This window comes from Streptomyces sp. NPDC048288, from assembly GCF_043201555.1.
GTDB lineage: Bacteria > Actinomycetota > Actinomycetes > Streptomycetales > Streptomycetaceae > Streptomyces.
The window spans coordinates 429,203-528,891 of the sequence record NZ_JBICZD010000007.1 but is presented as its reverse complement, the minus strand read 5'-3'; the positions used below and the strand labels follow the sequence as shown (position 1 = coordinate 528,891).

Genomic DNA, 99,689 nt, shown 5'->3' with positions numbered 1-99,689 from the left:
GCGGGGGGGGGCGCGGGGGTGGGTGGGTGGGGGCGGGCTCGGGGGGGGGTGGGGGCGGGGCCCCCCGCCACGTGGGGGGGGCCCCCCCGGGCCGGGGCGGCGGCGGGCCCCCCCGGCGGGGGGGGGTGCCGGGCGGCCGTCGTGGAGCGGGAGCTCCGTCAGCCCTGGCGGGCCTTGAAGCGGGGGTCCTTCTTGTTGATCACGTAGACCACGCCGCGTCGGCGGACCACCTGGGCGCCGGGCTTGGCCTTCAGTGAACGCAGGGACTTGCGTACCTTCATGGTGCTGTTCTCCTCGTGTCGGCCGCGGGGACGGTCAGCCGCGGGCGGCGGCGGTACGGCCGTAGCGGCGCTCGAAAAGCTCCACCCGGCCGGCGCTGTCCAGGACCCGCGCCTTCCCGGTGTAGAAGGGGTGCGACGCCGACGAGATCTCGACGTCGACCAGGGGGTAGGTGGTGCCGTCCTCCCACACGATCGTCCGGGACGAGTCGAGGGTGGAGCGGGTCAGGAACGTGGTGTCCGCGGCGCGGTCGCGGAAGACCACGAGCCGGGAGTCGGGGTGGATGCGGGGCTTCATGGGATTTCCTTCCTGGGGCGGTGGTGCGCTTCGCTTCGACGCGCCGTGCTGGGACGCTCCGCGCCTCAGCGCTCCTCGCGGAAGTCGACGTGCGTGCCGGCCACCGGGTCGTACTTGCGCAGGACCAGCCGGTCGGGGTCGTTCCGGCGGTTCTTGCGGGTCACATAGGTGACGCCGGTCCCGGCCGTCGACTTCAGCCTGACGACGGGACGCGCGGTGCTGCGTGCCATGAGGTTCTCCCTTCACCCACACCCGGACTTACTGAGCCGAGCATGTCAATCACGACCGGTCCAACAACGCCCCCCGCCGTCGCATTCCCGGGTCCGCGGGCCCCGCGCGGCTAGGGTCCTGGCATGGCTTCCGTGCGTGGGGTGCTCATCGACATCGACGGGGTGCTCACCGTGTCCTGGCGCCCGCTGCCCGGCACGGTCGAGGCTCTGCGAACAATCCGCGAGGCCGGTCTCGGTGTCGCGCTGGTGACCAACACGACCTCCCGGACCCGCGCCTCGATCGCGGACACGCTGGTGGCGGCGGGCTTCCCGGTGACCGCCGAGGACATCCTCACCGCGCCCGCCGCGACCGCCGTCCACCTGGCCGGGGCCCGGTGCGCGCTGCTCAACAGCGGGGACGTACGAGAGGACCTGGCCGGGGTGACTCTGGTGGCGGCGGACGACGACACGGTCGTACCGGATGTCGTCCTGCTCGGGGGTGCCGGGCCGGAATTCGGCTACCCGGCGCTGAACCGGGCGTTCGGGCAGCTGCAGCGGGGTGCCCGGCTCGTCGCCATGCACCGGAACCTGTACTGGCGCACCGAGGCGGGGCTGCAGCTGGACGCGGGCGCGTTCCTGGCGGGGCTGGAGGCCGCCGCCGGAGTCGAGGCCGAGGTCACCGGGAAGCCGGCGCGGGCCTTCTTCGAGGCGGCGCTGGGGCGCCTCGGGGTGGCTGCCGCCGAGGCGCTGATGATCGGGGACGACGTCGAGTCGGACGTGCTCGCGGCCCAGCGCCTCGGTATCACGGGCGTGCTGGTCCGGACGGGGAAGTTCCGGCCGGACACCCTGGAGCGGGCGAGCGGCGCCCCGGACCATGTGCTGGACTCGTTCGCGGGACTCCCCGGGCTGCTGGACCGGCTAGCGCAGGAGTAGCTGGAGCCCGCCCACGATCGTCGCGGCGATGACCAGCTGCTCGAACAGCCGCTGGTTGATCCGGGTCACCGCCCACTTGCCGAGGACGGCGCCGGGGACGACGAACACCACGAGCGCGGCGTCGAGCAGCAGCGAGTTGCCGTCGATCAGGCCGAGCCCGGCGCTGAAGGGGACCTTGGAGACGTTCACGATGAGGAAGAAGAACGCCGAGGTGCCCAGGAAGCCGAGCTTCCGGAAGCCCGCGGACAGCAGGTACATCGACATCACGGGGCCGCCCGCGTTGGCGACCATCGTGGTGAAGCCGCCGAGGACGCCGTAGGAACCGGCCTTCGCCCGGCCCGCCCGGGTGGTGACCGCGTCCGGGTCGTCGGGGCGCTCGGCCCCGCGCCGCCGCCAGAGGGTGACCCCGGCCATCAGCAGCAGGATCGCGCCGATCGAGGTCCGTACGACCGCGTCGTCGGCCCAGACCAGGAACACCGTGCCGATCACCACTCCGGCCGCGACCGCCGGGAACAGCCGCCACAGCGTGGGCCAGTGGGCGTGCCTGCGGTAGGTCGCGACGGCCAGCACGTCGCCCGCGATGAGCAGCGGGAGCAGCACGCCGGTGGAGGCGCGGGCCGGGAGGATCGCGGCGAAGACCGCGAGGCTGACGGTGTTGGCCCCGCTGACGGCGGTCTTCGAGAAGCCGACGAGCAGCGCGGCGAGTGCCAGGGCGGCGAACTCCCAGCCGGATATGTGCCAGAGCGTCATCGTGTTCATGCGGGGACCGATGCTATGTCCGGACAAGCCGAGGCGGTAAGTACCGTCTCGCTGGTTGGCCCGCGCACACGGGACACGACGAGCGAACTTTGTGTGAATTTGCCCGCATTTCAGAAGAGCGGCGGAGCCTCCGGGGCAACTCTCCGCCCCGGAGTGTCACTTGGACTGGTCCGGTACGTCCGTGGCGAGCGCCGCCGTGCGCAGGGCGGCGGCCACCCGGACGACCGCCTCGGCCGGCGGGTGCGGCAGCCGGGCCAGGAGCTGGCGCCGCTGTTCCTGGGGCCCGCCCCGGACGGGCAGGATCCGGACGCCCGGCGGCGCGGCGGCGGCGAGCGCGGGGGGCACGGTGGTCAGGCCGCAGCCGGCGGCGACGAGATGGAGCTTGGCCAGCCAGTCCCGGGCGATGTGCGCGATCTCCGGCCGCTCGTCCAGACCGGGCCACACGCCCATCAGCCGGTCCTCCCCGGAGGCGGAGCCGACGATCCAGCGCTGCCCGCGCAGATCGGCCACGTCCACGAAGTCGCCGCGGGCCAGGGGGTGGGCGGCCGGCAGGGCGAGGCACAGGGCGCGTTCGACGAGGGTCTGCAGCACCAGCGGCGGCGATTCGGCGTCGGGCGGCCGGAACGGCGGAGCCGAGGCGAGCAGGGCCAGGTCGAGGCTGCCGGCGCGCAGGGCGCGGACCAGTGCGGGGGTGGTGCCCTCGCGGCCGATGACCTGGAGTCCGGGGTCCGTCCGGCGCAGCGCGGTCAGGGCCCGGGGCACCAGGACGACACCGGCGGTGGGGAACCAGCCCAGCCGGACCGTCCCGCCCTCGGCGGGCAGCCCGGACAGCTCCCGCGCCGTCGCCTCGATCGCGTCGAGCACCACCGTCGCCCGCCGCAGGACCACGCGTCCGGCGGCCGTGAGCCGTACCCCGTCCCGCCGCCGCTCCAGCAGCTCGGCGCCCGCGGCCCGCTCGATCGCCGCGATCTGCCGGGACACCGCCGACTGGGTGTAGCCCAGCGCGGCGGCGGCCGCCGTGAAGGTGCCCTGTTCGGCCACCGCGCGGAAGACCCGCAGCGCGGTGAGGGACACGTCGTTGAAGTCCATGACGTTTACGCATACCAGATGTGCCGAACTTTCGTTGGACTCATGGATACGGGGTTCCTAGCGTTGTGGGCATGAAGACTTCCCACACCGCCCGCACTGCCCGCATCGCCCTCGTGACCGGCGCCAACCAGGGCCTCGGCCGCGCGCTCGTGGAGGGCCTCGCCGCCCGGCTGGACCCGGCCGACCTGGTCCTGCTGACCGGCCGCGACCAGCGGCGGGTGACGGACGCCGCCGCCGAGGTGTCCCGGCTGTCCGGCACCCGTGCCCGGGTCGAGGGCCACGTCCTGGACGTCACCGACACCGACGCCGTCGCCCGGCTCGCCGACGAGCTCCGCACCCGGCACGGCGGGGTGGACGTCGTCCTGTCCAACGCGGTCGCCCGGGTGCTGCCCGACGAGTCGCAGTCCGAGCGGGCCGACGAGTTCATCGACGTCTCCAACACCGCCACCCACGCGATCCTGCGCTCCTTAGGTCCCGTGCTGCGCCCCGGCGGCCGTCTCCTGGTCGTGGCCAGCTCGCTCGGCACCCTCGGCCATCTCGACCCCCGGCTGCACCACCTGTTCGACGGCGCGAGCCTCGACCAGGTCGAGTACGCCGTGGAGTCCTGGCGCAGCGCGATCCACCAGCGCACCGCCGCCGAGGCCGGCTGGCCGGTCTGGCTGAACGTGCCCTCGAAGGTGGCCCAGGTCGCCGCGGTCCGCGCGGTCGCCGCCGAACGCCGGGAACAGGACCTGGCGGCCGGCACCCTGATCGCCTCCGTCTGCCCGGGCATGGTCGACACCGCCACCTCCCGCCCCTGGTTCAGCGACTTCAGCCAGGCCCAGTCCCCCGCCGACGCCGCCCGCGCCGTCCTCGACCTGGTCTTCGCCGACGGCGTGGACCCCGCCCTCTACGGTGAACTGGTCCGCTTCGGCAAGCCGCTGCCCTGGCACGACGGCACGCCCCTGGTCGAACAGGACCGGCTGGTCAAGCCCTGAGCAGGCGTCTTTGGACGCGGCTCTCGGTCAAGCCCCGCCTAGACTGCGGGCGTGGATTACAGCGAAGTCGAGGCGGAGATTCTCGGGTTGATCGTCGCGGCCTCCGAGAGGGACGTGCGTGCCTTCGGGGAGGAGACGGTCACGCGCCTGGTGCGGCCGGAACTGCTCCAGGGTGCCGCCGAGGACGAACTCACCGACGACGCCCGGGCGGCACTGACGACCGCCTGCGCGAACGTTCTGACGATCAGCGCCGCCGAGCTGCACGACGCGCTCGCGGCGATCTACGACGGCATCCTGGTCGAGGACGATCTGGACGCCGGGGTCCTCACCGTCATCAGCGCGTTGGCGCACTGGCACAGCTACTTGGAGCAGAACCGGCGCGGCGAGCTCTACGAACTCGCCATCCGTTCCATCGAGGACGTCGACCACGAGGTGTCCGCGGATCTCGGGGACTTCCTCGCCACACCGCAGATGGCCGCCGAGTACGAGCGCATCCGCCGACTGCTGGACCCCGGCGCCGTTCAGTCCCCGGCCCGGATCAGCCCGCTCTCGTAGGCGAAGATCACCGCGTGGATACGGTCGCGGAGGCCGAGTTTGGTCAGGACGCGGCCGAGGTGGGTCTTGACGGTCGTCTCCCCGACGAAGAGGCGCTCGGCGATCTCGCCGTTGGCCAGCCCCCGGGCGACCAGGGCGAGGACTTCCCGTTCCCGCTCGGTGAGCGCGGCCAGCCGGCCGCGCTGGGCGGGCACGGGCCCGGGGGGCTGCAGGACGAAGCGTTCGACCAGGCGCCGGGTGAGTGAGGGCGCCACCATGACCTCGCCCCGCAGCACCGCCCGGACGGTCACCAGGATCTCCTCGGCGGGGGCGTCCTTGACCAGGAAGCCGTTCGCGCCGGCGCGCAGGGCGGCGTAGGCGTACTCGTCGAGGTCGAAGGTGGTGACGACGAGGATCTTCGGCGCGTGGGGCCGCGCGCAGAGGTGTTCGGTCGCGGCGAGCCCGTCCAGGCCGGGCATGCGTACGTCCATCAGGACGAGGTCGGGCTTCAGGGCGGCCACGCCCGTGATCGCCGCGTCGCCGTCGGCGGCCTCGCCCACGACGGTGAGATCGGGCTGGCTGTCGACGACCATGCGCAGGCCCATCCGGATCAGTTCCTGGTCGTCGCAGATCAGCACCCGGGACGAGGACGGGGTGGGGGTCGGGCCGGTCATGGGGTCGTCGTGGTGGGCTCGGGCTTGGTGGGCCGCAGGGAGGCGGTGACCCGGTAGCCCCCGTCGGGTGTGGGCCCGGCGTCGACGCTCCCGCCGTACAGGGCGGTGCGTTCGCGCATGCCGGCGACGCCGTGACCGCGGGAGGGCAGTCGGGCGGGGTGCTCCGGGACGGCCCGTCCTCCGGCCGAGTTCTCCACCCGGACGCGGACCAGCCGCCCGGGCCCCTCGGTACCGGTGTCGACCCGTACGCGGATCGCGGCGTCCGGCGGCGCGTGCTTGACGACGTTGGTGAGCGCCTCCTGCACGATGCGGTACGTGTGCACGGTGAGATCCGCCGGAAGGCCGCCTGGCTCTCCCCGCAGGTCCAGCCGGGCGCGCGTGCCGTGCGTATTGAGGCGCCCGACCAGCCGTCGCAGATCGGCCCAGAGGGACTCGCCGGCCCCACCGTTGCCGGGGCCGGGGCCCGGGTCACCGGCTGCGGCGTCCGCGTCGGGGGTGCGCAGCACCTCCAGCAGGCGGCGCAGTTCGTCCAGGGCGTCGCGGCCGGTCGCGCTGATGACGCCGAGAGTGCGGTCGACGACCGTGGGGTCGGTGTGCCGCATCAGCCTGCCGCCCTCGGCGTTCAGCACCATGACGCTCACGCTGTGCGCGAGGACGTCGTGGATCTCGCGGGCGATGCGCGCCCGCTCCTCGGCGACCGCGACCCGGGCCAGGGCCAGGCGCTCCGACTCGGCCAGCGCGGCCCGCCGCTCGAACTCGGCGACATAGGCGCGCCGGGCCCGGACGTACTCGCCGAACACCCAGGCCCCGGCCAGCAGAAGCCCCACCGCGAGCGGGGTGAGCCAGGCACCGCGGGCACCCGGGTCCCCGTAGTCCCGCTGCCAGGCGGGAATCCACAGCAGCACGCAGCCGGCGGTACAGAGCACCGTCGCCGCAGCGGCCCGGCGCAGGCCGCGTACGGTGAGGGTGGCCAGGACCGCGGCCAGGGCGACGGCGCCGCGTCCCGGTTCCTGTCCCCACACCTGTCCGAGGAACTGAGCCCAGAACCCGACCGTCACCAGGGCCGCGACGAGCACCGGCCGGCGGCGACGCCACAGCAGGGGCAGCACCAGGGCGGCGTACACGACCGCCTGTACCCAGACCGGCCGCCAGCCCGGCTGCGGGCGGATCACCGGGGGCACGGCAACCAGCACGACCAGCAGCAGGTCCGTCAGCCACGGATGTCCGCGCCGCAGCCGGGGAAGGGTCTCGATCAGCCGTCGCACCGCCTCACGCTACGGCCGGGGACCGCGCCCCGGCATCGTCCTGACGGGCGTCACCGGGTCCTCCCGCAGTCGTACGGACACCGGCCGGGGATACGACGTGCGGCCACCCGGGGCGTTTCCACCATGGCCGCATGTCGATCACCACCGAGTTCCTCAGACGGCCCCTCACGACCGGTGCCGTGGCGGCCAGTTCACGGCGGCTGGCGCACGCGATGACCGAGGGCATCGGCCTGGAACGGGCCCGGACCGTCGCCGAACTCGGCCCGGGGACCGGGGTGTTCACCGACGCGATCCTGGCCCGGCTCGCGCCCGGCGCACGGCTCGTCGCCATCGAACTCAATCCGGTCCTCGCCGCCCGGCTGTCGGCCGCCCGGCGCGACACACGGCTGACCGTGGTCCAGGGCTCGGCCGCCGAACTGGCCGCAGCGGTGGGCGAACCGGTCGACGCGGTGGTCTCCGGACTGCCCTGGACGGTCATGCCGCAGGACCGGCGCGGGCACATCCTGGACGCCGTGGCCGAAGTCCTCACGCCCGGCGGCCGGTTCACCACCTTCGCCTACCTGCACGCGGCCTGGACTCCGCCCGCCCGTCACCTCACCGCCGAACTGGCCTGCCGTTTCGACCGGTTGGAACGCTCGAGGACGGTGTGGGCGAACCTCCCGCCCGCCTTCGTGCACCGGGCCACCCGGCGGCCATGACCGCGACCACCCACCAGGGCCGACGCGCCCCGCCCGGGGCGGGGTGGAACGGCGTTCAGCAGGGGCACGAGGAATCAGATGCCGAGCACCCGGGCGATGGTGCGGAGCACCCCGTTGTCGTTGTTGGACGGGGCGAGGTGGCGGGCGCGGGCGATGACGTCCGGGTGGGCGTTGGCCATGGCGAAGGACCAGTCGGCGGCGTCGAGCATCTCCAGGTCGTTGAGGTAGTCGCCGAAGACCATGGTCTGGGCGGGGGTGATGCCCAGCTCGCGCTGGAGGCCGCGCAGGGCGGTGCCCTTGTTGGCGGTGCGGTTCATCACGTCGACCCAGTGCTCGCCGGAGACGACGACCTGGTGGGTGTCGGCGTAGGCGGCCAGCGCGGGGGCGGTGGTGCGGGCGGCGGGGCCGAAGTCGAAGAGGGCGATCTTGATGACGTCGTCGTCGACGGCGGTGAGGTCGTCGACGATGTGGTGTGTGACATAGTACTGCCGCACCTCCGCCAGGAACGCCTCGTCCCGCCGCTCCACATAGGCCCCCCGCTTCCCGCAGACCACCGCCCCCACGTCCACCCCGTCCGCGGCCAGGTGCCGTACGGTCCGGGCGAGGCCGGCGGCGACGGCCGGGGCCAGGACGTCCGAGCTGAGTTCGACGCCGTCGCGCACCACGTAGGTGCCGTTCTCCGCGATGAAGACCATGCCCTCGGCGACCTCGGCGAACTGCCGGGCCAGGGTGGCGTACTGACGGCCGCTGGCGGGGCTGAACAGCACCCCGCGGCGGCGCAGTTCGGCCAGCATCGGCCAGAGTCCCCCGGGGATGCGCTTCTCGTCGTCGAGGAGGGTGCCGTCCATGTCGGTGACGACGAGCCGGATGTCGGCGGGGCCGGAGGGGAGGTCGGGCGTGGCGAGGAGGGACGCGGGCGAGGCGGACATGTCCTGCTTCCGGTCGGGGACGGCATTCGTACACCAGTGTCCCTCATACGGCCGAGGGGCCCTGAATCAACCCATGCGAACCCTGCGACAACACGATCGTCCGACAGCACCATGCCGGCCAACGGCGTGGGGACCCGAGGAAGGGCGGCGGGCGTGGGGGACAGCGGGTCGGCGGAACTGACGGCGTCCGTGGCGCACAACGCTCGGGTGTGCTGGAGCCGGGGCCGGTGCCGTGCTCGCGGTGGCGCGCCGGGGCCGACTCCCCGGCGCCGGTGCCGCAGTTCGGCGCGGTCGCCGTGAAACCCTGACCGGGACGCGTGCATCCGAGCCCGTCGAGGAGGACGTCGTATGCCACCCCTGGTCGACCCCGTGCCCGGTGGGCGCACCGGCGATCACGCCCGGGCCCATGCCCTCGCCCACGAACTGTCCGCACAGGGTGTGCGCGGGATCGTGCTGGCCTATGTGGACACCGCCGGGATCTGCCGGGTGAAGACCGTTCCCTGGCAGCGGCTCCAGTCGGCGGTGGCGTGGGGCGTCGGGATGTCCCCGGTGTTCGACACCTTCCTGGCCAACGACACGATCGTGCGCACCGACGTGCTCGGCTCCCCCGACGGCGATCTGCGCCTCTACCCGGACCTGGACCGGCTGGTGGTGCTGGCCGCGCAGCCCGGCTGGGCGTGGGCGCCGGTCGACCGGATCACCCAGGAGGGCGACCGGCACCCCGGGTGCAGCCGCACCTTCCTGCGCCGGACCGTCGCCGACGCCGAGGCACGGCACGGCCTCACCTTCAAGGCGGGCGTCGAGATCGAGTGGTCGCTGGGCCGGGCCGCGGCACCCAACGACGAGTTCGCCCCGGCTACCACGGCTCCGGCGTACGGCGCCACCCGGCAGATCGAGCTGAGCGACTACACCGCCGACCTGCTCGCGGCCTTCGAGAAGCAGGAGGTGCCGGTCGCGCAGCTGCATCCCGAGTACGCCCCCGGCCAGTTCGAGCTCTCCACCGGCGCCCTGGACCCGGTGGCGGCGGCCGACCAGAGCGTGCTGGTGCGGCAGACCATCCGCGCGGTCTCGCACAAGTACGGACTGCGGCCCTCCTTCTCCCCGGCGGTCACCGAGCGCGGCGTCGGCAACGGCGGCCATCTCCACCTCTCCGTCTGGCGCCACGGCGTCAACCTGCACTCCGGGGGCGAGGGCCGGTACGGCATGACGGGCGAGGCCGAGTCGTTCGTGGCCGGGCTGCTGACGCGGCTGCCCGCGCTGACGGCGGTGACCGCGCCGAGCCCGGCCAGCTATCTGCGGCTCAAACCCTCCCAGTGGGCGGGGGTGTTCACCGCCTGGGGCCGGGAGACCCGCGAGACCGCGATCCGGATCGTCACCGGCACCAGTGGCCACCAGAGCCAGGACGCCAACCTGGAGGTCAAGCCGGTCGACCTGGCCGCCAACCCGTATCTGGCCCTGGGCTGCGTCATCGCCGCCGGACTCGACGGGATCGCCTCGGCCGCGCCGCTGCCCGAGGAGGTCGTCGACGACCCGGCCCGGCTGATCCCGGACGAGGCGGTGGCCCGGGGCGTACGACGGCTGCCGACCTCGCTCTCGCACGCCGTCGACGCGTTCCGCGAGGACGAGGTGCTGCGCACCGCGCTCGGCCCGGTCCTCGCCGACGCGGTGGTCGCCGTCCGCGAGGGCGAGACGGCGGCGGTGGCCGATCTCGACGACGCCGGGGTGGCGGCGGCCTACCGCTGGAAGTACTGATGACGGGACCGGTCCTGGACACCCTCGACGCGCTCCCCCTCGTCGACCACCACTGCCACGGCGCGGTCACCGCCGACCTCGACCCGGCGGCCTTCGAGTCGCTGCTGACCGAGGGCGAGGCCTGGCCGGGCGTGTCGCCGTTCGACAGCCCGGTCGGCCTGGCCGTACGACGGCACTGCGCACCCCTCCTCGACCTGCCCCGGCACGCCCCCGCCGCCGACTACCTGGCGCGCCGCGCCGAACTGGGCTGGCAGGAGGTCAACCGCCGGTTCCTGAGAGCCGCGCACACGGAGACGTTCTGCGTGGACACCGGTTACACCCCGCAGCCGGTCACCTCCCCCGCCGAACTCGCGGCGGCGGCCGACGCCACCGCGTACGAGGTGGTACGGCTGGAGAGCGTCGCCGAGGCGGTGGCCGCGCGGGGCATCGAGGCGGACGAGTACGCGGGCGCCTTCCGGGCGGCGGCCGAGGAGGCGGTACGGCGGCCGGGGGTGGTCGCGGTCAAGTCGGTGGCCGCCTACCGCACCGGCTTCGACCTGGACCCGGCCCGGCCGACGTACTCCGAGGTGACCCGGGCGGCCGCGCTGTGGGGCGCCCGCGGCGGCCGGCTCACCGACCCGGTGCTCATGCGCCACCTGCTGTGGACCGCCGTCGGCCTCGGGCTGCCGCTCCAACTCCACGCCGGTTTCGGCGACTCGGACCTGCGGCTGCACCGCGCGGACCCGGCCCTGCTCACCGACTGGCTGCGGCTGACCGTCGGCACCATCCCGGTGCTCCTGCTGCACTGCTGGCCCTTCCACCGCCAAGCCGCCTATCTGGCCGCGGTGTTCGAGCATGTGCACCTCGACGTCGGGCTCACCCTGCACCATGTGGGACCGGCCCGGGCGGCCGCCGTCCTGGCGGAGGCGATGGAGATCACCCCGTTCCGCAAACTGCTGTACAGCTCGGACGCCTATGGTGTGGCCGAGTTCCATCATCTCGGCGCGCTGTCCTTCCGGCAGGGGCTGGCCGGTCTGCTCCAGGACCGGGTGGACGCCGACGAGATGAGCCCGACCGACGCCGTGAGGATCGCCGCCTGGACAGGACGCGACAACGCCCGTCGCCTCTACGGACTTCCCGTATCGGACCCCGGCCGCGACTGAGCGCGCGCCCCACCCGGAAAGTATGATCAAGCAATGTCTGACATGACCGAAACCACGCCCGGTTGGCTCTCCTCCGACGAGCTGGAGATGGCTCGCGCCCGTATGCCGATCCTGTACGTGGAGGCCGTGCCCGTGCGCGTCGACGACAGCGGCGAAGTCACCAGCATCGGGCTGCTGCTCCGCATCGGCCCGGACGGCACGGTCAGCCGGACCCTCGTCTCCGGCCGCGTCCTGCACCACGAGCGGGTCCGCGACGCCCTGCTGCGCCACCTGGAGAAGGACCTCGGGCCGGTCGCGCTGCCCCGGGTGCCCGCCTCCCTGCAGCCGTTCACGGTGGCCGAGTACTTCCCTACGCTGGGTGTCACGCCGTACCACGACCCGCGTCAGCACGCGGTGTCGCTGGCCTACATCGTGCCGGTGACCGGTGACTGCCGGCCCCGGCAGGACGCCCTGGACCTGGTGTGGTTCAGCCCCCAGGAGGCGGTGTCCATGGCCGTGCAGGGCGAGATGCCCGGCGGTCACGGCGTGCTGCTGAAGCAGGCCCTGGCCCATGTGGGCGTCGTGGCCTAGGGGCAGGGCGCGGCACCGGCCCGGTCCCCGGTGCCGTCCGGGATGTCCTGCTCGGTCCAGATGCACTTGGCGTCGCGGAGGTAGCGGGCGCCCCAGCGCCGGGAGAGGGCGGCGACCAGCTGGAGGCCGCGGCCGCCCTCGTCGGTGTAGGTGGCCTGGCGGATGCGCGGGGTGCTGAGGCTGCCGTCGTAGACCTCGCAGGTCAGGATGCGGCTGCGCAGCAGCCGTAGCCGCATGGGGCCCTTGGCGTGCCGGATCACGTTGCCGACCAGCTCGCTCACCAGGAGTTCGGTGGTCATCGCGAGGTCGTCAAGGCCCCAGCGCGCAAGCTGGTCTCGAACGTGTTCGCGGGCCTGGCCGGCCGCGCGGGGGTCGTCGGGCAGGTCGAAAGAGGCGATGTCCGCGGTGGGCAGGGCCCGGGTGCGGGCGATGAGCAGGGCCGCGTCGTCGTTCGTCTCGCCCCGATCGGGAAGCAGGGCCGCCACGACCGAGTCGCACAGCTCCTCCAGACCACGCACTCCCTCGTCGAAGCGGGCCGGGCGCACGGCGGCCCCGGACAGCAGCCGTACCAGCCGGGCCAGCCCCTGGTCGGCGTCCTGGCCCGGGGACTCGATGAGCCCGTCGGTGCAGAGCACGACCAGGCTCCCGTCGGGCAGCGGCAGCTCGTGCGCGGTGAACGGCGGGGTGGCCGCGCCGAGCGGCGGGTCGGGGCTCAGGACGGGGCTGTGCACGGTGCCGTCGGCGCACACGAAGACCGGCGGCGGATGGCCGGCCAGGGAGTAGCAGCAGCTGCGGCCGACCGGGTCGTAGACGGCGTAGAGGCAGGTCGCGTAGAAGTCCTCGCCCAGGTCGCTGACCAGGTCGTTGAGGTGGCCCAGCAGTTCGTCCGGGGCCATGTCCAGGTCGGCGAGGGTGCGTACGGCGGTGCGCAGCCGGCCCATGGTGGCCGCCTCGGCGATGCCGTGGCCCATCACGTCGCCGACCACCAGGGCGACCCGGTCGGCGGAGAGCGGGATCACGTCGAACCAGTCGCCGCCGACCTGTTCGCCCCGGCCCGCCGGCAGGTAGCGCGCGGCGGCGACGGCGGCGGGCAGCCGGGGCAGTGTCCGGGGCAGCAGGGCGCTCTGCAGTTCCTGGGCGCGGGCGTGCTCCAGGTCGTACAGCCGGGCCCGTTCCAGCGCCTGGCCGACCAGGGCGCTGAGCGTGGTCAGCAGGGCACGGTCCTCGTCGCTGAAGGCGCGCGGCTGGTTGTACGAGAGGACCGAGACGCCGACGACGCGTCCGGAGGCGATCAGCGGCAGGAACGCCCACGCCATCTTCGGCGAGGTGCCCATCAGGATCTTGTCCGTGACGCCCGGATAGCGTGCGTAGATCTGCTGCGGCGACTCCAGGAACTGCGGCCGCCGCGTCCGCAGCACGTCGGTGACGGGCATGCCCGTGACCAGTGGGCCCTCGAAGCGCTTGAGGTAGTCCAGCGGGTATCCGACCTCGCCGACCCTGGTCAGCCGGCCGTCCTCGAACACGGCGACGATCAGCCCGTCGGCGCCGAACGGCGACAGGACGTGGTGGGCCACGGCCCGTACGACGTCCTGGACGGTCACCGCCTCGGCGAGGGCCGCGGTCAGCTCCACCGCCTTGGCCGTCCGCACCTGCTCGGGCCCGGGCTCCCGGCGCGGTGGGAGCCCGGCGGGGCGTTCCAGGTGCTCGGCGGCCCAGGCCGCCACCGCGTGCAGGAACGACAGCTGCAGGTCGTCCGGCCCGGCGCCCTCGGCCAGCAGCACCGAGAGCGTGCCGACCGGCCCCTCGGCACCGATGAGCGGCACCGCCACCGTGCCGGCCGCCCCCGTCCCGAGGTCGTCCCCGGCCGTCCGCACCGGCACGCCCCGCCGCAGCGCCCGGGACGGCGGCACGTCCTGCTCCTCCCCCAGCTCCGCCCAGGCCCCCGCTTCCTCTGCTCCGACCCCGTCCACCGCGACCAGGCTCAGCCTGCCCGCGCCGGGATCCCACCGGTGCAGCATCGCGCCCCGGCCCCCGACACTCGCCACCGCCTGCCGAAGCGCCAGCACCGGCGCCCCCGTCCCCGCGGCCGGGGACGGGTCGGATGCGGCCCCTTCCAGGCGGTTCGGGCACATAACCACAGGTTAACGCGGGAGATCGGGGCGACCACCGGGGAGCTAGGCGGGGTTGCGGCCGATGAAGAACTCGCGGAACGGGTCCATGCTCGGTTCCAGGCCGGCGTCGATGAGGCCCTTGCGCAGGGCGGTCATCTGGGCGTCGTGGATGCGCTGGGTGGGCTGGCGCAGCGGGCCGCCGTTGTAGCCCTGGAGCCAGCCCTGGAACTTCCAGGCCTGCCGGTTGAGGAAGGCGCCGCCGTGCAGGGCGGGGGCCAGCCCGGACTTGGTCTTGCGGGCGGGGTGCAGCTGCCAGTAGATCTCGGCTGCCTCGTCGTACTTGCCCTCCCGGAGCAGGTGGAGGACGCGCGGGATCATCGGGCCGTAGTACTCGTGGTCGCTGGTGGCCGAGAACCGGAGCGGCATGATCTGGGAGAGCGGGATCAGCTCGCCCTCGATGGGCAGGGAGATGACCACCTCGTCGCCGAAGTGCCGGTGGCACTCGATGACGGACTGGATGCCGGGGAACCCGCCCTCGGCCTTGATCGCGGCGATGTTGGGGCAGTCGTCGATGAGCCGCCTCAGCAGGCGGACGGGGATGTCGGAGGGGTGGATGCGGGGGCTGAACCCCCACAGGAACATGGGGAAGAGCATGACGGCGAGGTTGGTCGCGTCGCAGACGGCCTTGGTGTAGTCGTAGACGTCCTGCTCGGTCTCCGGGTAGAAGTTCGGCGGGTAGGACAGCAGCACCAGCTCGGCGCCGGCCTCCTCCGCCCCCTTCACCGCCTCGATGTTCTGCTGCAGCGTGCTCCAACTGCCGTGGTGGACGAGGAGGAACGACTCGCCGGCCTCGTCCTTGACGATCCTCAGGAAGTCCAGGTACTCGGGGAGCTGGATGGAGACTTCCGAGACACCCAGGGTGCCCATGAAGCCGTGCTCGATCGCGAGCCGGGTGTCGTGGCGGATCGCCTGCTCGTTGATGTGCCTCAGGTCGCCCGTGAACGACGGGATGGTGCAGTTGACGACGCCGACGAGGTTCTCGCGCGCCCATTCGCGGGCTTCGGCGCGGGTGTAACGGGCCATGTCCGTGCGGTCCTTTCAGATCTTCGGGGTGCCGGCGCCTTCCCAGGCGAGGTACTTGAGTTCCAGGAATTCCTCGATGCCGTAGACGGAGCCCTCGCGGCCGGTCCCGGACTGCTTGACGCCGCCGAAGGGGGCGATCTCGTTCGAGATCAGGCCGGTGTTGATGCCGACCATGCCCGCCTCCAGGGCGGCGCCGACCCGCCAGACGCGCTCGGCGTCGCGGGCGAACAGGTAGGCGGCGAGGCCGAATTCGGTGTCGTTGGCGGCGCGGACCGCGTCCTGTTCGCCGGTGAACCGGATCAGCGGGGTGAGCGGGCCGAAGGTCTCCTCCCGGGTCACGGCCATGGCGGAGGTGACGCCGGTGAGGACGGTCGGCTCGTAGAACAGCCCGCCGCGCGCGTGCCGTCGGCCGCCGTGCAGCACCTCGGCGCCCTTGGCGACCGCGTCGGCGACATGGGCCTCGACCTTGGCGACGGCGTCCTCGTCGATCAGCGGCCCCTGTTGCACGCCGTCCTCGAAGCCGTCCCCGACGACGAGTCCGGCGACCTTCCCGGCCAGCTGCGCGGCGAACGCGTCGTACACGCCGTCCTGGACGTAGACCCGGTTGGCGCTGATGCAGGCCTGCCCGGTGTTGCGGTACTTGGCCGCGAGCACACCCGCCACCGCCAGGTCGAGGTCGGCGTCGTCGAAGACCAGGACGGGCGCGTTGCCGCCCAGTTCCATGGAGGTCCGCTTGACGGTCGCCGCCGACTGGGCGAGCAGCAGCCGGCCGACCTCGGTGGAGCCGGTGAACGTGATCTTCCGGACGAGGGGGTTGGCGGTCAGCTCGGGGCCGATCTCGCGCGGGTCGCCGGTGAGCACGTTGAGGACACCGGCCGGAACGCCCGCGCGCTCGGCGAGTTCGGCGAGGGCGAGGGCGGTCAGCGGGGTCTGCTCGGCGGGCTTGAGGACCATGGTGCAGCCGGCGGCGAGCGCCGGGCCCGCCTTGCGGGTGATCATCGCGGCCGGGAAGTTCCAGGGCGTGATCGCCGCGCAGACGCCGACCGGCTCCTTGAGGACGACGATCCGCCGCGAGGCCTCGGGCGCGGCCATCACGTCCCCGCGCACCCGCTTGGCCTCCTCGGCGAACCACTCCAGGAAGGAGGCGGCGTAGGCGACCTCGCCGAGCGCCTCCGCGAAGGGCTTGCCCTCCTCCAGCACGATCAGCCGGGCGAGGTCGTCGGCGTGCGCGGTGACCAGGTCGTACCAGCGGCGCAGGATCCGCGACCGCTCCTTGGCGGCCAGGGCGCGCCAGGCGGGCAGGGCCCGGTGCGCCGCGTCGATCGCCGCGGCGGTCCGGGCGCGGTCCAGGAGGGGTACCCGGGCCAGCACCTCACCGGTGGCCGGGTCGAGCACGGCGAAGGTGTCCGGGGAGGTCAGCCACGTGCCGTCGACGTAGGCGGCGTTCTTCAGCAGGGTCGGGTCGTCGAGTTCGCCGCGCGGCACGGGGGTCCTCACTTCGCGACCGGGGTGACGGTGACCGGCAGTTCGGTGCCGAGGGAGAGTTCGGCGGCGCGGCGGACGCACATCGCGGCGACCGCGAGGTCCTGGACGGCGGAGCCGACGGACTTGTAGACGACGGTCGCGTCCGGGTCCGAACGCCCCGGGGTCCGGCCGGATATGACGTCGGCGAGCGGGACCAGCTTCCCGGCGAAGTCGACGCCCGCCTCCTTCGCGGCGATCAGGTCACCGGTCTCGTGGGCCACCTCGTGGACCTGGTCGGCGACGATCAGGTCCGCCCGCCCGATCGCCTCCGCGCCCAGCTCCCGCTGTTCGGGCAGCGTGGAGCCGATCGAGACGACGGTGGCGCCCGCCGGCACCTGCCGCAGGGTCGGCCGTTCGTCGCGGGAGCGGGCCGCGCAGAGCACCAGGGCGGCGTCCTCGACGGCGGCTTCGGCGCTGTCCGCCGTGTGCAACGGGACGTCCAGGTCGGCGAGGCGGTGCGTGCTGCGGGTGCGGCTGGCGGGGTCGGGGCTGAAGACGGTGACCGAGGAGAGCGGGCGGATCGCGGCGAGCGCGCGGACGTGGTGCTGGGCCTCGAAGCCGGAGCCGATCACGCCGACCTTCAGGGGGCCGGCGGGCGCGAGCGCGTCGGCGGCGAGCGCCGAGGTGGCCGCCGTACGGAAGCCGGTGATCGCGTTGCCGTCGAGGAGGGCGAGCAGTTCGACGGTGTCCTGGTCGAAGAGCGGGATCAGATAGGAGGCGCGCCGGCCGCGCGGGGAGGCGGCGATCAGCTTGGCGCCCATGGGGGCGCCGTCGCCGGGCACCCCGCTGAGGGTGCGCAGCCACAGGCCCTCGCCGCGGGCCATCGTGCGGGGCGGGAAGCGGGCCTCGTCCGGCGGCGTCGAGTAGGCGGCGCGCAGGGCGGCGACGGCCTCGGGCCAGCCGAAGGCGGCTCGGACGTCGGCGTCGGTGAGAAAGATCGTCACGGGCACTCCGTCGGGGAGGTGCGGTCGGGCAGAACACCCAAGGTGCGAGCGTCCAATGTGCTGGACATTGAACATTGGATATTCTGTACAGACAAGGCCGTGCCGCTAAGTTGTCCGCAGTCGGTAGAGGGAAGAACGAAGGAGCGGGTGGATATGCCCAGCATCCAGCGGCGCGCCGCTGACCTGGTGTTCGAGCACCTGCAGGAGCGCATCGTGTCCGGCGAGCTGGCCCCCGGGGACCGGCTCGACCCGACGGAGATCGCCGCGAGCCTGGGGCTGAGCCGCACCCCGGTCCGCGAGGCCATCCTCCAGCTGGACAGCGCCGGTCTGGTACGACGGCTGCCGTACCGGGGTGTGGTGGTGGCCGAGGTGGATCTGGGGCTCGCCGAGGAGGTGGCCGCGCTGCGGATCCACCTGGAGACGCTGGCCGCCCGCATCGCCGTGCCGAGGCTGCGGGACGAGGACCTCGCGGCGATGCGGGACGCGCACGAGCGGCTGGACGCCGCGCTGTCCGGCGCGCATGCGCAGCGGGACTTCAACGAGCTCAACCGCCGCTTCCACATGGCGCTCTACCAGCGCGCCGGGTCCGCGGTGCTGCTGCGCGAGATCGAGAGCCTGGCCGGTCAGGCCGAGCGCATCCGGATGCACTTCGACCTGCGGCACAGCCCGGCCGGGCACCACCACGCGGCGATCCTCGACGCGTGCGAGCGCCGGGACCCGGAGGCCGCCGCGGCCGCCACCCGCGACCACATCCTGACGGCGCACCGGATGGTGACGGGCGACGACCACCGGATCGAGCCGGGCTCCTCGCTGGCGGCGGTCCTGGCGGCCTCGGGGGCGACGGACCCGATCGGCTAGCTCCGGGACAGGGCGGCGCGCAGGGCTTCCTCGATGCCGGGCTGCCGGAAGGTGAAGCCCGTCTTCAGCAGGCCCGCGGGGACGGCCCGGCAGCTGCCGGTGATGCCCTCGGCGAACTCGCCGAGGGCGATCCTCAGCGCGAAGCCGGGGACGGCGGCGAGGGTGGGCCGGTGCAGGACGCGGCCCGTCGCCCGGGTGATCTCACGGTTCGTCAGCGGTTCGGGGGCGGTGAGGTTGAGGGGTCCGGCGATGTCGTCACGGTCGATCGCGTGGCGCAGGGCGGCGATGTGGTCGGGCAGCGAGATGAAGGGCCAGAACTGGTCGCCGGAGCCGAGCCGGCCGCCGAGGCCGAACCGGAAGAGCGGGAACAGCCTGCCCCAGGCGCCGCCGTCGGCGGAGACCACGAGACCGGTGCGCGGGTGGACGACCCGGACGCCGGCCCGCTCGGCGGGCGCGGCGGCGGCCTCCCAGCCGACGCAGACGGAGGCCAGGAAGTCGGCTCCGGCCGGGTCGGACTCCGTGACGACACGGTCGCCGGTGTCGCCGTAGTAGCCGACGGCCGAGGCCGAGACCAGCACCCGGGGCGGCCGGGCGGCCTCGGCGCACGCCTCGGCGACGGTCCGGGTCCCCTGGAGGCGGCTGAGCCGGATCTCCTGCTTGTACGTCTGGGTCCAGCGCCGGTCGCCGACCCCGGCGCCGGCCAGGTGCACCACGGCGTCGACGCCGTCCAGGACGGCCGGGTCCAGTCGGGCGCCGGGCTCCCAGACCGCGGATTCGGTCCCGTCCGCCCGCTGTGGCGCGGTCCGGGCGCGGGTCAGACGCAGTACGCGGTGGCCGTCGGCGAGGAGGGAGCGGGTGAGGGCGGAACCGATGAGTCCGGTGGAACCGGTGATCGCGACGCGCATGACGTTCTCCGATGAGCGAATGTTTGAGACTTCAAACTCTCACTGATCAGAGTACTCCGGCCGGAAGGGTTGAATCCGGCCACCCCCGAGCGTATAAATAAGCAACTTTCTTTCTTACAGACTCCTGATGGCGAGATGAGGGCACCGTGACCCGCCGTTATCCAGCAGGCCCGCAGCGGTTGCTGCGTTCGCTCAACGGCCGTGCCGTTCTGGAGGCGATCGACGAGGCGGGTCCCGTCACCACCACGGATCTGGCGGGCCGGATCCCGCTCTCCCGGCCCACGGTCGCCGCCGCGGTCGGGCTGCTGCTGGAGCGCGGTGTCATCACCGAGGTGGGCCCGGCGACCGGCCGCAAGGGCCCGGCGCCGGCGCAGTACGGAGTGAACGCCGACTGCGCCTTCGGGATCGGCGTGGACGTCGGGCACCGCAGGATCCGCGCCGCGGTCGCCGACGTCACGGGACGGATCCGCGGGCGGGCCGAGACCGAGCAGCACGGGGAACGGGGCGCCGACGCGTTCGTCGGGCAGATCCTGGACATGTGCGTGGACCTGGCCGGACAGGTCGGAAAGGAGCTCCCGGAGATCGCCCAGGTCGTCGCCGGACTGCCGGCCGCGGTCGGCCCGGACGGCCGGCAGCTGTCGTACACCACCGGACTGCCCGACGCCGGGAGCGGGCTCGGCGAGGCGCTCGGGCGGGCGGTCCCGGTGCCCCTGGTGCTGGAGAACGACGTGAACCTCGCGGCGCTGGCCGAGCGCACCCACGGTCTGGGCACCGAGACCGACGACTTCGTCCTGGTCAGCCTGGGCGTCGGACTCGGGCTCGGGCTGGTGGTGGACGGCAAGGTCCGGCGGGGCGCCACCGGGGTCGCGGGTGAGGCCGGCTACCTGCCCAGCGACCGCATGATCGCGCCGGCCGGGCAGCGCCGGGACCTGGTGCAGGAGCACCTGGGCGCCCGCTACATCAGCACCGAGGCCCGGCGGCTCGGACTGCCGGGCGACGGCAGCCCGCTCACCGTCTTCGCGCTCGCCCGCGCCGGCGACCCCGGCGCGCTGGAGATCGTGGACGACACCGCCCGCAGTGTCGCCTACGTGGTGGCCTGTGTCGTACCCCTGATCGACCCGGCGCTGATCGTGCTGGGCGGCGCCATCGGCGCCAACGGCGATCTGCTGCTCGAACCGGTCGCCCGCCACCTGGCCGATTTCAGTACGTTCCGGCCGACCGTCGTCGCCTCCGGGCTCGGCCAGGACGCCGTGCTCACCGGAGCGACCACCATGTCGGCGAAGCTGGCCCGCGAGGCCGCCTTCGCCGCCGCCACCACCCCTGTCCCCCAGGCCGAGCCCTCGGCTCTGTCCTGAGAAACACCGCGGCGACGCCGTCTTGCCGGACAGCGCCGCCGCTTCAGGTCACCGGGCATTGCCGTGCCCGGGTGACCGACGACCGATCCGTCACCCAGGGAATCCCGTCTCCGAGGAAGGACGATCAGTGTTCAAACCTATCACCGGGCCTGTCACCGGGGTCGTGTCCGTCACGGCCGCCGGAGTGCTGCTGCTGGCCGGCTGCACGTCCACCGGGGCCTCGTCGTCAGAACCCGACACCGCCATCTCCGCGGGCGCCTCGCACCAGGCCACCACCGTCACCGTCTGGACCTTCAACCACCTGCCCAACGAGGTGGCCGCCTTCAAGGCGACCCTCGGCCGGCTGCACACCAAGTACCCGTGGCTGACCGTGAAGTTCGTCCCCAACAAGGACGACGCCGCCTACGCCAAGGCGGTCGCCGCGGGTGACCCGCCCGACGTCTTCATCAGCTCGGCGCCCGACAACGTGGCCAAGTTCTGCTACAACGGCACGGTCGCCGACCTCGGCCCCTACCTCACCTCGGCCAAGATCGACACGGCGAAGACCTTCCCGGCCGCCACCCTGGCCTACACCCGCTACCAGGGCAAGCAGTGCGCGCTGCCGCTGCTGACCGACGCCTTCGCGCTCTACTACAACAAGCAGATGTTCAAGGCGGCCGGTATCACCGAGCCGCCCACCACCCTCGCCGAACTCACCGCCGACGCCAAGAAGCTGACCGTCAAGAACGCGGACGGCTCGATCAAGACCTACGGCTTCGTGCCCCGCTCCGACTACGACGTCAACCGCTACCTGTTCACCGGCGCGCACAGCGGCACCGAGTTCTACGGCAAGGACGGCAAAACCACCTTCGCCTCCGACGCCAAGTGGCAGCAGCTGCTGAAGTGGGACCAGGACCTCATCGGCTACTACGGCGAGGCCAACGTCCAGAAGTTCGTGGGCCGTTACCAGCCGCACGCCGACGACGCCGGCAACCCGCTGCTGACCGGGGCCGCGGCCATGGAGTACGACGGCGAGTGGCACGTCGGCGAGATCGCCTCGGAGAAGAAGGACTTCGACTACGGCGTGGTGCCGATGCCGGTGCTGGACAACTCGTCGGGCACGTACGGCGCGGGCAGCACGCTCGGCACGGTCGCCTACCTGTCGGCGGGCTCCCGGCACAAGCAGGAGGCGTTCTTCGCGCTCCAGCAGCTCACCACCGACACGACGTTCCTGAACACCCTCGCGGACACGGTCTACAACATCCCGACCACGTTCGCCGCGCTCAAGGCCTGGGACAAGCGGAACGACCCGCACTGGAAGCCGTTCGTCGACGTCTTCGAGAACAAGAACTCCACCTACAAGACGCTCACCCCGGCCGGCATCGAGGACATGGACACCTGGCGGGCGTTCCTCCTCGACTACGAGCAGGGCAAGGTGAGCAGCGCCGCGAGCGGCCTCGCCGGGGTCGGGAAGAAGATCGACGACCTCAACTCCGAGAGCGGACAGTAGAGATGACGACCACTCTCGCCCCCGTCGGCGAGGCCCCGGGCGCCGCGCGCACGCGCGCCGCCCGGGGCGGGCGGCGGCGCGCGAGCGGGGCCCGCTGGTGGGTCGTACTGGCCTTCCTGTCCCCGTTCGTCATCGGGTTCTGCGTCTTCGTGCTCTACCCGGTGGCCGCCACGCTCTACTACTCGCTCACCGACTTCCAGGCCGGCTCCTACCGCCCGGTCCAGTTCGTCGGACTGCGCAACTACCGCGCCCTGTTCAGCCAGTCCGACACCTTCTGGGTGGCCGTGCGCAACACCCTGTGGATGGTCGTCGTCATGGTGCCGCTGCGCACCGCCTGGGCCATGTTCACCGCCTGGGTGATCATCCGCGTCAAGCGCGGCCGGGCGGTGTACCGCACGCTGTTCTTCCTGCCGTCGATGGTGCCCGTGGTGGCCGCCGCCCTGTCGTTCATCGTGCTGCTGAACCCGGTCGGCCCGCTCAACCGGATGCTGGGCTGGGTCGGCGTCGACGGTCCGGGCTGGTTCTCGGACCCGGCCTGGTCCAAGCCCAGCCTCGTCCTGATGGCGCTGTGGGCCAGCGGCAACGTGATGGTGATCTTCTCCGCCGCCATGCTCGACGTACCGCGCGAGCTGTACGAGGCCGCCGAACTCGACGGCGCGGGCACCTTGCAGAAGTTCCGCAGCGTCACCCTCCCGGCGATCTCCCCGGTGATCTTCTTCGCCCTGCTCACCGGGATGATCTACACCTTCCAGTACTTCACCGAGGCGTTCGTCGCCTCCAGCTCCGCGAACGCCACCTCCTCCAGCAACGACCTGATCGGCTACCCCGCCAACTCGCTGCTGTTCTACTCCACCGAGCTGTACCGGCAGGGCTTCGCGTACTTCAAGACCGGCTACGCCTCGGCGATGGCCTGGCTGCTGTTCCTCGTCATCTTCGCGGCGACCGTGGTCTTCATCCGCGCCTCGCGCCGTTTCGTGCACTACTCGGGCGGTGGCCGATGAGCACTGTTCCCCTGACCAGGCCCCGTGCCGGGCGCCGCGCGCTGTACCTGCTGGCCGAGCACGCGCCCGCCGTCGCCGTCGCGCTCTGCTTCCTCCTCCCGCTGACCATCGGCGTGCTCACCGCGTTCATGACGCAGCACCAGGCGGGCACCGGCTCGCTGTGGCCCTCGCCCTGGGAGTTCGGCAACTTCGGCGAGGTCTTCAAGGCCATGCCGTTCGGCCGCGACCTGCTCAACACCATGCTGTACGCCGGGCTGTCCACCGTCGGTGTCGTCGTCTCCTCGGTGCCGGTGGCCTACGCGCTGGCCCGGCTGAAGTGGCGCGGCCGGGAGGCGGTCTTCCTCGTCGTGCTCGCCGCGATGATGATCCCGGCCCAGGTCACCAGCCTGCCGCTGTACGTCATGTACGCGCACGCCGGCTGGATCGGCACGCTCAAGCCGCTCATCGTGCCGTCGTTCTTCGGCGACGCGTTCAGCATCTTCCTGCTGCGCCAGTTCTTCCTCACCATTCCGGACGAGTTCACCGAGGCGGCCCGGGTGGACGGCGCCGGCGAACTGCGCATCCTGTGGCGGGTGCTGATCCCGATGGCCCGTCCGGCGATCGCCGCGGTCGGCCTGTTCGCCTTCCTCTACGCCTGGAACGACTTCTACAACCCGCTGCTCTACACGGGCAACAGCGACACCGGCCAGACCCTCGCGGTGGCCCTCAGCCAGCTCGCCAAGAACGGGCACCAGAACGCCTACCAGCTGCAGATGGCGGCCTCGCTGATGTTCCTGCTGCCGGTCCTGGTGCTGTTCTTCCTGGCGCAGAAGGTCTTCGTGGAAGGCATCGCGCTGACCGGCGTCAAGGGCTGAACCCTTCCGGGGCCGAGCCGCCCCCGCATCTCTCATGGGAGCACGAGTGAAGATCACCGTTGTCGGCGGTGGCAGTACCTACACGCCCGAACTGATCGAGGGCTTCGCCCGGCGCGCCGACGTACTGCCGGTCGACGAGCTCGTCCTGCACGACATCGACGCCGAACGCCTCGCCGTCATCGGCGGCCTGGCCCGCCGTATCCTCGCCCGCCGGGGTTTCCCCGGCCGGCTGACCACCACGACCGACCTCACCGAGGCGGTCGACGGAGCCGCCGCGGTCCTGATCCAGCTGCGGGTGGGCGGGCAGGCGGCCCGGCTGGTCGACGAGACCCTCCCGAACCGGTTCGGCCTGCTCGGCCAGGAGACCACAGGACCCGGCGGCTTCGCCAAGGCGCTGCGCACGGTGCCGGTGGTGCTCGACATCGCGGAGGAGGTACGACGCCGGGCCCGCCCCGGCGCCTGGATCGTCGACTTCACCAACCCGGTCGGCATCGTCACCCGCGCCCTGCTGGACGCCGGGCACCGCGCGGTCGGCCTGTGCAACGTGGCGATCAAGTTCCAGCGGCAGCTGGCCGCCCGCCTCGGCACCGACCCCGGCCGGGTGCGGCTCGGCCACGCGGGCCTCAACCACCTGTCCTGGATCCGCTCGGTCACCGTCGACGGCGTGGACCGGCTGCCGGAACTGCTGACCGGGCCCGCCCTCGACCAGCTCGCCGCGGAACTCCGCGTCCCCGCCGGGGCCCTGCGCGACCTCGGCGCCATCCCCTCCTACTACCTCCACTACTTCTACTGCACGGAACAGGAGGTCCGTGCCCAGCGGGCGGGCGGCCACCGGGCCGAAAAGGTCCTCGCCATCGAGAAGGAGCTGCTCGCCCTCTACGCCGACCCGGCCCTGGACCACAAGCCCGACCTGCTGGAGCAGCGCGGCGGCGCCTACTACAGCGAGGCCGCGGCCGCCCTGGTCACCAGCCTGCTCACCGGCGACGGCGCCCACCACTACGTCAACGTCCGCAACGACGGCCTGCTGGCCGGACTGCCCGACGAGGCCGTGGTCGAGGTGGCCGCCGACGTCGACACCGCCGGACCGCACCCGGTGCCGGTGCCGCCGCTGCCGCCCGAGATGCTCGGACTGGTCCAGGCGGTCACCGCGTACGAGACGCTCGCCGTCGAGGCCGCCCTGACCGGGGACCGTACGGTGGCCCGCAGAGCGCTGGTGGCCAATCCGCTCGTCCGCGAATGGGGGCTCGCGGCCGAAGTCCTCGACGCCCTGCTGGAGGCCAACCGCCGCCATCTGCCCCGGTTCTCCGCGAGCGAGGCCGCCGATGCCTGAGCTGGTGGTGGGCGTCGACGGCGGGAACTCCAAGACCGACCTCGTGCTCGCGGACACCGAGGGCCGGCTGCTGTCCTGGGTGCGCGGCGCGGGCACCCGCCCGCACACCGAGGGCATGGAGACCACCACCGAACGGCTCGCCCGCCTCGGCCGGCACGCGCTCGCACAGGCGGGCCTGCCCGAGGCGACCCCCCTTTCCGTCGGCGCGTACTTCCTCGCGAACGTGGACCGCCGGGCCCAGGAGCGGCTGGCGCTGCGCCAGTTGACCGGGCTGGAGGTGGCGGAACGCATCCTCGTGCGCAACGACACCCTGGCCGTCCTGCGGGCCGGCGCGCCGGACGGCTGGGGGGTGGCGGTGGTGTCCGGTGCCGGTATCAACGCGGCCGCCGTCCATCCGGGCGGCCGCTCGGCCCGGTTCCTCTCGCTCGGCGACATCACCGGGGACTGGGGCGGCGGGCTCGCGGTGGCCCGGGCCGGCCTGGGCGCCGCGGTGCGCGCGGGCGACGGACGGGGTCCGGCCACCCGGCTGCGCCAGGAACTGCCGGTCTGCTTCGGCCTGGACAGCGTGGAGGCCGTCGCGCTGGCCGTGAGCGCCGGTGAGATCCCGGTGACCGCTCTGCACGGCCTGTCGCCCGTGGTCTTCGCGGCCGCGGAGGGCGGTGACGCCGTGGCACGGGGCATCGTGGAACGCCTCGGGGACGAGATCGTCGCCATGGTGACCGCCCTGCTGCGCCGGCTCCGGCTGCTGCGCACCGCGACCCCGGTGGTCCTGGGCGGCGGCACCCTGCAGAACGACCGGCTGCTGCTGCGGGACCACATCGGCTCCCGCCTCGCCGCCGAGGCACCGCTGGCGCGTCCCGTGGTCCTCGACGTGGCCCCGGTCGCGGGCGCGGTGGCGCAGGCCCTGGTGACCGCGGACGCCCCCGCCGACGCACAGGACCGCCTCCGCAAGGCCATCGCCGACCGGAGACCCCCGACCGCCCACGTGGACTGACCGCCCGGCAGGCACAGACGCAACCAGCGGGCCCGCCGATGTCGGCAAACCCGCGGGAACCTGTCGTCAGCCGAAGCGGCCCTGCACGTAGTCCGCCGTACGGGGGTCGGAGGGGGTGGAGAACAGGGTGGCGGTGGGGCCGTGTTCGACGATGGTGCCGGGGGTGCCCTGGGCGGCGAGGAAGAAGGCGCACCGGTCGGAGATGCGGGCCGCCTGCTGCATGTTGTGGGTGACGATGACGATGGTGACCTCGTGGGCCAGTTCGCGGATCGTCTGCTCGATGCGCAGGGTCGAGGTGGGGTCCAGGGCGGAGCAGGGCTCGTCCATGAGGAGGACCTTGGGGCGGACCGCGAGGGAGCGGGCTATGCACAGGCGTTGCTGCTGACCGCCGGAGAGGGCACCGCCGGGCTGGCGGAGGCGGGTGCGCACCTCCTGCCACAGGCCCGCCTTGGTGAGGCACTCCTCGACCAGCTCGTCGCGGGCCGCGCCGCTCAGGTGCGTACCGGTGAGTTTGAGACCCGAGGTGACGTTGTCGTAGAGGGACATCGCGGGGAAGGGGTTCGGTTTCTGGAAGACCATGCCGATCTCGCGGCGGGTCTCGGTGAGACGGCGGCTGGGAGCGTAGACGTCCTCGCCGTCCAGGAGGACCTCGCCGGCGAGGGTGGCGGCCGGGATAAGCTCGTGCATGCGGTTGAGGATGCGGAGGAAGGTGGACTTGCCGCAGCCGGAGGGGCCGATGAGGGCCGTCACCAGGCCGGACGGCATCGACAGCGACACGCGGTCCAGGACTTTGTGGTCGCCGAACCAGGCCGAGATCCGGCGGGTGTCGAGGGTGGCGCCGGCCGCCGTGTCCGGATGGGCGGGCAGGGGAACGGTGGTGTCCGTGTCGCCGGTGGTCTGTTCGGTCACTGCACGTCCTCGGTCGGCGGTCACATCAGGTTGGGCAGGAGCGCGGTCGCCTGGTCGGCGACGGCCAGACCGAGGACTCCCAGCAGGGGGACGCCGAACACCCAGGTGTGGCGGCGGCCCCAGCGGGCGTGGCTCCACGCGACGGCCGCGGCCACGAGCACGAGTGCCTGTCCCCAGAGCACCAGGGGCAGCCAGGCCGAGGGCTGGGCGGCCATCGGTGTCTCGTCCTCCGGGAGGGCGCCGGGGGCGACGCCCGGGGTCGGGGTGGCCTGGACCCGGGAGACCAGGTCCGCGTCCACGCGCAGGATGCCCCGGGGCATGAAGGGCGTGCCGTCGGCCGTGACCAGGGTCAGCCGGCCGTGGCCCGCGGCCGGTGCGGCCGGCTGCGGATCACCGGCGCGGCGCAGACCGAGCACCCGGTAGGTGTGCCTGCCCTGGCCGGTCGTCACGGTGAACTCCACCCCCGGCCGCAGCTCCCGCAGGTGCAGGAAGGGGCCGCCGAACGTCGTCTGCCGGCCCATGACGACGCTGACCCCGGCCTGGCCCGGCAGGGGCGTGTCCCTGCGGTGGCCCGGGCCGCGGGACAGGTCGTCGGCCGTGGTGCCCTCCCGGACGACCTCACGCAGGTGCAGGGCAGGGATGCTGAGGAGTGCCACCGGTGTGCCGGGCGGAACCGTACCGCCCACCGGAGCCACCCCGTTGGCCAGGGCGCCCCGGAGGGCGGCGTAGTCGACCTGCCGGTCGCGGACATGGCGGAGGTCGCCCAACGGGCCGGCGTCCAGGACGAATCCGAGCAGCAGCGCGCCGAGGATGCTCAGCGCGACGCCGAGGACCCGGATCCCGGGGCCGGCCGGGCGGGTCTGCCGTGCCGGGGCGGGCTCCGCCCGGGACGGGCCGGGCGCCCCGCCGCCGGACGGAGCCCGCACCACGGCGCCGGGTGCGGTCATCCCACCCTCACTGACTTCGACGTGGCCGTCCCGTTGGCGTAGCCGGACCGCTTCGCGGTGATGGTCACCGTGATCAGGTGGCCCTTGTCCGTGCGGGTGAGGACGTACGTGGAGTGCGTCCCGCCGCGGATCGCGTGCCCGTCGCGCTTCCAGACGTAGCCGTACGACGTCGCCGCGGGCTTCCAGCTGCCGGGCTTGGCGGTGAGCCGCTTGCCGGTCTTCGCCGTCCCGGTGACCGACGGGCGCGTGGTGTTCTTCAGGGCCGGGCCGCGGGCCACGGTCACGGCGGGGCTGGTCGCACTCGTGCTGCCGCCGCTGTTGGTGGCGGTGACCCGGCAGGCGAGCTTGTGCGGGTAGTCGGCGGCGACCAGGGTGCGGGTGCGGGCGGTCGCCCCGCTGATCGCGCTGCCGTCACGCAGCCAGGCGTACGTGGAGGAGGTCGCGCCGTCGAAGGTGGCGCTGCACGTCACGGTGGAGCCGACCCGGACCGTGCCCGTCACCTTCGGCGCGGTGACGACCGTCGGGGGCTTGACCTTGACGGTGTAGGGCAGCGCGGTCGAGGCGGAGGGCGCGTACACGGCGGCGTCGGACGGAGTGAACTCGGCGGTCAGGGAGTGGCTGCCCGCGGCCAGCGCGGACGTGGTCAGCGCCGCCGTACCGGCGGACACGGCGACCGGGCTGCCGAGCGCCTGGGTGCCGTCCTTGAACTGGACCGTGCCGGCGGCCGTGCCGGGCGCCACCGTCGCGGTGAGCTTGACGGACGTGCCCGCCACGACCGGGCTCGCCGGGGTGGCCGCGAGCGTGGTCGTCGTCGCGGTCACGGACGGGACCGGGTCGGTGTTCTGGTAGGCGGTGTTGGAGGTGAACCAGATCGGGGCGCCGAAGTCGCCGTACGTCGCCGAGCCGAAGGCGCCCCGGCAGGTGAGCGTGAAGTCGTAGCGGCCCTGCAGGGTCTGAAAGCCGGCCTCGTTCGCGTAGTCCCGCATCGTCTCCGTCAGCGGTACGACGATCCCGCCGGCCGGTGACGTCTGGTACGTGCCGATCGGCGAGTTGCTGACCACGACCTTGCCGTCCGACGGGAAGCCGGATCCGGTGACCGAGACGATGAGGTTCGTCGCCGGGCCGGGGCACGCGCCGGACGTGGTGACGGTCATTCCACTGGTGTCGGTGCCCGTGGGCGGGGTGACCTCCAGGGTGCCGAGCGAAGCCGCCTCGGCCCCGGTCGCGCCGAGGCCTAGCGCCCCGGCTACGAGCACGGCGGCGAGACCGGCCGGCACGGAACGGCGTACTGAGGTGAGCATCATGGCGGTGTCCTCTCCTGCTCTCAGTCCTGCGAGCGGTCGGTGTCGTGGTGCGCGGTGTGCGGGGTGCCGGGGAAGTCCAGCAGGCGGCGTCGGCGGACCGACTGGACGAAGAGGGTGCCCAGCAGGACGAGGCCTGCGGCGACGGAGGCCAGCAGGGCCGCGCCGGTGCCGGTGGAGGCGAGGGAGCCGTTGCCGCCGCTGGAACCGCCGGTGACGTCGGTGCCTATGCCCTCCGAGCCGCCGGAGGTGCTGCCGCCGTCCGAACCGCCCGTACCGGCCGTGTCCGTGGGACTGGCGGTGTCGGTCGGCGACGCGGTGTCCGTCGGGGTCGCCGTGTCGGTGGGGGTCGCCGTGTCCGTGGAACTCTCGGTCTCGGTCGGCGTGGCCGAGTCCGACGGGGTCGAGGTGGCGGGCGGCGACGAGGAGGCGGGCGGGCTGGTCGTGGCGCCGCCGCTGGGGTCGGTGTCCTGGTAGTCGGTGTTCGAGGTGAACCAGATCGGCGCGGTGAAGTCGGCCAGGCTGGTGCCGTTGAAGGCGGTACGGCAGGTGAGCGTGAAGTCGTAGCGGCCCTGCAGGGTCTGGAAGCCGGCCTCGTTCGCGTAGTCCCGCATGGTCTCCGTGAGCGGCACGACATAGCCGCCGGCGGGCGTCGTCCCGTACGTGGTGAGCGGCGAGTTGCCGACCACGACCTTGCCGCCCGACGGGAAGCCGGAGCCGGTCACGGTCATGATCAGGTTGGTGGCGTTCGACGGGCACGCGCCCGCCGAGGTCAGGGTCATGGTCTCGGTGTCCTTGCCCGTGGCCGGAGCCACCTCCAGCTGGCCGGCGGCGGCCGCGTGCGCGCCGGGCGCGGCCAGCAGACCCGCGGTGCCGCAGGTCAGCAGCAGCGCTCCGAGGCCGGCGGCGGCCGGACGGGACAGACGTTTCGACGACACGGTGATGTCTCCTCTGGCTCGTGTGATCGGGTGTGGGTGTTCAGTCGCTCGATCCGGATGTGACGGCCGCGCGGGCCCGGCGCCCTCGCACCCAGAAGAGGGCGCCCACGAGCAGGGCCAGGAGGGCGACGACGAATCCGGACGTCGACAACGCGATGAGCGTGGCGTTCGAGTGCTGGGCCGTGGGCGCGGCGGCCTTCTGCACGCCGCCGGCGGCCGCGCCGGTGGGTGCGGCGGGGCCGCCGTTCGGCACCGCGGGCGACGATCCTCCGGACCCCGTGCCGCTGCCCCCGGGCGAGGCCGACCCGCCCGCCTGCCCCGACGCGGAGGACGGCGACGACGGCGACGACGACGCGCCAGCCCCTGCGCCCGCGCCCGCCGGCGCCTTGGCCTTCGTCCCGTCCCGGTACGCGGTGTTGGACGAGAACCGCAGCGACCCGCTGAAGTCGCGCACGCTCGACTGCGAGAACGCCCCCTTGAGGCAGCTGAGCGTGAAGGTGTACGTACCGCGCAGGGTGTGGAATCCGGCGGTGGTGGCGTAGTCCCGCATCGTGTAGATGAGCGGGATCGACGCACCGCCCCCGGGCGTCTTCTGGTACGTGGCGAGGGGCGCGTTGCCCACGACGATCTGGCCGGCGCGGGGGAATCCGGCACCGGCGACGCGCGCGATGACGTTCGTCGTGCCCGACGGGCAGGGCTCGGCCATGGTGAGGGTGAGGGGCTGGGTGTCGCTGCCGTGCCGGGGGGAGACGGTGAGCTGCCCGGCGTCGGCGGCCCGCGCGGAGGGCGCACCGGCGAGCACCGTCGCCATCGTGCCGATCGCCAGCACCGCCGCGGCCGGCGTCATCGCCGCCGCCTGCCCGGCCGTGGCCCGGCGCCTCGCACCTTCCACGGGACGGCGGCTCGCGGCGCCCGTGCCCCGGCGGCGCAGCCGGCGTCGTACGAAGAACACCACCACGGCCGCGACCGCCAGCAGGATCAGGCCGAGCGCGGTCCAGGGCACGGCCCAGAAGCCGGCCGACGCGGTGACCCGGGGGTGCACCGGCGGCGGGACGTCGCCGCGTACCGGGACCGGGTCGACGGAGACGGTGGCCGTGTCCCGCAGCGTGGGCAGGACGCCCGTGGCCGAGGCCGTGACGGTCAGGGCGGAGCCGGGCAGGAGTTCGGGGATGTCCCGGGGCCTGCGGACCGTCGCGTCGCCGCCGAACAGATCGCTCACCCGCACCGTCTGGCGCGCGCCCAGCCGGACGTTGCCCGTGTTGCGCACGGTGTAGGTGACCGTGGCGGTGCCGGTCCCGAAGGGGTTGAACGTGCCGTGGTAGGTGGTGTGCGGGCCGTCCACGGAGAGCCGCGCCTCGAGCTTGCCCGCGACGCGGAGGTAGATGCGCGCGCCCACGCGCTGGTCGACCTCGACCTTGTTGCCCTTGGCGTCCGTGCGGGTGGCGGCGAGCGAGGCGACGATGCCGCCCGCGTGGTCGCCGGGAGTCACGTTCCGCGGCACGGCCAGGGTGAAGGGGACGATGACATGGGACCGGCCGGGGACCGTCACCCGCCCCTTGCCGAGCCTCACCCAGGAGCCCACGGCGGTCGACTTCTTGTTCGCCGCGAGCACGTCGAAGCCGCCGTCGGCGGTGATGAAGGCGTCGCCGCCGTACAACCGCAGGGTGATCGGCCTGGTGCCGTAGTTCCACACGGCTACGTGGTCCCGCAGGGCCGCGCCCGGGGTCACGCTGTACGAGAGGTTCGGCCGCCGGTCGGGCTTCTTCGCACCCGACGGCTGGATGCCGAAGGTGGTACGCCCGTGCGGGGCGGCCGGTGTTGACGAGGGGGCGGCCCACCCGGCGGCCGGGAGCCCGGCGAGGACGCAGACGGCGAGCAGGAGGGCGGCAAGACGGCGGGCAGTGGCGGTGATCATGTCGGTCGTCCGATCGGGCGCGAGCGCGGGCTGGGACGGAGGTACGGCGGGGTGGTGCGGAGGTACGGCCGCCCGCCCCGAAAGGCAGTCGGGGCGGACGACCCGCACGGGGAAGCCGGGGTGCGTCCGGGGCGGGCGGAGGGGCCCGCCCGCCCCGGACCCGGGGTGACGCCGGGGGTAGGGATCGGCGTCACCCCTGGCCATCCGGGGATGTCAGATGGCCGTCAGGGTGAGCGTTGCGGTGTAGGTGCCGGCGACGGTCGAGGTCGGCACGTTGAGCGCGAGGTCGGCGCCGAGGTGCGCGGTGCCGAGACCCGTGCCGGTGGCCAGCGAACGGGACGACTTCAGACCGGCGTTGCCCGCGTCGGCCGGCGCGACACCGTTGGCGGCGGCGACGGTGCCGCCGGCCGTGACGGTCTGGGCCGGCGACTTGTCGACGACGTTCGGGGTCCAGCCGAGGTTCTGGCCGTTGATCTTGTGCGTGCCGCCGTCCGAGAAGTCCGACACCTGGCCGCTCACCGACCAGCCGGGGTTGCCGGCCCGGGTGTCGGTCAGCGTGACCGGGTTGATCTTGCCGGCGGTGGTCAGCAGGTCGCCGTTGGTGTTGAGCACGGGCGACGGCAGGGTGACGTTCGGGGCGTCGACGCTGATGACCAGCGCACCCGGGTTGACGGTCGTGGTGATGTTCTCCGAGGCGGTGACGCCGGCGAACGCACCGATCGTGTAGGCGACCTGGGCCGAGTCCGAACCGAGGTACTTGGTGGTGTCGGCCGGGACGAAGGTGGCGGAGAAGGTGTGGTCACCGGTGGCCAGGCCGGAGGTGCTGTACGTGGCCTGACCGCCCGAGACCGGCACGGTGGCCAGGGTGGTCGTGGTGGCGCCCACGGTGTCCTGGAACTTCACGGAACCGGCGGCGCCGTTCGGCGTGACGGTGGCCGTGAAGCCGACCGGGCTGAACTGGGCCGTCGTACCGGCCGGGGAGACGGCGAGCGCGGTGGTGGTCTGCTGCGCGGGGGCCGTGTTGACCGTGTAGGCGACCGCACTGGAGGAGGACACGTCGTAGCTGGTGCCGGTCGGCGTGAAGTCCGCGGTCAGCGAGTGCGAGCCCGCGGCCAGGTTGGCGGTGCTGAAGGTGGCGGTGCCGTTGTTCACGGTGACGGGGCCGCCCAGCGCGGTGCCGTTGTCGCGGAACTGCACGGTGCCCGCGGCGGCGGCCGGGGCCACGGTCGCGGTCAGCGTGACATTGGTGCCCGCGGTCACGGGGCTCGCCGGGGAGACGGCGAGGGACGTGGTGGTGGGCGTCTTCACGGACGGGTCGGTGTTCTGGTACGTCGTGTTGGACGTGAACCAGACCGACGCCGGGAAGTCACCGAGGCTGGTGCCGTTGAACGCCGTACGGCAGGTGACGAGGAAGGTGTACTTGCCCGTCAGGGTGGTGAAGCCGGCCGTGTTGGCGTAGTCCCGCATGGTCTGCGTGAGCGGGATGATCAGTCCGCCGTTGGTGTCCGTGCCGTACGAGCTGATCGGCGAGTTGCCGACGACGTTCTGGCCGGCGGCCGGGAACCCGGAGCCCGTCACCGACACGATCACGTTGGTGGCGTTCGCCGGGCAGGCACCCGACGTGGTGACGTTCATGCTGGACGTGTCAGTGCCGGTCGCCGGGGTGACGGTCGCGGTGCCGATCTCGGCGGCGGACGCCGACGGGGCCACGAGGCCGACCGTCAGCAGAGCCACCAGGCCCGCGAGACCACCCGCCGTGACCCGCGAGAGTCTGAGCTTCCACACGGTTGTGCTCTCCCTCTTGGAGGATTGCTTGGAGGATTGCTGGGAGGATTGCTGGGAGGACGCGGCTGATTCGGGGTCGCCCCACCCGGTCACGGGGTCTGCTTGCTGGTGTCGCCGCAGTTCGCGTTGGTGGCGAAGCCGTACTCGTTGATGAGGTTGGGCTGCTGGCAGACGAGCGAGTTGGACCCGACGAACACGGTGCTCCAGGGCGCCGTGCCGATCTTGGAGGTCGGGATCACGTTGTAGACGTCGCGCTTCACGCCGAAGCTGCTGTTCAGCGTGTTGGGCGCCACGTCGTCGATGGTGCCGAGGATGGCCCGGCCGCGGACGTCCGCGATGGTCTGCGAACTCTGCGCGTTGTACTGGGCGATGGAGAACGGGGCGATCGACTTGTCGTCGAGGACGCGGCCGTCGTGCTCCTCGACCGGCGAGCCGTTCTTGGTGTCCTTGATGCAGGGGTAGACGCCCGCGACCACGTCGGCGTCGGTGATGCCCATCGTCGACTCCCAGAAGGAGCGCGTACCGGAGCCCGCCTGCGGCAGGTAGACCGTGATGTCGTAGTTCGGGCCGGTCCCCACGTAGTTGGGGTCGCAGTGGTAGATCGCCTTGAGGTCGGTCAGGGCGAGCTTGCGCGGGATCTGGCTGGTCGGGGTGATCGCGTAGCTGACCGCGTCCACGGCGAACGGGACGTAGGTCAGGCCCGGGCTCGCCGCCGCCAGGTTCAGGCTGGAGGAACGGGAGAAGTCCAGGCAGCCGTTGCCCGCCGCGAGCGAGTTCGACAGGGCGGTCCGGCCGGCACCCGAGCCGTTCGGCCGGGCCATGGTGCAGCCGGGCGTGGTGGCGGGGTCCTTGGTGGTGATGTTCGCCGAGCCGACGGCGTCGTACGAACCGATGACCTTCTGGCCGTTGATGGTGATCGTGTTGGCGAGGCCGTTCATCACGCCCTGCGTGGTGTCGGAGCCCACACCGGACAGCTGGCGGTAGGTCGGAGTGCCGGACGGGTCGGCGACGGCCATGCCGGCGCTGACGGTACCGGTGAGGAGGCCGGCGAGACCGACGGCGGCGATGGCTATCTTCCTTGTGTTCACGTGGGTATACCCCTCGGCTAGGCTTGCGCCGGGTGATGCCCGGCGCCGGTTTCAGACAGTTCGTTGGCGCGGACCTGTCGATCTTTCGGGTGCGGGCATCACCTCCCCCGGCCGCGGGGTGTCCGGCCCCTCGCCCGCCGGGCCGCGATACCGGCCGCCAGCTGCGGTGCCACCCTCGGCAGGAGGGGGCCGCCGGCGGTCGCCGCGAGGCCGACGACGAGGGCGATCAGGAGGGTGTAGCGCACGGCGCCGAGCACCCAGGGCGGAGTGAGCGGGGTCGAACTGCCGCTCGCGGCGGGGGCCGTGGCGGACGGCGACCCGGACGGCCGGGCGGACGGCGACGGGGAGGACGAGGGGGACGCCGACGTGCCCCCGGCGCCGCCCGTGCCCGCCGCCCCTCCGGCGCCGGCACCGCCGCTCGCCGTACCGCCGCCGCCGGACGAGGACCCGGATCCGCCCCCCGCACCGCCCGAGCCGCCGCTCGTGCCGCCGGAGGAGCCCCCGGTGCCGGAACCCGCCCTGGACGCGATGGCGTCGGCCGCGGCACCGGTCTGTCCGCGCAGGCTCTTCGGCAGCGGCGCGTACCCGCCCGGCAGGGTCCCCGCGGACACGCCGGGTGTCTGCCCGCTGCCCACGGCGAACCTCAGCAGCGCGGCGAAGTCCCGGCCCTCCTGCTTGGTCAGCTTCTCCGGGACGGTCGCGGCATAGGTGAGCAGCGTCAGCGGATAGGCGCCCGCGGCCGTCGACCTCGGGTCGGTCCGCAGCACGCCCGTGACGCCGCTGGGCTTCATCGCCGCCTCGCCCGCCAGCAGGGCGGTCGAGGTCGGGGCCACGAACTTCCCCGCCGCGTTCTGCAGTTTGGCCGTCACCAGCCCGTAGCGGTTCGCCGTCGCCGTGTCGGTCACGGCGAGCACGGCCCGCTGGCCGGCCGGCTGCGCGGGGTTCTTCTTGTAGGCGGGCGGGATGGCGGTGTTGTCCCAGGTGGTGCGGGCCAGCGTGTCACCGCGGGCGACCGCGCGGGCGGCGGCGTGCATGTCGGTGGCGTACGGGTGCTTGTCCTGCACGCACAGCGGGTTGTCCGGGTGGTCCGTGAACTGCTGGCAGAACGGGTCGCTCTTCGGGTAGTCGGTGACGGGCAACTGGATGCCCTTGTACGCCGGGTTGACCGTCATCCCGGAGAAGGAGGCGTCGCCGTAGCGGCCCTGGTTGTCGGCGGTCCCGTCGAGGAACTCGCGGGCGGCCGGGTCCTGGCCGACCCAGTTCCACAGCTGCCAGGCCGCGTCGGACAGCGCCTCGGGCACCAGGGCGTCGCCGAGGTTGCCGCCGAAGTCCAGGTCCGCGTAGCCGGGGTTGTACTTGCGGAACTCCGGGTCGCGGGCCAGGTTGAACGGGTTGTTCTGAGTACTGGGCGCGAAGCGGGAGTTGCCGTCCTGATAGGACTCGGTGAGCAGCTTGGCGACCAGCCTCGGGGTCAGGTTCAGCGAGGTGAGCCGGGTGCCGTCGCGTGCCTTGACGGCGGCGGGGGCGTTGAAGCCGGCCCGGCTCTCGATGAAGAAGCCGAACGTCAGCCCGGAGAGGGTCACCGGCGCGTAGACGGGGTGCTGGTCCGCGGGCAGCTGGTCGCCGGTGACCGGGCGGTTGAGGAAGACCATGCCGGGCTTGCCGGAGACCAGCTTGGCGCGGGCGGTGTCGTCGGTGACCTGGGCATAGCCGTAGATGGCCTTGTCCCCGGTCTGGCACAGCGCGGGCTGCCAGCGCAGGATCGCCTCGGCGACCGGCTCGTCGCCCAGGGTGCTGCGCTCGTCGGCGCCGATCGGGCAGAAGTTGCCGATCGGCTCGAACGACAGCGGTACGACGATGCGCTGCTGCCAGTTGGTGGCGGTCAGCGGCGACGACTGCAGCAGCCCGTTCGGCTGGGACCGGTACCCGCCGCCGTCGACTTCTTTCTCGCCGCGCGGTACGACGACCAGCCAGCACTTGCGGCCGGTGGCCGGGTCGCTCGCCCCGGCCGGCACCGCGCCGCAGCCGAGGCCCGGTGCCTCCAGGGAGGTCTGGGCCTCGAAGTACACCTCGCCGGTGCCGTCGGAACCGGTGCGGGCGTAGGGCACTTCGTTGGTGCTGTTCGAGTCGTAGAACTCGTTCCAGTTGCCCTTGGTGATGACATCACCGGTCACCGAGTGGAAGGGCATGTACGAGATGCCGGTCGGGGTCGGCGGCGGGAGCTGCTGGGCCGGGTCCTTCAGGCCGCCGTAGGTGAGCTGCCGGGTGTTGGTGTACGCGCCGGCGCCCTGGCTGCCCGCGCCGGCGCCGAGCGCGGAGGAGCCGCCGAACTGGCACTGCTCCGGGTCGGGACCGCTCGCACCGTCCCCCCAGCACTGCATGATCTGGAGGTAGTCGGCCGCGTAGTCGGTGTCGGAGACGGTCGGCGTGGCGCCCTTCCAGGAGATCTTGATCACCTGGTTGACCAGGTGGGCGGTCTGGCTCACCGTGACCTTCAGGTTCGCGTAGGCGCCGGTGCCCGACACGGTGACCGCGGATCCCTCGGTGGTGGCGGAGGTGGTGGCGGACGAGGTGGCCGCGCCGGTCGTCGCGAGCGCGAGGGCGAGGGCGACGAGCAGTCCGGCGAGCGACCGGCGGACGGCGCTCATGAGCCGCCCCGCTTCGCCCGGAGCCGGGAGTTGATCAGGGGCGGCCCGACGGTGAGGGCCAGCAGCAGCACGCCCGCCAGCGCCATCAGCACGGCCTGCATGCCGCTTCCGATGCTCCTGGACGTGGAGACCGGCACGGCGTACGCGCCGCCTCCGCCGCTCGACGTGGAACCGCCGTCCGTGCCGATCACCTGGCCGGTGTCCGGGTCGGTGGACGGGCTCGCGCTGCCGCCGGACCCGCCACCCGCGGTCGTACCACCGCCCGATCCCCCGCCGGAGGCGGACCCTCCCGATCCGCCGCCCCCGGTCGACCCGCTCGTCCCACCGGACGTACCGGCGCCCCCTGACCCGCCTGACCCGCCGGTGCCACCCGCGCCGCCGGATCCGCCGCCCACCACGGTCGGGTCCTTGGCGCCGCCCGTGCCGGTGGAGCACTGGGTCGTGCCCTTCTTGTCACAGGCGGGCGGGTAGGCGGCGGTCTTGGCGAGGGTGTTGCCGCCGTCGCTGGAGAAGGTGGGGTTGTGGCAGTTCTTGATGTTGATCGACTCGACGTCGACCCCGGGGATCTTGCGCACCTGGTTGAGGCCGGCCTGCACCAGGTTGATCGGCAGCGGGGAGTATCCGAGGTCGTCCACGTGCTGCTGCCCCTGGCAGAGGAAGTAGTACGAGAAGGCGCCGAGCGTCTTGCCCTTCTGGGTGTTGAAGTTCGACTCCAGCTTGGTCGGCAGGATCATGTAGCTGTAGCTCGACAGCGGATAGGCCCGCGCGTCCGGGTCGGTGTAGACGTCGTCGAGGATCTGCGTGAGATAGCCCGGCGAGGAACTGTCCTCGTTGATCCGCGCCTTGAGCAGGGCGACGGCGACGTTGCTGGCCTTCGGCTCCACGTAGTACCCGGCCTGGTTGAGCACCTTGGCGACCGGGAACCCGGTGGTGTACACGGCGTACGAGTACTCGACGTAGGTGATCGTGCCGACGTTGCCGCCCTGGGCGACATAGCCGGAGACCCCGTTCGAACCCGACTGGGCGACGAAGCCGCTGCCCGCTACGAGCGGGTAGTTGGAGGTGGTCCCGCAGGGCGTGCTGCGTCCGGCCCGGCGGCAGTAGGCGTCCCACACGGACCCGTACCGCTTGCTCATCCAGGTCGTGAACTGCGCGGTCGTGCCCGAGCCGTCCGAGCGCACCACCGGCACCACCCGGCGGGCGGGCAGCGCCGCGGCCAGGGCCGGGTTGTCGGCCTTGATCGCCGGGTCGTTCCACATCGTGATGGCGCCGGTGAACATCTTGGCGATGACGTCCCCGGAGAGCCGGAGGTTGGTCACCCGGCGGCCCGCGATCGTGAGGTTGTACATGAAGGACGTACCACCGGCCACGATCGGCATGTACGCGTACTTGCGGGACGGCGGCGGGTCCACGACGCCCGAGTCCTTGATGCCGTACGGGATTTCCGACACCGCGTAGTCGACGGTGCCGTTGCGGAACTGGTTGCGGCCGTCGGAGGAGCCGGTGCCGTTGTAGTTCACCGTCATGCCGTACTGCTTGACGTTGGCTCGCCACTGGTCCAGGGCGTTCTGGCTCCAGGTGGAGCCGGCGCCGGAGATCGGGACGTAGGTCTCGGCGGCGGCGGGCACGAGGGTGCAGTAGAGGAAGGCGATCACAAGGGCGGTCAGGGTCCTGGCTCGGGCGGTCCTGGCGGTCCTGACGGTCCTGGCTCGGGCGCGTGCGGGGGCTGCCGGGCGTGATCCGGACATGGCGGGTTGGCTCCTGGCTCCTCGGTCGGGTTTCCCGGGTCGGGGTGGTCAGCGGTGCCCGGCGGGTGGCCGGGCGTCGGACGGGGCGGGGTCCGGCCCGGCGCGGCGGGTCGTCATGCGCTCGGCGTCCCGGCGGGAGGCCAGCACCCTGCGGTGCAGCTGGCCCCGGGTCAGGTCGCCGGGCCCGCGGCCGCCGATCACGCGGGCCAGCAGGAAGAGCAGCAGGACGAGGGCCATCAGCAGGGCGGCGGAGCCGAACCCCCGGGCGATGTAGGAGGGTTGCGGCGAGCGCACCAGGTCGAAGGTGGCCAGCGGCAGCGAGATCTGCGGATCGTGCACCGGGTCGGCGTTCAGCCCGGCGTTGACCCCGGAGGTGAGCAGCACCGGCGAGGTCTCGCCGATCCCGCGGGCGGTGCCCAGGATCACCGCGGTGGTGAGGCCGGAGCGGGCCGTGGGCAGCACCACCGTCCACACCGTGCGCCACTGGCTCGCACCCAGGGCGTACGACGCCTCGCGCAGCGAGCTCGGCACCAGCCGGATGACCACGTCGGCGGCCCGGATGACGATGGGCAGCATCATCACGCTGAGCGCCAGCGCGGCGGCGAAGCCGGACTTGCCGAGACCGAGGATGAGGATGACCGTGGCATAGATGAACAGGCCGGCCACGATCGACGGCAGTGCCGTCATCGCCTCGACGATCGTGCGTACGAAACGCGCGTAGCGTCCGGGCACTTCGTTGAGGAACACCGCGCAGGCGAGCCCGAGCGGGATGGTGACGGCCAGCGAGATGGTGATCTGCTCCAGCGTGCCGACGATCGCGTGCACCACGCCGCCGTCGGTGAGCGGCTGCAGCGGGCCGGTCCGCGACATGTCCTGGGTGAAGAAGTTGAGGTGGACCAGAGCCCGGTGACCGCGCCACAGGGTGAAGGCGATCACGAAGACCAGGGCGGCGAGGAGCAGCGCGGCGAGGCTGTGCCAGAGCACCGCGGCGACCCGGTCCCGTACCGCGGCGCCGTTCTCGTCGAAGGAGACCAGCACCGCGTAGAGGGCGACGAAGAGCACGTAGGTGACGACCACGAAGCCCAGCACCGAGTCGAACGGCGCGATTCTGGCGAACAGCAGGATCGTCAGGGCGACGGCCCCTGCCCCGGCGGCGGCCAGCGCGAGCAGGTCGGTGACGCGGACGGCGGAGGTGTTGCGGCGGGTCTCGGGGCCGTCGTCGGACCCGTAGGCCGGTGGCGCCTGTTCCTTGTCGAGAAGGTCGCTGTCGATGAGGTCGCTCATGTCAGGCCTCCGCCCCGACGCCCGAGCGGCTGCGCGCCACGATCGAGGAGGCGATGAAGTTGACGACGAGGGTCATGAGGAAGAGGGCGAGTCCGGCGGCCATGAGGGCCGACATGCCGAAGTCGCTGGCGGAGCCGTAGCGCAGGGCGATCAGCGCGGAGACGGAGTTGGCGCCGTTCTGCAGGAGGTGCGGCTGGACGGCGAAGACCGGCGAGATGATCATGTACACGGCGATGGTCTCGCCCAGGGCGCGGCCGAGGCCCAGCATGGTCCCGCCGATCACCCCGCCCAGACCGAAGGGCAGGACGACCGCGCGGATCATGCCCCACTTGGTCCCGCCGAGCGCCAGCGCCCCCTCCCGCTCGCCCACCGGTGCCTGGGAGAACGCCTCGCGCATGACCGAGCAGGCGATCGGCGTCACCATCAGGGCGACGACCATCCCGGCGATGAAGGTGGACGAGGTGTAGACCGTCGTGGTGGCCAGCGGGTCGCCCGGGTCGGCCCCGTCGACCGCGAAGAGGGGGATCCAGCCGAAGTACGTGGCGATCCACCGGGACAGTCCGACCACCTGTCCCTGCAGGAAGAAGGCCCCCCACAGCCCGTACACCACGCTCGGCACCGCCGCCATCAGGTCCACGAGGCTGATCAGCGTCCGTCGCAGCCGCCGGGGCGCGTACTCCGAGATGTACAGGGCGGTGCCCAGCGCCAGCGGCACGGCGAAGGTGATCGCCACCAGGCCGATCAGCACGGTGCCGGTGAGCACGGCGGCGATGCCGAAGTGATGGGAGTCCGGCTCCCAGGCCGAGGTGGTCAGGAAGGACCACCCGGCCGCCCGGAGCGCCTTCGCCGCGCGATAGCCGAGGAAGACGCCGACCAGCAGCATGATCGCCAGCACCACGGCGCCGCTGCCGCGTGCCGCGCCGCGGAAGAGGCGGTCCGCCGGTTCGACCCTGGTCCGCAGGTCACGGGGCATGTCCAGGTGCTCCGGACCCGGCTGCGTGAGCCCGGAGACGGCGGCGCTCACGGCTCACCCGCCCCGGCTCGCACCCCGGCGGGGGCCAGGGGAGGTTCCTCTGCCTCGGCCTCCGGCCGGGCGGACCGCGCCAGTCCCGGCAGGTGCAGCCCGCGCAGCCGCGGCCGGCTGACCAGCCCCTCAGCCATCTGGGCCACCGGCACCGCGGCGAGGAACAGGTTCACGTTGTACTGGCACTCCCGCTGCCGCTGATACGACCGTCCGGCCGTGGCGACATCCCGCCCGTCGAGCTCGATCCGCCAGGTCCAGGCGCCCGGCGCGTCGGCCATGACGAGCAGCGCCCGCGCCTCCGTCACCCGTTCCCGGAGCCGGACCACCGTGGCCCGACACGCGGCAAGGTCCTCGAACGACCGTGCGCAGCGCCCGAGTTCACGGTTGTTGGCGCTGACCAGACGCCACCCGACCGGTCTGCGCCCTCCGTCCGGTCTTCGTTGCCCTTGTGGATCTACAGGCAGGTCCATGCCAAGGTCTTCGATCGGTACGTACAAAAAGCGTGGGCGGACCATGGAGACCACCCCCTCCCCTATGTGGTTATTTCGCCACTGACCGAAAAAATCCCCTTGGTGCAGCCGCACCCGAGAGTCTTCGGCTGTGGAGGTTCTGTGAACACAGCTGAGCGAAGGCCGAACGGAACGAAAATGAACGGGAGGTGTTGGAGAACCCGCTGTGACAACGATCAAGGCCGTCATCACGCTGCGCTCCGAATAAGCACCATCACCGGGGGTGGCGGGCGGCAGGCAGTCCGCACGGCACACAAGTGGCCCACGAAGCTTCCGTGCGTCGTTCAGCGAAGTGGCTCGCCCATGGCGTCCGTCGTGGACGATCAGCGCCCGGTCCCGCTCCGTACGGACCGGCGCGTCGACGAACGCGTGCCTCGCCGGAGACATGGCTTTGCCACAACGGCCGGGTGGCTACCGCTCTTCGCCATCGTCTCGGCAAAACCCCCGTCGATGAAGGCCGGCGGCAGCCCGGACAGGTCGTCGGCGCGGGCGGGCGCCGCGTACGCGGGGACGTCCGGGCCACCGCGCCGCTCACCCAGCAGGGGTCCGGCCGACTTCGTCCGAGGCGCGGTCCCCTACCCCGTGGCCTTCCATCCGGAGTGCGGACGGAGTGTCGGCTGCGGTCCCTTGCGGTCACGCGCGAGCAGGGTCATGGCCGCTGTCAGCCCGCCGCCGGCGCTGGTGCCCGCGCCGATGACCCGGTCGGGGTCGCCGCCGAGTTCCTCCGCGTGCTCCACCGTCCGCAGGAGGCTCGCGCAGACGTCCTCCACCGGCGCCGGGTACGGATGCTCCGGAGCTCGCCGGTATTCGACCGGCACCACGACAGCGTCCGGTGTCCGCGCCCAGTCCAGGACGAGATCGACACCGATCCTGTTGTTGCCGATGAGCATGCCGCCGCCGTGGGTGCAGCAGACGACGGCCCGGGGCCGGCCGCTCGCTCGGCGGCCGGACGGCGGACGAGCAGCGAGATGTCGGGAGCTCCCGCCGGACCCGGCACCGCCCGGTCCGTGACCTGGAAGAAGCCGCGGCAGCTCAGCTGCTCGTCGCTCGGCCGCGCCGCGGCCTCCCCCTGCCGCATGGCGATGACGGCATCGAGAGTGAACACCGGCGGGAGCTGCTCGGCCACCACCGCCGGAGTCGCGTCGAGCTCGGCGTCGAACGGGGGCGGGATCCAGGAGATGAGTTGCCCCTCACACTGGTCGACCCGACATGCCGGTGGGTCGCATGACGGTCTTCGGCCCGGCGAGCGGAAGAGCGAGCCGCCGGACAGCGGAACATCCCCGACGGATGACGGGCGGCTGCGAAGAGGAGATGCGTGGTGTCGTGTCTCATCTGCCGGCGTCGCGGAGGATGGTGTCGACCGTGCGATGGGCGAAGGCGGTGAGTTCCTCCGGGTCCTGGCGTCCGAAGGTGGAGCTCCACAGGGCGAACCGGCCGAAGAGGGCCGACCAGAGCGTGATGGCGGCGTTCTCGGTGCCGTCGGGCCAGCGCATGCCTTCGTCCTCGCAGACGCGCAGGGCATCGAGCCACTGCTGCCACAGATCGAGCGAGGGGTGGGACTCGCGCGGGAACCCGAAGGCAGTGGCGTCGTAGCCGAACATCAGGCGGTAGACGCCCCGCTGGGTGCGGGCGAAGGTGCAGAAGGCGTCGGACTGGGCCCGCAGCCGCTCGCGGGCGTCGGCTCCGCCGGCGGACGCCGCGGAGTCGGCGTCGCGCATCGCGGTGACGAGGCGCTCGTAGCCGTCCTCGGTCACCGCGCGGGCGAGCTCGTCCTTGTCGGCGAAGTGCAGGTACATGCTCTGGGCGGCGATGCCGACCTCCCGGGCCACCTCACGGAGGGAGACGGGGAGGGCGTCGGTGGCCACCTTCTCGTCGAGCAGTCGGGCGACGGCTTCCAGGATGTCCTGGCGGAGCCGGTCGCCCTGCCCTCGCGGGTTGCGTCTGCGGACGGCGGTGGTTGGCTGGTCATTCACCTTTCTCATTGTGGTGCACGACCGGCCGGGGCGAACGGCCCGGTCGGACCGCCCGCCCCGTTCCGCACCGGCTACGCCTGCCCGAGGACACGTGTGGCCGTGGCCATCGCCTGGCCCGCGGCGGGATAGCCGATGTACGGGACCGTGTGCAGGACGGCCTCCAGGATCTCGTCCGGGGTGAGCCCGTTGGCCCGGCCGGCCCGGACGTGGTTGCCGATCTCCGTCTGGTGCCCCTGGGCCATCAGCACGCCGAGGGTGATCAGGCTGCGGTCGCGCCGGGCGAGCCCCGGACGGGTCCATATGTCGCCGAAGACATGCTCCAGCGCCAGTCGGCCCATGCCGGCCGCGGCGCCTTCTCCCGCCTGCATGGCCTTCATGTTCGCGGCCAGGAACTCCTCGCCCAGCATCTCCGCCACGACGCCTTCGCCCGCCGCCTGCCGCTCAGCAGCCGTACGGTCCGCGTCGACGGCCCCGGTCTTGCTCATGCCTGTTCTCCGTTCTCGGGTGCGGGTGCGGGTGCGCTCAGACGGGCCAGCATGCCCAGGCCGGTCGAGGCGGTGGTGCCGGCGTCCACCGGGATCACCGTGCCGGTGATCCACCGTGACTCGGGGCTCGTCATGAACAGCGCGGCCCAGGCCAGGTCCCAGGCGTTGCCCTCCCGGCCGAGGTAGTTGGCCTTGCGTCGCAGTTCCCTGCCCCCTGCCCCGCCCTGGTCGCCCATGGGGGTGTAGAGGTGCCCGGGGACCAGGCAGTTGACCCGGATGTTGTCCGGTCCCCAGCTGTAGGCCAGGTCGACGGTCATGGACTGCAGGGCGCCCTTGCTGGCGCCGTAGGCACCCGTGCCGAAGCCGCGCAGGCCCGCGATGGAGGAGACGTTGACGATCGCTCCCCCACCGCTGCGCACCAGGTGCGGGTGGGCAGCGCGGGACACCAGCATGGGGGCGGTCGCGTTGACGGCGAAGACACGGTCCCAGTCGGCACGGGTGGCCGTCATGATGTCGCCGTTGGGGGTGACGCCCGCGTTGTTGACCACCGCGTCCAGCCGGCCGGCGGTGAGGGCGAAGGCGTCCACGGCGTCGCGGACGGCGTCCTCGTCGGTGAGGTCGGCGACCAGGGTGACCGCCTTGCCGCCGGCGTCCTCGACGAGGGTTCGGGTGTGGTCGGCACGCTCCTCGCTGACGTCGAGGAGTCCGACCGTGGCCCCCTGAGCCGCGAGGAGAAGCGCGGTCGCGGCTCCCGTGCCGAGGAAGTCGCCACTGCTGCCGGCGCCGGTGACCAGCCCGGCCAGCCCCTGCATGCGCGTACCGTGACCGTCGACGTAGCCGCCGACGGCGTGTGTCCCGGCGCTCACCAGGTCACCGGCAGGGACTTGAGGCCGTAGACGGCGGTCTCGCTCTTGAAGTCCAGTTCGTCCTGGGCGACGGCCAGGCGCAGCCCGGGGATCCGCTCGAACAGGCGCGGCCAGGCCACCTCCATCTCCACCCGGGCCAGGTTCTGGCCCAGGCACTGGTGGGTGCCGAAGCCGAAGGCGACGTGGTTGCGCGGGTTGCGGGCGATGTCCACCTGGTCGACCGGGCACTCGTCCGTCTTGAAGGCGTCCGGGTCGTGGTTGCCGGCGACGAGCGAGACGATGACGCCCTCGCCCTCGCGGACCAGCTGCCCGCCGATCTCGACGTCTTCGAGGGCGACCCGGCGCGGGTTGATGGCGACGATGCTCCAGTAGCGCAGCATCTCCTCCACCGTGCTGGCGGCCAACTCCGGGTGCTCGCGCAGCCGTTCGCGCTGGTCGGGATTGACCAGCAGGGCGGTCAGCCCCAGGCCCAGCATGTTGGCGGTGGTCTCGTGGCCGGCCCCGGTCAGCAGCGCGACCAGGCCGGGCATGGTCTCGGGCGGGAAGCCGTCCGGCCCGGAGTGGTCCGCGAGCAGCCGGCTGATCATGTCGTCCCCAGGGGCACGGCGCTTACGCTCGATGAGGTCCGTGTAATAGGCGATCGCCTCCTTCTGCCCCTCGACGCGCTCCTCGTGCGTGGCGGTCAGGTCGGTGCCGAGGTCCGCGTGCTTCTGGAAGACCTCGCGGTCCTCGTAGGGGACGCCCAGGATGACGCAGATGGCCCGGGACGGCAGCCCCAGCGCGAACTCCTTGACGAAGTCGACGGGCCCGCCCTTGGCGAGTATCTCGTCGATCAGTTCATCGGTGATCCGCAGGAGTTCGTCGCGCATGGCCCGGGTGCGCTTGACGCTGAACTCCCGGGTCAGCATCTGGCGCAGCCGCACGTGCTCGGGGTCGTCCAGCCGCAGGAAGAGACCGCCCTGCTCCTCGCGCTGGGTGGACCAGTCGAGCGGGTACTTGGGGTGGCGCACGTCGGCGCTGAACGCCTGGCTGCCCAGCACGGCACGCACGTCCTCGTGGCGGGTGGCCAGCCAGTGCTGCGAACCGTCCCAGATGGTGACCTTGTGCAGACCGCCGGTCTCACGGAACTCCGTGTACTTCGGCGGCGCGCTGAAGGGACAGGTGCGCGCGGCCGGGAAGAAGGGTGCGTCCTCGGCGGGTGCCGGGGTGGGGGGTGCTGAAGTGGTCATGTCGTCTTGCCTTTCCTTCGAACGCCTTTGTCCTACAGGGGAGTTGCCGATACGCGGTCCGCCGGCGCGGCGGCGGGGGTCTCGTCGGGCCAGGGCGCCCGGTCGACGACGGCCTGTCGCCAGGTGCGCAGCGCGCGAGCCATGCCGTTGCCCAGGACGCCGTCGACGGTGCGCGGCAGGCCGTCGGGGCCGCGATGGCCGTAGAGGCCGATGAACCTGCCTTCGGGGAGTGAGCCCTCCACGACCGTGAAGGCCATGTCCCGGCCGGTGGTGCCGTAGGACTGGAGCTTCAGGTCGTACTGGTCGGACCAGAAGTACGGCAGTGCGGGGAGCGTGGGCTCGGCGCCCAGCAGGGCTGCCGCGACCGCCCGGCCCTCCTCGGCGGCGGCCAGCCGGTGTTCGCTGCGCCGGTGGCGTCCGGACACCGGGTCGCGCCAGGCGGCCACGTCTCCGGCTGCCCAGATCCCGTCGGCGGCCTGGCCGTGCTCGTCGCACAGCACGCCCTCGACGCCGTCACGTTCCCGCTCGCCGAGCGGTACGCCGGAGTCGGCGAGCCAGGACACGGCCGGCCGGGCGCCGACGGCGACCAGGACGGTGGCCGCGTCGACGACACCGCCCTCGGTGAGCGCCACCCCGGTGGCCCGGCCGCCGTCGGCGAGTACCTCGGTGACGCCGACGCCGCAGCGCAGGTCCACGCCGGCGTCCTCGTGGCGCCGGGCGAGCAACCGCGCCATCTCCTCGCCGAGCACGCCGACCATGGGCAGCGGCAGCGGGTCGACCATCGTCACCGGCACGCCCAACCCGCGGGCCACGGCCGCCGCCTCGGCCCCGACGAAGCCTGCGCCCACGACGACGAGCCGCCCGCCCTGGGCGAGCGCCCCGCGCAGCCGGAGCGCGTCCGGGAGGTCGCGCAGCACCTGGACGCCGGCGAGTCCGGCGCCGAGGGACGCGGGATGCACCGCGCGGGCGCCGGTGGCGATCACCAGCGCGTCGTACTGCTGCCAGGTGCGGTCGGTCAGGTGCACCCGGCGCGAACCGGTATCGAGCCGGACCGCCGCCGTGCCGGGCAGGTGGGTGACGTCGAGGGCCTCCCACTGCTCGCTCGGGCGCAGCAGGAGCCGCTCCGTGTCCCACTCGCCGGCCAGCAACTGCTTCGACAGAGGCGGGCGGTCGTACGGCAGACCCGGTTCGTCGCCGATCAGGACCACCTCGCCCGTGAACCCGCGGCGGCGCACCTCCTCCACCACGGCGAGGCCCGCGGCCGACGCACCGACCACGACGAGCCGCCGTGGCTGCGGGGCGGCCGTCATGTCAGCCCTCCTCGATCAGGATCGCGGCGGCCGGACACACCTGGGCCGCTTCCCGCGCGGCGGCCTCCTGGTCCGTCCCCGGCGCCGGATCGAGCAGGACGACGATGCCGTCCTCGTCCCGCTGGTCGAACACCTCCGGTGCGACCAGCACGCACTGACCTGCGGCGCAGCATTTCTCTTCATCGACGGTGATCTTCATCTGACTGCCTTTCCCGAGAGCGCGTTCCAGGTCGTCCGTGGAGTCACCGAATGACCTGACAGTCGTCACCTTACGACTGACAGGCGAGCACCACAAGCAACGCGCGTCCGCCTCCGGGTTTGCTTACCGGCGGGGGCCTCCGTATCGTTCCGGAGGAATCGGAGGCGCTCTCCGTTTCCCCTGTGGCACACCGTGTCCTGCCCGAACGTGTCTCTCCCGCCGTCTCGGACGGCCCCCCACACGCAAAGGAAAGACAGCATGCGAGCAGTAGTAGTGACGGAGTTCGGCGGCCCTGAGCAGCTGCGCATCGCCGACCTGCCCGAGCCGCACCCCGGACCTGGCGAGGTGCGGATCCGGGTGCACGCGGCGGCCGTGAACCCGGCGGACATCGGTCTGCGCAGCCGTGGCCACCGCTTCGGTACCTGGGGCCCGCCGTACATCCTCGGTATGGACGCGGCAGGCGTGATCAGTGAGGTCGGCGAGGGGGTGCCGTGGCAGGTGGGTGACGAGGTGATGGCCGTCGTCGTGCCCTTCGGTCCGCACGGCGGGGCCTACGCGGACGAGGTCGTGGTGCCGGCCGAGTCCGTCGCCCGCATCCCGCGCGACACCGATTTCGTCCAGGCGTGCACTCTGCCCATGAACGGACTCACCGCCATGCTCGCGCTCGATCGGCTCGGACTGTCCGCGGGGCAGACACTGGCCGTGACCGGCTCGGCGGGGGCGTTCGGCGGATATGTGATCCAGCTGGCGAAGGTCGACGGCCTCAGGGTGGTCGGCGACGCGTCCGCCGACGACGAGACCCTGATCCGGAAACTGGGTGCCGACGAGGTCGTACGCCGCGGCGACGGCTTCGTCGGCGGGACGCGAGCCGTGGCGCCGGACGGCGTGGACGCCCTCGCCGACGGGGCGCTGCTGGGCCAGGCGGTCGAGGGAGCGGTGCGGGACGAGGGACAGATCGTGATCCCCAGCCCGTGGCCCTGGGAGGCGGAGCGCGGCATCGCCATCCGCCAGGTGCGCGTCCATGAGGAGTTCAAGAACCCCGGGCGACTCGACCGCCTGCGCCGGCTGGCCGAGCAGGGCGCGGTCACGCCGCGCGTGGCGGACGTGCTGCCGGTGGAGCGGGTCGCCGATGCGCATCGCAGGTTCGAGGCCCGTGGTGTGCGGGGGCGGCTGGTGCTCGACTTCAGTTCCTGAACACCGCGACACCAGCCGCAGAACCGGTCGCGACGCCCGCGGTCGAGCCCGCTCAGGTACGCGGTATCTCCTCAGCCGGCGGCACGGTCGTACGGCCGGGAGCCATGACCTGGGTCATGGTCATGCCGGGCAGCGCCGCCGCCGACGTCTCGGCGGCGTGCGCGACGTCGGCCGCCTCGATCTCGTACAGGGTCAGATACCGCCGGGTACCGCCGTCCTGGGCGGGCGGGCCGAAGACACTCGTGCCGGCGAGGCGCGGACGTCGCGCCGACACGGGACCCGGCGGGGCGGGCACCTGCGGGACATGGGCGGTGTCGTACCACTCGTCGTAGGCCGGTTCGGCTTCCTCGCTCACTGGTCCGCTCGTCACCACCAGGGTTCCCCGGGGCATGTACTCTCGTCGATCTCGATCAGGTGCGGGGCAGCGGTGTTCTAGGGTTCGGTCCATGCACACCTCCCCTCCGCCGCAGCGCACGGCCGTCCGATGACCGGCTCCACCGACGCCGTCACGCTGACCTGGCCGACGCCCTCGGTCGCCCTGCTCACCCTGAACCGCCCCGATGTCCGCAACGCCATGACCGAGGACCTCACCGCGGGTTGGCACGAGCACATCGAGCGGGTGCGCGAGGACGAGCGGGTGCGGGTGCTCGTGGTCACCGGGGCGGGCCCGTCGTTCTGCGCCGGCGCCGATCTGTCCTGGCTCGACCAGGCGTCCGAGAACGACGCCACCCCCGACCGCATCCGCCGCCGGATGCTGCCCTTCTACCGGACCTGGCTGGCCGCACGCGATCTCCCCGTCCCGGTGATCGCCGCCGTCAACGGCCCGGCGATCGGGGCCGGTCTCGCCCTCGCGCTCTCCTGCGACCTGCGCTACGCGGCGCCGACGGCCGCCTTCGCCGCACCCTTCATCCACCTCGGCACCCACACCGGCATGGCGATGACCGCCCTGCTCCCCGAGGCGATCGGTGCGACCCGGGCCCGGGAGATGCTCTACACCGGCCGGTCGGTGACCGCGCAGGAGGCACACGGCTGGGGGCTGGTCTCGGAGGTCGCCCAGGACGTGGTGGCCGAGGCGGTCGGCGTGGCCACCCGGCTCGCCGAGGCCGCCCCGATCGCGACCAGGCTGCTCAAGCGCGGGCTGGAGCAGGGCCGTTACGGCTTCAACGCGTCCCTGGAGTGGGAGGCGCTCGCCCAGCCGGTGTCGCTGACCACCCAGGACATCCATGAGGGGGTGCAGGCGCAGCGGGAGCACCGGCCGCCCCGTTTCCGGGACCGGTAGGGGTGACGCGGGAGAAGCCGGAGCCCGATGCTTCGATAGTTGTACAATTTTCCTCGACGTCGCTGCGGCGAACAGTCCCCCGTCCTCCCGGAAGGCCTGCCGATGCCCGCTCACACGGCCGCGACCGAGGCGAGCGCCCCGGTGCTGTTCAAAGCACTCGCGGACCCCGTCCGCTGGGACATCCTGCACCAGATCGCGGAGGCCGGGGTGCTGCCGGCGAGCGTCCTGGAGGACACGTTGACGGTATCGAAGCCGACGATCTCCTACCACATGAAGATCCTGGTCCAGGCGGGGATCGTCGAGTCCCGCAAAGAGAGCCGGAACTCGTACTACAGCCTGTGCCAACAGGTGCTCCACGATCTGGCCGAGTGCCTCCGTGGGGTGGCGGCCACTCCGCGGCCGTCCCCGGAGGAGCCCTCCGGGGACGGTCCCGGCCAGGTGCAGCTCACCACCTGGTGAGCCGTTCCGCACGGTCACGCGGGGCCGAACGCGAGCAGTGTCCAGTCGTCGGTCGCGTCCACATACCGCACCCGCACCGGATCGCCGATCGCGACCTTCTCCGGGTCGACGTCGAGCAGACCGCCGACCATCCGGAAGCCCTCGGCCATCGTGACGTGCGCGATCACGTACGGAGCCGTGGCCTGGTAGGCCTTCGTCGGCCCGCGCCGCACCACGGAGTACGTGTAGATGTGCCCGTCCCCGCTCACCGGTGCCCAGGTCGCGGCCGTGGCCTGGCACGACGGGCAGATCTCCTTGGGGACATAGCGGTGGACCCCGCACGCGTCGCACCGCTGCACCCTGACGTCGTGCGCCTTCAGGGACTCCCAGAACGGGGCCTGCCAGGCCGGGATGTCCTCCGGCAGGAACAGTTCGTAGCCGGTCATGTCACGCCTTTCCGAGGATCGCCGAGAAGTTGTTCTGCATGGCGCCGCCGACGCCGTTGAGATAGGCCAGCTCCGCGTCCGGCACCTGCCGGTCGCCCGCGTCGCCGCGTAGTTGCTCCACGAGTTCGACCAGCGTGAACAGTCCGCAGGAAGCGGCGTGGCTGAAGGAGAGGAAGCCGCCCGCCGTGTTGGTGGGCAGGACCCCGCCCGGCCGCAGCGCGCCCGACTCCACGAACGGCCCCGACTCGCCGACCGCGCAGAACCCGGCCGACTCCAGCCCGAACAGGACGTTGACGGTGAAGTGGTCGGCGATTCCGGCCACGTCGATGTCGGAGCGCTCGACCCCGGCCGTGCCGAACGCGGTGTCGGCGGCCAGCCGCGCCGCCGGGAACGTGGCCAGGTCCGGGGCGGCGTTCGGGTCGATGTGGCTGTGGCCCTCGCCGTAGCCGAGGACCTCCACCGGGGTGTGCCTCAGGTCCCGGGCCCGGTCGAGGGTGGTGACCACGACCGCGCCGGCGCCCTGGTTGATCGCACAGCAGTCGAGCAGGTGCAGGGGGTCGGCGATCATCCGTGAGTTCAGGACGTCGTCGACGGTGAGCTCCCCGCGGTGCCCGTGCACCGACAGCGGATGGCGTACGGCGCCCATCCGCTGGGCGACGGCCACTTCGGCGAGTTGCCCGGGTGTGGTGCCGTACTCGTACATGTGCCGCATGGCGAGCACCGCGTAGTCGGACACCCGGGTCGTTCCGAAGACGTACTCGTAGGGGCCGCTGAGCTTGGCCATCGCCTTGACGGCGTCGTCGCGGTTCGCGCTGGTGTAGCCGGCCGCCTGTCCGGCGGCGGCGGTGGCGATGACGACGGTCTCGGCCAGGCCCGCCGAGACGGCGTACGCGGCGAGGTGCACTCCGGCCGCGGCGGCCGAGGCGCCCAGCGAGGTGGCGGCGTGGAACCGGAGTGGCTTGCCGAGGGTGTCGTAGCCGAGCGCCGCCCCGGGCAGGTTGGACCGGATGCCCGCGCCCTCGGGGTGCTCGCCCACCAGCCCGTCGATCTCGGCCACCGCGAGTCCGGCGTCGGCGCACGCGCCCGCCACCGCCTCCCACCACACCTGCGGCTGGCTTCGGCCGGAGAGATCACCCTGCTCGGTGAGGTGCACTCCTGCGATCACCGCGCGGCGACTGAGCTTGATCACGTGTTCGTTCCTTCCACGAGAGGCACAAGGGCCAGAGGGTTCACGGGAGTTCAGATGCCGCGCAGGCGCCCGGCGGTCGCCGCGTCGAGCCTGCGGGCACGGTCGCCCACGGCCGCGGTGGCCAGGGCGTCCGCGATCCGGGCGCGCAGGTGCCCGGCCCGCCCCGGCGGCCGCACGTCGGCCAGGGCGTCGACGAGGCCCAGGCGGCGCAGGTCCTCGGCGCGGATGCCCAGGGAGCGGGCCAGGTCCGGGGCGCGGGCGGCGTCGCCGCCGAGGATGACCGCGGCGGCCTCCGGGCCGATCACCGAGAACACCGCGTCGTCCAGCAGGAAGAGCCGGTCCGCGTGGGCGAGGGCCATGGCTCCGCCGCTGCCGCCCTCGCCCACGCAGACCGCGACGGACACGGACGGCAGCTCGGACATCGCCCGCAGGGTGCGGGCGATCTCGCCGCCGATGTCGTCGGCCTCGGCGTCCGGTCCGGGCTCGGCGCCCGGGGTGTCGATCAGGGTGAGCAGCGGCAGCCCCAGTCTCCCGGCCAGGGCGACCGCGCGCCGGGCCGTGCGGTAGGCGGCCGGACCGGGCCGGGCCGCGCCGTCGGACCTGGCGTGCCGGTCCATCGCGACCACGACGAGGCGCACGCCGTCCAGGCGGGCGAGCCCGGCCCGGATCGCCGGGTCGGTGCCGTGCAGTTCGACCCATGAGCCGGTCAGGGCAGCCGCCCACTCCAGCCCCGACGGCCGGTCGGACCGCCGCACCCGCCGCAGAGCCTCCCAGGCGTCCCGCGGTACGGCGGCCCCGAACGGCTCGTAGGAGTCGGGCCCGGCACGGCGCAGCCGTAGCGGGGTGTCGGTGTGGCCGAGCGCCGCGGAGATCCAGGGTTCCTCGTCCGGCTCGTCCAGCAGGGCGTCGACCAGGCCGTGCGCGTAGGCCGCCTCGGCCGTATGGGAGTTGGGGGGCGGCAGTTGGCCGGTCACCCGCTCGACGACGAGGGGGCCGCCGAAGCCGATGGTGGCTCCCCGGCGAGCGGCCCGCAGGTCCGGCTGGGAGCCCCAGGAGGCGAGTACGCCTCCGGTGGTCGGTGAGCGGAGCACCCCGACGGAGAGCAGACCGGCGCGGGCGTGCGCGGCGGCGGCGTCGGTCGTGCGCGCCATCTGGACCAGGCTGAGCATGCCCTCCTGCAGCCGGGCGCCGCCGGTCGCGATCAGGGTGATCACCGGGGTGCGCAGGTCGGTCGCCCGATGGTAGGCGCGTACGATCCGTTCACCGGCGACCGTGCCCATGGTGCCGCCGTGCCGGTCGAAGCGGCACTCGACGAGGACGGCCTTGGTGCCGCCGAGGTCCACCAGCCGGGTGTCCACGGACTCGGCGCCCACCCGGTCCAACTGCTCGGCGTAGCCCGGGAAATGGAGCGGGTCGGAGGAGGCGAGGTCGAGGTCGAAGCGTTCCAGAGTGGTCAGGGAGTCGGCGCTCAGCGCACTCATCACGCGGTCCTCAGCAGGCACAGCCCGTCCACGGCGACCGGCCCGTCGGCGGTGATGACCAGCGGGTTGATGTCGAGCGAGTCGATCCAGTCCCGGCCGCCCGCGGCCAGGTCCCCGGCCGCGCGCAGCACGTCGGCGAGGCGGGCGCGGTCCCAGGCCGGGGCGCCGCGGAAGCCGTCCAGCACCCCGGTGGCGTCGAACTCGCCGATCAGCTCCCGTGCTGTGGTCTCGTCGAAGGGGGCCAGCCGTCCGCCGACCTGCTTGAGCAGTTCCACGAACACCCCGCCGAGACCGAACGCGGTGAGCGGGCCCAGCTCCGACGCCCCCTGCACGCCGATGAACGCCTCGCCGTGCCCGGCGACCATCTCCTGGACGGCCACGGTGGCGGGCAGGCCGTCCCGGCGGGCGATCTCCCGGAGTTCGGCCGTCGCGTCGGCGAGGCCGTCGTCCGGCACGTTCAGCCGCACCGCCGAGTGCTCGGTGCGGTGCGCGACGTCGGCGAGCTTCACGACGTACGGGCCCGGGAAGCCCGGGTGGGCGACCGCGCCGTCGAACACCGCCCAGCGGGCGACCGGGACACCGGAGTCGGCGAGCAACCGCATGGTGGCGGCGAACGACAGCATCCGGCCCTCGGGGATGTCGTGCACGGCGCCCTCGGGCACGGGCAGGGCGGGGACCGTGGCCGCCGGCCGGACTTGTTGCCCGCGCCGGTGTGCCCGGACGAAGCGGCCCATCGTGTGCAGCCCGCGCAGACAGCCCAACAGGCCGTTGCCGACCGCGACTTCGCAGGCGCGGTGGTCCTCCAGCCAGGTGCCGGCGGTGCCGGCCAGGGGGGCGACGACGAACGGCTTGCCGGGCAGGCGGGACCCGGCGGCGGCGAAGACGTCGGCCATGCGGCGGTTCATGATGTCCCAGTCGGCGTGCTGGCTGGTGAACAGCAGGGCGTCCACCGCGGGTTCGGCCGCATAGCCGTCGACGATCGACTCCCACAGGCCGGGGATCGAGTCGGCGAACCCGGTGGCGTCCAGGGGGTTGGGCAGCGGCCGGCCGGGCACGGTGTCGGCGAGCGGCTGGAGTTGCTCCAAGGCGGGTATGTCGACGCCGATGTCCTCGGCGAGATCGCTGGCGAGCTGGGCGAAGCCGCCGGTGGCGGTGAGGACGGCGAGCCCGCGCACCTCGGTCCAGCGCTGCCGCGGGAGTTGTTCGAGGAACTGCACCCGGTCCACCAACTCCTCTATGTCGTTGGCGAGTTGGATCCCGGCCTGGCGCAGGGCGGTCTCGTAGACCCAGGCGTCGCCCACCAGGCTTCCGGTGTGCGAGGCCGCCATCTTCCGGGCCCGCGCCGACCGTCCCATCTTGACGGCGACGATCGGCTTGCCGGCCGCGAGCGCCCGTGCGGCGGCGGCGAAGAACGCCTCGGGCCGGCGGATCTTCTCCAGGGCCAGCGCGATGACCGTGGTGCGGTCGTCGTCGACGAGGAAGTCCAGATAGTCGGCGAGATCCGTGACGGCCTCGTTCCCGGCCGAGATCAGCAGGTTGAGCCCGACTCCGCCGGGGCGGTGGCCGGCGGCGCCGATGGCCTCGATCATCGCGCCGCTGTGGGTGACGGCCGACAGCCCGCCCGGCCGGCGCTCGAACGGCGCGAGCATCGTCATGTTGACCTCGTCGGGCACGTTGATCACACCGACGCCGTTCGGCCCGACCACCGGCAGGCCCGCGGCGCGGGCGATGTCCGCCATCCGTGCCTGGAGCAGCGTCCCCTCCTCGCCGCTCTCCGCGAAGCCGCCGGCGATCGTGACCACTCCCCCGGCACCGATCGCCGCGGCCTGCTCCACGACGGTCACCGTGCGGGCGGCGGACACCGCGCTGAACACGACGTCCACGGGCTGGGCCAGCTCGGTGAGGTCCGGCACCGACGGCCGGCCGAACAGCGTGTCGAACTTGGGGTGGACGAAGAGCGTCTCGGTGCTGCCGCTCAGCGTCCGCCGCACGCTGTGGGCGTACGGCGAGGCCTCGGAGACGCCGACGTAGGCGACGGAGCGGGGCTTCAGCGTGCGATGCAGGGCTGTGGGGGCGGTCGGGGGCGTGGGGGCTGGTGAGGACGAGGTCGGTGACGACATGACGGGGCCTGGGCCTTTCGGTCTGGGGGACGGCAGGGGGACCGAGACGCTCCGGTGGCGTCACGGCATCGCCGTCGCGCTCGTGAGGTACTGGCTGAGCTGCCGGGCGGTACGGCACTCCGCGACCAGGTCGCAGCAGGCCCGGTAGGCGGACATGGCCGAGTCGCCGGTGTCCCAGTCGGAGCGGGGTTCCGGGTTGAGCCACCACACCTGGCCGGCGCGGCGGGCGAGCGCGGCCAGGTCCTCGGTGCCGGGTGCGTGGTAGTTGGTGCGCGCGTCGCCGAGGACGACGAGGGTGGTGCGGTGGTCGAGCGTGCCGCCGTGGCGCGAGCGGAACGACGCGAGGACATGGCCGTAGTCGGAATGGCCGTCGATCCTGGTCAGTTCGGGCAGTTCCCGGACGTGCTCGCGCACGGCCCGGATGGTCGGGGTGTGCCGCAGCAGGCCGGTGATCTCCGCGACGCCCTCGACGAACACGAAGCACCGGGCCGCCCCGTCGGCTCCGGTGACCGCCTGCAGAAAGCTCAGCGCGAATCCGGCGAACGCCGACGCGGATCCGGACACGTCCGCCAGCACGACGAGCCGGTGACGGGGCGGGCGTCGGGGCCTGCGGACGAGGTCGACGGGGACCCCGCCGTGGCGCTGTGCCCGGCGGAGTGTCCGGCGCTGGTCGATCCGCCCGGGACGGCGCCGGTGGCGGCGACGGGCCACCGCCACGCGGGCCAGCCGCTCGACGACCCCTTGCAGGGCGGCGAGTTCACCGTCCGAGGCCGCCATGAGGTCGGTGTCGGCGGGGAGCGTCGTACGGATCCGGCGGGCCAGGGCCGCCGGGCCCTGGTCGGCGGCGAGCAGCCGTCTGACCTCGGACTCTACGGCCTGGCGCAGATCGCGTACGGCGATCTCCCGTGCCGCCCTCCCCTGTGCGCCGTCCGCCTCGGTGGGCCTGGTGAGGCCGATCCGGCGGAGGGTTCGCGTCACGTAGTACTCGCCGCCCACCGGGCGTCCGGGTTCGACGCCGGCCCAGCGGCGGACCGCTTCCCCGGCGAGGAGCCGGCGGCGCAGTCGGTCCGGTGTGCGCAGTTCCGCGGCGATGGACTCGGTCAGCGCGTTGTCGGTCATGGCCGCGAGGGGTCCGCCGGGGGCCGGGGCCGACGGTTCGGGGGCCGCCATGAAGAGGGGGAACAGCGTGTCGAACAGGGCGAGATGGCCCGCGTCCTTGATCAGCGTGGCCCGCAGGGCCGTGCGGACCGTCGGGAGCGCCCGCAGGTCGCACCGGGACAGCGCGGCCAGGGCGTCGGCGTGTTCGCCCGCGCTGATCCGGACCCCGGCCGTGCCGAGGGCGGTGACCAGTGCGTGGGTGCGGTCCCGCAGGGTGCCGGGCACCGGGCTCACCGTCCCTGGGCGCCGGGTAGGCTGCCGCCCACCATGACGACTCGTCCCACGGTTCTCCTCCACGGTTTCGCCAGTTCGTTCGCGCACGGCTGGGTCAGGTACGGCTGGGTCGAGCTGCTCGGCGACGAGGGTGCCGAGGCGGTGGCGGTGGAGCTGCCGGGGCACGGTGCGCGAGTGGGTGAACCGGTGGGCGACGCCGCCGGATTCCTCACGGGGACGGCGGCCCGGCTCGCACCGCACGGCGAGGTCGACGCGGTCGGTTTCTCCGCCGGCGCGCTCGTGCTGCTGCGGCTGGCCGCGCACGCCCCGGGGCTGTTCCGCCGGATCGTGCTGATCGGGGTCGGTGACGCGATGCTGGCCGGGGCGGCGGAGCAGACGCGGGCGATCGAGCGGGCGCTGGACGAGGTGTCCGGCACCCGGGGCGAGGGGACCGGCGCCCGGGAGGACGCACCCGGCGCGGGCCGGTCGTCCTGGCACCGCCTGGTGGCCGCCGGGCACAACTCCCCCGACGGGCTGCGGGCGTTCACCCGCTCCGGCCTCACCGACCTGTCCGGCACCGATCTCGGGCAGATCCGGGCCGAGGCGCTGTTCCTCACCGGCTCGCGTGATCCGGCGGGCATCCCGGACTCCCTGGTGGCGGCCGTCGGCGGGGCGAGGTTCGCGAGCGTACCGGGGGTGGATCACTTCGGTGCGCCGGGGGATCCCGCGGTGATGGGGCATGTGCTGGACTTCCTCACCCGGTGACGGCCATGTGCTCGTCGCCCCGGGAGCCGGCGTCGCGGGCGGCGAGTTCGGCGGCGAGGGCGTCGATGTCGGACTTGTTCTTGAGCAGGATGTTGGAGGTGCGCAGCAGCAACGCGTCGTCCAGCTCGTCGACGCCCATCGCCAGGAGGGCGCGGGCCCAGTCGATGCCCTCCGCGATGGAGGGCGCCTTGCGCAGGTCCAGGTCGCGCAGGAAGCGCAGGGCCCGCGCGACCTGCCCGGCGAGCCGCTCGTCGATCCCGGGCAGGCGGGTGGAGATGATCCGGCGTTCGCGTGCCTCGTCGGGATGGCCGAGGTGGAGGTAGAGGCAGCGGCGTTTGAGCGCCTCGGACAGCTCCCGGCTGCCGTTGCTCGTGAGGAGGACCAGCGGGGTCGTGGTGGCGCGGACGGTGCCCAGTTCGGGGATCGACACCTGGAAGTCGGACAGCACCTCCAGCAGCAGCGCCTCCGCCTCGGGCTCCAGGCGGTCCACCTCGTCGATGAGCAGGACCACGCGCTCGGGTGAGGTGATGGCCCGCAGCAGCGGCCGGGGCAGCAGGAAGTCGGCGCCGAAGACGTCGGTCTCCACCTGTTTCCAGGCCCGCCCGGTGTCGTCACCGCGCTCGGCCTGGATGCGCAGGAGCTGCTTGCGGTAGTCCCAGTCGTACAGGGCCTTGCCCTCGTCCAGCCCCTCGTAGCACTGGAGGCGGACCAGCTCCAGCCCCCGTACCGCCGCGACCGCGCGGGCCAGTTCGGTCTTGCCGGTGCCCGGCGGGCCCTCCACCAGCAGCGGTCGGCCCAGCAGGTCGGCCAGGGCGACGGTCAGCGCCGTGTCCTCGTCCGTCACATAACCCTGTTCGCCGAGCCCGGCCGACAGTTCCCCGGCGGCCGTCACCACGTCGTCCACGCCACCTCGTCCTTCCCTCGCCTCACCTCGTGCCCCGCCGCGCCCTCACACGCTGAGGCCCACCAGCCGGGTCTCCAGGTACTCGTGGATGCCTTCCTGCGCGCCTTCGCGGCCGATCCCGCTGTCCTTGACCCCGCCGAAGGGCGCGGCTGCCGAGGTCGGGTTGATGTCGTTGACGCCGACCATCCCGAACCTCAGCCGCTCGCAGGTCCGCAGGGCGCGGCCGATGTCGGTGGTGTAGATGTACGACGCGAGGCCGTAGGAGGTGTCGTTGGCCATGGCGATGACGTCGTCGTCATCGCCGAAGACGATGACCGGGGCGACCGGGCCGAAGGTCTCCTCGCGGTAGATCGTCATGTCCGGTGTCACCTCGGACAGCACGGTCGGCGCGTAGAAGTGCCCGTCGGCGAACTCGCCGTCGGTCAGGCGCTCTCCGCCGACCAGGACCTTGGCGCCACGCTGGACGGCGTCGCCGACCTGGCGTTCCATCCGGTCGACGGAGGCCGCGTCGATGAGGGGCCCGACGGTCACGCCTTCCTGATGGCCGTTGCCCGCGCGCATCCGGCCGATCCGGGCGGTGAACACGTCGAGGAACTCGGTGGCCAGTGAGGCGTGCACGAAGTACCGGTTCGGCACGATGCAGGCCTGGCCGGTGTTGAGCAGCTTGATCGCGGCGGCGCCCTTCGCGGCGTGCACGGGGTCTGCGTCGTCGAACACGATGAAGGGTGCGTGGCCGCCGAGTTCGAGGGAGATCCGCTTGAGCGAGCGGCCGGCGCCCTCGGCGAGCATGCGGCCCACGGCGGTGGATCCGGTGAAGGTCACTTTGGCGACCTTGGGATTGGTGGTGAACTCGGTGCCGACCGGCGCCGGATCGGCCACCGTCACCAGGTTGACCACGCCCGGCGGGACGCCGGCCTCCTCAAGGATCCGGAAGACCTCCACCGCGCACAGCGGTGTGGTCTCGGCCGGCTTGAGCACGACGGTGCATCCGGCGGCCAGGGCGGGCCCGACCTTCCGGGTGATCATCGAGATCGGGTAGTTCCAGGGGGTCACCGCGCCCACGACGCCCACGGGTTGGTGCTGGACGATGAACCGCTGGTCGGCCCGCGCGGAGGGGATCGTACGGCCGTAGACGCGCTTGGCCTCCTCGGCGAACCAGACGAGGAAGTCCGCCGCGTACCGCACCTCGGTGCGGGCGGCGCGCAGCGGCTTGCCCTGCTCGGTGGTCATCAACGTGGCGAGTTCCTCGGCCCGTTCGAGCATGAGCCGGTGTGCGCGGTAGAGGATCTCGGAGCGTTCGTAGGCGGTACGGGCGCTCCACGCCTCCAGGGCGTCGTGGGCCGCGTCGATCGCCTCGCGGACCTCGTCCACGGCGCCGGCCGCGACGGTGGCTATCTCGCGTCCGTTGGAGGGGTCGGTCACGGCGAACGCGGCCCCGTCGCGGGCGGGGCGCCAGGTTCCGCCGATGAAGAGCGACTCGACGAAGGGTACTTCGGACAAGAGGGGCTCCCTTGACGTACTGAAGTGAGGAGAAGGGTGAGGTGAGCGCGGACCGGGTGCGCGTCAGCGGAACTCGTGCCGCCGCGGGGCGAGCACGTCGCTCAGGTGTCCGCGCCGCTCGCCGTAGAGGCGTTCCAGCAGCAGGGCGCGCTTGAGGTACAGGTGCGCGTCGTGCTCCCAGGTGAAGCCGATGCCGCCGTGGACCTGGATGGCGTCGGCGGCGGTCTGCCGGGCGCCGCGCGTGGCGAGGAGGAACGCGCCGGCCGCGTGGAAGTCCGCGTCGGGAGCGGCACCTTCGGCGGACACCGCCGCGAAGAACGTCTGCGACCGGATGGCGTAGGCGGCCACCGCCATGTCCGCGCACCGGTGCTTGACGGCCTGGAAGGTGCCGATGGGCTTGCCGAACTGGGTGCGGCTCTGCGCGTGGGCGGCGCTCATGTCCCGCAACGCCTCGACCACGCCGAGGAGTTCGGCCGCCGCGAGCACACGCGCCCGGGTCAGTGTGCCGGGGCCGGGCAGCCGGGCGACCGTGGCACCGTACGACGGCACTCCGTACCGGCATCCCGGGTCGACGCCCTCGACCGGTTCGCGGCCGAGCACCTCGACGAGTTCGGCGCCGTCCGGTCCGACGGTCAGGGCCAGGTCCCCGGCGTGCGCGTCGACGGCGAGGCGTCCCGACACGAGCCCCACCCGGCGCTCTCCGCCGATGATGCCCTGCACGAGTTCCTCGTCCCCGGCCCCGGCGGCGACGTACGCGCCGAGCGCGCCGGACCGGAAGGGCCCGGCCGCGAGCGCCCTGCCCATCTCGACCAGGACAGTGGCCTCTTCGGGCAGTCCCAGGCCGACGCCCCCGAGGTGCTCGGGCACGCCCAGGCCCAGCCAGCCGAGTTCGGCCAGACGCGACCACAACGCGTCGTCCACGGCCGGACTCTCCTGGTCGGCCGCGAGCCTGCGTACGACCTCGATGGGCATCGCCTTGGACAGGACGTCCCGTACGGAGGTCCCGATCTCCTGCTGCTCCTCGGAGACGGTCAGATCGATCATCGCGGGATTCCCAACACGCGTTCGCCGATGATGTTGCGCTGGATGTCGATGGTTCCGCCGGCGATGGTGACGCCGAACTCGGCGAGCCAGTGCCTGGTCCAGGGGGCCCACTCCAGGGCGCGCGGGCCGAGGATGTCGAGGGCCAGCCAGGCCTGTTCCTGGGTCGCCTGCACGGCGAAGGTGCGGATGGCGGTCGTCTCGGGGCCCGGCTGCTCGCCCTTCTTCGCCGATCCGATCTGGAGGTACGCCATGGACCGTACGGCCGCCGCGTTGGCGCGGGCCACCGCCAGCCGGTCGGCGAGGCCCTCGTCGCGCAGCTGTCCCGTCTCCCGGGCGTGGGCGATGAGCTCGTCCACGAAACGGACCTGTTCCAGACGGTGGTTGAGGAACCCGGGGCCGCGCTCCGCGGACAGCGTCGACATCGCCACGCTCCAGCCGTTGTTGACCCGGTCGACGACGTTGGCGACCGGGACCCGCACCTCGTCGTAGAACACCTCGCAGTTGTGCGGGCGACCGTCGATGCTGGTGATGGGCCGGATGTCGATGCCCGGCAGCCGCATGTCCACGATCAGCCAGGTGAGCCCGCGGTGCCTGGACGCCTCGGGGTCGGTGCGCACCAGGAGTTCGCCGTAGTCGCAGAACTCCGCGTAGGACGTCCAGGTCTTCTGCCCCGTGATGACGATCTCGTCGCCGTCGACCACCCCGCGGGTCCGCAGACTCGCCAGGTCCGAACCCGCGTCCGGCTCGGAGAACCCCTGGCACCACGGCGCCTCGCCGCGCAGGATCCGCGGCAGATGGAACCGCTTCTGCTCCTCGCTGCCGCGCATGATCAGCGTCGGGCCGGCATGTCCGAAGGCGACGTCGAAGATGCTGTCGCGGGGCGCTCCGGCCCGCACCAGCTCCTCGTACCAGATGACCTGCTGACGTAGTGTCAGCCCGCGGCCGCCGTACTCGGGCTCCCAGTCGATCCCGGCCCAGCCGGCCTCGTACTGGCGCCGCTGCCAGGTGACGTCGTAGTCCCGGACCTCCGGGCCGTGGGTGATCGGCCGGGGTTCGTCCGGGACGTTCTCCTCCAGCCAGGTGCGTGCCTCCTCGCGGAATCCGTCGAGGTCGGCATCCCTGAGTACTTGCACCCTCCACACTCCTTAGATGTTTCTAGAACCATCTAAGGAAAATCCCGGCGAGTCAAGAGGTTCCACCCCTGGACACCGCCAGATCCGGAAGATACTTTCACATTATTCGAAGCATCTTGGGATGAAGGAGCACCATGAGCGACCTCCTCGTGGAACGCGACGGACACACGACCGTGTTCACCCTCAACCGCCCCGACGCGATGAACGCGCTCAGCCATGCGCTGCTGGCCGAACTGGCGGAAGGGCTGCGGGAGTTCGACGCCGACGACGACCAGCGGGTCGCGGTCGTCACCGGGGCGGGCACACGGGCGTTCAGCGCCGGTGCCGACCTCAAGGAGATGGCCTCGGACGGGGCCGCCGCGACGGCCCTGCCGATGTCCCGGCAGCCGGACATCGCGGGCGTCGCGGCCAGCGAGAAGCCGGTGATCGCCGCGGTCAACGGCCTGGCGGTGGCGGGAGGATTCGAGCTCGCCCTCTGTGCCGACATCCGGATCGCCGCGCGTTCGGCGTGGTTCGGGGTCTTCGAGGTGTCGCGCGGACTGCTGGCCGGGGTGGCCGTCAGTGTCCTGCCAAGGCTCATCCCCTACGGTGCCGCGATGGACCTCATGCTGTCCGGCGAGCGGCTGCCCGCCGAGGACGCCCACCGGCTGGGCCTGGTGCAGAAGGTCGTCGAACCCGAAGAGCTCCTGGACGCGGCGCTCGCCAAGGCTGCGGTGATCGCCTCGCATTCGCAGTCGGCCGTCCGGGGCACGAAGCAGGTTCTGAAGTACTGGCGCGATCTGCAACTGGCCGAGCAGCAGCGCGTGTACGAGGCGGTGACGCACCGGGTCCTCCTCTCCGGCGACTTCCTCGAAGGGCCGCGTGCGTTCGCGGAGAAGCGCGAGGCGTCGTTCGCGAAGAGCTGGCCCGATCCCTTCGCGGGCCGCTGAGGGAGCGGCCCCGGGGCTCAGGGGCGGGTCCCCTGAGCCCCCTGTCCTAGGAAGCCCGCCAGGACATAAGCGGTCAGTTCGTCCAGGAGCGGGCCTTCGTCACGGTCGGCGTCCAGTCCGAGGAAACGCTCGTCCAGCACCGCGGCCGAGAACACCATGCCGAAGGTGAGGCGCACGTAGCGGCGGAAGCCGGCCGGGTCCTGGCCGTGCTCGGTCAGCCCCGTGACCACCGTCTGCTCCAGAGCGAGGAACAGCTGATCGAGGGGGCTCTGCGGCACCAGCGCCGGACTGTGCGAGTACAACGTCACCAGACTCAGCAGCTCGCGCCTGTTCGCCCGCAGGAAGCGGAACAGCATGGTCACGTAGTCCCGGGTCAACTGCTCGTCGCTCAGACCCCGTTCGGTGCGCTGCTGGAACTCCTCGACGAACTCGGCCACCAGCTGGGAGAAGGGCTGGAACACCGACTGCTCGAAGAGTTCCTCCTTCGTCCGGAAGTGGCGGTACATCGTCTGCTCGGTGGCCTGGGCACGCTCCGCGATCTCCCGGGTGCGCGCGCCCTCGTAGCCACGCTCGCCGAAGACCTCCCGGGCGGCCCGCAGCAGATCCGCGCGCACGGCTTCCGTACTGCGTCGAGTCCGGCTCCGGCCCGGAGAACGGGTACCGGTCGCGCTGTCCTGGGTCATGATCCCTTCATGGTAGCCGCCGCGGCCCGGCTGGGCAGGACAGGGCAGGGCCGCGGCGGCGGTAAGGGGGTCACGAGGGCGTGATCTCCGCGAGGACGTCCCCCACCTTGTAGGTGGTCTCGATCTCGCCGATCAGGCTGATGGTGCCCGTCGCGGGCGACTCGATCTCGTTCTCCACCTTGTCGGTGGCCAGGATGTAGATCGGCTGCCCCTCCTCGACGGTGTCCCCGTCCTCCACCAGCCACTCCAGCAGCTCGCCCTCCTCCATCGTGAGCCCGAGCTTGGGGAGCTTGATGACGACGACCTCGCTCATGCCACCGACTTCCTGATCGCGCTCTCCACGTCGGAGATCTTGTAGAGGTACTCCTGTTCCAGCGGCCGGGAGAACGGCACCGGTGTGTTCGCCGACGTCACCCGGACGACGGGCGCGGCGAGTTGGCCGTGCAGTTCCTCGCTGATCCGGGCGGAGACCTCGGCGCCCACCCCGAACTGGCCGACCGCCTCGTGGACGACGACGGCCCGGCGGGTCTTCGCGACCGACTCCAGGACGGTCCGCTCGTCCAGCGGCGAGACGGTACGCAGGTCCACGACCTCCACCTCGATCCCGTCGCCGGCCAGTCGGTCGGCCAGCTCCAGACACTGGCCGACGGGACGGCCGTAGGTGATCACGGAGACGTCCGTGCCGGGGCGCGCGATGTTCGCCCTGCCCAGGGGAATCCTGAGGCCCGGCTCCGGCGGTGCGCCCTTCGTCCAGTAGAGCTGGGTGTGTTCGACGAAGACGCAGGGGTCGTCGTCCTGGACGCATGACAGCAGCAGGCCCTTGGCCTCGGCCGGCGAGGAGGGGACGACCACCTTGAGGCCGGGTACGTGGGCGAGCCAGGCCTCCAGCATGTCGGAGTGCTGGCCGCCGGTGCCGCCGCCCGCGCCGGTCGCGGTGCGGACGGTGAGGGGGACGCCGGTGACTCCGCCGGACATGAAGCGGAGTTTCGCCGCGTGGTTGACGAGCTGGTCGAGGCCGAGGGTGATGAAGTTCATCAGCATGATCTCCGCGACCGGGCGCAGCCCGGCCACGGCCGCCCCGACGGCGGTGCCGACGATGGCCTGCTCGGAGATCGGGGTGGAACGGACGCGGTCCGTGCCGTACTTGGTGGCGAGGCCCGCCGTCACCTTGAAGGTGCCGCCGCCTTCCCGGTCGGCGACGTCCTCACCGAGCAGGAACACGGAGTCGTCGGCGGCCATCGCCTCGTCCAGGGCCATGGTGCAGCCCTGCTGGAACGTGATCTTCCCGTCCCGCTTGCGGCGCTCGGTCGGGCTCATGCGGGCACCTCCTCGCGGTAGACGTCGAGGCGCAGTTCCGCCGCGCCGGGGTAGGGGCTCTCGATGGCGAAGGCGACCGCGCGCTCGACCTCGTCGGCGATCTCGGCCTCCAGGGCGAGGAGTTGGTCCTCGTCGGCCAGGCCGCGCTCCAGGAGCGTGGCGCGCAGGGCGGGGACGGGGTCGACGGCGAGGGCCGCGTCGTACTCGTCCTTGTCCATGTAGGCGCCAGGGTCACCGAAGTAATGGCCCATGAAGCGGTAGGTGTCGGCCTCCACCAGGGTGGGGCCCTCGCCCGCGCGGGCCCGCAGCACCGCCTGGGTGAGCGCGCCCAGGGCCGCCTCCGGGTCGTTGCCGTCGACGGTCACGCCGGGCATGCCGTAGCCGGCCGCGCGGTCGGCGATGTGCTCGGCGGTGGTGCCGTTGGCGTAGGCCGTGGACTCGGCGTACCGGTTGTTCTGGCAGAGGAAGACCACGGGCAGCTTCCACAGCGAGGCCAGGTTGAGGGCCTCGTGGAAGGCGCCGATGTTGCTGGCGCCGTCGCCGAAGCAGACGACGGTGACCCGGTCCTCCTTGCGGATGTGCGAGGCGGTGGCGAGGCCCACGGCGATCGGCAGGCCGCTGCCGACGATGCCGGTGGTCACCATGACGCCCGTGTCCGGGTGGGTGACGTGCATGGAGCCGCCCTTGCCCTTGCAGGTGCCGGTGGCCTTGCCGAAGATCTCCGCGAACAGCAGGTCCAGCGGCATGCCCTTGGCGATCTGGTCGTGGATGCCGCGGTAGGTGGTGACGAGGTAGTCGTCGGTGCGCAGCGTGCTGTGCGCCATGGCCGCGGCGACGATCTCCTGACCGCGCGGCGAGTAGTAGGCGGCGGCGAGTTCACCGGAGGTGAGCAGGCCGCGCAGCCGTTCGTCCGCGCGGTGGACCAGGGCGGCGGTGCGGTAGACACGGACCAGGGGATGGTCCGCGACAGGGGTCGGCTCAGGCAACGGAATCGCTCCTCCGGGTGTTCTCGATCATGTGGTGGGCGGCCAGCCAGCCGAAGACGAAGGACGCCGCGATGCTGGCGCCGGCGGCCGGGTAGGTGCGTCCCATGACGGACGCGGTGCAGTTGCCCGTGGCGTACAGGCCCGGCATGGTCTCGCCGTTCTCCCGGACCACCTGGCCGTGCTCGTCCGTCAGCAGGCCGCCCGAGGTGCCGACATCGCCGGGGTACATGGCGACGGCGTAGAAGGGGGCCTTGGACACGGGGGCCACGCACGGGTTGGGCCGGACCGTGGGGTCGCCGTAGTAACGGTCGTACGCCCGCTCGCCCTTGTGGAACTCCGGGTCCTTGCCGTGCTCGGCCGAGGTGTTGTAGCGGTCCACCGTGTCCCGCAGCCCGGCCGGGTCGATCCCGCACTGTTCGGCCAGGCCCTCGACGGTGTCGGACTTCTTCAGGTAGCCGGAGGTGATCCACTCGCGCGGGGTGATTCCGCCGGGCACGGTTCCCCACAGGTAGCGTCGCCGGAAGCGGGCATCCATGATGAACCAGCTGGGTACGGCGGTGGTCTCGCGGTGCCGGGCGTACATCGCCTGACCGACCTCCATGTAGGAGGCGGCTTCGTTGACATAGCGTGCGCCGCTCGCGTCGACCAGCATGGAGTACGGCTTGGAACGCTCGTACACCGCGAACAGGGGTTTCCCGTCCGGCAGCACGGTGGACGGGATCCACCACGCCTCCTCCATCAGGTCCACCGCGGCTCCGTGCCGCATGGCGGCCTCGATCACCTCGCCGGTGTCGCCCTCGTTGGCGGAGGTCCAGGCGGTGGAGGCGGGCGCGGGACCGAACTTCTCGCGCATGGCCTGGTTGTGGGCGAAGCCGCCCGAGTTGAGCAGGACGCCGGATCGCGCGCGCACCCGGACCGTCCGGCCCTCCCGCTCGGCCACCACGCCCAGCACCCGGCCGTCCTCGACGACCAGGTCCACGACCCGGGTGCCCGTCCAGATCGGCACCTCGGCGCGGAGCGTGGCCAGCAGCATCCAGCCCTGCAGCGCCGAACCGGTCCCGCGCAGCTCACGGCGGGTCAGTTTGGCTTTGGCCATGCGGGCGCCGACCTTCGCCACCGTGGTCACCGAGCGCCAGGTGTGGGGCGCGAGTGACAGCGGAGAGACGTCACTGGTGGTCAGCGGCACCGGGGGAAGGTCGGCACGGGCGCGGAACTTCTCACGCCAGGGGCCCAGCCGCCGCAGGTCGAGTATCTCCGTCTCCAGCGAACGGCCGCGCGCCTTGCCGCCGGGCAGCTCGTCGTAGTAGTCCGAGTAACCCTCGCAGTGCCGGAACGGCACTCCCTGGTCCAGCAGGAACCGGGTCATCGGCTCGACGGCGTTCAGGAACGCCTCGACCCGCTCGGTCGAGGTGGAGGGGCCGACGTTGCCGACCGAGGCCGCGAAGTATCGGCGCGCGTCCTCGGGGCTGTCCTCGGCCCCGGCCCGCTTGGAGACCTGGTTGTTCGGCAGCCACAGCACCCCGCCGGACATCGCGGTGGAGCCGCCGACGTAGTCGGTCTTCTCCAGGATCAGGGGTTCGAGGCCGCCCTGCCTGGCGGCCAGCGCGGCGGCCATGGAGCCGCCTCCGCTGCCTACGACGACCAGGTCGGCGACGGTGTCCCAGCCCGGCTCGGGCTCCTTCGTCATGATGTTTCCTCTTTCGGTGCTTTCGTACCCACCCGGTAGTACTCCTCGTGCAGCACCCGGTGGAAGTTGCTGATCGCCATCTCCTGGCGCGGGCTGGGCCGGGCACCGCCGAAGCCGCGGGACTTCATGCCCTGCTGGACCGCGTCGAGGTTCTCGAAATCCTGTTCGAGGATCCGGCCCCAGCCGTCGTGCTCGCGCCAGTCGGTGTAGTACTCGCGCTTCAACTCGGGCTCCGCGCCCGGCGCGTAGCGGGCCAGCGACCAGATGTCGAAGACGCAGCTGTCGGGGTCGTCGCCGTTCGGCCGGGCCCGGTACCACAGGGCGCCGTCGGGGTAGGGCAGGAAGACCAGGTTGGGGAAGATGTGCCAGTCCTGCCCCGCCCGGATCAGGTTCTCGGCGGTCAGTTTCGGCCAGCCGGAGCCGTCCTTGTCGGCTTCCTGGGCGGCGAACTCCATCAGCGCGCCCAGCACCCTGGCCGGATCCGCCCCCTCCGTTTCGTCCAGTTCGCCGGTCAGCCGGTACGCGGCCTTGAGGTCCCGGGGCGTCCAGATCGCCTTCAGCTGCTCCTCCATCAGCTCGATGAAGGTGATGACACCGGCACGCAGATCCTTGGGGAAGGGCTGCCCGAGCCGGCGCGAGGGCGCGCCCAGCGGCCAGTTGTCCTCGGCTCCGGTGAAGGTGGAGTGCCGGCCGAAGCGACTGCTGCTCGTCAAGTCGTCGAAAGCGCGCAGCAGTTGGGGGTGGGTGGTCTGGACGTGGTACCCCTCGTTGAACGCCTCCAGCGCCGTCTTCCAGTTGGCGGGCAGGACGACCGTCTTGTACCAGCGGTAGCGGAACTTCTCGAACTCGAAGGGGTCGAACACCTCGGGCAGCGGGGCGAGGTAGTCCCGCAGCGGTTCGGCGTCCGGGTTCATGGTGATGAAGACGAACCCGCCCCAGGTGTCCACCCGGGGCTCCTTGAGCCGCAGGGACCCGTCGTCGATCCGGTCGCCCCAGTCCTCGCGGTCGACGACCTCACGGACCGTGCCGTCGAGGTTCCAGCGCCAGCCGTGGTACTGGCAGAAGAAGTGGTGCGCGGTGCCGCACCCCTGGGTCAGCCGGCGGCCCCGGTGCTGGCAGGCGTTGTAGTACGCCTTGATCGACCCGTCGGCCAGCCGGATCACGATGATCGACTCGTCGACGACGTCGAAGGTGACGAAGTTGCCGGTGTCCGGGATCTCCTCCTCCCGGCAGGCCACCTGCCAGACGTCCGGCCAGAGGCGCTCCTTCTCCAGCCGCGCACGCGCCGGGTCGATGTAGTCGCCCTTCGGGACGAAGTCCTCACGGACCGGGGTGTCCGGGGAGAAGGGGGGTCGTTCGGGTTCGTCGTACGTCTGCGTCTGCGTCTGCGTCTGCGCCTGCTGCGGCTCTGTTTCTGTCGCGGTCATGGTGACGTCCTTTTCACGGCTCACATCACACCAAGAGAGTGTCCGCTCTCTAGTGAAGAGAGTGACCACTCTCTATGATGCTCGTCAAGCCCTCCGCACAAAGGAGCAAGCACACATGCAGGACACGAGCCTGAAACAGTCCATCGGGCGCTACGGCATCTGGAGCATGGCCCTACGGGTGATGAACCCGGGTCAGCGCGCCGAGCTCGGCGAGGCGGCACAGGAGGCGGAAGAGCTGGGCTACGGGGCCCTCTGGATCGGCGGCAGCCCCTCCGTCCAGCAGGCCGCGGCGATCATCGAGCAGACCTCGCGGGTCACGGTCGGCACCAGCATCACGACCATCTGGGACCACAAGGCGGCTGACGTGGCCCAGCAGGTGACAGCGCTCGACCGGACCCATCCCGGCAGGTTCGTACTCGGCCTCGGTGTGAGCCACTCCAAGCTCGTCGACCGCTACCAGCGGCCGTACTCGACCATGGTCGAGTACCTCGACGCCCTCGACGCGGCGGGCCATCCCGCGGAACGCCGGGCCCTGGCGGCCCTCGGACCGAAGATGCTGAAGCTCGCCCGCGACCGCTCGGCCGGCACGCTGCCCTACCTCTCCACCGTCCAGCACACCGCCATGGCACGCGAATCGCTGGGCGACGGCCCCCTTCTCGCCCCCGAGGTGCGGGTCCTGCTGGAGACCGACCCGGACCGCGCCCGCGCCGTCGGCCGCATGAACATCACCACCCGCATGGAGAACTACGCCAACAACCTGCTGAGGTCCGGGTTCACCGAGGACGACCTGGCGAACGGCGGCAGCGACCGCCTCGTCGACGCGATCATCGCCTGGGGGGACGAGGAGCGCATCAAGGGACGGCTGGACGAATACTTCGCGGCGGGCGCCGACCATGTCGCCATCCAGATCGTCACCGACCGTCCCAACGGCGTTCGGTACCTGACCGAGGGACAGCCACTGGAGGACCGGGTGCGGGAGGGGTGGCGGCGGCTCGCGGACGTGCTGACGGCGTGAGCCGACCGGGCCCCGGTCAGCCCTTCGCGGATGGCGGCGCCTGTGCGGCGAACGAGGCCAGCAGCAGGTCGAGCGTGGTTTCGAAGGTGCTCAGGCCGGCCTGGGCGACCAGTTCGGGACCGGCCTCGGCGATGGCGGGACAGACGTCCGCGTCGACCTGGGCGTACGTCTGCGACCACGCCGACCGGTCGCGCTCCTGCGTCTGCGGGCTCAGGGCCGCCGACGCCGCGTCGAACGCGGAGAAGGCGAGCACGAAGTCGGCGTAGGCCCGGTAGTGGCGGACGGCGGCGGCGACCGTGAACCCGGCCGACGCGAAGGCGGCCAGGATCGTGTCGACCATCTTCAGCTCGTGGCCGCGTCCGGTGGTGCGGGCGGCCACGAGCAGGGCGACCTTGGGGTGGGCGAGGTAGGCGCGGTGGCCGCGGACGGCCAGGTCGCGGAGTCTGGTGAGCCAGTCCGCGGCCGGGTCGATCTCGGTCAGGGCGTCGCCGATCAGACGCTCGGCGACGGCGAGGAGGAGGTCGTCGACGTTGCGGAAGTAGCGGTAGATCGCCGTCGGGTCGGCCTTGAGTTCGGCTCCCAGGTTGCGCACGCTCAGCGCCTGCGGCCCCCGGGCATCGATGAGACGCAGTGCCGCGTCGACGATCACCTCCGCGGACAACGCGACCCCGGCGCGGGTCGTGGTGCTGCGCTTTCGCCGTCCGATGAGCCGGTCCGGGGAAGTCGTCGCCTTCTCGCTCGCCATCGGGTTCTCGCTCACCATCGGGCCATTTCATCATGCCGGTTTACAAGGATGTTGCGTCAACATCGTTGACGCAATAACTCGCCGGGGCTTTCATGGGGGCACCTCGCCGTCTCGGCGACCCTCTCCGCAGCCCTCAGCTGGAGGCATCCGTGCCAGAGATGTCCGCCGACGCACCGCCGTCGGCCTCCACCACGAAACTCCGTCAGGTTCTCGGTCCGGTGGACGGGGCGGTCATCGCCATGTCCAACACCGCTCCCACCATGAGCATCGGCATCGGGATGGGCGTCATCGCCACCATCGTGAACGGCCGTACGCCGGCGATCGTCCTGCTGGCCTTCCTGCCGGTCCTCGGCATCGCCTCCGCCTACGCCCGGCTCAACCGGATCGAGCGCAACCTCGGCAACGGGTACGTGTGGGTGGGCCGGGCCCTCAGCCCCTTCCTCGGCTTCCAGGTCGGCTGGATCCAGATCGTCGGCTCCACCCTGTATCTGGCGTACGGCAGCCAGGTCTGCGGATCCATGCTGCTGCAGTTCGCGGGCGAGGCCCGTCTGCACTCGGTGCTCGGGCTGGAACTCGACCCGCTGTCCATCTCGCTGTCGACCGTGCTGGGCGTACTCGTCCTGCTCGCGGTCAGTTACGCGGCGATCCGCGGAGCGGACGTCGCCGCCAGGTTCCAGACGTATCTGATCGTCTTCGAGTACGCCGTGCTGATCGGCTTCTGCGGCTACGGCCTCTTCGCCGGTCACCAGGCCTTCAGCCTCGGTTGGTTCAACCCCTTCGGATTCGACTCCGTGAGCGTGCTCGCCGCCGGGCTGGTCGTGTCGGTCTACATCTTCTGGGGCTGGGACAGCGCGTTCTCGGTCACCGAGGAGACGCGGGACCCACGGGACGCCGCCCGGGCCGGATACGCCTCCCTGTTCCTGATGCTCGGCATGTTCCTGCTCGCCGCCGTCAGCTTCGGCCGCATGTTCACCGTTCCGGAAATGGCCCAGCACGCCCCGCAGCTGCTGCCGTACCTCGGCCAACGGCTGGCCTCCGAACCGCTGGCCGCGCTCCCCCTGCTCGCGCTGCTGTGCTCCTCGGTGGCCTCGCTCCAGGCCGGCGTCCTGCCGGTCGCCCGCAACACCCTCGCCATGGGCCGCGACCAGACGCTGGGCCGGGTCTGGACCCGCCTGCACCCGAAGTACGCCACCCCGGCCATCGGCACGCTCCTGCTGACCGGCATCGCCGCCACCATCGCGAGCCTGGCCATCGGCATCGGCACCCTCAACCAGGTGGTGTCCGCCGCCGCCACCTCCATCGGCACGCTGGTCTCCCTCTACTACGCCCTCGTCGGACTCGCCTGCGCGGTCCGCTTCGCCGACCGGCTGCGCGCGGGGCTGCTCCCGGCACTGCGGGACGTCGTGATCCCGGCCCTGTCCGCGGCGGTGCTGCTCACACTCGGCGGCTATCTGACCTACCACAACTGGACCACCAGTCCGTCGTTCGCCCTCGACGCCACCAACGGCCGGTTCCTGGCCACGGTGCCGGTGGCGATCCTCGCGGCCGGCCTGTGCTTCTCCGCCTGGGCGAAGTGGGGCCGTCGCGCCGACTACTTCCGCGGGGTCATCGGGGAACAGCCGGCCGACCCGGCCCGGTCCGGAGAGCCGGCGGCCGCGCCCGTCGAAGCCGGCTGATCCCGCACCGGCACCCGCACCCGTATCCCCTCCACGTCAGGAGCACGATGACCATCTCCGCCGACCTCGTCTTCGTCAACGGGACCGTCCACACCATGGATCCGGCTCTCCCCCGCACGGACGCCGTGGCGGTCCGAGGCGGCCGGATCGTCGGTCTCGGCCGTGCCGACGCCGACGAACTGACCGACGCCCGTACCGACGTGGTCGACCTCGCCGGCGGCGTCCTCGTCCCGGGCTTCCAGGACGCGCACATCCACGCCGTGCACGGGGGTCTGGAGCTGGCGAAGTGCGACCTGACCGGCTCGACCGACGTGGCCGAGTACCTGCGGCGGATCGGCGCCTACGCCGAGGCGCACCCCTCCGCCGAGTGGATCACCGGCGGCGGCTGGTCGCTGGAGGCGTTTCCCGGCGGGCAGCCCACGGCCGAGCTGCTGGACAAGGTCGTACCGGACCGGCCGGTCTTCCTCCCCAACCGCGACCATCACGGCGCCTGGGTCAACTCCCGGGCGCTCGCCCTGGCCGGGATCACCGCGGCCACCCCCGATCCGGCCGACGGGCGGATCGAGCGCGCCGGCGACGGCTCACCCACCGGAATGCTGCAGGAGGGTGCCGCCAATCTGGTCGGCAAGCTCGTGCCGCCACCCACCGACGCCGAACTCCTCGACGCGCTCCTGCGCTCGCAGCGCATGCTCCACTCCCTCGGGCTCACCGCGTGGCAGGACGCGCTGGTCGGGGCGGGTCTCGGGGGTCCGGACGTGCTCGGGACCTACCGGGAGGCCGCCTCGGCCGGCGTCCTCACCGCACGGGTGAGGGGCGCGCTGTGGTGGGACCGGGCCCGCGGCGCCGAGCAGATCGAGGAGCTGAGCGCGCGCCGCGAGTACGGCAGTGCCGGCCGCTTCTCGGCAGGCTCCGTCAAGATCATGCAGGACGGGGTGGTCGAGAACCGGACGGCCGGTCTGCTCGCCCCGTATCACGACCACTGCGGCCACTCCACCCGTTCCGCCCACTCCCACGAGAGCGCCGGGCTGAGCTTCGTGGACCCCGTCAGCCTGCGCTCCCATGTCACCGCCCTGGACCGGCTCGGCTTCCAGGTGCACTTCCACGCCCTCGGGGACCGTGCGGTACGCGAGGCGCTGGACGCGGTCGAGGCCGCGCTGGCCGCCAACGGCCGTAACGGAAACCGGCACCACCTGGCCCATCTCCAGATCGTCCACCCCGATGACATCCCCCGGTTCCGGGCGCTGGACGCCGTCGCGAACATCCAGCCGCTGTGGGCCGCACACGAACCCCAGATGGACGAGTTCACCATTCCGGTGATCGGACCCGAACGCGCCCGTCGGCAGTACCCCTTCGCCGCGCTCCGGGACGCCGGCGCGAGGCTGGCCGCCGGCAGCGACTGGCCGGTGACCAGCCCCGATCCCATCAGTGGCATCCATGTGGCGGTCAACCGGATCCTGCCCCACGCGACGACCGAGCCGTTCCTGCCGGAACAGCGGATCGCCCTCGACACCGCGCTCGCCGCCTACACGTCCGGCACGGCCTGGGTGAACCACCTCGACGACACCGGTTCCATAGCCGTCGGACACCTCGCCGACCTGGTCGTCCTGGACCGCGACCCGTTCGCCGCGCCACCCGAGGAGATCGCCTCGACCGAGGTCGCGGCCACGTACGTGGAGGGCGCCGCGGTCTACGCGGCGCCCTGACGGCCGAGACGGGAGGCAACGCACGCCTGCCGCCTCTAATAAACGTTCAAATGAATGTTTAGGGGCGGTAGGCTGCCTGGTGAAGGGGTCCGATGGACCCGTCCAGCGGGAGGACGACGGTGCCACGAGGCAGATTCGCAGCGGAACAGGTCGGCGGCGCACACGGCAGACGCGCCGCGTCCGGGACCGAGGAAAAACGGAATCTGATCCTGCAGGCTGCCGCCGACGTCATCTGCGAGCGAGGCTTCGCCGACACCCGCATCGCGCAGATCGCCGATCGGGTCGGCGTCAGCGGCGCCACCATCATCTACCACTTCGGCACTCTGGACCGCTTGCTGGTGGAGGCTCTCAGGCACGCCGAGGACGTCTTCTACGCCTCGGCCGAACAGGTGGTCACCGGCGGCGAGATGCCCGAGGTACGCCTGCGGCGCCTGGTGGAGTGGGTCTTCTCCCCGGAGCACAACAACCCCCAGCTGTGGGCCCTGTGGCTGGAGACCTGGTCACACGCCGCACGCCATGAAGAGGTCGCGGCCACCCGTGCGCAACAGGACGAACGCTGGCGGGCCATGATCGCCGACATCGTCCGCGAGCTGCCGCTGGAACCGGGGGATGTCGAGCGCTTCTCCGTGGGGTTCGGCGCCTTCATGGACGGACTCACCATCCAGGTGGCTCTCCACGACCCGAGCATGACGCCCGGGTTCGCTTGCGAGCTGGCCATGTCCTATGCGAAGGCCGCCCTGGGATGGTGAGTCGCGTGCGCTGCCGCTGATTCCCGTCAGACGGCGCCTGTGCCGGGACCGGCGGCGCCGACCAGGGCGACGACGTTGCCGAAGACGTCCTCGCCACGCCCCATCGCCGCGTGTGCTTCGGGGAGTTCGGTGAAGGCGACGGTGCGTCCGAGACAGGGGTCGATCTTCCCGGCGCGGACGAGGTCGTTGTAGGCGACGGCCTGGGCGTCGTTGGTGCCGTGGGAGCCCTGCAGACGCTTCTGCCGCGTCCAGTGGTAGCGCAGGTCGACGACGGCGTCGTATCCGGCGGTTCCCGCGCAGATGACGACCATGCCACCCGGCTGGCAGGCGAAGATACTGGTGGGGATCGTGGCCGCGCCCGGGTGCTCGAAGACGATGGCCGGGTCCTTCCGTTCCCCGACGATCTCCCAGAGCCGCTTGCCGAAGCGCCGTGCCTCGGCCGTCCACTCCTTCTGTCCGGCCGTGTCGTCGACGAGCGGCGGGATGCCCCAGTGCGTGAACTCCTTGCGGTTGATCCAGCCCGCGGCGCCGTAACGCTCGCTGTACTTGCCGCGTTCCTCGTCCGAGACGACGGCCACCGGCGTGGCTCCGGCCAGCCGGGCCAGCTGGCAGGCCTGGGTCCCGAGACCTCCCGAGCCGCCCCAGACGAGCACGACGTCGCCTTCCTGGACGGTGTTTCCGGCCCAGCCGTGCAGCATGCGGTAGGCGGTGGTGCCGACGAGGGTGGGGGCGGCGGCCTCCTCCCAGGTCAGGTGGTCGGCCTTGGGGAGGACCTGGTGGGCCTGGACGCGGGCGAACTGGCCGAACGACCCGTAGTTGGTGTCGTAGCCCCAGATACGGGCGCTCGGCGCGATCATCTGATCGCGGCCCTGGGCGATCCAGGGGTCGTCCGCGTCCCACCAGCCCGGGTGGACGACCACGTGGTCGCCGACGCCGATACCGGTGACGTGGTCGCCGACGGCGTAGACGATGCCGGCGGCGTCGGAGCCCCCGACGTGGAAGTCCTCGCTCTCACCGCGCTTCTGGCGGGTGCCGACCTGGTCGACCGGGTAACCGCGGGCCGCCCAGACGTTGTTGTAGTTGACGCCGGCGGCCATGACGGCGACGAGCACCTCGTCCGGTCCGATGGCCGGGGTGGGCACGAGTTCGGGCCGGAACGCCGTGGCCGGGTCACCGTAGCGCTCGGGGCGTACGACCTGTGCGTGCATGTGCGTCGGCACCTCGCCCAGCGGCGGAAGGCTGCCGAGGTCGACGGAGGAGAGGGTGGGGGTGGAAACGGAACGCCGGTCGGCGTCGGTGGTGCTCATGTGCTGCCTCTCTGGTGAACTCAAACGAGCTGGATGGCCTTGGTCTCAAGGAACTCTTCGAGGCCGTAGCGGCCGAGTTCACGGCCGTTTCCGGACTGCTTGTAGCCGCCGAAGGGCGCGGCGATGTTGAACTCGGCTCCGTTGACGTCGACTTGGCCGGTGCGCAGTCGCCGGGCGATCGCCAGGCCGGCTTCCGTGGTCGCGGCCCAGACGCCGCCGTGCAGCCCGTAGCGGCTGTCGTTGGCGAGGGCGATCGCCTCGTCGAGGGTGTCGTAGGAGAGGATCACCAGGACCGGGCCGAAGATCTCCTCCTGGGCGATGGCCATGTCCGGGCGCACGTCGCCGAAGACGGTCGCCTTCGCGTGGTTGCCGTTCTCCGGTCGGCCGTCCGGATGTCCGGGGCCGCCGGTGATCAGCGTGGCTCCGGCGTCGAGTCCGGCCGCGACATAGGACTGCACGCGCGCGTACTGGTCACGAGAGACCAACGGGCCCAGCTCGGGCTCGATCTCGGCGGCGACGCGGGCGGCGATCCGGGTGACCTCGTCCCTCGCGGAGCGCGGGGCGATGAGCCGGGTCCAGGCGTTGCAGCACTGCCCGGAGTTGGTCATGCAGTACCGCACGGTCGCGGTGACCGCCTGCTCCAGGTCCGCGTCGGGGGTGACCAGGCTGGCCGACTTGCCGCCGAGTTCCAGCGCGACGCGCTTGATGGTCGGGGCGGCGGCCTGGCTGACCAGGCTGCCCGCGCGCGTCGATCCGGTGAAGGACACCATGTCGACATCGGGATGGCGGCTCATGGCGTCACCGACGAGGGGACCGGTGCCGAAGACCAGGTTGAACACGCCTGCGGGAAAGCCGACTTCGTCGAGGAGTTCGGCGAACCGGTGGGTCGCGAGCGGCGTCAGCTCGGCCGGTTTGGCCACGACCGTGCAGCCCGCGGCCAGCGCCGGGACGACCTTGGCGACGAGCTGGTACAGCGGGTAGTTCCACGGCAGGATCGCGGCGACCACGCCGATCGGCTCGCGGGTGATGAGCGAGTTGCCGATGCGCTCCTCGTCGGGTTCGTGGGCGAGTTGGGCCACACAGTCGTCGATGATGGCGATCGGCGTACCGACGTGCTCGCTCAGCGCGAACTCCCCCGGTGCGCCCATCTCCGTCTCGATCAGCCGGGCCAACTCCTCGGCGTGCAGTCGTAGTCGCTGGTTGAGGGAACCGAGCAGCCGGGCTCGCTCGGCGCGTGACGTGGCCGCCCAGTCCGCGAAGGCCGCGCGGGCGGCGGCGACGGCCGCGTCGACGTCGGCGGTGCCGCCGGCCGGAGCGGAGCCCACGACCAGGTTGGTGGCCGGGTCGGTGACGGGCGTTCGGTCATCGGTCGTCGGCGGGCACCAACGGCCGTTGATGTAGTGGGACTTGATGTCGGTCATGGTCGGTCCTCGTCAGGGATGTCGGTCGTGAGCACGATCAGTGCGTCCACGGCTCGGGCGGCGCCGTCCGCGGCGCAGATGATCGGGTTGATGTCGATCTCGCCGACGCGTGGCGCGCCGCGCGCCAGGGCGTCCATGGCCAGCAGCGCGGCGACCAGCGGCTCGTGCCAGGTCTCAAGGCCGGCTTGTCCGATCAGGGGCCGCAGTGAATCGGGGGTGAGAGGGCCGGCAAAGGTGACCGGCGTGGTGCTCTCGACCTGGGTGCCGCCGCGTCCCAGCGCGTAGACCGGTCCCCAGTCCGGATCGCGCACCATGCCGCAGAACACCTCAAGGCCGGGGGCGACCTGTTCGGCGACGAGCACGCGGCCCGCGAGTCGCGTCGCGGCGTCGGACACCGCGTCGGGACTGGTGAGGTCGAGCAGGACGCCTCCCTCACGTGCCTTGTGGGCCGGGCCGTCCGTCTTGACGACCACCGGGAAACCGATCTCCCTCGCCGCCGCTGCGGCGGCGTCGGCCGACTCGGCGAGGACGCGCCGGGCGAAGGCGACGCCGGTGCGTTCCAGCAGCGCGGAGGACACGAACTCGGAGAGCGAGCCGGCCGGCAGCCCGGCCAGTTCCTCGACGAGGCCGGCACCCCGTGGGGGCGGAACCGCCGCGGTGACTCGCGGGGACCAGACAGCCGCTCGGGCGATCGCCGTCAGGCCGGGCCCGATGCCCTTGAGGAGGCAGACGTCGTGCTCGGCGGCGTAGCGGGCGAGGTCCTCGGGCGGGTCGGTGTGATGCACCGTGGTCACCGCGGTGAAGACGTTCGCACGACGTCCCGCGTCGGCGAGGGCGCGTACGACCGCCCCGCACCAGGTCTGTTCGGTCCCGCCCCGGTGGCGGGACAGGTCGACCTGCCCGATCAGCAGGTCGTACACACCGGCTTCGGCCAGCGCCTCGATCGCGGTCGAGAACGCGGCCACCGGTTCGGCGATCGCCCACGGGTCGAGCGGGTTGCTCGTCGGCAGCAGCGGGTGGCCGGCGCGCAGGCGTTGCCGTATCCGCTCGGGAAGGGCGGGAAAGGTCAGCCCGTTGGGCTCGGCGTGGTCGCCCAGCAGGGCGGCCTCGGCCCCGGACTCGGTGACCGCGCCGATCCTGGTCCCGGTGGGTCGGCGCGCGGTCGAGAACACGCCGAGGAGTTCGATCATCTCCGGCAGGTCGTCGACCTGGAGGACACCGTGGGAGCGCAGTACGGCGGAGAAGGCCGCCTGCGATCCGACGATCGCACCGGTGTGCGCGAGGGCGGCGCGGCGGGCCTGTTCACTGCGTCCGACCTTCAGGCACACCACGGGCTTGCCCTCCTCGCCCGCGAGACGCAAGGCCTCGCGGAACGCTGTGGGCCGTCGCACCGTTTCCAGGAACAGCCCGATCACCCTGGTCGCCGGATCGGCCGCGAAGTGGGCGACCCAGTCGGCGGCGTCGCGGTTGAGTTCCGCGCCGCAGGAGACGACGCCACTGAACCCGTAGCGCGGGCCGAGGGCGAGGAAGGCGTCGGCTATCGACCCGGATTGACTGACGATCGCGACCGAGCCCGGCAGGAAGGACGCGGGGATGGTGCCGAGCCAGGCCGAGGGCGAGTCCGGGCGGGCGGAGCCCATGCAGTTCGGGCCGAGCACCGCCGCACCGGAGTCGTCGGCGAGCTGACGCAACTCCCGTACGGCGGCCGGTCCTTCGGGGCCGGCTTCGACCCCGAGGCCGGGGACCACGAACGACCGTACGCCGAGTGCGAGAGCGTCCCGCATGCTCGTCGCGATCGTGGCCGGACCGACGGCGAGCACGGCGAGTTCCGGCGGGGCCGGCAGCGCGGACAGGGACGGGACGCACCGCAGTCCCGCCACTTCGGGGTTGCTCGGATGGACTCCCGCCGCGTCGACGGTGCCCCGCCGGACGTTGGCGACGAGTTCGAGGTTGCGGCGCGAAGCTCCGACCAGGGCGACCGACCGGGGAGTGAGGATGCCACTCAGGCCATTGGTACGCGGCGCATCTCGTGAGGCGCCGGCCAGTGGCCGGACAGCGGACCGCTCGCTGGTCACTAGCGGGTCACCGCGGCCACGAAGGCGCGGAAGTTCTCCGCGAACAGGTCGATGTCGGCCTGGTCGTGCTGCGCCGACAGCAGCCACTGCTCGACCTTGCCCCACGGCGGCAGGAACGCCCCTCCGTTGTGCTGCACCAGCCAGTGGGCGTGGCTGTAGCGGTCGTCGACGCCGAGGAAGTCCCGGAAGTCACGGACCTGTTCCGGCTTGAAGGTGACGCAGCCCTTCGCGCCGACGCTGACGACGTTCCACCGCACGCCCGCCTCCGCGACGGTCTGCTCCATCTGCTGCTGGAGAGAGGCGGAGAGACGGTCGAGGTGGGCGTAGGTCTCGTCGGTCAGTACCTCGGCGAGGGTGGCACGGGCGGCGGCCATGGCCAGGGGGTTGCCGTTGAAGGTGCCGACCTGCTCGTACCGGCCGTCGACGATCGCCCCCATGACCTCGGCACTGCCGCCGATGGCCGCCACCGAGATGCCGCCGCCCAGCGCCTTGGCCAGGCACACGATGTCCGGTACGACGCCGTAGCGTGCGGTCGCTCCGCCGGGGCCGGTGGTGAAACCGGTCTTGACCTCGTCGAAGGTCAGCAGTGCGCCGTGCTCGTGGAGGAGGGTGCGCAGGCCGTCGAGGTAGCCGGGGTCGGGCGGGATGATGCCCGCGTTCATCATGACCGGTTCGAGGATCATGCCGGCGATGCGGCCCCGGTGCTCGACGAGCGCCCGCTCGATCGCGGCCAGGTCGTTGAAGGGGACGATCACGGCGAGGTCGGTGATCGCGCGCGGGATGCCGCCGTTGGCGGTCACGCGGTTCGGCCGTTCCCGGCTGCCGATCAGGTCGGCGTCCGGCATCACCGACACCTGCACCGAGTCGTGGTGGCCGTGGTATCCGCCCTCCAGCTTGAGGTACATGTCGCGGCCGGTCACGGTGCGCATGAGGTGGATCGCGTCCATGGTGGACTCGGTGCCGGAGTTGCCGAAGCGCCACAGCGGCAGGTCGAACCTGCGGGACAGCTCCCGGCCGACCCAGATGGCGTCCTCGGTCGGCTGGGCGAAGTGGGTGCCGCGGCGGACCCGGTCGGAGACCGCGGCGACGATGGCGGGGTGCGCGTGACCGGCGATCGAGGCGCCGTAGCCGCCGTGCATGTCCACGTACTCGTTGCCGTCGACGTCGTACACCTTCGATCCGGCGCCGTGGCTCATCCACACGGCCTGCGGCTTGGCGATCTGCCAGCTCGACGTGGCGCCACCGGCGAGGTACCGGCTCGCTTCGGCGACCAGCTCCGCGCTGCGCGGCTGGCGCTTCAAGAAGATTTCCTGCTGCTCGGCGATGACCGCGTCGACCGCGTCGACACCGTGTGATTCCCGGACCTGAGGCATGAGGGAGCCCGACCTTTCGACGCATCTAATAAACGTTCATTTAAAAGTGTGGTTAGGGGCGGGCATCCATGTCAAGGGCACCGGGGGCCAGGAACGACACAGCGGGAACCGACGAGGCCGGTTCCCGCTGCGGTGGGTTCGGCGTCAGGGAATGAGGCCGAACTCCTCGATCATGGAGCCGGGGACGTGGTAGCCGTCCTGGTCGCGGATGCGGTCGATGTGCGCGGCGATGTCCTCGGCGGTGGCGACCGGGGCGTCGAACGGGACGTGGTGTCCTTCGGTGACGCCGATGAAGACGCGGGCATAGCGGCCGCGGGCGATGGAGAACGCCTCGCGGTTGTAGGGGTTGGCCTCGCTGGCGAGGTAGGAGGCCAGGGCGGTGACCATCTCGGGTTCGAAGTGGGCGGGCGTGGTCGGCATCCCGACCAGGGTGTCGGGGTTCATGTCCGCGGCCATGCGACCGCCGGCGGCCGGGAGGACGGTGTTGACCCGGATGCCGTGCGGGGCGCCTTCGAGGGCGACGACGTTGGCGAGACCCAGCACCGCACCCTTGGCGGCGGCGTAGTTGGCCTGCTCGGGGCTGCCGAAGATGCCCGCGGCGGACGAGGTGAACACGATGCGGCCGTACCCCTTGTCCCGCATGACCTCGAACGCGGGCTGGGTGACGTAGAAGGCGCCCTTCACATGGACGGCCAGGAGGGACTCGATGGCCTCCGGCGTCAGCTCGGTGAAGGGGGCGTTGCGGATGTTGCCCGCGTTGTTGATCAGGACGTCCACCGTGCCGAAGGCGTCGAGGGCGGCCCGCACGACGGCCTTGCCGCCTTCGGGGGTGGCGACCGAGTCGTAGTTGGCGACGGCTTCGCCACCGGCGGCGGTGATCTCCTTGACGACCTGGTCGGCCATGGCGGTTCCGCCGCCGGTGCCGGCGATGTCGCCCCCGAGGTCGTTGACGACGATCTTCGCGCCGCGTGCCGCGAGATCGAGAGCGTGGGCGCGGCCCAGCCCGCCTCCGGCACCCGTGACGATCGCTACGCGTCCCTCGAATGAAATTCCGGTCATGGTGATCACTTCCTTGTGCTGGTGCATGAAGACCCGAGGTCCGCTGAAAGGATATGCCTACTTGGCACAACGTGCCAGATTCTGTTGATGTCAAGATGGACGGAGCGAGGGAGAGAGAGGCATCGTGGGATCGGCAGGCAAGGCACCGCCCGGGCTGCGTGAACGGCGCAAGCTGTCCGTGCAGCAGGACATCGCGCTGACCGCGATGGACCTCTTCGAGCGTCAGGGCTTCGTCCACACCACCGTCGAGCAGATCGCGGAAACCGCGGGCATCTCGCTGCGTACCTTCTACCGGCACTGCCCCGTCAAGGAGGAGGCGCTGACCCCGTTGCTGGTGGAGGGCGTCAACGAACTGGTCGCCGAGCTGGCACGCCGCCCGGCAGCCGAGCCGCTGCCCGAGGCGGCGCGGACTGCGCTGCTCCAGGCGTGCCGGATGTCCGGCGCCGAGACCCGGCGTACTGCCCGCGTCATGCTGGACGAGCCCTCGCTCAAGGCCCGCTGGCTCGCGGCCGGACGCCGGGCCCAGGACCTGCTCACTCCTGTCGTCGCCGCCCGGATGGGCCCCGGCGCGTCCGAACTCGCCGCTGCCGCCAAGGCGGGACTGCTGATCAGCGTGGCCACCACGGCGCTGGAGTACTGGGCCCGTACCGAGGGAGCCGGAACCCTGGACGCCGTAGCGGCCGAGGCGTTCGCCGCCGCCGAGAACTTCTGACCCGAGCCGGAAGCCCTCAGCGATCAGCGGTCAGCGCTCAGCCCGGCTCGGCCGGAAGGCGGACGCGCACCCGGTAGCCGCCCTCTGCGGTGGGGCCCGCCACGAAGCTGCCGCGCAGCATGTCGGCGCGTTCCTGGAGGCCGATCAGGCCGTGGTGGGCTCCGGGAAGCGGGAGGGAGGGCCGGGTCGACGGGGTGTTGGTGACGGTGACGCCGACGTGATGGTCGTCCTGCCACAGCTCCACGGTCGCCGTGGCTCCGGGGGCGTGCTTGCGGACGTTGGTCAGCGCTTCCTGCACGGTGCGGTAGATCGCCCGCTGGGTGGGGGTGCCGACCCGGGCCGGAAGGTCACCGGACAGCTTCGTGGCGATACCGCTGGACGCCACGAGCCGCTGGAGGTCGGCCAGGGTGGGCTGCGGGGTCAGTTCGGTGCTGTCGCCGCCGGAGGCGCGCAGGAGGGTGACCATGGTGCGGAGTTCGTCGAGCGTGGCGACGCCGAGGGAACGGATGACACCGGCGGCCTCCTGGGCATGGGCGTCGCGGGCCGCGACCTGGAGGGCTCCGGCCTGGACGGCGATCAGGCTGACCTGGTGGGAGACGACGTCGTGCATCTCCCGGGCGAGCTGGGCGCGTTCGCGGGCCAGCAGGGTCTGCGCGTGCAGCTCCCGTTCGTACTCCTTGGCCGTCTGGATCTCCACGAGCCGTTGCGACAGGTCTCGTTGGGCTTGGACCAGCTGGCCGAGCAGGACGGGAGCGGTAGCCGTCGCCAGGGTGTAGACGAAGGTGAACACGGTCCAGGTCCCGCCCAGCGAGCCGTGACCGTCGAACGGTGACGGGATGACGGTGACCACCGCGAACACCGTGGCGCACGCCGCGAGCAGACGGCGATCACGCGACCGCGCGGCCAGGGTGAACAGAGCCACCAGCGGGGCCACGACGATGTCCAGGAGCAGGGTGGCCGGCAGCGTCAGCAGGAACACGGTGAGCGGAGAACGCCGGCGGAAGACCAGAGCCACGCAGGCGAGCATGAGCAACGCCACCAGAAGCGGTGACCAGCTCCATGCGTTGAACCACATGTCGAGCACGGCGAGTACGACGACGACCGCGTCGAGCGCCGGCCGGGGGATTCGGTCCCACCTCCGTCGCCACGGAGTCATGAGCCACTCCCCTGCTTACTCCCCTGCGTACTCCCCTGCCTGCTCCCTTGCGCACGGCCCTGCCCGCCCTGGCCGTCGTCCAGAAGTCCAGCCCGCTGTGCGAGCAGCGCCGCCTGCACTCTCCCGGCCACCCGGAGCTTGGCCAGGATCGCGCTGACGTGATCCTTGACCGTGGCGGCGCTGAGGTGCAGGCGGTTTCCGATGTCCGGGTTGGAGAGGCCGTCGGCGATCAGGACGAGCACATCCCGCTCCCGGTCACTGAGCCGTTCCACTCGGGCCGCCTCCTCGCCGGAGGAGCCGGCGCCGGGGCGGGCGGTCAGCAGCGTCCGGGACGCCTTCGGGGACATGACCACCCCGCCGGCCGCGAGGCTGCGCACCAGCTGGGCCAGTTGACCGGGTTCGGTGTCCTTGAGCAGGAAGCCGGCTGCTCCCGAGTGCAGCGCGGTGAGGACGTACTCGTCGGTGTCGAACGTGGTCAGCATCGCCACCGTCGGCGGCGGCCGCAGCGCCCGGAGCCGCTGCAGGACGGTGAGTCCGTCCACGTCCGGCATCCGGATGTCGAGGAGGACGACGTCCGGCCGGCGGTCGCGCACCACGGCCACCGCGTCCGCGCCGACCGCGGTGGCCACGACCTCGATGCCGTCCGCGGCGTTGAGGATCAGCTCGAAACCGGAGCGGACCAGTGCCTCGTCATCGACGACCACCACTCGGATCATCGTGGGTCCCGCCTCGCCATGTGCGCCACCTGCCGTGTGAGTTGCCGTTCGTCGCCATCCAAGCAGGCTCCGGGGCGGGACGGTCGGTTCGCGGATCAGATCCGTCAGCCGAGGGCCCCTTTGAACTTCGGGTCGCTGTACACGACCTTGCCGCCTACCATCGTCAGCAGCGTCTTCGTCGCGGCGACGTTCGCGTCGGACACCTGCTTCATGTGCTCCGTGCGGGCCTTCGGGTCGCCTTTGCGCAGGGCCGGCGACACGTCGAACAGTTTGCGCAGGTCGCGATCGATGACGATCAGGTCGGCGAGCTTACCCTTCGCGATCGACCCCACCTCGTCGTCACGGTGCATCTGGTAGGCGACTCCGATGGTCGCCGCCTTCACCGCCTGCGGGAAGGTGACCATGTTGTGCTCGCCGAGGCGGCCCGGGTAGATCGCGCGCTTCGGATCGGGTCGTCCCTCCCTTGTCGTGGCCTCCTCGATCCCCGTCCACGGCCGCCACGGAGGCGTGGCGGGCCAGTCGTTGCCGAAGGCCAGGACCGCGCCCGACCTGACCAGGCGGCCGGCCGGGTAGATCTCGGCCATCGACTTGGGCGCGACATATCCCTCGGTCGCGTCGACAGTCCACATGTTGCGCTCGAACCACACCGGCGACATGCTCGCCACGACCCCGAGCTTCCCGAACCGCGGGATGTCGCTGTCACGGACGAACTCGTCGTGGGCGATCGTCGCACGGCGGTCCCACGACGGGTTGTGCGCCTTGTTCGCCGCGAAGTTGTCGAGCGCCTCCCGCACCGCCCGGTCCCCGATCGCGTGCACGTGGATCGACCAGTGCGCCTCGTCCAGCTTCTTGAACCCGGCAGCCGAGTCCGAGCACGACGGGTCCTCGCCCCTCCGGTCCCCCGGCACGAACTCGGGCTTCTCCCGGGTGCCGATGTTCTTCCGGTACGGGTCGATCATCGCCGCCGTCTGTCCGGGGTACTCCGCCACTCCGTCGCAGAAGATCTTCACGGTGTCGACCGTGATGTCGCCGGGGCTCGCCGGATCCCGGTAGCCGTCGTATTCGGCGCGGACCGCGTTCAGTTCGGCGACGGCCTGGTCCAGGGCCTTCGGATCCGTTTCGCCGCGGAAGGCGTCGCCCGCGAGGGCCTGGTTGACCCGCACGGTGAGCTTGCCCTGCTTGGCCAGCTGCTTCAGTTCGTCGGAGACGCCGAAGCCCGGGTGCAGGAGGGAGGTGATGCCGACGCGGTTCGCGTTCCGGTAGTCCTTGGCCGCCCCGCCCCCGGCATCGGGCCCGCTGTCCTCGGGGTACGGTCCCCAGTCGCCGGAGTAGTCGGCGAACTGGCCGTTCGGGTACCCGTCGGCGTCGCGGCCGATGAAGCCGCCGGGCGGAGCGGGGGTGTCGGCGTCGAGGCCGGCGTTGCGGATCGCCTTGGTGTTGGTGAAGGTCTGGTGTTCGCCCATGTCACCGATGACGATCGGCCGTGTCGTCCCCGTCCCGAACTCGTCCTCCGAGGGGTCCTTGCTGAGCCGGTCGAGCTCGTGGCGCGTCAGCGTGGTGCCGTGCGGCAGCATTCCGTTGCCGTTGAACTGGCTCGCCGACAGCACGGAGTCGGTCTTGAGGTACTTGGCCTGGTCGTCACGGAGCAGACATGCCTTGAGCTTGGCCAGGACCGCCTCGACCGTGCCGCCTTCGTAGTTCATCACGCAGGTGCCGCTCGCCCCGCTGTGGAAGTGGCCGTCGCCCAGGCCCGGCATGAGGATCCTGCCGTTCAGGTCGATCACCCGGGTCCTGGGGCCGATCAGCCTGCGGGCGTCGTGGTCGCCGCCGACGTACGCGATGCGGCCGTCCTTCACCGCCACGGCGCTTGCCCAGTCGACTTCGTGCGACATGAGATTCCCGCTCTCCGGATAGAGCAGCACCTGCCCGTGGAGGAAGACGGTGTCGGCCCGGACCGCGGCCGACGGCTCATCGGTGAGAGCCAGGACGGTCGCCGAGACCGTCAGGCATGACACCGACGCGACAAGGCCCCATCGCCGAAGCGTGCTTCGTTCACTCATGCGTGTGTCCCCTCCCGGGCCACGGCCCCCGCGCCGAGGCGCCTCAGGACCCTCACCGCGGCCTCCTTGCCGCTGCTGTACGACAGGTCGACCCGGAACGTCACGATGCCGGCCCAGAACAGGACGCCGTCCACCGGCTTGTAGATCTCCCGCTCGTTCTCCACGCCGAAGTCGGGGTAGGCGCCACGGGCGTACGGATCGCGCGACCAGTCGTACATGAACGCGTTGCGGAACATCAGGTCCCGTCGGCCGGTGACGGCGCGCATCCTGCCGAGGGCATCCCGGTAACGGCGTGCCACGGGCTGCGTCAGCAACCGCCGTGCCGTGGGGCCCTCGTACCACACGACCAGCACCTGACCGTCGTAGCCGGGTATGCCCGCCGAGGCGTTCCAGTACCCGTCGGGGTCGTAGATCTCGTCCGCGGCATACGGCAGGACCGGCCTCGGGAACTCCAGCAGGATCTTGGCCACCGGCAGGTACTTCACCGCCTTCAGCGCCTCGGTCTTCGCGGCCGGCAGCGGCGGTGCGAACCGTACGTCCCCGTGCTGGAGGACACCGGCGGGCAGCGCCACGACGCAGGTCCGGGCGCGGAAGGTCACCGGCTTCCCGTCCTGTTCCGCGTGGACGGCCACGCCCGCCCGCGTGTACCGGACCGTGCGGACGACCGTGCCCAGCCGGATGGCGGGCCCGGCGGCCAGCGGTCGCAGGATCTGGTCGTAGCCGCCGATGATCCGGAAGTTGGAGCCGGCCACCGGCTGGACCGTCCGCTCCCAGGGGTCACCGGGCCGCTCGCGGTTGAGCGTGATCCTCATGCGGTGGGTGGCCACTCCGGACTCGCGGAGCAGCGGCCAGGTGGAGACGTCGTCGCCGTGCACCAACTCGGCGCCGCGCTCGATCGGGACGGGCATCGTGCCGCGGTCGGTCCACATGCGTCCGCCGATGCGGTCCCTCGCCTCGACGACGAGGACCCGCTTGCCCCGGTCGGCGAGATCGCGGGCGGCGGCCAGGCCGGACATTCCCGCGCCGACGACGATGGTGTCGTAGCGGGCGGCGGACGACGGGGGTGTCGAGGCGTCGCCGTGCGCGTCGAGTGATACGACGCCTAAGGGCACCGCGGCGCCGGCGCCCGCCGCCAGCGCCGCGCCGACGACCCAGCGCCTGCCGAGTCGGACTCCGGTCATGGGGATCTCCGTTCTGGAGCGGTTGGGTCTCCAGAATCAGCGGTCCCGGACCGGTCCCCCATCCGCCGGGCTTCCGCCGTCACCCCGCCGCTCGGTGGCCGGGACCCCGCCGGGTGGCGGGGCCGGCACACCGACGGGGGGCGCGCCCGGTCTCGGTTCGGGCTGGTCCGGACGCTCTTGACCTCGGTGTGGGACTCGATGGCCGCCCAGCCCATCTCGCGGCCGACGCCGGAGGACTTCATGCCGCCCCAGGTGGCGCCCGCGTCGAGGCCCCGCATCATGTTGATCCACACGGTGCCGGCCTTGACCTGCCGGGCCAGGCGGTTCGCGGTGCCGGTGTCACGGGACCAGATGGCGGCGGCGAGGCCGTAGTCGGTGTCGTTGGCCAGGGCTGCGAGTTCGTCGGGGTCGTCGTACGGGAGGACCGTGAGGCCCGGGCCGGAGATCTCCTCGCGGGCCACGCGCATGTGCTGCCTGACGCCCGCGAAGACGGTCGGCCGGAAGAAGAGCCGTCGGCGAGGTCCGCCTCCTCGGGGCGGCTGCCGCCGGTGCGGAGTGCGGCCCCTTCGGCCTTGCCCATGCCCACGTAGTCGGTGACCTGGCGGAGCTGGTCGGCCGAGACGAGGGGGCCGAGGTGGGTGCCGGGGTCGAGGCCGTTGCCCAGGCGCAGGGTCGCGGCGGCGCCCGCGAGCTTGTCCGCGAACTCGTCGTGGCGCTTGGCGTCGACGTGGAAGCGGGTGTAAGCGGCGCTGGCCCGGCCGGAGTTGAGCAGCCCGCCGAGCGGGTTGCCCTCCAGGACGCCGTGGACGTCGACGGCGGCGATGCTCGGTGCCTTGCCGCCCAGTTCCAGGGACACCTTCTTCAGTGCACGACCGCACTGCGCGCCGGTCTCCCGGCCGACGGCCGTGGAACCGGTGAAGGCGATCCTCTTCACCAGCGGATGGGCGGCCAGCGCCGTGCCGGTCTCCGCGCCGCCGGTGACGACGCTGACCACGCCCGCCGGGACTCCGGCCTGCTCGATGAGTTCGGCCAGGCGAAGAGTGGACAGCGGGGGAGGCCGTCACCGGCGAGGCCGTGATCGAGCCGGGCGCCTTCGCCGACCTCGGCGCCCTGATGGCCGAACTGCACCGTCGTACGGCGGAACCGCCCCGCGCGAAGGTGTCCGTCAGGCCGCCGTGGGACACGGACGGCATGCTGGGCGACCGGGCGGTCCGGGGCGACCCGCGCCGGGCGTTCACGCCCGGCACCCCCGGGAAGGCGACCATGGCCTCCGCGTTCCCCCGGCTGGACGCCGCGCTGCGCGCCTACGGCGCCGGCGCCGACCGCTACGGCGCGATCCACGCCGACTTCACCCCCGAGAACGTGTTGGTCGGGGACGGCCGGATGACCGTCATCGACTTCGACGACAGCGGCGACGGCTACTACCTCTTCGACCTCGCGACGGCCGCCTTCTTCTGTCTGCCCGATCCGCGCGCCGACGAGGATCTCGCGATGTGGCCCGCCCTGCTGCTGGCGCGCGGGCCCACCTGTCCGGGCTCGGCGGTGGACCGGCCCGGGGACGGGACCTCGGACTTCATCCTGGAACAGGTGCGGCCGCCGGTCGTGGAGCCGGCGGAGAAGTTCGCGATGTCCGCCGCGGTGTGACGGCGGTGCAGGCCGGCCATCAACTCGATACTCGCGCGTCTCGATACGTTACCGTATTCATATGACCGAGACTCCGATCACGACAGGACGCCGCCGCCCGGCCGCCACCTACGGGCCCGCGCGCGATGCCGCCCGGGACGCCCGCATCATCGAGGCGACCCTGGACCTGCTCGCGGAGGAGGGCTATGCCGCGCTGACGATGGGCGAGGTCGCCGTCCGGGCGGAGGTCGGCAAGGCCACGGTGTACCGGCGCTGGGCGTCCCGGGAGGACCTGGTCGCGGACGCGCTCGAATCGCTGGACTTCCACACACTGCCGGACGACGGCTCACTCCGGCCCACGCGACTGCGCGACGACCTGGTGCACACCCTGACCGGCACCTCCGGGTGCACAGGTGAGCGCGGCTCCCGGCTGGGCGCGGTCCTCCTCGCCACCACGCGCAGCAATCCCGAGGTGACCTCCGCGCTGCGCAAGCGCTACGTCGCGGCCCAGCGGGCCGGCGTCGCCGACTGCCTGCGCCGGGCCGAGGCGCGCGGAGACGTCGACGCCGGCCGGGTCGAGGAGCTGCTGGCGCCCGGACGTCTGGAGATCACGGCGGCGATAGCCCTGATCATGCATCAGCCGCTCTTCGAGGAAGGGCCGTTGGACACGGCCGCCGTCGGGCGGATCGTGGACCAGGTGCTGATGCCGCTCATCGCGGGGCCGCGACAGCGGGGTTGAGCACGGCCCGGCGAAGGCTTCAGCGGGTTGCCGCCATGGCGTCGACCGGGGTCACCAGGCCCGCCGCCCGCAGGCTGTCGGCGAGTTCCCGCAGGGACCACAGCTGCGCCTCGGGACTGTGGGCCGTGAGCAGGACCATCAGCTCGTCGGGGCGGGTCGCTTCGAGGAGCGCGCGCATCCGGTTCACGACCGTCTCCGGACCGCCGACGACCATTCCGGCACGCGCCTGCCGGGCGACGGCTCGTTCCGCGTCCGTCCAGGGGTGGGCGGCCGCCGTCTCCGGCGAGAGGAAGGGGGAGTTCAGCCCCTGCGTCAGGCGGGTGTAGCCCAACTGGTAGCCGGTGGAGAGCCGTTCGGCCGTGGCGTCGTCCTCGCCGATCACGGTGAGGACGGTCAGGATCGCGCGCGGGACGGGGAATGCCTCCGACGGCTTGAACGTCTCGCGATAGGAGCGGATCGCGCGGGCGGCCCGGTCGGGATCGGGTGTGATGTGGTGCCCGAAGGCATACCCGAGCCCCAACTCCCCTGCCAGAGCCGCGGTGTCGCCGCTGGAGCCCGCGAGCCACATCGGCACCGGCGTCGGCGGGAGCGGCTCGGGACGTACGGTCGCGTAGGGGTGGTCCGCGGGCCACTCGTGCCCCTGGTGGCCGGTGAAGGCGAGCAGTTCGGCGAGCTGCCGGGAGAAGTCGTTGTCGGCGCCGCCGCGCAGGGCGTGCGCGGTGACACCGTCGGTGCCCGGTGCCCGGCCGAAGGACATCTCGGTGCGGCCGGGATGCATCCAGCACAGGACGGACATCGCCTCCGCCGCGCGCAGCGGGGTGCTGTTGCCGAGCAGGTAGGCGCCGGTACCGACGGTGATCCGGGTGGTGCGGTCGGCGGCGTACAGGGCCATCAGCTCCGGCACCGGGCCCGCGCCGAAGGGGTTGTTGTGGTGCTCCCCGAACCAGACGCGCCGGTAGCCGAGTTCCTCGGCCAGGCGCGTCCGGGCGAGCGCCACGGCGATCGCGGCGCCCGCGTCGGCGTCCTCGGGCATGGCGACGGGGTCGAGCAGCGACAGTGTCACAGGTTCCATACTCGATACTCTATCGTCTCGATACGGTACTGTTTCGAGTGCGACAAGAACCTCCGAAGGAGATCCCCCATGTCCCGACTGGGCTCCGTCCCGCTGTCCGTCCTGGATCTGGCGACCGTCGGCTCCGGCAGTACCGACGCCGAGGCCGTCAACCGCTCCGTCGATCTCGCCCGGCATGTGGAGGCGCTGGGATACCGGCGGTTCTGGACCGCCGAGCACCACAGCATCCCGTCGGTGGCCAGCAGCTCGCCCGACCTCCTGGCGCTGCGCGTCGCGGACGCCACCTCGACCATCCGGGTCGGCGCCGGGGGCGTGATGCTGCCCAACCACTCCCCGCTCCAGGTCGCCGAGCGCTATCTCACCCTTGAGGCCTTCCACCCCGGCCGCATCGACCTCGGGCTCGGCCGCGCCCCGGGCGGCGACCTGCGCACCGCACACGCCGTGCGCCGCTCGGACGCCCTCGACTTCGGCAGCCAGATCGACGAGCTGACCGGCTTCCTGGACGGGACGCTGCCCGCCGGGCACCGGTACGCGGGCATCCGGGCCCTGCCCCAGGGACCGAGCCGGCCGACCCTGTGGCTGCTCGGGTCCAGCATGGCGAGCGCCTCCCTCGCGGCGGCGCGGGGAGAGCGCTACGTGTTCGCCGCGCACCTCGCTCCCCACCTCGCCGGAGCGTCCGTGCGGCACTACCGGGAGCGGTTCCGGCCGAGTCCGGCCCTGAAGCAGCCGTACGCCGTCGCCTCGGCCGCGGTGATCGCCGCCGAGGACGACATACGGGCCGAGCGGCTGGCCGGTTCCAGCGCGCTGGCCTTCGTCCACACGACCACCGGGCGACTGCATCACATCCCGAGCCCGGAGGAGGTGGACGCGCACCGCTGGACCGACCAGGAGCGGGCCGTCGGCCAGTCCTACCTCCAGGGGCAGATCATCGGGGGCCCGAAGACGGTCGAGGCCGGGCTGACGGACCTGCTCGAAACCACCGGCGCCGACGAACTCATGGTCACCGCGACCGTGCACTCCGCCGCCGACCACCGCCGGAGCTACGAGATCATCGCCGAGGTCGCCGCGGGCGCGAAGGCGTCCCGCTGATGACTGCGCGCTCCCTTGAGGACCTGACGGCGCCCGCGTGCCCCGGCCAGGTCCGGCACTCCGTCGTCACGGTCACGGCCGGGCTGCGCGAGCCGTCGTCCACGCGCCTGCTCGCCGACCGCCTCAGCGCGGCCACCGGCGCGCAACTCTCCGCCGATGGTGCGTCGTTCAGCACACACACGATCGAACTGCGCGACCACGCCCACGACGTCGTCGACGCCCTGCTGACCGGCCGCACCAGCGCCTCCCTCGCCGAGGCGGTCGCGGCCGTCACCGGCGCGAACGCCCTGATCGCCGTGACGCCCGTGTTCTCGGCGGCGTATTCGGGTCTGTTCAAGTCGTTCGTCGACATCCTGGACAAGGAATCCCTCGTCGACAGGCCCGTGCTGCTGGGCGCGACCGGAGGCTCGCCGAGGCATCAGCTGGCGCTCGACCACTCACTGCGGCCGCTCTTCGCCCACCTGCGCGCCGACACCGTTCCCACGGCGGTGTTCGCCGCCCCCGAGGACTGGAGCCCCGAGGGCGAGGACCGCCTGGCGGAGCGGATCGGCCGGGCCGCGGGCCAGTTGGCCGCCCGTGTGACGGTCCGCGCCGGGATCCGGCGCACCCATTGACCCATCCCGACGCAAAGGGCACGACATGAACTCCACCACCCCACGGCGCTCGATGATGCTCGGCGCCCAGGTCATGAACTACGGGTCCGCGGAGGCCGCCTGGCGCTGGCCCGGCAGCGATCCGCGGACCTATCTGAACCCGGACACCTGGGCCGAGACGGCTCTCGCGGCCGAGCGCGGCAAGTTCCAGTTCCTGTTCATCGCCGACCACCCCGCGGTCCGCGAGGACCTGACCCACCACAAGCCCTCGGCCACGATCGACCCGATCGTGCTCGTCAGCCATGTGATCGGCCGCACCAGCCGCATCGGCGTCGTGCTGACCCAGTCGACGACGTTCAACTTCCCCTACACCGTGGCCCGTCAGCTCAAGGCCCTGGACCTGCTCAGCGGCGGCCGGATCGGCTGGAACGCCGTCACCACCCAGGAACCCGGCATCGCCGCGAACTTCGGCGTCCCCGTCGCCGACCGGACCACCCGGTACGAGCGGGCCCACGAGTTCGTCCAGCTCGTCCAGGCCCTGTGGGGCAGCTGGGGGCCCGACGCGCTCAAACTCGACACGGACACCGGGGTGTTCGCCGACGCCTCCGAGATCCGCCCCATCGACCTCGGCGGCCGGCATGTCGCCTCACGCGGCCCGCTGCCCATCCCGCCCTCACCGCAGGGACAGCCGATCCTCTTCCAGGCGGGCGGCGGCGCCGAGGCGCTCACTCTCGCCGGGAGCTACGCCTCGGGCGTCTACTCCATGGCCACCGACATCGAGACCGGACGCGAACACCGCCTCGCCCTCGGCGAGGCGGCCACGCGGGCGGGCCGCGGGCCCGAGGACGTCAGACTCTTCATGGGCGCCTTCACCACCGTCGCGGACAGCACCGAGGAGGCGCTGGCCCGCCGTGAGGAACTGCTGCGACTGTCCCCGACCCCGGTGTCCGCGAAGCTGCGGCACCTCTCCGCGCTCGTGGGTCTCGACATCCCCGCGAGCGGGCTCCGCGAGCCACTGCCCGCCGGGGACCGTGCGGCGCTGCGCCCCGCGCCCTACCAGTTGCACTCCGAGAAGGCGGTGCGCCTGCTGAAGGAGGGGCGCTCCCCCTTCGAGGTCATCCTTCGGGGCGTCACCGACTTCCACACGACCTTCCTCGGCAGTCCCGAGGAGATCGCCGACGAGATGCAGGAGCTCTTCGAGGCCGGCGCCTGCGACGGTTTCGTCATCGCCCCCGATGTGGTGAGCGACGGCCTGCCCGCGTTCGCGGAGAAGGTGATCCCGGTCCTGCAGCGCCGTGGCCTCTTCCACGAGGACTACGCATCCGCCACGCTCCGCGGGCACTTCGGCGCCCCGCACCAGTACGGCCGCGCCCTGGCGCCCGCGCGCACCGGGGGCAGCTGACACGGCGGAGCCGGGCCCGATCACTTGCCCGGACTGATCCCCTGGACGGCGAGTGCGAGCAGCCGGGCCGCCTCCGTCGCGGGGGCCGGGTGCTGCTCGGTGGCCAGGACGATCCCCACGATCAGGGTGACCAGGTCGGCGGCGGTGGTGCCGGGTGCGACCGCTCCGGCCTGCGCGGCACGCCGTACCAGGGGCTCGGCCGCCGCGTGGAGCCTGGGCGAGCAGGTGCCGTCGTCGTCGTGCTCGGCGATGCCGTCCGGAAGCAGGAGGGTCGCCAGTCCGCGCGAGGCGGCGACGTAGGCGGCGAGGGCATCGAGCCACTCCAGCAGGGCCGCCCTCGGGTCGCTGTGCCCCACCAGCTCGCGGGCGTCGGCGCACAGCACCTCGGTCTCCTCGCTGAAGACGGCCTCCAACAGCGCCCGGCGGCCGGGGAAGTGCCGACGGACGGTCGCGGAGCCGACCCCCGCCACCCGGGCGATCTGTTCCAGGGAGGCGTCTGCTCCATGAGCGGCGACCTCCTTCTCCGCGACGGCGAGGATGTGCGCGTAGTTGCGCCTGGCGTCTGCGCGCCGACCTGCCATGAGTCCGCCTCCGAGGTGCTGGGCCGGGGGGAACTGGTGATACCCGCCACTTCGCGATCGTAGCCAATGACCTGCCGGTCGATAAATGGCGGGACCCTCCGCATTCTGCCGAAATTCCAAACGGCGGGTCCCGCCACTTCCCGGTGCCCGTCCCCGGTCAACAGGAGTTCGCAGCGAGTGACTCGTTCTTCGAATCCCTGACGTATGCCGATGTCTGGGCCAATCATGTGCCCGACACGCTCGACGTCCTCCACTCCGCGTACGGCTTCGCCGCCGCCGGCGAGGAGGACATCAGCACCTTCGCGGAGTTCGGAACCGACGTCGCGATCACCGAGGTCGGCGACGGCCGCCGGTCCACCGCGCTCCAGGCTGATCGAGAGCGCGGTCGAGCCGCCCCTGTGCCCGGCGATCCCGCACGCCACCGTGGTGGCGACCCCCGGCCTCGACGCACTGGTCGAACACCTCCGCAGCCGCGGGGCGCGCCACCGCTTCGACCTGCCGAACGGCGATGTGGTCCTGCCCCGGCCCCGACCCGGCCGGGGTTCCGACAAGAGGCACGGCCGTAGTCAGGCGGTGAGCAGAGGGAGGAGAGCTTCGTCGACGATGCGCTCGAAGTCGGCTCGGGCCAGGGGGCGGCCGGTGGTCTGGGGGAGGTTGATGATGAGTCCCACGGCGACGGCGACCTCGATGGCGTCGTGCCCGTTCAACGGCAGGTCTCTGTGCTGTACGGCGGTTTCCCCGCGTTCGGCGGCCCGCTGGAGCGCGTACGTGAGAGCGGACTCGATCGCATGGACGAACTGGGAGCGAAGGTTCTCCGCCAGGGCGGGCTGACTGCAGGACGAACCCAGAACCGTCGCGACGATGCGCTGGAGTTGTTCGTCGAGGCACCCGGAGGCGGCGATCAGTCCCTCGACCAGGTCCTCCCGGAGCGTCCCGGAGCCGGCGGCGATCTCCGCGACAGGGAAGGTCAGGGTGTCGACCGCGTCCGCGACCAGGTCCTCGACGGAGGCCCAGCGCCGGTAGACCGTGGACTTGCTCAGACCGGCGCGCACGGCTACGGCCTCCATGCTGAGCGCGTCCGGACTCCGCTCGCCGAGCAGGCTCAGCACCGCGTCAAGGATCATCCGGTCGCGGGCGGCATCACGCCCGCGGCCCACGGCCCTGGCGGGCTTCTGCCGGGTGGACCCGCTCGGGGCGCTGCGCATCGACACACCTTACCCCGCTCGGCGATGGGGCGGCCCGGAGCCGGCACGGACGGGGGCGGACCCCGCCGATCGTGCCCGCGGGAACCGCTTGCGGCGGGGGCCCGGCGCGGGCGCGGTGCGGCCGGTATGCGCGATCGGTGCCGCGCGACCCCGGTTCGGGCGCGGCCGCAAAACCCTGTCGGGCCTGACCGTTACCGGGATCGGCCGTGCCGTTCGGGCCCCCGAGAACCCGAGACGAGCGCGTTCCGCTACCATTTAGTTTCGATACTCTTCCGTAGCGTTTTAGCGTTGCCCCGAGGTTCGGGACGCGGCAGAAACGGCGAGTGCGAGAGCACTGCGCCGAAGAGGAGCTCGTATGCAGAGGGACGAGAGCGCCGGTCAGACGGCGGGACAGGACGGATCCGGCGGTCGGCGCATGGTGCTGGGAGCCACGAGCCTCATGCACGGGTCGGCGGATCAGGCGTGGCGCTGGCCTGGAGGTGATCCCGGGATGTCGTTCGATGTCGAGCCGATGATCCGGGCGGCGCGCGAGGCCGAGCGCGGCAAGTTCCACTTCGTCTTCATCACCGACCACCCCGCCGTACAGGTGGATCTCACACGGTTCCCGCCCACGGTCACGATGGACCCGATCGTGCTGACAAGCCGTCTGATCACGGCCACCAGCCGTATCGGATTCGTACTGACGCAGTCGACGACCTTCAGCTTCCCCTACACCGTGGCCCGTCAGCTCAAGGCCCTGGACCTGCTCAGCGGCGGCCGGATCGGCTGGAACGCCGTGACGACCAACGACCCCCGCATCGCGGCGAACTTCGGTGCCCCGATCGCCGACCGGACCACCCGGTACGAGCGGGCCCACGAGTTCGTCCAGCTCGTCCAGGCCCTGTGGGGCAGCTGGGGGCCCGACGCGCTCAAACTCGACACGGACACCGGGGTGTTCGCCGACGCCTCCGAGATCCGCCCCATCGACCTCGGCGGCCGGCATGTCGCCTCACGCGGCCCGCTGCCCATCCCGCCCTCACCGCAGGGACAGCCGATCCTCTTCCAGGCGGGCGGCGGCGCCGAGGCGCTCGGCTTCGCCGCCAGCTACGCCTCCGGGGTGTTCACCGTCGCGGGGGACATCGAGGAGGCGCGTGCCCACCGCGACGCACTGGACCAGGTCACCACCGCGTACGGACGCTCCCCTCAGGACGTCAAGCTGGTCCTCGGCACCGCCGTGACCGTCGCCGACACCATGGAGGCGGCGCTGGAGCGCCGGCACCAGCTGCTTCAGCTGTCGGCGCCGGAACTTCCGGACAAGCTGCGGCACCTGTCCGCCCTCGTCGGCCTGCCCCTCACCATGGACCGGATCCACGACCGCCTCGACCCGGCGCAGCTCGCCGCTCTGCGGCCCGCCCCGCACCAGCTCTACGCCGAGAAGTCCGTACGCCTGCTGACGGAGGGACGCACTCCCTACGAGGTCCTTCTGCACGGCGTCACCGACTTCTTCACCACGGTCCTCGGCTCGCCGGAGGACATCGCCGACCAGCTCCAGCTGCTGTTCGAGTCGCGGGCCTGCGACGGCTTCGTGATCGCTCCGGACGTGACAGCCGACGGGTTGCCGGCCTTCGTCGACAAGGTCGTCCCGGTCCTCCAGCGACGTGGCCTGTTCCACCACGACTACGAGGGTTCCACCCTCCGCGAGCACCTGGGCGCCCCGTACCAGTACGGACGTACGGTCCCGACCGAATCCGCGGTCTCCCGCTGACCCGACCAGAACGACGCTCCGGGCCGGCCGCGTCTTCTTCGCCGCGGCCGCGTCCCTGCACCCGGGGCCGCTGGGCCGTAGCCGCCC

91 protein-coding genes and 2 pseudogenes are annotated in these 99,689 nt (G+C 72.1%); 31 read left to right on the top strand and 62 right to left on the bottom strand.

Going from position 1 to position 99,689, the window contains the following annotated elements; translation table 11 throughout:
* Positions 1 to 158: 158 nt before the first annotated feature.
* From ykgO to rpmG, 3 genes are all read right to left on the bottom strand, one after another.
* Positions 159 to 281, bottom strand: a complete 123-nt coding sequence (gene ykgO, locus ACGFZS_RS27300; protein WP_046728129.1) for a type B 50S ribosomal protein L36 — start codon at positions 279 to 281, stop codon at positions 159 to 161.
* Positions 282 to 315: 34 nt separating this feature from the next.
* On the bottom strand, positions 316 to 576 hold the full coding sequence (locus tag ACGFZS_RS27295; RefSeq protein WP_393797314.1) for a type B 50S ribosomal protein L31: 261 nt from the start codon (positions 574 to 576) through the stop codon (positions 316 to 318).
* Positions 577 to 641: 65 nt separating this feature from the next.
* Positions 642 to 806, bottom strand: coding sequence for a 50S ribosomal protein L33 (rpmG, locus tag ACGFZS_RS27290; RefSeq protein WP_355714864.1), 165 nt, complete (start codon positions 804 to 806; stop codon positions 642 to 644).
* Between the two features lie 123 nt (positions 807 to 929).
* Between rpmG and ACGFZS_RS27285 the strand changes: the two genes are divergently transcribed.
* On the top strand, positions 930 to 1,718 hold the full coding sequence (locus tag ACGFZS_RS27285) for an HAD-IIA family hydrolase (protein WP_393797313.1): 789 nt from the start codon (positions 930 to 932) through the stop codon (positions 1,716 to 1,718).
* Here ACGFZS_RS27285 and ACGFZS_RS27280 read toward each other — a convergent pair.
* Positions 1,704 to 2,477, bottom strand: a complete 774-nt coding sequence (locus tag ACGFZS_RS27280; RefSeq protein ID WP_393797312.1) for a sulfite exporter TauE/SafE family protein — start codon at positions 2,475 to 2,477, stop codon at positions 1,704 to 1,706. The two genes, ACGFZS_RS27285 and ACGFZS_RS27280, sit on opposite strands and share 15 nt — an antisense overlap.
* A gap of 156 nt (positions 2,478 to 2,633) precedes the next feature.
* Positions 2,634 to 3,566 carry a LysR family transcriptional regulator gene (locus tag ACGFZS_RS27275; protein WP_393797311.1) on the bottom strand — a complete coding sequence of 311 codons (933 nt, stop codon included), beginning with the start codon at positions 3,564 to 3,566 and terminating at the stop codon, positions 2,634 to 2,636.
* A 71-nt stretch (positions 3,567 to 3,637) separates the two neighbouring features.
* Here ACGFZS_RS27275 and ACGFZS_RS27270 point away from each other — a divergent pair, with 71 nt between their 5' ends.
* Both ACGFZS_RS27270 and ACGFZS_RS27265 read left to right on the top strand, forming a co-directional pair.
* The gene (locus ACGFZS_RS27270; protein ID WP_393797310.1) at positions 3,638 to 4,543 is read left to right on the top strand and encodes an SDR family NAD(P)-dependent oxidoreductase; all 906 of its coding nucleotides are present in this window, start codon (positions 3,638 to 3,640) and stop codon (positions 4,541 to 4,543) included.
* Positions 4,544 to 4,594: 51 nt separating this feature from the next.
* Positions 4,595 to 5,098, top strand: coding sequence for a hypothetical protein (locus tag ACGFZS_RS27265; RefSeq protein WP_393797309.1), 504 nt, complete (start codon positions 4,595 to 4,597; stop codon positions 5,096 to 5,098).
* Here ACGFZS_RS27265 and ACGFZS_RS27260 read toward each other — a convergent pair.
* Positions 5,065 to 5,751: a response regulator gene (locus ACGFZS_RS27260; protein ID WP_393797308.1), complete on the bottom strand. Its 687-nt coding sequence runs from the start codon at positions 5,749 to 5,751 to the stop codon at positions 5,065 to 5,067. The genes ACGFZS_RS27265 and ACGFZS_RS27260 overlap by 34 nt on opposite strands.
* Positions 5,748 to 7,016: a sensor histidine kinase gene (locus ACGFZS_RS27255; protein WP_393797307.1), complete on the bottom strand. Its 1,269-nt coding sequence runs from the start codon at positions 7,014 to 7,016 to the stop codon at positions 5,748 to 5,750. The genes ACGFZS_RS27260 and ACGFZS_RS27255 overlap by 4 nt, the downstream gene beginning before the upstream one ends.
* A gap of 131 nt (positions 7,017 to 7,147) precedes the next feature.
* Here ACGFZS_RS27255 and ACGFZS_RS27250 point away from each other — a divergent pair, with 131 nt between their 5' ends.
* Positions 7,148 to 7,714, top strand: a complete 567-nt coding sequence (locus ACGFZS_RS27250) for a class I SAM-dependent methyltransferase (RefSeq protein WP_393797306.1) — start codon at positions 7,148 to 7,150, stop codon at positions 7,712 to 7,714.
* Between the two features lie 74 nt (positions 7,715 to 7,788).
* Here ACGFZS_RS27250 and ACGFZS_RS27245 read toward each other — a convergent pair whose 3' ends face one another.
* The gene (locus ACGFZS_RS27245) at positions 7,789 to 8,643 is read right to left on the bottom strand and encodes a Cof-type HAD-IIB family hydrolase (protein ID WP_393797305.1); all 855 of its coding nucleotides are present in this window, start codon (positions 8,641 to 8,643) and stop codon (positions 7,789 to 7,791) included.
* Between the two features lie 209 nt (positions 8,644 to 8,852).
* Here ACGFZS_RS27245 and ACGFZS_RS27240 point away from each other — a divergent pair.
* The 4 genes and pseudogenes from ACGFZS_RS27240 to ACGFZS_RS27225 all read left to right on the top strand — a co-directional run.
* Positions 8,853 to 8,951, top strand: a pseudogene (locus ACGFZS_RS27240) (SAM-dependent methyltransferase); the annotation flags it as partial.
* A 40-nt stretch (positions 8,952 to 8,991) separates the two neighbouring features.
* Positions 8,992 to 10,395, top strand: coding sequence for a glutamine synthetase (locus ACGFZS_RS27235; protein ID WP_393797304.1), 1,404 nt, complete (start codon positions 8,992 to 8,994; stop codon positions 10,393 to 10,395).
* Positions 10,392 to 11,537: an amidohydrolase family protein gene (locus ACGFZS_RS27230; protein WP_393797374.1), complete on the top strand. Its 1,146-nt coding sequence runs from the start codon at positions 10,392 to 10,394 to the stop codon at positions 11,535 to 11,537. The genes ACGFZS_RS27235 and ACGFZS_RS27230 overlap by 4 nt, the downstream gene beginning before the upstream one ends.
* 42 nt (positions 11,538 to 11,579) lie before the next feature.
* Positions 11,580 to 12,107 (top strand): NUDIX hydrolase family protein, encoded by a 528-nt coding sequence (locus tag ACGFZS_RS27225; protein ID WP_393662208.1) that lies wholly within the window; start codon positions 11,580 to 11,582, stop codon positions 12,105 to 12,107.
* On the opposite strand, the gene ACGFZS_RS27220 is transcribed toward ACGFZS_RS27225, so the two are convergent.
* Genes ACGFZS_RS27220 through ACGFZS_RS27205 form a run of 4 tightly spaced genes read right to left on the bottom strand, consistent with a single transcriptional unit; the run spans position 12,104 to position 17,769 of the window.
* Positions 12,104 to 14,239, bottom strand: coding sequence for a SpoIIE family protein phosphatase (locus ACGFZS_RS27220; protein ID WP_393797303.1), 2,136 nt, complete (start codon positions 14,237 to 14,239; stop codon positions 12,104 to 12,106). The two genes, ACGFZS_RS27225 and ACGFZS_RS27220, sit on opposite strands and share 4 nt — an antisense overlap.
* Positions 14,240 to 14,281: 42 nt before the next feature.
* Positions 14,282 to 15,301 (bottom strand): dihydrodipicolinate synthase family protein, encoded by a 1,020-nt coding sequence (locus ACGFZS_RS27215; protein WP_393797302.1) that lies wholly within the window; start codon positions 15,299 to 15,301, stop codon positions 14,282 to 14,284.
* Positions 15,302 to 15,316: 15 nt separating this feature from the next.
* On the bottom strand, positions 15,317 to 16,798 hold the full coding sequence (locus tag ACGFZS_RS27210) for an NAD-dependent succinate-semialdehyde dehydrogenase (protein WP_393797301.1): 1,482 nt from the start codon (positions 16,796 to 16,798) through the stop codon (positions 15,317 to 15,319).
* The gene (locus ACGFZS_RS27205; RefSeq protein ID WP_393797300.1) at positions 16,795 to 17,769 is read right to left on the bottom strand and encodes an ornithine cyclodeaminase family protein; all 975 of its coding nucleotides are present in this window, start codon (positions 17,767 to 17,769) and stop codon (positions 16,795 to 16,797) included. Before ACGFZS_RS27205 ends, ACGFZS_RS27210 begins: the two co-directional genes overlap by 4 nt.
* 153 nt (positions 17,770 to 17,922) lie before the next feature.
* Here ACGFZS_RS27205 and ACGFZS_RS27200 point away from each other — a divergent pair, with 153 nt between their 5' ends.
* Positions 17,923 to 18,627 (top strand): GntR family transcriptional regulator, encoded by a 705-nt coding sequence (locus ACGFZS_RS27200; protein ID WP_393797299.1) that lies wholly within the window; start codon positions 17,923 to 17,925, stop codon positions 18,625 to 18,627.
* Here ACGFZS_RS27200 and ACGFZS_RS27195 read toward each other — a convergent pair.
* Entirely contained in the window at positions 18,624 to 19,532 is a 909-nt protein-coding gene (locus tag ACGFZS_RS27195; RefSeq protein ID WP_393797298.1) for a TIGR01777 family oxidoreductase, read from the bottom strand. The genes ACGFZS_RS27200 and ACGFZS_RS27195 overlap by 4 nt on opposite strands.
* Before the next feature lie 146 nt (positions 19,533 to 19,678).
* Between ACGFZS_RS27195 and ACGFZS_RS27190 the strand changes: the two genes are divergently transcribed.
* The 6 genes from ACGFZS_RS27190 (at position 19,679) to ACGFZS_RS27165 (ending at position 26,555) form a co-directional block, all read left to right on the top strand.
* Entirely contained in the window at positions 19,679 to 20,887 is a 1,209-nt protein-coding gene (locus ACGFZS_RS27190) for an ROK family transcriptional regulator (RefSeq protein WP_393797297.1), read from the top strand.
* A 127-nt stretch (positions 20,888 to 21,014) separates the two neighbouring features.
* The gene (locus ACGFZS_RS27185; protein ID WP_393797296.1) at positions 21,015 to 22,376 is read left to right on the top strand and encodes an ABC transporter substrate-binding protein; all 1,362 of its coding nucleotides are present in this window, start codon (positions 21,015 to 21,017) and stop codon (positions 22,374 to 22,376) included.
* 2 nt (positions 22,377 to 22,378) lie between these two features.
* A complete protein-coding gene (locus ACGFZS_RS27180) occupies positions 22,379 to 23,377 on the top strand; it encodes a carbohydrate ABC transporter permease (protein ID WP_393797295.1) in 999 nt (332 codons plus the stop codon).
* On the top strand, positions 23,374 to 24,231 hold the full coding sequence (locus ACGFZS_RS27175) for a carbohydrate ABC transporter permease (RefSeq protein WP_393546914.1): 858 nt from the start codon (positions 23,374 to 23,376) through the stop codon (positions 24,229 to 24,231). The genes ACGFZS_RS27180 and ACGFZS_RS27175 overlap by 4 nt, the downstream gene beginning before the upstream one ends.
* Positions 24,232 to 24,277: 46 nt before the next feature.
* A complete protein-coding gene (locus ACGFZS_RS27170) occupies positions 24,278 to 25,561 on the top strand; it encodes a 6-phospho-beta-glucosidase (RefSeq protein WP_393797294.1) in 1,284 nt (427 codons plus the stop codon).
* Complete coding sequence (locus ACGFZS_RS27165) at positions 25,554 to 26,555, top strand: N-acetylglucosamine kinase (RefSeq protein WP_393797293.1); 1,002 nt, start codon at positions 25,554 to 25,556, stop codon at positions 26,553 to 26,555. The genes ACGFZS_RS27170 and ACGFZS_RS27165 overlap by 8 nt, the downstream gene beginning before the upstream one ends.
* 66 nt (positions 26,556 to 26,621) lie before the next feature.
* Here the strand turns inward: ACGFZS_RS27165 and ACGFZS_RS27160 are convergent, their stop codons facing one another.
* From ACGFZS_RS27160 to ACGFZS_RS27070, 19 genes are all read right to left on the bottom strand, one after another.
* Positions 26,622 to 27,422 carry a phosphate ABC transporter ATP-binding protein gene (locus tag ACGFZS_RS27160; protein WP_393797373.1) on the bottom strand — a complete coding sequence of 267 codons (801 nt, stop codon included), beginning with the start codon at positions 27,420 to 27,422 and terminating at the stop codon, positions 26,622 to 26,624.
* Between the two features lie 62 nt (positions 27,423 to 27,484).
* Positions 27,485 to 28,411: a sortase domain-bontaining protein gene (locus ACGFZS_RS27155; protein WP_393797292.1), complete on the bottom strand. Its 927-nt coding sequence runs from the start codon at positions 28,409 to 28,411 to the stop codon at positions 27,485 to 27,487.
* The gene (locus ACGFZS_RS27150) at positions 28,408 to 29,715 is read right to left on the bottom strand and encodes an Ig-like domain repeat protein (RefSeq protein WP_393797291.1); all 1,308 of its coding nucleotides are present in this window, start codon (positions 29,713 to 29,715) and stop codon (positions 28,408 to 28,410) included. The genes ACGFZS_RS27155 and ACGFZS_RS27150 overlap by 4 nt, the downstream gene beginning before the upstream one ends.
* Before the next feature lie 20 nt (positions 29,716 to 29,735).
* Complete coding sequence (locus tag ACGFZS_RS27145; protein WP_393797290.1) at positions 29,736 to 30,650, bottom strand: hypothetical protein; 915 nt, start codon at positions 30,648 to 30,650, stop codon at positions 29,736 to 29,738.
* Positions 30,651 to 30,690: 40 nt separating this feature from the next.
* A complete protein-coding gene (locus ACGFZS_RS27140) occupies positions 30,691 to 32,565 on the bottom strand; it encodes a hypothetical protein (RefSeq protein ID WP_393797289.1) in 1,875 nt (624 codons plus the stop codon).
* 213 nt (positions 32,566 to 32,778) lie between these two features.
* Positions 32,779 to 34,350, bottom strand: a complete 1,572-nt coding sequence (locus ACGFZS_RS27135) for an Ig-like domain repeat protein (RefSeq protein WP_393797288.1) — start codon at positions 34,348 to 34,350, stop codon at positions 32,779 to 32,781.
* Between the two features lie 89 nt (positions 34,351 to 34,439).
* Entirely contained in the window at positions 34,440 to 35,438 is a 999-nt protein-coding gene (locus ACGFZS_RS27130) for a substrate-binding domain-containing protein (RefSeq protein WP_362579499.1), read from the bottom strand.
* 98 nt (positions 35,439 to 35,536) lie between these two features.
* Positions 35,537 to 38,086, bottom strand: coding sequence for a hypothetical protein (locus tag ACGFZS_RS27125; RefSeq protein ID WP_393797287.1), 2,550 nt, complete (start codon positions 38,084 to 38,086; stop codon positions 35,537 to 35,539).
* Positions 38,083 to 39,834, bottom strand: coding sequence for a phosphate ABC transporter substrate-binding protein PstS (gene pstS / locus ACGFZS_RS27120; protein WP_393797286.1), 1,752 nt, complete (start codon positions 39,832 to 39,834; stop codon positions 38,083 to 38,085). The genes ACGFZS_RS27125 and pstS overlap by 4 nt, the downstream gene beginning before the upstream one ends.
* A gap of 48 nt (positions 39,835 to 39,882) precedes the next feature.
* Positions 39,883 to 41,118: a phosphate ABC transporter permease PstA gene (gene pstA, locus ACGFZS_RS27115; RefSeq protein ID WP_393797285.1), complete on the bottom strand. Its 1,236-nt coding sequence runs from the start codon at positions 41,116 to 41,118 to the stop codon at positions 39,883 to 39,885.
* A 1-nt stretch (position 41,119) separates the two neighbouring features.
* Positions 41,120 to 42,142, bottom strand: coding sequence for a phosphate ABC transporter permease subunit PstC (gene pstC / locus ACGFZS_RS27110; protein ID WP_393797284.1), 1,023 nt, complete (start codon positions 42,140 to 42,142; stop codon positions 41,120 to 41,122).
* Positions 42,139 to 42,447: a hypothetical protein gene (locus tag ACGFZS_RS27105; RefSeq protein ID WP_393797283.1), complete on the bottom strand. Its 309-nt coding sequence runs from the start codon at positions 42,445 to 42,447 to the stop codon at positions 42,139 to 42,141. The genes pstC and ACGFZS_RS27105 overlap by 4 nt, the downstream gene beginning before the upstream one ends.
* Before the next feature lie 779 nt (positions 42,448 to 43,226).
* Complete coding sequence (locus ACGFZS_RS27100) at positions 43,227 to 43,541, bottom strand: alpha/beta hydrolase (RefSeq protein WP_393662143.1); 315 nt, start codon at positions 43,539 to 43,541, stop codon at positions 43,227 to 43,229.
* A gap of 438 nt (positions 43,542 to 43,979) precedes the next feature.
* Positions 43,980 to 44,633 (bottom strand): TetR/AcrR family transcriptional regulator, encoded by a 654-nt coding sequence (locus ACGFZS_RS27095; protein ID WP_393662144.1) that lies wholly within the window; start codon positions 44,631 to 44,633, stop codon positions 43,980 to 43,982.
* A gap of 62 nt (positions 44,634 to 44,695) precedes the next feature.
* The gene (locus tag ACGFZS_RS27090; RefSeq protein WP_393662145.1) at positions 44,696 to 45,109 is read right to left on the bottom strand and encodes a carboxymuconolactone decarboxylase family protein; all 414 of its coding nucleotides are present in this window, start codon (positions 45,107 to 45,109) and stop codon (positions 44,696 to 44,698) included.
* Positions 45,106 to 45,975, bottom strand: coding sequence for an SDR family NAD(P)-dependent oxidoreductase (locus ACGFZS_RS27085; RefSeq protein WP_393797282.1), 870 nt, complete (start codon positions 45,973 to 45,975; stop codon positions 45,106 to 45,108). Before ACGFZS_RS27085 ends, ACGFZS_RS27090 begins: the two co-directional genes overlap by 4 nt.
* A complete protein-coding gene (locus ACGFZS_RS27080) occupies positions 45,972 to 47,204 on the bottom strand; it encodes a cytochrome P450 (RefSeq protein WP_393662148.1) in 1,233 nt (410 codons plus the stop codon). The genes ACGFZS_RS27085 and ACGFZS_RS27080 overlap by 4 nt, the downstream gene beginning before the upstream one ends.
* Before the next feature lie 32 nt (positions 47,205 to 47,236).
* Positions 47,237 to 48,514, bottom strand: coding sequence for an NAD(P)/FAD-dependent oxidoreductase (locus ACGFZS_RS27075; RefSeq protein ID WP_393662150.1), 1,278 nt, complete (start codon positions 48,512 to 48,514; stop codon positions 47,237 to 47,239).
* A 1-nt stretch (position 48,515) separates the two neighbouring features.
* Positions 48,516 to 48,713, bottom strand: coding sequence for a ferredoxin (locus tag ACGFZS_RS27070; protein ID WP_393662152.1), 198 nt, complete (start codon positions 48,711 to 48,713; stop codon positions 48,516 to 48,518).
* 258 nt (positions 48,714 to 48,971) lie between these two features.
* Here ACGFZS_RS27070 and ACGFZS_RS27065 point away from each other — a divergent pair, with 258 nt between their 5' ends.
* Positions 48,972 to 49,907 carry an NADP-dependent oxidoreductase gene (locus tag ACGFZS_RS27065; protein WP_393662153.1) on the top strand — a complete coding sequence of 312 codons (936 nt, stop codon included), beginning with the start codon at positions 48,972 to 48,974 and terminating at the stop codon, positions 49,905 to 49,907.
* A gap of 52 nt (positions 49,908 to 49,959) precedes the next feature.
* Here the strand turns inward: ACGFZS_RS27065 and ACGFZS_RS27060 are convergent, their stop codons facing one another.
* Positions 49,960 to 50,298 carry a hypothetical protein gene (locus tag ACGFZS_RS27060; protein ID WP_393797281.1) on the bottom strand — a complete coding sequence of 113 codons (339 nt, stop codon included), beginning with the start codon at positions 50,296 to 50,298 and terminating at the stop codon, positions 49,960 to 49,962.
* A 93-nt stretch (positions 50,299 to 50,391) separates the two neighbouring features.
* On the opposite strand from ACGFZS_RS27060, the gene ACGFZS_RS27055 reads away from it, so the two are divergent.
* Positions 50,392 to 51,186 (top strand): enoyl-CoA hydratase/isomerase family protein, encoded by a 795-nt coding sequence (locus ACGFZS_RS27055; RefSeq protein WP_393662155.1) that lies wholly within the window; start codon positions 50,392 to 50,394, stop codon positions 51,184 to 51,186.
* A 102-nt stretch (positions 51,187 to 51,288) separates the two neighbouring features.
* Positions 51,289 to 51,645 (top strand): ArsR/SmtB family transcription factor, encoded by a 357-nt coding sequence (locus ACGFZS_RS27050; RefSeq protein WP_393662156.1) that lies wholly within the window; start codon positions 51,289 to 51,291, stop codon positions 51,643 to 51,645.
* A 14-nt stretch (positions 51,646 to 51,659) separates the two neighbouring features.
* Here the strand turns inward: ACGFZS_RS27050 and ACGFZS_RS27045 are convergent, their stop codons facing one another.
* The 5 genes from ACGFZS_RS27045 to ACGFZS_RS27025 are packed head-to-tail and all read right to left on the bottom strand — an operon-like array spanning position 51,660 to position 58,243.
* Positions 51,660 to 52,070 (bottom strand): Zn-ribbon domain-containing OB-fold protein, encoded by a 411-nt coding sequence (locus ACGFZS_RS27045; RefSeq protein WP_393797280.1) that lies wholly within the window; start codon positions 52,068 to 52,070, stop codon positions 51,660 to 51,662.
* Position 52,071: 1 nt separating this feature from the next.
* Positions 52,072 to 53,259, bottom strand: a complete 1,188-nt coding sequence (locus ACGFZS_RS27040) for an acetyl-CoA acetyltransferase (RefSeq protein WP_393662159.1) — start codon at positions 53,257 to 53,259, stop codon at positions 52,072 to 52,074.
* Between the two features lie 50 nt (positions 53,260 to 53,309).
* Positions 53,310 to 54,740, bottom strand: coding sequence for a carboxyl transferase domain-containing protein (locus ACGFZS_RS27035; RefSeq protein WP_393662160.1), 1,431 nt, complete (start codon positions 54,738 to 54,740; stop codon positions 53,310 to 53,312).
* Positions 54,740 to 56,860 carry an acetate--CoA ligase family protein gene (locus ACGFZS_RS27030; protein WP_393797279.1) on the bottom strand — a complete coding sequence of 707 codons (2,121 nt, stop codon included), beginning with the start codon at positions 56,858 to 56,860 and terminating at the stop codon, positions 54,740 to 54,742. Before ACGFZS_RS27030 ends, ACGFZS_RS27035 begins: the two co-directional genes overlap by 1 nt.
* Before the next feature lie 60 nt (positions 56,861 to 56,920).
* A complete protein-coding gene (locus tag ACGFZS_RS27025; protein WP_393662165.1) occupies positions 56,921 to 58,243 on the bottom strand; it encodes a VWA domain-containing protein in 1,323 nt (440 codons plus the stop codon).
* A gap of 42 nt (positions 58,244 to 58,285) precedes the next feature.
* On the opposite strand from ACGFZS_RS27025, the gene ACGFZS_RS27020 reads away from it, so the two are divergent.
* Positions 58,286 to 58,996: an alpha/beta fold hydrolase gene (locus tag ACGFZS_RS27020; RefSeq protein WP_393797278.1), complete on the top strand. Its 711-nt coding sequence runs from the start codon at positions 58,286 to 58,288 to the stop codon at positions 58,994 to 58,996.
* Here the strand turns inward: ACGFZS_RS27020 and ACGFZS_RS27015 are convergent.
* The 4 genes from ACGFZS_RS27015 to ACGFZS_RS27000 all read right to left on the bottom strand — a co-directional run bounded on the left by ACGFZS_RS27015 (position 58,986) and on the right by ACGFZS_RS27000 (position 63,577).
* Positions 58,986 to 59,891 (bottom strand): AAA family ATPase, encoded by a 906-nt coding sequence (locus ACGFZS_RS27015; protein ID WP_393797372.1) that lies wholly within the window; start codon positions 59,889 to 59,891, stop codon positions 58,986 to 58,988. The genes ACGFZS_RS27020 and ACGFZS_RS27015 overlap by 11 nt on opposite strands.
* Positions 59,892 to 59,945: 54 nt before the next feature.
* Positions 59,946 to 61,400, bottom strand: a complete 1,455-nt coding sequence (locus ACGFZS_RS27010) for an NAD-dependent succinate-semialdehyde dehydrogenase (protein WP_393797277.1) — start codon at positions 61,398 to 61,400, stop codon at positions 59,946 to 59,948.
* 63 nt (positions 61,401 to 61,463) lie between these two features.
* The gene (locus ACGFZS_RS27005; RefSeq protein WP_393662171.1) at positions 61,464 to 62,444 is read right to left on the bottom strand and encodes an acyl-CoA dehydrogenase family protein; all 981 of its coding nucleotides are present in this window, start codon (positions 62,442 to 62,444) and stop codon (positions 61,464 to 61,466) included.
* Entirely contained in the window at positions 62,441 to 63,577 is a 1,137-nt protein-coding gene (locus ACGFZS_RS27000) for an acyl-CoA dehydrogenase family protein (protein WP_393662173.1), read from the bottom strand. The genes ACGFZS_RS27005 and ACGFZS_RS27000 overlap by 4 nt, the downstream gene beginning before the upstream one ends.
* 134 nt (positions 63,578 to 63,711) lie before the next feature.
* Between ACGFZS_RS27000 and ACGFZS_RS26995 the strand changes: the two genes are divergently transcribed.
* Positions 63,712 to 64,506 (top strand): enoyl-CoA hydratase/isomerase family protein, encoded by a 795-nt coding sequence (locus tag ACGFZS_RS26995; protein ID WP_393662175.1) that lies wholly within the window; start codon positions 63,712 to 63,714, stop codon positions 64,504 to 64,506.
* A gap of 17 nt (positions 64,507 to 64,523) precedes the next feature.
* On the opposite strand, the gene ACGFZS_RS26990 is transcribed toward ACGFZS_RS26995, so the two are convergent.
* The 6 genes from ACGFZS_RS26990 to ACGFZS_RS26965 all read right to left on the bottom strand — a co-directional run bounded on the left by ACGFZS_RS26990 (position 64,524) and on the right by ACGFZS_RS26965 (position 70,606).
* On the bottom strand, positions 64,524 to 65,120 hold the full coding sequence (locus ACGFZS_RS26990; RefSeq protein WP_393662176.1) for a TetR/AcrR family transcriptional regulator: 597 nt from the start codon (positions 65,118 to 65,120) through the stop codon (positions 64,524 to 64,526).
* A gap of 139 nt (positions 65,121 to 65,259) precedes the next feature.
* Entirely contained in the window at positions 65,260 to 65,502 is a 243-nt protein-coding gene (locus ACGFZS_RS26985) for a biotin/lipoyl-containing protein (protein WP_393662178.1), read from the bottom strand.
* On the bottom strand, positions 65,499 to 66,506 hold the full coding sequence (locus tag ACGFZS_RS26980; protein ID WP_393662180.1) for an alpha-ketoacid dehydrogenase subunit beta: 1,008 nt from the start codon (positions 66,504 to 66,506) through the stop codon (positions 65,499 to 65,501). The genes ACGFZS_RS26985 and ACGFZS_RS26980 overlap by 4 nt, the downstream gene beginning before the upstream one ends.
* The gene (locus tag ACGFZS_RS26975; RefSeq protein WP_393662182.1) at positions 66,503 to 67,492 is read right to left on the bottom strand and encodes a thiamine pyrophosphate-dependent dehydrogenase E1 component subunit alpha; all 990 of its coding nucleotides are present in this window, start codon (positions 67,490 to 67,492) and stop codon (positions 66,503 to 66,505) included. Before ACGFZS_RS26975 ends, ACGFZS_RS26980 begins: the two co-directional genes overlap by 4 nt.
* The gene (locus ACGFZS_RS26970; protein WP_393662184.1) at positions 67,485 to 69,179 is read right to left on the bottom strand and encodes an FAD-binding protein; all 1,695 of its coding nucleotides are present in this window, start codon (positions 69,177 to 69,179) and stop codon (positions 67,485 to 67,487) included. Before ACGFZS_RS26970 ends, ACGFZS_RS26975 begins: the two co-directional genes overlap by 8 nt.
* A complete protein-coding gene (locus ACGFZS_RS26965) occupies positions 69,176 to 70,606 on the bottom strand; it encodes an SRPBCC family protein (RefSeq protein ID WP_393662186.1) in 1,431 nt (476 codons plus the stop codon). The genes ACGFZS_RS26970 and ACGFZS_RS26965 overlap by 4 nt, the downstream gene beginning before the upstream one ends.
* Before the next feature lie 115 nt (positions 70,607 to 70,721).
* On the opposite strand from ACGFZS_RS26965, the gene ACGFZS_RS26960 reads away from it, so the two are divergent.
* Positions 70,722 to 71,621, top strand: coding sequence for an LLM class F420-dependent oxidoreductase (locus tag ACGFZS_RS26960; protein WP_393662187.1), 900 nt, complete (start codon positions 70,722 to 70,724; stop codon positions 71,619 to 71,621).
* Positions 71,622 to 71,637: 16 nt separating this feature from the next.
* Here ACGFZS_RS26960 and ACGFZS_RS26955 read toward each other — a convergent pair whose 3' ends face one another.
* A complete protein-coding gene (locus ACGFZS_RS26955) occupies positions 71,638 to 72,384 on the bottom strand; it encodes a TetR/AcrR family transcriptional regulator (RefSeq protein ID WP_393662189.1) in 747 nt (248 codons plus the stop codon).
* A gap of 140 nt (positions 72,385 to 72,524) precedes the next feature.
* On the opposite strand from ACGFZS_RS26955, the gene ACGFZS_RS26950 reads away from it, so the two are divergent.
* The 3 genes from ACGFZS_RS26950 (at position 72,525) to ACGFZS_RS26940 (ending at position 76,494) form a co-directional block, all read left to right on the top strand.
* On the top strand, positions 72,525 to 74,042 hold the full coding sequence (locus ACGFZS_RS26950; RefSeq protein ID WP_393662216.1) for an APC family permease: 1,518 nt from the start codon (positions 72,525 to 72,527) through the stop codon (positions 74,040 to 74,042).
* Positions 74,043 to 74,089: 47 nt separating this feature from the next.
* Positions 74,090 to 75,745: an amidohydrolase gene (locus ACGFZS_RS26945; RefSeq protein ID WP_393662191.1), complete on the top strand. Its 1,656-nt coding sequence runs from the start codon at positions 74,090 to 74,092 to the stop codon at positions 75,743 to 75,745.
* Between the two features lie 119 nt (positions 75,746 to 75,864).
* The gene (locus ACGFZS_RS26940) at positions 75,865 to 76,494 is read left to right on the top strand and encodes a TetR/AcrR family transcriptional regulator (protein ID WP_393662193.1); all 630 of its coding nucleotides are present in this window, start codon (positions 75,865 to 75,867) and stop codon (positions 76,492 to 76,494) included.
* A 26-nt stretch (positions 76,495 to 76,520) separates the two neighbouring features.
* On the opposite strand, the gene ccrA is transcribed toward ACGFZS_RS26940, so the two are convergent.
* The 5 genes from ccrA to ACGFZS_RS26915 all read right to left on the bottom strand — a co-directional run bounded on the left by ccrA (position 76,521) and on the right by ACGFZS_RS26915 (position 83,729).
* Positions 76,521 to 77,801, bottom strand: coding sequence for a crotonyl-CoA carboxylase/reductase (gene ccrA, locus ACGFZS_RS26935; RefSeq protein WP_393662194.1), 1,281 nt, complete (start codon positions 77,799 to 77,801; stop codon positions 76,521 to 76,523).
* Between the two features lie 20 nt (positions 77,802 to 77,821).
* Positions 77,822 to 79,213 (bottom strand): aldehyde dehydrogenase family protein, encoded by a 1,392-nt coding sequence (locus tag ACGFZS_RS26930; RefSeq protein ID WP_393662218.1) that lies wholly within the window; start codon positions 79,211 to 79,213, stop codon positions 77,822 to 77,824.
* 5 nt (positions 79,214 to 79,218) lie between these two features.
* Positions 79,219 to 81,297 (bottom strand): acetate--CoA ligase family protein, encoded by a 2,079-nt coding sequence (locus ACGFZS_RS26925; RefSeq protein ID WP_393797276.1) that lies wholly within the window; start codon positions 81,295 to 81,297, stop codon positions 79,219 to 79,221.
* Positions 81,297 to 82,670 carry an aspartate aminotransferase family protein gene (locus tag ACGFZS_RS26920; protein WP_393797275.1) on the bottom strand — a complete coding sequence of 458 codons (1,374 nt, stop codon included), beginning with the start codon at positions 82,668 to 82,670 and terminating at the stop codon, positions 81,297 to 81,299. Before ACGFZS_RS26920 ends, ACGFZS_RS26925 begins: the two co-directional genes overlap by 1 nt.
* 144 nt (positions 82,671 to 82,814) lie before the next feature.
* Positions 82,815 to 83,729 carry an SDR family NAD(P)-dependent oxidoreductase gene (locus ACGFZS_RS26915; protein WP_393797274.1) on the bottom strand — a complete coding sequence of 305 codons (915 nt, stop codon included), beginning with the start codon at positions 83,727 to 83,729 and terminating at the stop codon, positions 82,815 to 82,817.
* Between the two features lie 124 nt (positions 83,730 to 83,853).
* On the opposite strand from ACGFZS_RS26915, the gene ACGFZS_RS26910 reads away from it, so the two are divergent.
* Positions 83,854 to 84,441 (top strand): TetR/AcrR family transcriptional regulator, encoded by a 588-nt coding sequence (locus ACGFZS_RS26910; protein ID WP_393797273.1) that lies wholly within the window; start codon positions 83,854 to 83,856, stop codon positions 84,439 to 84,441.
* Positions 84,442 to 84,478: 37 nt separating this feature from the next.
* Here the strand turns inward: ACGFZS_RS26910 and ACGFZS_RS26905 are convergent, their stop codons facing one another.
* The 5 genes and pseudogenes from ACGFZS_RS26905 to ACGFZS_RS26885 form a co-directional block, all read right to left on the bottom strand.
* Positions 84,479 to 85,597 (bottom strand): sensor histidine kinase, encoded by a 1,119-nt coding sequence (locus ACGFZS_RS26905; protein WP_393797272.1) that lies wholly within the window; start codon positions 85,595 to 85,597, stop codon positions 84,479 to 84,481.
* A complete protein-coding gene (locus ACGFZS_RS26900; protein ID WP_393797271.1) occupies positions 85,594 to 86,313 on the bottom strand; it encodes a response regulator in 720 nt (239 codons plus the stop codon). Before ACGFZS_RS26900 ends, ACGFZS_RS26905 begins: the two co-directional genes overlap by 4 nt.
* Before the next feature lie 104 nt (positions 86,314 to 86,417).
* The gene (locus ACGFZS_RS26895) at positions 86,418 to 88,373 is read right to left on the bottom strand and encodes an amidohydrolase (protein ID WP_393659962.1); all 1,956 of its coding nucleotides are present in this window, start codon (positions 88,371 to 88,373) and stop codon (positions 86,418 to 86,420) included.
* The gene (locus ACGFZS_RS26890) at positions 88,370 to 89,554 is read right to left on the bottom strand and encodes a flavin monoamine oxidase family protein (RefSeq protein WP_393659960.1); all 1,185 of its coding nucleotides are present in this window, start codon (positions 89,552 to 89,554) and stop codon (positions 88,370 to 88,372) included. The genes ACGFZS_RS26895 and ACGFZS_RS26890 overlap by 4 nt, the downstream gene beginning before the upstream one ends.
* Positions 89,551 to 90,548 (bottom strand): annotated as a pseudogene (locus tag ACGFZS_RS26885) (aldehyde dehydrogenase family protein). Before ACGFZS_RS26885 ends, ACGFZS_RS26890 begins: the two are co-directional and overlap by 4 nt.
* Before the next feature lie 80 nt (positions 90,549 to 90,628).
* Here ACGFZS_RS26885 and ACGFZS_RS26880 point away from each other — a divergent pair.
* Entirely contained in the window at positions 90,629 to 91,198 is a 570-nt protein-coding gene (locus ACGFZS_RS26880) for a phosphotransferase enzyme family protein (RefSeq protein WP_393797270.1), read from the top strand.
* A gap of 61 nt (positions 91,199 to 91,259) precedes the next feature.
* On the top strand, positions 91,260 to 91,916 hold the full coding sequence (locus tag ACGFZS_RS26875) for a TetR/AcrR family transcriptional regulator (protein ID WP_393659955.1): 657 nt from the start codon (positions 91,260 to 91,262) through the stop codon (positions 91,914 to 91,916).
* A 19-nt stretch (positions 91,917 to 91,935) separates the two neighbouring features.
* On the opposite strand, the gene ACGFZS_RS26870 is transcribed toward ACGFZS_RS26875, so the two are convergent.
* Entirely contained in the window at positions 91,936 to 92,988 is a 1,053-nt protein-coding gene (locus ACGFZS_RS26870) for an MsnO8 family LLM class oxidoreductase (protein ID WP_393659953.1), read from the bottom strand.
* 69 nt (positions 92,989 to 93,057) lie between these two features.
* Between ACGFZS_RS26870 and ACGFZS_RS26865 the strand changes: the two genes are divergently transcribed.
* Genes ACGFZS_RS26865 through ACGFZS_RS26855 form a run of 3 tightly spaced genes read left to right on the top strand, consistent with a single transcriptional unit; the run spans position 93,058 to position 96,072 of the window.
* Positions 93,058 to 94,077, top strand: a complete 1,020-nt coding sequence (locus ACGFZS_RS26865; RefSeq protein WP_393659951.1) for an LLM class flavin-dependent oxidoreductase — start codon at positions 93,058 to 93,060, stop codon at positions 94,075 to 94,077.
* Entirely contained in the window at positions 94,077 to 94,691 is a 615-nt protein-coding gene (locus tag ACGFZS_RS26860; RefSeq protein ID WP_393797269.1) for a CE1759 family FMN reductase, read from the top strand. Before ACGFZS_RS26865 ends, ACGFZS_RS26860 begins: the two co-directional genes overlap by 1 nt.
* A gap of 25 nt (positions 94,692 to 94,716) precedes the next feature.
* Complete coding sequence (locus ACGFZS_RS26855) at positions 94,717 to 96,072, top strand: NtaA/DmoA family FMN-dependent monooxygenase (protein ID WP_393659947.1); 1,356 nt, start codon at positions 94,717 to 94,719, stop codon at positions 96,070 to 96,072.
* Between the two features lie 20 nt (positions 96,073 to 96,092).
* On the opposite strand, the gene ACGFZS_RS26850 is transcribed toward ACGFZS_RS26855, so the two are convergent.
* Together ACGFZS_RS26850 and ACGFZS_RS26845 are read right to left on the bottom strand one after the other, a co-directional pair.
* Entirely contained in the window at positions 96,093 to 96,653 is a 561-nt protein-coding gene (locus ACGFZS_RS26850) for a TetR/AcrR family transcriptional regulator (protein WP_393797268.1), read from the bottom strand.
* Positions 96,654 to 97,219: 566 nt separating this feature from the next.
* On the bottom strand, positions 97,220 to 97,858 hold the full coding sequence (locus tag ACGFZS_RS26845) for a TetR/AcrR family transcriptional regulator (protein WP_393659943.1): 639 nt from the start codon (positions 97,856 to 97,858) through the stop codon (positions 97,220 to 97,222).
* A 355-nt stretch (positions 97,859 to 98,213) separates the two neighbouring features.
* On the opposite strand from ACGFZS_RS26845, the gene ACGFZS_RS26840 reads away from it, so the two are divergent.
* Positions 98,214 to 99,602, top strand: coding sequence for an NtaA/DmoA family FMN-dependent monooxygenase (locus ACGFZS_RS26840; protein WP_393659941.1), 1,389 nt, complete (start codon positions 98,214 to 98,216; stop codon positions 99,600 to 99,602).
* Positions 99,603 to 99,689 lie beyond the last annotated feature (87 nt).

Coding starts and splice junctions, on each gene's coding strand:
- ACGFZS_RS27050 (WP_393662156.1), top strand. CDS start 51,289: ATGCCCGCTCACACGGCCGCGACCGAGGCGAGCGCCCCGGTGCTGTTC.
- ACGFZS_RS26895 (WP_393659962.1), bottom strand. CDS start 88,373: ATGAGTGAACGAAGCACGCTTCGGCGATGGGGCCTTGTCGCGTCGGTG.
- ACGFZS_RS27250 (WP_393797306.1), top strand. CDS start 7,148: ATGTCGATCACCACCGAGTTCCTCAGACGGCCCCTCACGACCGGTGCC.
- ACGFZS_RS27155 (WP_393797292.1), bottom strand. CDS start 28,411: ATGACCGCACCCGGCGCCGTGGTGCGGGCTCCGTCCGGCGGCGGGGCG.
- ACGFZS_RS26945 (WP_393662191.1), top strand. CDS start 74,090: ATGACCATCTCCGCCGACCTCGTCTTCGTCAACGGGACCGTCCACACC.
- ccrA (WP_393662194.1), bottom strand. CDS start 77,801: ATGAGCACCACCGACGCCGACCGGCGTTCCGTTTCCACCCCCACCCTC.
- ACGFZS_RS26900 (WP_393797271.1), bottom strand. CDS start 86,313: ATGATCCGAGTGGTGGTCGTCGATGACGAGGCACTGGTCCGCTCCGGT.
- ACGFZS_RS27275 (WP_393797311.1), bottom strand. CDS start 3,566: ATGGACTTCAACGACGTGTCCCTCACCGCGCTGCGGGTCTTCCGCGCG.
- ACGFZS_RS26960 (WP_393662187.1), top strand. CDS start 70,722: ATGCAGGACACGAGCCTGAAACAGTCCATCGGGCGCTACGGCATCTGG.
- ACGFZS_RS27175 (WP_393546914.1), top strand. CDS start 23,374: ATGAGCACTGTTCCCCTGACCAGGCCCCGTGCCGGGCGCCGCGCGCTG.
- ACGFZS_RS27200 (WP_393797299.1), top strand. CDS start 17,923: ATGCCCAGCATCCAGCGGCGCGCCGCTGACCTGGTGTTCGAGCACCTG.
- ACGFZS_RS26985 (WP_393662178.1), bottom strand. CDS start 65,502: ATGAGCGAGGTCGTCGTCATCAAGCTCCCCAAGCTCGGGCTCACGATG.
- ACGFZS_RS26955 (WP_393662189.1), bottom strand. CDS start 72,384: ATGGTGAGCGAGAACCCGATGGCGAGCGAGAAGGCGACGACTTCCCCG.
- ACGFZS_RS27280 (WP_393797312.1), bottom strand. CDS start 2,477: ATGAACACGATGACGCTCTGGCACATATCCGGCTGGGAGTTCGCCGCC.
- ACGFZS_RS27030 (WP_393797279.1), bottom strand. CDS start 56,860: ATGTCGTCACCGACCTCGTCCTCACCAGCCCCCACGCCCCCGACCGCC.
- ACGFZS_RS26860 (WP_393797269.1), top strand. CDS start 94,077: ATGACTGCGCGCTCCCTTGAGGACCTGACGGCGCCCGCGTGCCCCGGC.
- ACGFZS_RS26875 (WP_393659955.1), top strand. CDS start 91,260: ATGACCGAGACTCCGATCACGACAGGACGCCGCCGCCCGGCCGCCACC.
- ACGFZS_RS27220 (WP_393797303.1), bottom strand. CDS start 14,239: ATGTGCCCGAACCGCCTGGAAGGGGCCGCATCCGACCCGTCCCCGGCC.
- ACGFZS_RS27195 (WP_393797298.1), bottom strand. CDS start 19,532: ATGCGCGTCGCGATCACCGGTTCCACCGGACTCATCGGTTCCGCCCTC.
- ACGFZS_RS27070 (WP_393662152.1), bottom strand. CDS start 48,713: ATGAAGATCACCGTCGATGAAGAGAAATGCTGCGCCGCAGGTCAGTGC.
- ACGFZS_RS27225 (WP_393662208.1), top strand. CDS start 11,580: ATGACCGAAACCACGCCCGGTTGGCTCTCCTCCGACGAGCTGGAGATG.
- ACGFZS_RS26915 (WP_393797274.1), bottom strand. CDS start 83,729: ATGACCGGAATTTCATTCGAGGGACGCGTAGCGATCGTCACGGGTGCC.
- ACGFZS_RS26965 (WP_393662186.1), bottom strand. CDS start 70,606: ATGACCGCGACAGAAACAGAGCCGCAGCAGGCGCAGACGCAGACGCAG.
- ACGFZS_RS27095 (WP_393662144.1), bottom strand. CDS start 44,633: ATGAGAAAGGTGAATGACCAGCCAACCACCGCCGTCCGCAGACGCAAC.
- ACGFZS_RS26840 (WP_393659941.1), top strand. CDS start 98,214: ATGCAGAGGGACGAGAGCGCCGGTCAGACGGCGGGACAGGACGGATCC.
- ACGFZS_RS27150 (WP_393797291.1), bottom strand. CDS start 29,715: ATGATGCTCACCTCAGTACGCCGTTCCGTGCCGGCCGGTCTCGCCGCC.
- ACGFZS_RS27090 (WP_393662145.1), bottom strand. CDS start 45,109: ATGAGCAAGACCGGGGCCGTCGACGCGGACCGTACGGCTGCTGAGCGG.
- rpmG (WP_355714864.1), bottom strand. CDS start 806: ATGGCACGCAGCACCGCGCGTCCCGTCGTCAGGCTGAAGTCGACGGCC.
- ACGFZS_RS26995 (WP_393662175.1), top strand. CDS start 63,712: ATGAGCGACCTCCTCGTGGAACGCGACGGACACACGACCGTGTTCACC.
- ACGFZS_RS26870 (WP_393659953.1), bottom strand. CDS start 92,988: ATGGAACCTGTGACACTGTCGCTGCTCGACCCCGTCGCCATGCCCGAG.
- ACGFZS_RS26905 (WP_393797272.1), bottom strand. CDS start 85,597: ATGACTCCGTGGCGACGGAGGTGGGACCGAATCCCCCGGCCGGCGCTC.
- ACGFZS_RS26865 (WP_393659951.1), top strand. CDS start 93,058: ATGTCCCGACTGGGCTCCGTCCCGCTGTCCGTCCTGGATCTGGCGACC.
- ACGFZS_RS27060 (WP_393797281.1), bottom strand. CDS start 50,298: ATGCCCCGGGGAACCCTGGTGGTGACGAGCGGACCAGTGAGCGAGGAA.
- ACGFZS_RS27125 (WP_393797287.1), bottom strand. CDS start 38,086: ATGAGCGCCGTCCGCCGGTCGCTCGCCGGACTGCTCGTCGCCCTCGCC.
- ACGFZS_RS27260 (WP_393797308.1), bottom strand. CDS start 5,751: ATGACCGGCCCGACCCCCACCCCGTCCTCGTCCCGGGTGCTGATCTGC.
- ACGFZS_RS26920 (WP_393797275.1), bottom strand. CDS start 82,670: ATGCCTCAGGTCCGGGAATCACACGGTGTCGACGCGGTCGACGCGGTC.
- ACGFZS_RS27055 (WP_393662155.1), top strand. CDS start 50,392: ATGACCGGCTCCACCGACGCCGTCACGCTGACCTGGCCGACGCCCTCG.
- ACGFZS_RS27065 (WP_393662153.1), top strand. CDS start 48,972: ATGCGAGCAGTAGTAGTGACGGAGTTCGGCGGCCCTGAGCAGCTGCGC.
- ACGFZS_RS26850 (WP_393797268.1), bottom strand. CDS start 96,653: ATGGCAGGTCGGCGCGCAGACGCCAGGCGCAACTACGCGCACATCCTC.
- ACGFZS_RS26855 (WP_393659947.1), top strand. CDS start 94,717: ATGAACTCCACCACCCCACGGCGCTCGATGATGCTCGGCGCCCAGGTC.
- ACGFZS_RS27045 (WP_393797280.1), bottom strand. CDS start 52,070: ATGACCGGCTACGAACTGTTCCTGCCGGAGGACATCCCGGCCTGGCAG.
- ACGFZS_RS27295 (WP_393797314.1), bottom strand. CDS start 576: ATGAAGCCCCGCATCCACCCCGACTCCCGGCTCGTGGTCTTCCGCGAC.
- ACGFZS_RS27035 (WP_393662160.1), bottom strand. CDS start 54,740: ATGAGTGCGCTGAGCGCCGACTCCCTGACCACTCTGGAACGCTTCGAC.
- ACGFZS_RS27005 (WP_393662171.1), bottom strand. CDS start 62,444: ATGATCGATCTGACCGTCTCCGAGGAGCAGCAGGAGATCGGGACCTCC.
- ACGFZS_RS26845 (WP_393659943.1), bottom strand. CDS start 97,858: ATGCGCAGCGCCCCGAGCGGGTCCACCCGGCAGAAGCCCGCCAGGGCC.
- ACGFZS_RS27215 (WP_393797302.1), bottom strand. CDS start 15,301: ATGGCCCGTTACACCCGCGCCGAAGCCCGCGAATGGGCGCGCGAGAAC.
- ACGFZS_RS27285 (WP_393797313.1), top strand. CDS start 930: ATGGCTTCCGTGCGTGGGGTGCTCATCGACATCGACGGGGTGCTCACC.
- ACGFZS_RS27180 (WP_393797295.1), top strand. CDS start 22,379: ATGACGACCACTCTCGCCCCCGTCGGCGAGGCCCCGGGCGCCGCGCGC.
- ACGFZS_RS27235 (WP_393797304.1), top strand. CDS start 8,992: ATGCCACCCCTGGTCGACCCCGTGCCCGGTGGGCGCACCGGCGATCAC.
- ACGFZS_RS26950 (WP_393662216.1), top strand. CDS start 72,525: ATGTCCGCCGACGCACCGCCGTCGGCCTCCACCACGAAACTCCGTCAG.
- ykgO (WP_046728129.1), bottom strand. CDS start 281: ATGAAGGTACGCAAGTCCCTGCGTTCACTGAAGGCCAAGCCCGGCGCC.
- ACGFZS_RS26890 (WP_393659960.1), bottom strand. CDS start 89,554: ATGACCGGAGTCCGACTCGGCAGGCGCTGGGTCGTCGGCGCGGCGCTG.
- ACGFZS_RS27100 (WP_393662143.1), bottom strand. CDS start 43,541: ATGCTCATCGGCAACAACAGGATCGGTGTCGATCTCGTCCTGGACTGG.
- ACGFZS_RS27080 (WP_393662148.1), bottom strand. CDS start 47,204: ATGACCACTTCAGCACCCCCCACCCCGGCACCCGCCGAGGACGCACCC.
- ACGFZS_RS26980 (WP_393662180.1), bottom strand. CDS start 66,506: ATGAGCCCGACCGAGCGCCGCAAGCGGGACGGGAAGATCACGTTCCAG.
- ACGFZS_RS26970 (WP_393662184.1), bottom strand. CDS start 69,179: ATGACGAAGGAGCCCGAGCCGGGCTGGGACACCGTCGCCGACCTGGTC.
- ACGFZS_RS27245 (WP_393797305.1), bottom strand. CDS start 8,643: ATGTCCGCCTCGCCCGCGTCCCTCCTCGCCACGCCCGACCTCCCCTCC.
- ACGFZS_RS27270 (WP_393797310.1), top strand. CDS start 3,638: ATGAAGACTTCCCACACCGCCCGCACTGCCCGCATCGCCCTCGTGACC.
- ACGFZS_RS27140 (WP_393797289.1), bottom strand. CDS start 32,565: ATGATCACCGCCACTGCCCGCCGTCTTGCCGCCCTCCTGCTCGCCGTC.
- pstS (WP_393797286.1), bottom strand. CDS start 39,834: ATGTCCGGATCACGCCCGGCAGCCCCCGCACGCGCCCGAGCCAGGACC.
- ACGFZS_RS27165 (WP_393797293.1), top strand. CDS start 25,554: ATGCCTGAGCTGGTGGTGGGCGTCGACGGCGGGAACTCCAAGACCGAC.
- ACGFZS_RS27020 (WP_393797278.1), top strand. CDS start 58,286: ATGACGACTCGTCCCACGGTTCTCCTCCACGGTTTCGCCAGTTCGTTC.
- ACGFZS_RS27075 (WP_393662150.1), bottom strand. CDS start 48,514: ATGACGGCCGCCCCGCAGCCACGGCGGCTCGTCGTGGTCGGTGCGTCG.
- pstA (WP_393797285.1), bottom strand. CDS start 41,118: ATGAGCGACCTCATCGACAGCGACCTTCTCGACAAGGAACAGGCGCCA.